Source organism: Neobacillus oceani (assembly GCF_046237595.1).
Taxonomy (GTDB): domain Bacteria; phylum Bacillota; class Bacilli; order Bacillales; family Cytobacillaceae; genus Bacillus_D; species Bacillus_D oceani.
Window position 1 is genome coordinate 3,686,826 of record NZ_CP143543.1, and the last position, 115,343, is coordinate 3,802,168.

A 115,343-nucleotide genomic window follows, 5' to 3' on the forward strand; every position below is an offset into this window, starting at 1 on the left:
TATTTAGTTGTCGAATCCCGCTTTTTTCATTCAGATTTGGTATTCCTTTTCCCATCTTTAGAACTTACTAAAGTAATATTCACATTTATACATCTTCATCGTTCTGTAGACTTTGGCTTATCCAGATAATTCAACCCCTTCACAACCGCCGGCTTAGCCATCCCGTTTTTAAACGCTTCGGCGCTTGCGGGTGAGGTGCGGATGCGAAAATCGAATTGGCCGTGGGCCTGGTCGAACCAGACGGCGATTTTTATATTTGGATAAGAGCGTGGGATTTCATCGAATGCAGATGTGATCCATTCGGCTTTGTTGCCTCCTGTCTCGACTGCTGCGAACTCCCCTATCATTAATGGTTTTTCATAATAGGAGCGGGAGTATTCCCAGTATAGGTCTTCGTATAGCGTAGGGATGCTTTGGTAATTATTCCACTGGGTTTTGCCGAAGTTGTATGATGTCATGCCGACGAAATCGACGTATTTATCGCCCGGGTAGTACATGTGCGCTTCGTTCCATTCGAAGTACGGGGATGACACATGGTTCGGGTTCCAGACGAAGTAGGCATTGTCCGTTCCGTTCTTTTTAAACAGTTCGACGATATGCCTGAAAGTAAGCTTGTACAGGTCTGGATCGTTGTAAGTATTCTTATGGGACCACTCGGACCAATCACCATTCATTTCGTTGCCAAGCCTGAACAGGACCGGGCCATTTAAACTTTTGACCGATTCCGCCCAGGTGAGCAGACTTTGATCATAGGTTCCGTTGATGATGTTTTCGATGACATCGGCGTTGGTGGTTGAATTGGCTTTTTCATATAAAAGCGTGACGATTGGGAGCCGGTCGTTGTCCAGCAGCTCTTTCGTGTATACGTCATAGCCGTTGTCGATCGGCTTATAAAACATTTGCGCGCCGAGCGGGTTTTCAAGGTATTCGTTCAGGGCGTCGATGTCCCTCGAGTTCGGCAGGTAAGCCCCCATTACGAGATGGTTTTTCGGGATGATAAGCGAATCTAATTTATGCTTTAGCCGGACTTCCGGGTTGGGCGGGTTCGCTTTGATCGCCGTGTTCAGGTCCATCTGGATGGGAGAAACAATTTTTAAGGTTGATGCCATTTGGATGAGCGCGGCCTTCATCGATTCGAAATGCTGCTCGTCCGTTTTTAACTGGAAGGAGAACACGCGGTTCCCTCTTATTAAGAATAGGTAGCTGTACTGGTTCATGTCACGGTCGATGCCTGTGATGGCCGGCCTCACGTAATCGATTTGCCGTGCTGCGAAGCCTTGTTGATTCCACCGTTTGTCGGCGGTGATGTTCGGCTTTAGCGTTTCGATTGTCGATGTGATATAGCCAACTGGCGAGGTCCACGCTTTATCGACATTCTGCACGGTCAGGTCAATCCGGAAATCCTTTGTGAAGAGCCTTGTGTAATTGGACGCCTGGCGAATGTCGATTTCCCAGTCTTTTGGGAAGCTCAGCTGAAAGCCGTTCCAATTATTGGTGTAAGTGGCGGTTGTAGCTGTAGTCGTAATAGCAGCTACGTTGTCCGGGTTAAGCGTCCGGCTTTTCTGCTCATTTTTCCAAAGGACATAAAAATCCCCGCCGGTGAACTCCTCCACATACGGCTTCTCTTTCGTCGGTTTCGCGACCGCAGGCTTCGGTGCGTGATCCAGAATGTCTTGGGCTTTATTCGGTTGCGAAACCATCCAGTAAGCGCCGCCGCCAAGCACAGAGAGGGATACTAGTATGATCAGTAGTTTCTTCATTGTGTAGTGTTCTCCCAAGTTGTGTTTTCTCTCTATTTTAAGTGATTGGCGGTAGCATGTGCTAGTTTTAATGAACCGGTTTGGCGGTTTTTCGAACCGGATTCTGGATTTATGAACCGGTATGGCTGTTTTTTGAACCATATTGTGGATTTATGAACCGGGTTTGGATTTTATGACCCGCGCCCCGCTGTTGCGGAGTTGACGGGTATTGGTTGGTTTTTTTCGCGGTTGATGAAGGATGAATCCAGTAATGAGTCTTTTGATCAATTCCTATTGAAAGATTCATCCCTCATGAACCAAGTAACCGATCTTTAGAAACCTCCTATTGGCGCTGAACCCTTAAATCGGCCTCTACATCTTCCCTATTTCTGAACGTGCTGAGCTCTAGTTTCCACTTGAAAGTCTTCCGGCCTTTGGTTTCTGAGACCAAAATAATAAAGGATTGATTCGACTATCCGGGCGGAGGCTTGTCCGTCGCCGTATGGGTTAGACGCTTTGGCCATTTGCTCGTGGGCGGATTTGTCGGATAACAATTCATTCGCCATCCGGTAAATGGTCAGTTCATCCGTGCCGGCAAGCTTCAACGTGCCCGCCTTTACTCCTTCCGGCCGCTCGGTCGTGTCACGCAGGACGAGGACGGGCACGCCCAATGACGGCGCCTCCTCCTGTACGCCGCCGGAATCTGTCAGGATGAGGTACGCACGGGCCGCGAAGTTGTGGAAATCAATCACATCGAGCGGCTCGATTAAATGGATGCGCGGGTTGTCCCCGAGGATCCTGTTCGCGGTTTCGCGGACGACCGGATTCATATGGACGGGGTAGACAACCTGAATATCGCTGTGCTCCGCGACTAGTCTGCTGATGGCGCGAAACATGTTTTCCATTGGGTCGCCAAGGTTTTCGCGGCGGTGGGCGGTCATAAGGACAAGCCTGTCAGTGCCGAGTTTCTCAAGGACCGGATGGGTGTACGTTTCCTTTACAGTCGTTTTCAGCGCGTCAATCGCGGTGTTGCCGGTGACAAAAATGGCATCCGTTTTCTTGTTTTCCTCGGTCAAGTTTTGCCGGGACTGGCTTGTCGGCGAGAAATGCAAATCGGCCATTACCCCGGTCAGCTGCCTGTTCATTTCCTCCGGATACGGAGAATACTTGTCCCACGTACGGAGGCCCGCTTCAACGTGTCCAATTGGAATTTGGTTGTAAAAAGCGGCGAGGCTCGCGACGAAGGTCGTGGATGTATCGCCGTGGACGAGCACCATGTCCGGCTTCGTTTCCTTGAAGACGCTGTCCAGTCCCTCAAGCGCCCTTACCGTCACGCCGGCAAGTGTTTGGCGTTCCTTCATTATATTCAAGTCATGGTCGGGGGTTATTTGAAAGATGTCCAGCACCTGGTCGAGCATTTGCCGGTGCTGGGCGGTAACCGTAACAATTGATTCAATTTCCGCTGTTTTTTCCAATTCCTTTACCAATGGCGCCATTTTGATCGCTTCCGGCCTTGTCCCGAAAACAGTCATGATTTTCAACTTCTTATTTGACAACTTCATCTCTCCACTCAATGTTCTATTCACTCTGAATGCCAAGGTCTGAAAACCCCGCAGGTTAGTTGTAGTTTCAACTGCACCTGACGCTTTCATACTTTTCCTTAAAGCTTGATACCGTACAGGCAATTGAGCCTTCTTTCCTATTTCATTGTTTTTAAAATATAACAAAATTTACAGTCTGTTAACTGAAATTTTCTTCCAAACTTCTTGAAAACGTTCTATTTATACAAGAATTACCGTGATTGGTAATAAACACAATGGTGTTTGTAATGATATCGTAATATAATTTAATTTGTTGTTAACAATCCGAAAGACCTAATTCATTTGAATTTTCTAAACCGAAATAGATTGAAAAGGGGGTCCGCTTGATGACGCGGATATTTTCTATGGAGATTTCCGACAAGGATTTTTCGGAGACAACTGAAGTACTATCCGAAAAACTGGCGGGCCCCGGCATGGCTCCCTTCCATGTGATGACGGTAAACGCCGAAACCGCCGGGAAAATTCTCCGGGATCCGGAGCTGCAGGAGATTGCGGAAGGCGCGGATCTTTTAACCCCGGACGGAGTGGGCATCCTGCTTGCCGGCAAGCTAGCCGGCGGCGCTATTCCTGGGCGAGTCACCGGCTATGATCTGATTGGGGCGATTCTAAACAAGAACGAGCATCGAGGGATTCGGGTGTTCCTGCTTGGTTCGCGGGAATCTACCATCAACGATGCGGCTGCGAGGCTCAAGAAGGACTTCCCGCTTGTTTCGTTCGCCTATCACCATGGGTTTTTTTCAAAAAATGAAGAAAACGAAATTGTCGAGCGGATTCGTGATTTCGGTCCGGACCTGTTGTTGATTGGGCTGGGGTTTCCGCGGCAGGATTTGTTTATTCATCGGTATAAGCGCCGGTTGGGGGCGCGTGTGGTGATGGGTGTTGGCGGAAGTTTTGATGTGATTGCGGGGAGAGAGCGGCGTGCTCCTGTTTGGGTGCAGAGGCTTGGGCTTGAGTGGGGGTACAGAATGCTTTCGAATCCTTCGCGATTGCGGAAGTTGGTGCCTGTTGCGCGTTTTGGGCTTCGGGTATTGGGCGCGGCGTTTTTACGGCGTGATGATGTTGATATAGATAAGAATACGGTTGAGAGGGGTTCATGAAGGAAATGGCGGTTCCTGTTATTATTGACACATTGCAGTATGTGTTGTTGTTTTTCTGGACGTACTGGCTAGTAATCAGCTTTTGGGGGTTTAAAAAACCAAAGAAGCTGAAGGAGTTCGCTCCAAAGAAGCGCTTTTTATTGCTGGTTGCGGCACATAATGAGGAGAGCGTGATTGGGCAGCTTGTGAAGAATTTGAAGTCACTGGATTATCCGAAAGAATTGTATGAGATTTGTGTGATTGCGGATAATTGTGATGACAATACGGCGAAGATTGCGCGTGAGCTGGGTGCGAATGTGCTCGAGCATACGTATCTTCCTGGTGAGCCAAAAGGCAAGCCGTATGCGATTAAGTATGCGATGGACACGTATGGCGACCGTTTGGTAACGGATTTTGATGGGATTTCGTTTTTTGACGCGGATAACCTTGTTTCCCCGAACTTCTTGAAGGAAATGAACAATCATTTGCATGCGGGCCACCGCTTGATCCAATGCTACTTGGATTCAAAAAATCCGAATGACAACTGGGTGAGCCTGTCGTATGCGGCTAGTTATTTTTACATGAACAGGGCTTGGCAGCTGGCGAAGAGCCATCTTGGGCTTGGTAATGCGATCGGCGGAACTGGTTTCGTTGTCGAAACGAAGCTTTTCAATGAGGTTGGCTGGTCAGCGCGTTCTTTGACGGAAGATCTGGAGTTTACGATGCAGTGCCTATTGCGAGGAGTAAGAGCGCATTGGTGCCACTTCGCGAGGGTGTTTGATGAGAAGCCGCAAAGCTTTGTCGCTTCTTGTGTGCAGCGTTTGCGTTGGGCGCGCGGCCACTGGGATGTGTGCTTCAAATACACTCCGAAACTGCTGTGGAGAAGTGTTGCGAAGTTGGATATTAAGGCGTTCGACGGGGTGCTGTACTTGCTGAACCCTGGGAAGATCGTGCTGAATACGATGACGGGTATTGTTATTTACTTGTCCATCTTTATGGATGCGGACTGGTTCACCCCAATTATGCCTTGGTATGTATGGGTGACGATGCTCTTGTTTCAGTTCTACTATGTGGCGTTTACGATTGTGAAGGATTCGTTGCAAAAGGTGAGTTTTGTGCGGAGCTTTATTAGCATGTTCCTGTTTAACCTGAGCTACATTCCGTTGTTTGTGTGGAGCTTGATTACGTTTAAGAATAAAAGCTGGAACCCGACGAAGCACTCGCGCGGGATTGAGCTTGATGATATGCAGGCGCCTGGGATGTAGGTTTTACGGGTCTTACGCTGTTTGTGAGAAGATTTTTTATCGGAAACCCTACTTTGCCCGATTGGTCGGAGTGGGGTTTTTTATTTGGAATTATTATTTGGAATTGAACGGAGCCCTGGCCGTAAGGCTTGGATGTTCCCTATTTGAACGAGGAAAAATCCGGATGAGGGACAAAGATTTACTGAAATCTTTAAAAGGTGTCGCACAAGTTCCTTTGTGCAACAAAGATTCCCCATAATCCTGAAGAGGTGTCGCTCAAGTCCAGTTGAGAGACAAAGATTCGCCCAAAACCCGAAAGGGTGTCGCTCAAATCCAGATGAGAGACAAAGATTGCCCATAATCCTGAAAAGGTGTCGCCTAAATCCCGTTGAGCGACAAAGATTTGCCCAAATCATAAAAAGGTGTCGATCAAATCCAGTTGAGAGACAAAGATTTACCGAAATCATGAAAAGGTGTCGCTCAAATCTAGTTGAGCGACAAAGATTCCCCATAATCCTGAAAAGGTGTCGCTCAAATCAAGATGAAAAACAAAGATTGACCGAAAAGCCTCTGTTTTAACGGTTAAAGGTCTAATGAAGTAGCTGGTCGGAAGTATGGCGGGGTTGAGCCAATGTATCGGCAGTTGCTGTTTCGCCATGGCTGGCAGTTGGTTAATAAAGGGCCGGTTTAATTTGATGGATTACTCGGGGAAGTGGATCATTAAATCTGTACCCTACTTCACTTAAGAAATGATTTATCGGCAAGTTTGGCAAGGGATTGGAACGCAAGAATCGTTTCAATTGACTCGGGGGTCTCACATATTTTATTTAATGGCGGATACTATCTCTGCAGCAGTTGTGAAGCAGTTTCCGAATAAGTTTAATAAATAATAGTAACAATCTCCAGCATTGTGTTGGAGATTCTTTTTTCATAAAACGACTGGCTTCCGCAAATTCCGAGCGCCTTATTTTGTCGTTAAACCATCATTTTTCCAAGATTTGATATTTATTTACAAGTTTCTATGTTGTATAATTATTCCTGTAATCATATGTTTTAATATAGAAAACTCTCAGGGGGAAAAAATGAATAACAATCTTTTGCTTAAACGGGATTTATCATCAGAACAGTTGGTAATGGTCCAGTCCGAAATGAATAAGAAAGCTAAATCAAAGGGTATTGCGTATGCCCTATGGTTCTTCCTGGGAGGTATTGGCGGCCATCGTTATTATGCAGGTGACATCGGCATGGGAATTGGGATGACACTAACATTTGGCGGTTTGGGAATATGGGCGTTAATTGATGTCTTCTTGATCGGAAATCGGATTGAAAAGAAAAATGAAGAGCTGGAATACCAGCTAATCCAGCAAGTTGCATCGTTTAACCGAGCAACAGTTTAATACAGCGCTAAAACCACTCTTAGGAGTGGTTTTTTTGCGGAACAATTAACCATCAAACACCTTCCATCCGGAAGAGCGAGTTCACAAAAAAGTGAAGCAGAGGATTTCATATGCTCCCCTGCTTCATTCTTGTTAACCGTTTACGGCATTGGGGTCCATATACAGGATTTCCCAATAGTGTCCATCAAGGTCTTGATAGCTTCTGTAGTACATGAAACCTTGGTCATTTGGTTCGCTTGCCTCTTTGCCGCCGGCAGCTACGGCTTTATCCACTGTTTCGTTCACCTGTTCCCTGCTTGCAGCGGAAAGGCAGATAATCACTCCTGTCGTGTCGTTTGCATCTGGCAGCTCCCTTTTCGTAAACGATTGAAAGAACGGCTGGACGAGTAACATCGCATAGATATTTTCGCCGATTATCATGCAGGCTGCTTTTTCATCGGTGAATTGAGGGTTGAAATCATAGCCAATTTGCTTGTAAAACTCCATTGATTTGTTTAAGTCTTTTACTGGCAGGTTAACGAAAATTTGATTTGATTGAACACCCACTGTCAATCTCTCCATTCTTTTCATGTATTATTTGGTTTTCTCCATTACCGCGAAATAATTGTCTTCATCATCCGCAAAGTTGAACACCCTGCCTGAAGGCATATTTACGATTTCCCCGACGGTCACGTTCTTCGATGATAAGCCTTCATATAAATTGTCCAGATTATCAGTAAAGAACATTAATGAAGGTGTACCAAGATTTAATTCAGGCTCCATTTTCGCAATAAGTTCCTTGTTGTGGAGGACAATGGTTGTTTGAACATCATTCGCCGGAGCGATTTCAATCCATCTCATATGCCCGTTATTTTCGTCTGATTTTACGACAAACCCAGCCTTTTCCGTCCAGAATTTCACCGCTCCATCCTGGTCATTTACATACAGCATGATCTGGCCAACTACATTAAACATTTTTCCAACCTCTTTCATTAAATGTTTTTAACACTGTTTCGGGTTTCCTAGGTAAAAACATTCCTGTCCCCTTGCATCATTCAATAATGGACAAGGGGTTTCGTTTACCACTACCCACCTTTCAATTTAGAGTTGAATCAACCATATACCTATATTAACACCGTCAGTATGTTCGTATTTCTTTTCGATTGCTGTCTTTTACACGTTGAAGGAAGTTGTTCATTAATCTGGGAATCGAGATTAGAATTGGGGGATCGTCTAGTTGAGGGGTTCGAAGGTGTAGATCCTGGTATGGGACTTGTTTATTTCCGTTAACCATTATTGGACCGGTTGGCTTGTACCTTAACGTCCTGTGGGGAATCAGGAAGGATCGTGGGTCCATTCCCCATGAAACAGAGGTTGCAAACAAATAATAAAGCCCGGGTTTTACGTTTTTAAACTGAAATTCACCAAGCGAAAACAAAAGGGTGCCATAAAGCGGCATGCCTTCCGGGATGGGCTTTGGGAATAGACCGACCAAGATGACCCCTTCAAATTCCTCGTCGGTAAAAACGGTTCCTTTTAGGGATAAGGGATTATTGGCACTTTGTAGAGGGTCTGTTATTCCATCCAGCCGCTGAAGGGAGTTCAGAAGGATTTCTGCTTCATCCTGGGTATTCCGAAAATGGGCGGGCGTTACCCCGACACTGTTCGTAAACCTGGTCGTAAAGGTCCCTAAACTTTGCTGCCCGATTTCCAGGCCAATATCCCGGACACTCATATTTGTGTTCAGCAATAACTCCTTTGCCCGCTGCAAGCGCATTGAAGAAACAAAATATAAAGGCGGCAGGCCCGTTTCCTCTTTAAAAATCCTGCTAAAATGATAAGGGCTATACGATACATGGCTGGCCAATTTGTCGAGGGTAATCTGGTCATAGAGGTGCGTTTTAATATAGTTGATCGCCTCGGTAATTTCAATTTGCCTATTCATTGCTACCTCTCTTTTTAATCCGGCTTTAAATAAATCCTATTGAGAAGTATTCGATATTTTATTCAACTATCCTCTATGTTTTATCAGGAAAGAACAAAAAGAGGAATACTGGAATTAAAATAACAATAAAAAAGGGAGCTACCGTTTTACGGTAAACCCCTATATAAACTGGCTTATTACTGGACCCTGGTAAAAGATTTAGTTTGAACTGTACTTTACATGGTTTCCTGTTCCTCCTGCGATAGGAAGAACATAGTTATTCGTATTCTTGCCTATGACCAGGTTCATATTTGTTTTAGTCGTTATATTTATTCCACGTATAGATACGTAGCGATTTAAATTTCCGTTTTTTTTGATAAGATTATTCCCGGCAATCGTACCGGAATTATGGCCAGAACGAAAGGCAATCGCAGAAGGAGTTCTATACAAAGAATCCTGTACATCCTCCACTCTGTTTTCAGTAACTGAAAATTGCTGATTATGAGTATAAAGGTGGATGCCATTTGCGTAGGAATTTACCAATGTATTATTTTTTATAACCAACCCTCTAGTATAGGAAGCCTGGATTGCACCAGAGCTACTATTTCCCTGCTGGCCAGCCTGTATTAAATGGTTTCCTTCAATGGTGCATCCGCTACTATGATCAGATGGCGTTCCAGCCACAACAATCCCATATCCCTTGCCGATTCCTTCAATTCGATTGCCTTTTGCCGTACATTTTTGGGAACCAAATAGCTCCTTCCCACCTTTTCCTGTTGCGTTTACAAATGCAATGCCAACCTTTGTATTTCGGATCGTATTATTGTTAAACGTAATATTTTCCCCGCCATGAGTGTCAAGGGCCTCCCATAACGGAATGTCCTCAATGATGCTATTCGTCACCGAACTATTTGTACTCCTTGGATACGCCTTTAAGTTGCTCTCAGCACCCTTTCGTGAATAAAAGACTCCGTATGCATTTCCTTTGTTTCCTGGTTTGATTGATTTTATATGGCTCTTGTTAATATGCATATTGTGGACTGACAATCCGCCTACTCCTGCAAAACCAACATCACGGATAATTGTATTTGAAATCCTTACATTATCTGCAAATTTAGCAAGAATTCCATAAAAACCAACATCATGAATAAAGGAATCCTCTATAATAATGTTTTGGACATAGTTAGCTGCATCTGCCCCCCGAATCGAGATTCCGACTCCCTTTGGATTTGCTTTTGCATTGCCCGCCCCCTGGAGCTCAATCCCGTATAACCTCACCCCATTGCCAATCGTCAAAAGGGTTTGATGTTTTTTATCGTTGTATAGTTTTGCTCCATACCCAACAATAGTGGTATTGTCGGGAATTACTAAGCTACTGATTTTAAAGGAGCTGCCATATGGCAAAACAATAACTTTACCAGCTCCATGTTTTAAAGCCTTTTGTAGTCGTTCTGTCATATCATGTTTAGCCATACTTTTATCAGCCACAACATATATAATTTCGTTTTTTTTAAGATCCGGTATTTTCTTTACCAAAATATCATATAATCCATTCTTATTATTTTCCAAAGCCGGATCATTAGTCCCTGTTAATACAGCAGGAACAACCAAGAAGAAAAGCATGAAAATGATACCCATTCTTGGAAAATGAACTTTTAGTTGCTGCATCTTCCGCTCCAATCGTCATATTAAAAAAATTAAAAAACAAACCAACACTTATGGTGAAGAACCAAAAATTAAATTGTTTCTTTACGTAAAATTAAATTAGGAACAACTCGTATATAAATTAATTCACCCGCAAGCTCAACAATCGTCTGGGTGACGATTACGGCCGCCACCAGTGTACTTACCTCGTCTGGTAACGCCAGGGCGAGAGGAAGAACCACAAGCGAATTACGTGTTGAACTACTAAAGATAAGGGCACGGCCTGCTCCTGTATCGAGCTTAAACCATTTAGCGATAAATCGGGAAACAATCGGCATGATGACCATAAACGCCACATAGATCGGAACTACTTTAATGATTAGGTCAATGTAAGCAGATAACTTTCCAATTTGAGACGCAACGACAACAAAAAGAGTAAGTGCCATAAACGGAACAGGCAACCAGGCAGATAAATCCAATACTCTACTGCCGAAAGGTACTTTTCTTGCAAGAAGCTGTATGGCAATCGCAATTACTAGAGGAATAACGATGAGACCGAAAAACGCTTCAAGAAATGGACCAGATTCCACTATTCCTGCGACATCCGCTCCCATAAACAGCCCTAAATACAGAGGCAAAAGAAGCATTTGCGTGATAAAGAGGATCGGTGTTGACATGAGGATCAGCTTTTCATTACCGCGGCCCAGTGAAGTGAAAACAATGACATAGTCAATGCAAGGGGTCAATAAAACTAAATAAACCCCAAGCAACAACGGTGGATGATTTGGCAGCAGCTTTGATAGAAGCCAAACTACAATCGGTACGGCAATATAGTTAACAGTCAATAAAGCTCCTATGAAACGGCGGTTTCCAAATGCTTTCTTTAAAGATACAAATGGAATCTGCGAAAACATACTGTACATGAGGATGGCGATGACGAAAGAAATCGTACTATCTAATTGTCCTCCAATATCAGGAGCCAATAATCCAAATCCAGATGCAATAATTAGTACAATAACATATAGCCAAACTTGATTATTTTCAAGTTTTTCTCTTGTAATCATTAGCTTTTCCCCTTTTTGTACTTGAAACTGGGTTAGAAATTGAAGAATCTCTAAGTAAATATAATCAAATTCTAAAATAGCACATTTTAAGGATTAGATGTTGGGGTTAAGAAAGGATGCGAAATTCTATTAGGCCCATGAGTTACGGGTTTTCTGCTGTCAGAGTATTTTTAACGATTATTTCGCTATGCATACTGATTTTGGGTTCCTCTTTATACGCTAATCCTATATAATACGGAGTAAGAATTTTAGCCATATCTTATTTGGATCGGGGTTGATTTCGTGGATAATTTCTTTGTGTTTTTGATTATGAGTTTGTTTTTGATTGTTTTACCTGGTCCAGATATTGCGGTTGTGACTAAAAATACGATTACAGAGGGGAAAGTCGGTGGGCTTAAGACGGCTGCCGGTACTTGTGTTGCCCTTCTCATCCACACTTCCGCGGCGATTTTGGGGCTTTCAGCACTCATTATGAAATCGGCAATATTGTTTTCGATTCTCAAATACGTCGGTGCGGTTTACTTAATCTACCTCGGTGTTAAGTCTTTATGGTCTTTAAGGAAAAATGCTGATTCAGCTATTCTTGAAGCGGACACTAACAGTCGGTATGACAACAAATCCTGTTTTAAACAAGGATTCCTGACGGATATCCTAAATCCAAAAATCGCTGTCCTGTTCCTGACCCTTTTGCCTCAATTCGTTCATCCAGGCAGCGGTACCTTGATCCCATTTTTAATAATGGGCATTACGTATACTCTACTTACCGCCCTATGGTTCCTGATTTATGTAACCTTAATCAATCATATAAGTGCTTTTATGAAGAAGCCTAAAACGCAATACATCATCGAAGGCATCACAGGCACCATACTAATTGGATTTGGGATTAAACTAGCTTTGGAGAAGGTACGAAATTAGATTATAAGTAAGCCCCTTTGATTCCTTTTGATTCAAAGGGGCTTTTTTGTGGAGGAATTAAATATAGGAATCTTCTACCTCGTTTAATGATTGTATCTGTAACCCAAACCGTTGAATCACACGATTTAACAATAAAACTCACCCTATCTTTATTTTCAGAAACCATCAACCTAAATATTCCATTATAAATATTTTTTAAACCCCTTACTTACTGAGCCGTCATACCCTTCCCTTTCAAAAAAACGATGAGCACTATGGCGTTGTGAGTTGCTTAACAGCATAATCTTATGGCAATCGATAGATTTACAACATTCTTCAACATAGCGTAAAAGTTCCTGGCCGATTTTCTTATTCCGATGCTGTTCGTGAACAACGATGTTTTCGACTATTCCATAAGGCCTTGTTCCATGCAAAGCCTGAAGGCAGATATTTAGGGTTAGGGTCCCCACAATTGCGCCTTCTTCCTCATATACAAGCAAAAAACTGTATGGGTCACTTCTAAGTTTTTCAATTTGCTCCTCAAGCACGTTCATTTTCTTACTATTTGGCACCAACATTTTATAGAGACTCTGAATCTGAGCTCTATCAGAACTTACAGCTTCACGGATCATATTCGGTATCTCCTAATTATTTCTTAGGGTGGTCTATTGTATTACCTGATTTCTTCTATTAACTCAGTTAACAAACTAATCTCCCCCTGAAATCTCTTGATTAACTAAATCTAGTAAAAAATCGCCAAAATCATTAGCAACAACAGTAAAGTTCTGATTATGTAAATCAATCCCTGGAATATATGAAACTACTTGTGGTTCGCCAACTTCATTAATCTTTTTAAAATCCAAACAAAACAAGTCATCCATCCCGGTATCATAAATTACAAGTAGGTGATTTGGAAGGTTACTATCTTCACGTTCAGTAAGGGTACACCATATTGCGTCTGGAACAGTGGAGTTTTTAAAATCATCGTCTATAAGACCATATAATTCTTGTGAACCAAAACTTCCTGCACCGTATTTTTTAAGGAAATCACGATATAAATATGAAAACCTAAAACCTAATGCATTTTCAGCTTTACTAATTAGTTCGTCTGATCGTGATCCTACAAAATCACACTCTTCTTCATTTTGTTCCATTAAATGAATAGCTTGCCGGTAAGTATCCCAACTCATATAACCCTTCCTTTTAAAACTCCTTTTTATAATTGGCTGTTTTCGTAAAGATCCCACTACCCTGCCGCGTTCGTATTATGAGGCCAACCAGGACGAATTGGTTGGCCTCATAATGCGAAGTTTAAACAAATCACCTTGTCACTTTTTACGGGAAACGATCGCAATCCAATTACAATCAGGGTCCGATACATACGCACGAGTAATTCCGGCCTTATGAACTTTCGGTTCGATGATTACAGGTACTTCGGCCGAACGCAGACGGTCAATCGCCTGATCCGCATCTTCAGCCCAAATAGTAAGTTCAAAAGGGTGGCCCGGGGTAGGCGATGACACGCTGCCTTCCTTCGCTGCTTCATAGGTTGTCAAAGCGATCATGGAGTTCCCGAGGCGGAGTTCAACATGTTCGGGCTCTCCTGTATCCGGAAAGCGAAAGGTCTCTTCAAATTCAAGAAGATCCCGGTAGAATTTCAAAGAGCGGTTGATGTCTGCTGTATAAAGACTTGGAAATACAGATAAAAACATAAGAATCCCCTCCTATTTTTATTTCCTGCACAATTAAATCTATATTTTTAGCAAGTGCAAAATAGCCATACTTTATCTCACTATTTTAAAGCTTTCTTCATCCTCAGATATAGGGACATCAATTATATTCACTTTCTTGACCGATGCACGTTTCAATGACTGCATGCAATCGACCAGGAACTGAATTTTCGATTCTTCCCCCTGTAATTCAGCTTCAACACTTCCATCTTCCAAATTTTTTACCCACCCGGTTAAGTTCAATCTTTCCGCAATACAGAATAATTCCAGGCGAAATCCCACTTTTTGCACTCTTCCCGAAAACACTATTCTCTTCCTAATTCGATTAACTGAAGGAAATTGCGGTAGCTTAATACCATTTGCATGCCTAATTACATATCCATCCCTTAATTTTTTCAAAACTTTCATCTTTCCCCATCCTTTTTATGGCCGATTTTGAGGCGAATCGTTGGACTGACCAGGAACATGAAATAATAGCATTATAATGGAATTCAACAAAAAGGCCGTTAATCCTTCCTGAATTAACGCGCCAGTTTTGTGCTAAGTGCCTTAAGAGAGAATATGGGGGTGATGCTGGAAGCTAACCAAAGAAAATAAATAATACTGAAATTATATGGAAAAACCTAAAAAGTAAATGGACTCCCATTTAGGAAGTCCATTGGTTATACTCTCTACCGTCGGAGCGTGAAATACTACGATATCGAATCGATCAATCGAATGCTAACTAGGGGCAATGGAACTGGTCCGGACTACTAGCGATTTACCATTCACGTATTTCAATAAAGCCTGCAAACTTTTTGGCCACGGAAATGAAATTTCAGTTTAAAAAATCCTTTATTTTTTCTACGGCATTTTGGCTAATAGTATATTTTAAATTATGCACTTCCTCATCAATCCTTTCAGCTTCCAGGCCAATTTTTCGAAAGAGGGAAACCAAAACCAGACGCCTTTCTTCCAACTCCTTTCCCGCTATTTTCCCTTTTTCAGTAAGGGTGATGATTCCGTAACGTTCAAAGTGAATATACCCATCCTTTGTTAATTTTCCAATCATTTTCGATACTCCTGAAACGGACAGTCCAAGCACTTTCGCAAGATATGATACTCTTGCATGCCCGTTCGCCTCAACGGATCGGTAAACTTCGTCCAAATATTTCCCTTCGCTTGGGGATGCATTCACGGGTCTCAATCACCTCCTTAATGCTCTGAAATCATTTTCCTTCTTGCCCATTTTTTAGCCAGGATGCCGTGTTTCGGTGAGAGGAAAAAGACGATGAAGAATATTGCCCCGGCAACGCTGATCATCGACCCGGCGATGGATGCATCCAGAACGAAGGCCATAAAATAACCGGCAGCCGAACTGACCGCTCCGATGGCCATGGTGATACCAATCATTTTTCCGAGGCTTTCCGTCAGCAAATAGGCGGTTGCAGCTGGAACGATGATCATGCCAACAACGAGGATGGCACCGACGCTTTCAAATGAGGCAACCGTTGAAATCGACACAAGGCCCATCAGTAAGTAATGGAAGAAGGCGACAGGTATCCCGAGGGCCGCTGCCAAGCCAGGGTCGAAGGAGCAGATTTTAAACTGCTTGTAAAACAGCCCAATCACGAAGACGTTTAATAAGAAGCTGGAGCCGATTCCCCATATCGCCCTCGGTCCAAGGCTATAACTATTTATTTGAAGTGTATCCCATGGTGCGTACGCGATTTCGCCATAGAGGACACAGTCAAGATCCAAATCCACCTGCCTGGTGAAAATGCTGATTAAGACTACTCCCACTGCGAATAATGCCGTAAACACAACGCCAATGGAGGCATCTGACTGGACCCCTGAATTTTGGAACATTTGAATTAGGAAGACAGTAACAAGCCCCAAAGCCGCGGCACCTATCATCATAGCGAATGATTCCCTTGTACCGCTAATCAGAAAGGCCAAGACGATTCCGGGCAGGACGGAGTGGCTGATGGCGTCCCCGACCATGGACATCTTTCTTAAAACAAGGAAGCATCCAAGGATGCCGCACGACCAGGATACCAATATTCCAATCAAGATGATCCACAAGTCATTCATAAGCGGCTCTCCTTTACGTTTTGCCGAAATAGTTTTGCCTTCGCCGCTTCATAATCTTTCTTGGCCGCTATTTGAAGCAGGCTTTTTGAGATGAGTCCCCGGCGCGGTGCGCACACGACTGAAACTACGAAGATGGCGGTTGCGGAGAGGACGACAAGGGGGCCGGTTGGAAGGTTATTGGCCATTGTGCTGATCACCGTTCCCGAAAATCCGCTCAACGCTCCAAACAGCCCGGCAAGAATGACCATGATATGCAGCTTTTCCGTCCAATACCTCGCTGCGACAGCCGGTGTTATCAAAAGCGCAGCCATAAGGACGACGCCAACCGCCTGTAAGCCTACGACCACCGCAATAACGATCAAGAGCATGAGAAACTGGTCAAGAATGATGATTGGATAACCGATCCCCTTTGCGAATCCGGGATCGAATGACAAAAGCTTAAATTCCTTGAAGAACAGGAAAGATAGCGCAGCAAGCAGGAAGCTGATACCCGCCATCGTATAAACGTCCGAATGGATCATGGATGCGGCCTGCCCGAACAAAAACTTATCAAGGCCGCTTTGGTTCCCGCTCCCCCCATGCTGGATTTGCGTAAGCAAAACGACTCCGAAGCCAAAAAATACGGTCAATATGATTCCCAAGGCGGAGTCCTGTTTGATCCGGGAATTCCTTGTGATGTAGCCGATTAAAAAGGTAGCCATGACCCCTGCGGCCGCGGCGCCTATGAGAAAAAAGAAAATCGATTTGGTTCCTGTCAGCATGAAGGCAATGCATACCCCGGGGAGTGCAGCATGGGAAAGCGCATCCCCCATTAAGGACTGCTTTCGCAAGTAAGCAAAACTTCCAATAATTCCGCTGCTTAGCCCCAAAAGCATCGATCCAAGTAAAATCCATCTAGTATTAGGATCCTGAAATAGCTCAAGCCAGTTCATTCATTTCACACTCCTTAGCCGATGATGATCGGCGCTTCGTCTTTTTCAAGCATCGTCAGCTTGCCCCCATACGTTTGTTGCAGCATCTCTTTTGTAAACAGTTCTTCGGTAGGCCCAATCCCAATCAACTCTTTATTTAAAAGCATGATCCAGTCAAAATACTCTTTTACCGTATTCAAATCATGGTGGACGACCAAAACGGTCTTTCCCTGTTCCTTCAGATTGTTCAGTAATGTGATAATCGCCTTTTCTGTAGCTGCGTCTACCCCGACAAATGGCTCATCCATGAAGTAAAGTTCGGCATTTTGCGCGAGGGCCCGCGCCAAAAAGACCCGCTGCTGCTGCCCTCCGGAAAGCTGGCTGATTTGCCGATGCGCATATTGCTCCATCCCTACTTTTTCAAGGCATTCCAGCGCAATTGCTGTATCATTTCTGCCAGGCCGTTTAAACCACCCCAAATGTCCATAGCGCCCCATGGTTACTACATCAAGTGCATCTGTCGGAAAGTCCCAGTCAACAGATTCCCGCTGCGGGACATAACCTACCTTCTTCCGGTTCTTTTTATACGAATCTCCAAAAATCTCGACTTTACCGCTAATAGCCGGAATCAAATCTAGAATGGCCTTTATTAGGGTCGATTTCCCCGCTCCATTTGGTCCAATGATTCCAATTAGCTTTCCTTCCGGGATTGCAAATGATATATCCGTCAAAACAGGCTTCTTTTGATATGCTACAGTCAGATTGCTAATCTTTACAGGTGAATTCATCTAGCTTCGTCTCCTTATTTTAACGATTTAACAATCGTGTCGACATTGTGCTTTACCATACCTATATAGGTTCCTTCTATTGTTCCTTCTTCTCCCATCGCGTCAGAGAACAGTTCCCCGCCAATTATGACCTCATGGCCTTTTTCTTTAGCCCCTTCAATGACAGCCTCGATGGCTTTCTTAGGGACACTCGATTCAACAAAGACGGCTTTAATTCTGTTTTCCACCAAATAGTCCCTCAAGGTGCTTACATCCCTTGACCCATATTCTGAAGCCGTGCTGATTCCCTGAAGTCCCATTACTTTAATGCCATACGCTTCTCCAAAATAACCAAACGCGTCGTGGGCTGTTACTAGTACTCTCGTTTCTTTTGGAATCGTTGCTATTTGTTCTCTCGTATATTGGTCAAGTTCTTCTAACTTTTCGATATACTCTTTGGCATTTTTCTCGTATACGTCCTTATTGTTTTTGTCGAAGCGGGCCAGTTCTTCCGCAACGGTCTTTGTTGCTGAAATCCAATGCCTGACATTGAACCAGACATGTGGATCATGCCCATAGACTCCATCCCCGGACTGGCGTAATTGGGATTCCGGGATGTTTTTGGTAACAGGAATTGTCGGCTTTTTCGTTTGCATTTTTTCAAAAATATCGACCATTTTCCCTTCCAGATGAAGTCCGTTATAAAAAATCATATCCGCTTCATCCAGCTTCCTTATGTCACCTTGGGAAGCCTTGTAAAGATGGGGATCAACCCCGGACTTCATTAAGCCAATTGTTTCTACGTGTTCGCCCCCGACATTTTTTACAATATCGGCAATCATTCCGATTGTGGCCGTAACCTTTATTTTTCCGTCATCATCATCCTTGCTAACTGTCGCGCCAGAGCACCCAGCAAGCATTAATCCAAAAACTGAAAAAATTAAAAGTGAGGCTTTGATTTTCTTAAACATTGGTCTTCCCTCTCTTCGCATCATTTTTCTCTAACTCAAAAAGTTTAACTAAAGGAAACTTTGTCTCAAAAAAAATATTCTCATACTCTTGGTTGAAACTTTATCCACTAAGACTGAATTGATAAATACCTAAAATAAAAACCCTAATCCATGTACTTATAAATTTTCCCCTTCGCCTTTCCCACTTAATGAACTGTTCTTCCCTTAATCTGATTAAACTCCTCTTCATTTAATGCTCCCACAAGCCGGCAAATATAAGAGTAAAAATATTTTGGTTACGCTTAGAACTTCCCATAATGTAACCGTCCCCATTTAATTTTTATTTTAAGTATATTCGCCATATACCATAAAGTTTCCTTTAGGAAAAATAAATTCCTTTATGAAACTTTTTGCGATAAAACAAATCGTGTTAAGTGCTTCTGCCCGGGGGATGTGGTTTGCCTTTTGATACCTTTTGAAAAAATAAAAGGACTCCCGTTTAGGAAGTCCACCGCCTGCCATAACTGTTCAGTTAAAGGATAGCTTTATTCATTCGAATCTTTTGTTTTGGAGCCATCCTCGTTTGCATCAACAATCCCTACCCCGGACCTGTTTTCAAGCGATCGGCCAGCAGTAGGAGCACCCGCAACGGTACCGAATGGATCAAGAGCAGAAGCCATTGTATCCCCAGGAACCACTCCTACATTAAATGCGATTGAACCGACATCATTCTTTTCACGTTTTCCCTCGTTGTTATCAGCCATTGTATTTCACTCCCTCACTTTTTTATGAGAAGTGCATTTTTATGGCAGCACTATCCCGTACTATATTTTTACCCCGATGCGAAAAAATCATGCCCCATTTAATACCTCGCATAACATGGCTGATTTAGTGAAAATAATTTTTCAAAAAGCATGAATGCTATCTTGTCCAATAATAAGGGTATTGAGATAATAATTTATCTATATTGTGAAGCGGACGCCCACTAAGTTAAAGAACAATCGAAAGCAGCACTTTTAAGGAGAGAGTTTCATGATTAAAGCTTTCTTATTTATACGTCTTGTACATTTTTTATTAGCGGCTAATCAAATTGACAATGTCGTAGAAGTCGATGTAAATTATTGGGAAAACGGCGTAAAAAACCAGCAAGTTGAAGTACTTTTGCATAAACAAGATAAGAACGTTTTTGTCGATTCCATTAATGATGCCAGGAAAATGAATGACGAAAAAATAATACGTACTAAGCCGTCTTTAACAATCAATATTCTGTCAAATGAGGGAGATTACGAAGCCTACGAATTATGGATCACTTCTGACGGAACAGGCTATATGCAAACTCTGGATCCATCCGGTGGCGGAACGTTTGAACTGTCCAAAGCCTCTGTGAAGGAATTGGCTGAATTTCTTAAGACAAAGGGAAAAGAAGATGTTGTTCAAGATGATGTGGAATTCGAGGAGTAATTCATTAATTTGCCCTTAGGCAGTAGCATATCGAAAATTTCTACAAAGGAGGGAGCCCATGGTTAAAAATCTTTACACCTATAACAAAAAACTTCTACCCTTGCACCTGCTATTATGGGGTGCGATGGCATTGGGATTTTATATGTCGACAGATAAAAGTGACTGGTTGGAAAGTGCACTAATGGGCTCCTTTGTATTTAATACCGTTGGTTCCATACCTATGTTCATTCACTATTTAAAGAATTTAAAACAATTTAGTTTTACTGAGCTATTCTTAACGTACTGCATTTTCCTAATTCCTTATTGGATAATAGCTATCTTAATGAGAGTATTCTTATTTTAAGAGGAAAACAGGGGCGATTCATTGTCTCTGTTATTGAGCGTCCAATTTATCCGATGACTTTCGCTATTAATGCTTGGTATTTGTTTTTCAATGAAATGTATTCTACTAGTTACCGGAGCCCCAGCAATGTCAGGGGCTGGCGAATCATTGTTGAGAACCTTGAAAATAAATACCCCACCAGCCGCTTACATCGCATTGGCCATATTCATTATCACCGACAGCAACCACCGTGCCGTCCGTTTTAAGGCCTATGGTATGCCCACAACCCGCAGCAATCGCCACAATATCGCGCCAATCACTTACATTACATTGGCCATACTCATTCCAACCCACAGCCGCCACAGTACCATCCGTTTTAAGGCCTATGGTATGATTACTACCCACCGCTATCGCCACAATACCGCTCCAGCCGCTTACATCACATTGGCCATATTTATTATTACCTATAGCCTTTACCGTACCGTCCGATTTAAGACCGATTGTATGAAGGTAACCCGCCGCCACCGCTCCAATATCATGCCAGCTATTTACATTGCATTGATGATACCGATTATTACCCACAGCCGTCACCGTGCCGTCAGATTTAAGGCCGATTGTATGCCAGTCACCCGCCGCTACCGCAACAATATCATGCCAGCCGCTCACATTGCATTCACCTTCATTATTCCGGCCAACTGCTACCACAGAGCCGTCCTTTTTAAGCCCAATAGTGCGACGCCAACCCGCCGCCACCGCTACAATATCTCGCCAGTCGTTTACATCGCATTGGCCATGCTTATTCCAACCGACAGCCACCACAGTACAATCAGATTTAAGACCGACTGTATGAGCATTTCCTGTGTTCCTCGCCATATGAACATTACCTGCCGCTACCGCCACAATATCCCGCCAGCCGCTTACATCACATTGGCCATATTTATTATCACCGACCGCCGCCACCGTTCCGTCAGATTTAAGCCCAATGGTATGACGCCGACCCGCCGCAATCGTATCCTTAGGCGGCCGTTTCACCTTTAAATCCGCTTCTTTCGGTGAAATGCAATCCATGCTATACCTCCTTGAAAATAAGACCCATGCAGTTATTTTGAAAATAACCCCCTATACAAATGGTCTCCAATTTGGATCCCTTTCGTCGTTGGCATTTGGCTTTCTAACAGATTCAATAGAAGATTCATCACAAGCGCCAAATAGAAGAAAGTTTTTTTGAGCTTGCCTTAAAGAGGGGAAATTGGTTCCTCCCTCATAATCCGGGTCACTGAACTGAACTCCATCATCTTCCCAAAAACAAATACCGCAAATGTCATATGTACCTGGTGGCTCTTCGTCCAATGTTTTATACCCACAACAAGGACACGTATATTTCATACTGCACTCCCTTTTTATATATTTTTCTAAAGCTTAAGTACAGCTTCTGATAAATTACTTCCAAGTCTCATCTAATTTATCTGAATAGAAATCAATTGCTCTTTTATATTTTACTATTTCATCATCGGTTGTTGTTTCGATTAGGCATTTCAGCAACAGCTCCATTGCTTTGCTATGTTCATTCAAATTATATAAGGTCATCGAATAGAACACCTGAATGGCCCTGTTGTCTGGAAATGATTCAATCCCCTTAAGAAAAATACTTTTTGACTTTTCATATTCGCCCAATGTCCGATATGTACTCGCTAATCCTAATAAGGCTCCTTCAAATTCGTTAGAAGGCAACCCTAATTGGATCGCTTTTTCATAAAAGGGTACTGCCTTCGCTTCTTCTCCTAATAAATCAAAACTCCATGCACATTGGTAGTTAATTGATGCATCATCAGGGAACTCCTGCACCAACTTCATAAGTAATTCATTGGATTCTTTATGATGTCCACTCTTCCGTAAAGCAACAGCCTTTTCTAATTCCATTTCCATTCTTTCTTCTCTCCAATGCTTTTTCTGTTTGGTCCTCTAAACTCCACTAAAAGGAATTCAACAAAAAGGCACCTTAATCCTTCCTGGACTAAGGCACCCTGTAGTTTACAGTGTGTATTTCATATGAAAGAAGCGTTCCACTCTCCACTCGGACTCAGTTTAAATGACAGCTTTTTTAAGTTTCCACACTCTTTCTATCCCCATATTCCCCAAGACAGCCATGTTTTCAAAATCGGCGTACAGGATATCGCCCTTCTTCAACTCCCCGAGTTCCTCGTATTTTTCTAAATTAATTTCAGCTTCGTACAGCTGGGGCAGTCCAAGGAACTTTAATTCCAGCCTGACCGAAGAGCCGATGATCGTTAGGTTGGAAAGTTCCGAAGCAATCGCATTCCCGCCCGGTGTTTTTCTCACAATAATCTCGTGTGGCCTGATATAGCCTATTTGTTCCCCATTATACCGGCTTTTTGTAGCAGCCTTAAAGATGTGTTGAAACGCGTCCTCCCGAAACTCATTCACCCGTCCTAAAAATTTGTAGACGAACTCGTTAGCCGGATTGTTGTACACTTCCACTGGTGACCCAATTTGTTCGATTTCTCCTTTGTTCATAATCACAACCGTATCTGCCATCTCCAGAGCTTCCTCTTGATCATGTGTAACAAAAATAGTCGTGATGTTAAGCTGCTGATGGATTTTGCGCAGCCAATAGCGCAACTCCTGGCGTACCTTCGCATCAAGGGCGCCAAATGGTTCATCAAGCAAAAGAACTTCCGGTTCGACCGCTAAGGCCCTGGCCAAGGCAATCCGCTGTCGCTGGCCTCCAGAAAGCTGTGACGGATAGCGTCCTCCCATTTCCTCGAGCTGAACAAGCTTCAATAGCTCTCCCACCTTTCGCTTTACTTCCTCCTTAGAGGGGCGAAGATGCCGAGGTCTTACCTTTAATCCAAACGCGATATTTTCAAATACGGTCATATGCTTGAACAATGCATAATGCTGAAAAACAAAACCTATCCCCCTTTCCTTAACATGCTTATCTGTATAATCGTTCCCATTGAAAAAAATGTTCCCTGAATCGAGCCCTTCAAGCCCTGCAATCATTCTTAGAAGAGTGGTTTTTCCTGATCCTGATGGGCCTAATAAAGCGATAAAGTCTCCTGACTTTATTTCAAGATTGACATTCTGGACAGCAGGAAACTCACTGAATAATTTTGAGGCATTTTTTATACTGATACTCATGAACACTCCTCCACTTCAGCAAGGCAATTATCTCATTTTCCATTCCAAGAGGCTTTTTACCGTTAGCGTGACTAGAGCCAGCAGCGCCAATAGGGATGCAACGGCAAAGGCGGCTGTGAAATTATATTCGTTATACAGAATTTCCACATGCAGTGGGAGTGTATTTGTCAATCCGCGAATATGTCCGGATACGACAGAAACAGCGCCAAACTCCCCCATTGCCCGGGCATTGCACAAAATAATCCCATACAGGAGCCCCCACTTTATATTCGGAAGCGTAACCCGAAAAAAGATTTGCCAGCCATTGGCACCAAGGGTTACGGCTGCCTGTTCTTCCTCATCCCCCTGTTCCTGCATGATAGGAATCAGCTCCCTCACTACAAAAGGGAACGTTACAAATACAGTCGCAAGAACGATACCAGGCACGGCAAAAATTATTTTTATATCATGCGCTTCCAGCAAGGGAGCAAAAAAACCTTGTGAACCGAACAAAAGCACAAATACCAGCCCGGAAATAACAGGGGAAACCGCAAACGGGATATCTATAAGCGTAATCAATATATTTTTTCCTCTAAAGTGAAACTTCGTGATTGCCCAGGCGGCAAAAATCCCAAACATCGTGTTGAGGGGAACAGCAATCAGTGCAATCGTTAAAGTAAGCTTAATTGCAGCCATTGCATCCGGCTCCGTAATCGATAGAAAATATAGCCCTATCCCTTTTTTCAATGATTCTGTAAAAACAGCAACTAAAGGCAAAAGAATAAATAAGCAAAGGAAAGCAAGAGCGATTGCAACCAGGAGCCACTTTTGAAGGTTACGGCGGCCTCCTCCCCCGATATCTCTTCCGTTCATCTTGTTCTCCCCCTATGATCGACTGTATTTCTTAACAGTTTTCCATTGCCACCAGTTTATGAGGAACAATAGCCCGAAGGAAATGACAAGCATGACAGAGGCTATCGCGGAGGCTCCTGCATAATCGTATTGCTCCAGCTTGGTAATAATCAGTAAGGGCACAATTTCCGTTTTCATCGGCATATTCCCTGAAATGAACACCACAGAACCGTATTCCCCTAACGCCCTGGCAAACGCAAGGGCAAACCCGGTCAACAGGGCCGGGAAAATGGCCGGAAAGATGATTTTCATAAAAATTTGATAAGGTTTCGCTCCCAGCATTGCTGCTGCTTCCTCCACTTGTTGATCCATTTCCAACAAAACGGGTTGAATTGAACGGACTACAAATGGAAGCCCTATAAAAATCAAAGCAATGATAATGCCCAACTGGGTAAAAGCAATTTTTACGCCAAGCGGCTCAAAAAATTGTCCGATCCAACCATTGGGTGCATAGATGGCTGTAAGGGAAATCCCTGCTACAGCGGTAGGAAAAGCAAACGGCAGGTCAACGAGGGAATCAACAATCTTTTTACCGAAAAAATCATACCTGGCCAATACCCATGCGATCAGTGTACCGAAAATCGCATTCACAGCGGCTGCTATAAATGAAGCAGTGAATGTAACCTTAAAGGAAGCTATTACCCTCTCGTTTGTAATCGTCTCCCAAAAATCAGCAAAGCTTGCAGTCGTGCTTTTTAAAAACAAGACAGTGATAGGAATCAATACAATCAAGCTCAGATAAACCAGGGTATAGCCCATGGAGAGGCTGAACCCTGGCAATACCCGATGATGTTTAGGCGGCTTAATCAAAACGGTTACTCCCCTTTATTTAGGCTTATAAATCTCATCAAATACACCGCCATCGTCGAAATGGGTTTTCTGGGCATCCGCCCATCCACCGAATAGTTCATCGACTGTAAACAGATTGATTTCCGGAAATTGGCTTTCAAACTTCTGGGCAACCGCCTCGGAACGCGGCCGGTAATAATGTTTTGCTGCAATTTCCTGGCCCTCGTCTGTATAAAGGTAGTCGAGGTAAGCTTTGGCCACTTCTTCTGTACCATGTTTTTTGGCAACTTCATCTACAACTGTGACTGGCGGCTCTGCAAGAATACTGACAGAAGGATTCACAATTTCAAATTTGTCCTTGCCAAGTTCATTTATCGCGAGGTACGCTTCATTTTCCCAGGCTATCAGGACATCCCCGATTCCTCTTTCAACAAATGTCGTTGTCGATCCCCTAGCACCTGAATCAAGCACAGGCACATTCTTAAATAGTTTTGTTACAAATTGCTTGGCTCCTCCATCATTGCCACCGTTCTTTATTGCATAACCCCAGGCAGCAAGGTAGTTCCATCTGGCGCCACCGGACGTTTTTGGATTTGGTGTAATAACGGACACACCTTTTTTCGTTAAATCGTCCCAATCCCTGATTCCTTTTGGATTGCCTTTTCGGACAAGGAACACAATCGTAGAGGTATATGGCGAACTATTTTCTTTCAGTTTGCTTTGCCAATCTGGAGCAAGCTTCCCGGAAGCCGCGATTGCATCAATATCGTAAGCAAGCGCAAGTGTGACGACATCCGCCTCAAGCCCATCAATAACTGCTCGGGACTGTTTTCCAGAACCACCGTGTGATTGCTGGATCGTAACCTTTTGGCCTTTTTCTTTTTCCCAATACTCCGCAAATCGCTGATTGAACTCTTCATAGAATTCGCGAGTTGGATCATAGGACACGTTTAAAAGCTCTATCTCTTTTTTAACCGGCTCCTCCTGGGCTGCTGCTTTGTTTCCATCTATGTTTTCAGATATTGTTTCCTGGCTCGTTGAACAGCCGGCAACCGCTGCGATTAATACAAGCGAAAATACAGCCATCCACACTTTTTTTGCTAAGTTCATACTCTCCTCATCTCCTTAATTTCTTCCTCAGAGGTATTTAGATTTGTGAAAAATAAAAAGGCTCCGCCGTTTTATACATGACTCATGTATAAACAAGTGGAGCCTTCGGTCGTCCGATCGGCGTTGTGGTATGAAATTGGTATCAGCTAACTGAACTCCGTACATGTGTAGGTATCCTATGCTTTTCAAGCTTATCAATTTGTGTTACCCGTGAATCATGGACAGTGATTAGGATTGTTCCGTATTCAAGTCCATTCAGCAGGTCTCTAATCTTCTCGATTATCACGTCGTGCTGAAGTTTGATCCCAGACACTCACTTCTCCCCTTTTGTTCTTTTCTATTGATGAGAAAGTTGATTGATTTAGTCAACTTTCAATGGTCATGATTTAACTTATGCCCACTACGTCAAATGGTTCAACTTTTTTATAAGGTCTCTTGGTGTGTTCTTCTTTAATTTTTACAACGTAGAGAGTTCAAGGTTTTCCTTTCTTCCATCTTGCAGGTTGCTCACCCTCGCCTCAATTCCCAAAAATGAAGGGGTTGTTAGATTTCCCCTTTGCTCTTTTATACCGGTACACAACCATTCAAATCCTTAAGTTACTCAACTACCTCATGATATTTAGGGAAATGCCTAAAGTTGTGGGCAAACGCCAAATAATCATCAAAAAAAGCCAGTCCTATCAACCATCCAAAATGGTGAAGGCCTGACCTTTTTAATTAGAAAAGCCGTCAAAATGACAGCTTGATCTCAACTTTTACAATTTACATTCAATAAAGTTTTAGTTCGAAATCATTACAAGGAAACTGGGATTTTTTTTAAAACAAGTATCATTCCATCCGTTCGATACTGTTTCGCACGATTGCCACCATATCATCTTCGGCACCAAGGCTAAAGTTTAAAAAAACACCTTGTCCTCCACCCGCACCAATTGCTGAAATAAAATTAGTACCGTTATCACCTACTACAGTAAGGGACAAACTTGCTCTGTTGCCATTTCTCATATAATACTTATCATACACTCGGACTGCTATTTTAGTATCCCCAATCGTGTAGTTGCTCTCATCTACTAATCTCATACTGATTCCACTATTGCCAATATCGCTTTCCAAACGATTAACCACTTGCTGGAATTGGCCAATAATTGTCTTTTCATACTTTGCCATGATTATCCCCTCTTCCATCCTATTTTTTTCTCTATATCCTCAGATTTATCCCTCTCTAAATGGTCCTTTGTTAATAGCAACCTTTTAGATTTATACGTTTTATCATCCTATAAGTTCCAACGTTCGTAACATTAACCTTCTGAATGTTCAATTTGACATAGAAATTAACACAAAAAAACGATAAGATAGCTTTATCTTATCGCTTTTTTTCTTCCTTATTTAATCCGGCTGTTTTATGTATAACTTTTAACAACCTTCCCTACACCAAGAGTAACTGCAAGGATCAGTAGTAGTGATAGTACTAAAACCCAAATACTTCCTTCCCCAAACAAAGCAACTAATACAACGCTAAATGAAGGGACACCGAATGCACTTAAGCAATGGTAATGCGAGAGCCGTTGCAAGAAAAGCCATGACAAAAACCATCGATGTTTTATTCCTTTTGTTCAAAAAATCACCTGTTTGCTTTTTCAATTATCTTAAAAAAATATAGGTTACTTTTTTACGTATTTCAAAGACAAAAAATTATTGATTCCAATTTTCTTAGCCCTGATTTCCGGAAGAGGCTTTCTTTTGTACTCTTCAAATCCCAATTTGTAATATAAAGTCATTGCCGAAGTATTCGTATCCGCAACCTCTTCAATGACAAAATCATTGTACGGAGCGTTTTCAATGATATGCTTTATGATTTGAAATGCTACACCCTGTCCTCTAAATTCTGAAGCTGTTCCAACAAACTCAATCGACCCTGTATTGGGAGGGAATTCTTCAAAAGGCGCTTCAAATTCCTTCTTTAGAAAGATCGCTGCCATGCTTCCCTTGAAAAACCCCAGATGCTTCCTTAACTCCTTTTTATTTAATCGAACCGATCTATCGGCACCATCGGTACATGCAGTCATTCCAACAATTTTATTATTAGCTATCGCTACATAAAATTGATTCAAAACAAACATATGAGCAAAAGCTTTTGCAATTTTATTTTTATCCTTTGAAAAAAAAACGAGCCATTGTGAGAAACCTTCCGAAAAAATCTCAGACATTTGTTTCCTTACATCAAAATCTACTTGATCTGCTTTCACAACAGTTAATTTATAATTCTTAGATTCCATATTTTACATTACTCCTTTTTAATGAATGAAAATATGTTCATAATCATAACCGAAGACTGCGGCGTAAATCCTATTCCTTAATCTTACCCTATTGTTGAACATATGTTTTGGACATATTATTCTAGCTGCCCGTTCAAAATGTTTTTATAAAATCCAGAAACCTGCCACTTTGGCTCAATAAGAAATTCAACAAAAAAAGCCTTAATCCTCTTTGGACTAAAGCACCATTTATGGAAGCTGAGGATGAAGGTATACTTAACCTTATTCTGCAAATTCCCAAGCTGGATTCCAAACTACTTCCCACAAATGTCTGTCTGGATCTTGGAAGTATCCAGAGTATCCTCCCCAAAAGGTATCATGTGCTGGAACTGTAATAATGGCACCAGCCTTCTTTGCCTGTTCCATTACCATATCGACCTCTTCTTTACTCCCAACATTATGACCAATCGTAAATTCAGTTGGACTTATTGGGGTCTGGTTTATGCTTGTGTCATGTGCTATATCCTCGCGTTTCCAAATTCCGAGTTTTAATCCTGCCTGTAAATCGAAAAATGCAACAGCACCATGCTCGAATTCTTGACCTACTATTCCTTTTGTTAGTAGTCCAAGTCCATCCTTGTAGAATTTCAAAGACCTTTCCAAATCATCTACACCCAATGTTATAACTGAAATTCGTGGTTTCATTTAATACCTCCTGACAGTTATTCTGTTATATATTAGGGCTACCAAATCGAGTGTTTAATGAATTGACCTGCCCCTTCGGATTAGATTTCCATCTTATTCTTTATCCCAAAACAGCCTATTGAAGAACCGGGTCTTCTTCCCTAAAAAGATAAAAATCTAACTGTTTTTTGCTTGCATGAGTTCATATATCTTACGAGCAGTATTAACATTCCGGACAGTGACTTGTTTGTAAAACTTTGATCCAATTATCTTGGCCATTCCGCTTTTTGTTACATTTTCCTTGTCACAGGACCATAGAATCGCGCCGGGTACATACATCACCTTGTCAATATTCGGGGCGGTGACTAAATTCTCAAGTACAGTTTCATCATCAATTTCATCCCATAAAAACATGACATCGCTTCTCATATCTTTGTCATTTTTCCACGTGTCAGGAATAGCGTTAATAATCACGCTTACATCAGCTATACTACGAACTAATACTTTAATTTGTAATCCGAACTCAAATTGTATTGCTTCTTCCAAAATACGTGATAGTTCCGTTTTTAATTGGTCATTGTATGAAAAAATAATATTACCTGTATTGATGTATGTCACCACATCCTTCATCCCGGCTTGTTCAAACGTTTTTTTAAGCAACTTCATATCAATTTTATTTTTTCCACCCACATTAATTCCCCGAAGAAGAGCGATATAGACCATTACCATCTTCCTTTCGCCTTGTTACTTATTATCCATAATATCCTATTTAATAATTTTTTCTCTATTATAAGATTGTTCATTATCGGAGGGTAAAAATAAAACAATAATAAATAATACTTAAAGGGCGGCTAGGATCGTCCAATCCGCCTTACCAGTCAAATTTTTAAATTAATAAAAAATGATTAATTTACGAACGTTTATGTTAATTGATAATAAATCATTCGTCTATTAAGTGCGGGAACTGGAAAATGCGGGTGCGGATGCAACTAAGGTTGGAATTGGACCTGGGAAAGTCTGCATCACGAAAATTAAAACAGGTTTCGGAACCGGCGGATGGCAGCTGGCTGCGGTAAGATGGTGCGCAAAAGCCGCGAGCAAACCAATTATTGCTGACGGTGGTATCCGAACACATGGCGATATTGCGAAATCGGTCCGTTTCGGAGCGTCAATGGTTATGATTGGTTCGCTTTTTGCCGGCCATGAAAAATCACCTGGGGAAACAGTTGAAATTCACGGAAAGCTTTATAAAGAATATTTCGGCTCGGCTTCCGAATTTCAAAAAGGGGAAAGGAAGAACGTCGAAGGCAAGAAAATGCATGTTGAGTATAGGGGCCCGATCAAGGACACTCTCATTGAAATGGAGCAGGACCTTCAATCATCGATTTCGTATGCTGGAGGCAACAAGCTATCCGCCATCCGGAACGTCGACTATGCGATTGTAAAGAATTCGATTTTTAATGGTGATGAGTCTATTAAGGAAAATGGAAAGCAGTGGATACGATTAGAATCCACTGCTTTTCTGTGTTTATGATTCCCTTTGGTGTTCGGCATTATTATCCGGGTGTTCGGCTTTATTATCCGGGTGTTCGGCATTATTATCCGGGTGTTCGGCATTATTATCCGGGTGTTCGGCTTTATTATCCGGGTGTTCGGCTTTATTACCCGGGTGTTCGGCAAGATTTTCCTGGGATTTGTTATTATTAATCACCCTGTTTACTCTTGTTCATAAACGCACCCGTGTTTCATAATGGTTTAACCTATTTTATGTATTCAACTTCTAAGCTGTTTGGTGATTTATTCGTATATGCGATCCAATAACTAATATCTTTGGAGTACTTTATTTGTTTTGCATATTCCCCAAAAACTTTTACATGATTAATGCCAGTTTCTTTTGGAATAATAACACTCACTACAATTGGGTCTGAGATATAACTATCACCACCTGTTAATTTTGGACCATTCATACCTATCTCCCAATCTAATTTATCGTTGTTCATCTTGATAAATCCGATATTTAATTGTTCATATTCTTTGCTTTTATAGACAACAACAATGAAATCATCTTTAATGTCATAATCGATAACTCTTTCAAAATCCCTATTTTTACTGCTCTCAAGTATTTTTACGATTTTATCCTCAAGGGAAATATCCTCAGAACAACCAAACAACAACAGGATTAATAGTAAAGGATAAGCAAAAAATGTTCCTTTTGTCATACTCAAATTTTCACCCCTTCGCCAGTGAATCCTATACGTTCTCTTCTCCAATTAATAACTAAAGTCCTTCTTCAGCAAAACTCCTATTATTTAACAAGGAAAAAAGAAGCGCAACAATCACAACCTTGGAAAGAACGACCTAGCTAAAGTTAATTACTGTAAGTATATAATGAAACAGCATCCAAACGGTTCATTTGGATGCTGTTTCTATAATCTCATACGGAGATTTTAAGATATTATTTTGATGATTAGTGTTTACCTTTTTTCAACTCTTCCATCGGCATGGCGTGCGAATCTTCCTGACTCACGTTCATTTACTGGATCCGGACGGCCCCACGGCCAGCCTCCAAATTGTGTTTTTTGATATTCCGCGTAGGCATCACGAATTTCCTGCTCCGTGTTCATGACAAACGGTCCATAAGAAACCACAGGCTCTTGTATCGGCTCACCTTCCAGCAGTAGCATATAACTCTCGGATGCTCCATTTGTAATCATGATTTCCTCATCACCAGCAAGCTTTACACGATGGTTTGTTTTAACCGTTGTATCGTCTATATGAAGCTTATCTCCCTGATAATAGTATAGATTTCTCGTCATTGTTCCTGAAACCGATGGCAGGGTGAAGACTGCCTCCGGCTCCATACGAATAACATAAATCCCAACATGATTGTTTTTATCGTTTGCCCAGGAAGCAGAGTTTGGTTCTAAACCAGACTTGCCCATCATATTTCCGGCAATCACTTTAACAGTCGTTTTCTGTCCATTGGCAGAAGCCGATTGTGATTCGGGTATATCCTCAGCCCATAACATTTTGTATTCAGGCTCAGCAAATTTATTTTTTGCAGGCAGATTCAGCCATATCTGAAAGAATTCAAGTGGATTGCCTCTGTCCTGATTGACGAGGGGAAACATTTCAGTATGCTGGCAGCCCTTTCCTGCTGTCATCCATTGAACATCGCCGTTCCCGAATCTCCCTGCGGACCCATATGAATCAAAATGGTCAATTAAACCTTCAAGAGTGACAGTTACGGTTTCAAAACCTCTATGGGGATGTGCAGGGAATCCCGGTACCGTTGTGCCATGGTACATTCTAAAACCATCTCGCAACGTAAAGTCCTGGCCAAGATTCCTGCCTTCCAACGAAACGTTAGGGCCCTGCTCGTCATTTCCTGGAGGATATGCATCTTTGTGATGGACTGTCATAAGGAACGGATCTTCTGTCTCCCATGGAAAACCCAATTTTTGTATTTTCATGATTTTGCTAGTCACTTTTATTTCACTCCTTTAAAAAGTTAATTAATACTCCTCAATGGGTTTTAGATTTTCTTCAATTTCAGCTCTGCGTTCTTCTAAAAATGGCGGTAAATCCAATTTTTCACCCAGTGTTTCGATGTCTCCATCAATTGTGAAGCCTGGCCCATCGGTAGCAATTTCAAATAGAATTCCATTTGATTCACGGAAATAGAGGCTCTTAAAGTAGAAGCGGTTCACGATGCCGGATGAATGGAAACCGCGTGCCCGTACTTGGTCTGCCCAAAATTCAAGCTCCTCATCGTTTTTTACACGAATCGCCAAATGATGAATACTGCCACGGCCTGGCCGTTCAGACGGACCGTCCAGATACTTCACGACGATTTCTCCAAATACCTCTCCTTTGACTGATTGAAAAATGGCTTCGTCATCGGTGCGGCTGATTTCGGTATAGCCAAACATGTCTGTCAGTGTATGTGCCAGTTTATCCAGCCTTTTTACTGTTATTTCCACAGAGCCCATTCCTTGAATCTGATGCCCGGCAGGGACCTCGGATTTTTCCCACGTTTCCCAGTGCACTACCTTCGCACCATTTGAGACAAGAAGGACCATGCGTAAACCCTCAGAATCCTCAAAATGTAAAGCTGGATGATTGGCATACGTTGTAACCTCGCCATGATACACACCATGTTCCTCAAAACGTGCTTTCCAATAAGATAAACTAGCTTCTGATGGTACGAGCAAGCCAATTTTCGTAATGGCGTTTGTACCTCGGTGAGTACGGCCAACTGCTGGAATTTCAAAGAATGATAGTTCAGTACCCGGGCTGCCTGTTTTATCTCCATAGAATAAGTGATACATCGATGGCTCATCTTGGTTCACGGTTATTTTCACACGGCGCAAGCCAAGCACGTGCCGGTAAAAATGATTATTTTTACTTGCGTTTTTTGTAATCATTGAAATGTGATGATGTCCAGGAATTTTATACATAGCTATTCCTCCTTTTTCGGTTTACTAATCAAGTGATAGAGTAATAAAATTATCTTAGACTGATACTTACTTTCCGATTTTATCTTCCGTATGTTTTTGTAATTTTGTCATCAACATATATAGTGTTTTCTGCTCTTCCTCTGTCAAGCACTCATTGACAATTGAAGTTTGGAAGGCAAGCTGATGTTCAAATACTTCATGCATTTTAGCTTCCCCTCTTGAAGATAGGGTAATCCATTTCGTTTTCCAGTCCTGCTTACGCTGTATATATCCCTCTTGCTCAAGCCGGGTGAGCATACGTGAAATCCCACCCTCCGACACCGTTGCTTTTACAGCCAGCTGACTTTGGGTGATCGGCTGATAGGTAGAAATCTGATTTAATACATCAAACTGTGCAGCTGTTATCCCGAACTGTTTTAAAAAATCATTTGATAATAAATTGCTTTGATGTGTAAAACGCGAAATCCGCAACCAAATGAGTGAACCAAGGGTACTTTTTCTCAATATGACTCACTTCCTTTCGATACTATCAGTTTACATATCAAGTGACATAAACACAAGGAAATTATCCTGAATTCAAGATATCGTATAAATCGCAGAATTACCTTATGAAGACTTTCTTTTAATAATAGAAAAGAGAACCAGTTTGTTAACCGATTCTCTTCCCAACCTATTATTCAAAACTCTCAAGATGATTGACGGAAAATATGATCAGCCTGGCGAATGGCTAGTGCAGTATTAGAAAGAACAGGGCCAGCTGCTGTTAGTGTAGGTAATACACTGTTATCTGCAACGTACAGGCCTTGTACTCCATGTATTTGGCCATAACGGTTCGTTGCCGAGGTAGCCGGGTCATCTCCCATTCTACATGTACATGATTCATGCATGTCTGCACCAGGAGGCCGAAGCACGAGCGATGACTCATCAAGAGTTACTCCCATAGCTCTCGCCGATTCCCTAATCCCTTGTTCCACTTTTTGAGCTGTTTGACGGTCTGTTTCACTTAATGAATATTGCACTTGCTGCATAGGCACGCCATATTCATCTTTTTGATTTTGTTCAATGTATACACGGTTATCAAATCGAGGTTCAACTCTTCCAAAGGATGCGTAAACAATCATCAACCGGTCTTTCAACTCTTTATCTTCAAATTGCTGATAAGACCAATATTGGTCAGGACCAAGAATCTGAATTTGATATGGATCATCCTCCGTCTCAAATTTTAAAATGGACACATTCCCGAGTCTATCAGAAAACTGTCCTCGACTTACGGTTCCAATTCCTATCATGGATACATGCCCTGTTAAATAACGGCCAATTGCCTCCCCTTTAATGTTAGAGTTAAGCAATAAACGCGGAGTTTCTAGTGTACTAGCAGAAACCACTACATTTCTTGCCCGAATTCTATGTGATTTTTTGTTTGCATCATATACATCGACACCAGACACCCTAGCACCCTGAGTTCTTACCCGATAAACATAAGCATCTACAGCAAGATCGTAAGGACGATCAAACAAGGCGGCAGCCAACGCATTAATCGAGCTATACCAAGCATTCGAATGGACTTCCCCACGCCTCGAAGGTGTCAGATCAAGGGCAAGTGGCATATCGTGTGCTTCCAAAATCCCGGCAGCATGAAGCCGCCTTAACATCTGTTCCTGTAACGATGAACCTTTCGCCCAATCCGTTGTTACATGAAGTAATCTCTCTGCCATCCGATAATAGACATCCAGCTCTCGGCGATTAATCGGCCATCTTCTCAATTCTTCTTCAATCGGCCTTGGAGTTGCCGCATTCCAAAACAACGATCTTCCTCCAAGTGCATACACCATCGTCGCACCTGAAAATTGTGGCAGACGCTTTCCTAACGGGGTGGAATTGTACGGCAAAAGTTGATCCCGGGATGTATTTACATTTTGTGTAGGGATATTTTGGGCATGCGAATGAAAAAGTTTATCTCCCTTTTCGAGTATTGCAATCTTTTTTGCCCCTCGGTTTTTCCACAGCTGACAAAGTCTTTGTAGGACGGCCCCTCCACCAGGACCAGAACCTACAATAAGAACATCATATTCCGTTTCTGACATCTCACTGAGCGATTTAGTCGGAATCCAGTTATTGGCGTATCTTACAACCATCGATGTTCCCACCCCCATTCATTATATTCCTTTATATTTATGCTGTACTGCTCGTCTAAAATATCCAACTTTCACGGATAGTCTGGATTAGAATTTTAAATTGACCATTAGGAGACAATACAACCAAATACGCTGATTATCGTCTTTTTTTTAAAGTTGAAAGAATGTATTTAGGAGTGGGTAACAGTTGGTTGAAGAAATGAATCCTAATGAATTAGGAGAATTGTGTTTACTTGCTGGAAAAATTATGTTGGAAAGCGGAGCAGAGACATACCGAGTTCAAGATACAATGGTGAGGATTGCAGGCTCTTTAGGGGCAAACTACACAAACAGTTATGTGACACCGACCGGAATTGTTTTTTCATTAAGTGGAGCTGACCAAACCAAACTAGCACAAATTTCAAAACGGTCTACGGATTTATACAAAGTCATTATCGTAAATAGTATATCCAGGAAAATTAGTACCGGAGAAATCTCAGCAGAGGAGGCCTTCAGTACTTTAAGGAAAATCGAAAAAGAAAATCTAAAATATCCTAAATACGTAAAGATTCTAGCGGCTTCCATCGTGAGCGGCTTCTCCCTCGTCTTGTTTAATGGGGAATGGCATGACTTTTTTTCCGCATTCTTCGCCGGTGGTGCTGGTTTTTTATGTGTAAGTTATCTTCATCGTTTAGTAGACATTAAATTTTTTACAGAATTTCTGGCCGCTCTAATCGTGGCCCTAACGTCCTATCTTTTTACTTATATGGGTTTCGGACATGACCTTCCTAATATTATCGTGGCAAGTATAATGCCGCTAGTACCTGGCCTTCTGATTACGAACGCTGTAAGGGATTTAATGGCGGGGCACCTTGTTTCTGGGTTGTCAAAAGGAGCAGAGGCAACCTTAACTGCATTTGCTATTGGGGCGGGTGTAGCGGTTGTTTTTACACTCTATAAATAAATCGGGGAATACATTGTTATGATTATACAGCTGTTAACTAATTTCATTGTTTCAGGTGCTTTTGCTGTAATTTTTAATGTACCGGAAAAGAATATCGTGCAATGTTGCATTGTTGGTATGGCAGGCAGACTTTTGCACAGTACGTTGCTGAACCATGATTATGATACTGTGCAAGCTACATTAATCGCATCATTTTCCATTGGCGTAATTAGCCAGATATTTGCCAAATTCTATAAGACTCCGGTCATTGTATTTAGCATTTCAGGTATCCTTCCATTAGTACCTGGGGGCTTAGCCTTTGATGCAACAAGACATTTTGTCGAAGATCATTACAACTTAGGAATCCAGAATGCCGTAAAAGCCATTATGACTGCAGGTAGCATTGCTGTTGGACTGGTATTGTCAGAAGCGTTCATGCAAATTTTAAAAATAAGAAAGAAATTTCGATCACATGGTTTTGGCGAGTGAACTTTTGAAAAATTCTTTAGTTTGCCATAGACCCTTACATAAAAAAGCGAATTCGATGCTTTTAGGACCGAGCTCACTTTTCTAAATTGAACATAAAAAAAACGTTAAGATAGTTTGATCTTAGCGTTTTTTTACTGCCCTATTTTATCCTGCTGTTTTATGTAGAACTTTTTATAACCTTCCCTACCCCAAGAGTAACTGAGAGAATCAGTAGTAGTGTAAGAACTAAAGCCCAAACACTTCCTTCCCCAAACAACGCAACTAATACAACATTAAAGGAAGGAACACCGAATGCACTTAGCAAAGGCAATGCTAAAGCCGTTGCAAGAAAAGCCATTACAAAAGTTACGATCAATGTATTTTTCCTTTTGCTCAAAAAATCACCTCCTATACAACAAGAGTAACATAAAAATCAAAATTGAGTAACTATTCTAATAATTATTGTAACCAGTCTTTCCGGCACTAATAGAGGACTTGGTGTCCGGACCATTTTCTACTTTTTAAATGTTTTTTGAAGCAAACAGTGAAGATCCTTTTTATGTATTTTTACAAAATTCTCCTTGAATAAATTGTATAATTTAACCATAATTAGGTGAGGTCAAAAAGTTCAAGGCATCTTAGACCTTAATCCTCTAATACGTTTAAAGGAGTGATGGTGTTTGGTTACGAACAAACAATTTGAAAAGCATGTGAGAGGTTTATATTTTTCATAGAATAAGAACCTCTCATAAGCTTATGGGAGGCAAATGGACATGATGTACTCAAAAAACATGGTTCAAGGAATCGAACTTACTAGCGAAGACTTTTATAAAGCAGCAGGTCTTTTTGAAGCGTTAAAGCATCATTTATCAATTAAAGGCGTGCTTAAAGGTACATTGCCTGGCAGGGTTTTTCTGTCCAATGACTGTGCAACAGCATTGTTGACAAGTCCCCAAGGCCTTTTTTTAGGAGGCAGTACAGAGAACAGCCTGTTTTTCGAAGAAGCGAATACGTTGATTAAAGAGGAGCTGTTACCGAAGCTTGCCTCTAATGGTGAATTGGACTATGTACTGTTTTATCCAACTGATGGAAAGTGGGAAGGGATTCTCCAGATTGTGATGAAAGATGTATTGCCTATGAGAAGTGGGAGAATGACTTTTACTCACAATTTGAGTGGGATAGACGCCCCCGCTGATGACAGCATTATCCCAATAGATAGCGACTTGTTGAAACGTGAAGATGTAATTGGGATTAATGGAGTTATAAATGAGATTTTAGAGAATTGGCCATCTTTAGAAGCGTACCAAAATAAAGGCTTCGGATGTGCTGCAGTTCAAGATACGGAAGACGGTCCGGCGATTATCAGCTGGTGCCTTACGGATTGGGTAGTTGAAGACGAGTGTGAATTCGGTATTGCAACTGATAAAAATTATCGAAGTAACGGTTGGGCGCGAAAAACAGCTTTAGGCGCACTCTCACTCGCTAAACAGAGGGGGATAAAAAGAGTTGGCTGGCAGTGCTGGTCCAGCAACATCGCTTCACAACGAACAGCTTTATCTGTAGGTTTTAAGCTGCATGCGGATTTCCCGGTTTTGTTTGGATGGAATAATCCGTTAAACAACCTCCTTGTCAACGGAAATCATTATATGTGTGGTGATCGCAAGTATGGCGTGGAAAAGGATTATGCCCGCGCAGCCTGGAGTTATGCCCAAGCACTTGATCAAGGCTGGGACTGGAATGGGGATGTCGCATTATATTGGAATACAGCCTGTATGTTTTATTTGTCTGGCGAAAAGGAACAAGCGAAACATTATTACAAAAAGGCTAAAGCAAAGGGGTGGAGAGACATCCATCAACCACATTATCATGAATATGTGTACAGGGAAGCAGACAGCGAACAGATTGCACGTATACTTTCAGAATCACTTTAGGAACTAGTATTCTGCATTGTCCGCTTTGATTCAAAGATATTGCCGCCAATCTTTGGCGGCTTTTTTTATTCATTTATTATTTTTACAATAAAATCGCCGCAACCGGAAAATTTTCGAATTAATAAAAAAACGATTAATTCACGAACATTTTGGTTTATTGACAATAAATCATTCGTCTATTAAACTGATAATTGTGGTTTAAAATCTAAAACGCAATGGAAATTAACTTGTTTTATTTCTTTACGACTTGAAAGGGGAGTTTAGGAAATGGATACTGTTTTCGATTATGAGGATATTCAGCTTATTCCGGCGAAATCGATTGTAAAAAGCCGTTCTGAATGTGATACATCTGTAGTTTTTGGCGGTCGTACGTTTAGGCTGCCGGTAGTACCGGCAAATATGCAAACCATTATTGATGAGAGCCTGGCTATTAAATTGGCAGAGAACAACTATTTCTATATCATGCATCGTTTTCAGCCGGAGAAGCGAATTGATTTTGTAAAAGATATGAAAGCTCGCGGTTTATATGCTTCAATTAGCGTCGGTGTAAAAGAAGACGAATATCGATTCATTGAGCAATTGGCAGAGGAACACTTAATTCCTGAGTACATTACAATTGATATTGCCCACGGCCATTCCGATTCGGTCATAAATATGATAAAGCATATTAAAAAGCTTCTTCCTGAAAGCTTCGTGATTGCAGGCAATGTTGGAACACCAGAGGCAGTACGGGAACTGGAAAATGCGGGTGCGGATGCGACAAAGGTTGGAATTGGACCTGGGAAAGTCTGCATTACGAAAATTAAAACAGGCTTCGGAACCGGCGGCTGGCAGCTGGCTGCGGTTAGATGGTGCGCAAAAGCCGCGAGCAAACCAATTATTGCTGACGGCGGTATCCGTACAAATGGCGATATTGCGAAATCGGTCCGTTTCGGAGCGTCAATGGTCATGATTGGTTCGCTTTTTGCCGGCCATGAAGAATCACCTGGAGAAACAGTTGAAATTCACGGAAAGCTTTATAAAGAATATTTCGGCTCGGCTTCCGAATTTCAAAAAGGGGAAAGAAAGAACGTCGAAGGCAAGAAAATGCATGTTGAGTATAGGGGCCCGATCAAGGACACGCTCGTTGAAATGGAGCAGGACCTTCAATCATCGATTTCGTATGCTGGAGGCAACAAGCTATCCGCCATTCGGAACGTCGACTATGCAATTGTAAAGAACTCCATTTTTAATGGTGATAGAGTATATTAAGGAAAATGAAAGCAGTGGATGCGATTTGAATCCACTGCTTTTCTGTATTCCCAGGGGGTTCGGCATTATTATCCGGGTGTTCGGCTTTATTATCCGGGTGTTCGGCTTTATTATCCGGGTGTTCGGCTTTATTATCCGGGTGTTCGGCTTTATTACCCGGGGGGTCCGGCAAGATTATCGGGTGTCCGGCAAGATTACCCGCGGTTCGGCAAGATTACCCGGGGGTCCGGCAAGATTATCAGGGTGTCCGGCAAGATTACCCGGGGGGGCGGCAAGATTACCCGGATGTCCGGCAAGATTACCCGGGGGGGCGGCAAGATTACCCGGGGTGCCCGGCAAGATTACCCGGGGTGTCCGGCAAGATTACCCGCGGGTGTCCTAATAAAGGAGTCTGCAGAAACAGACTCCTTAAAAGCAAGCAGTTTACACTTAATCTTTTATTAGGTTTTCTTTTTTCAGGAAGTTCCTTGCTACAGTGCCAGGTTTCATCCCTTTTACAGCTACCTCATAATTCATTTTCCGCATTTCATCGTCGGTTATCTTTCCGGCAAGCTTGTTTAGTGCTGTTACAAGCTCAGGATATTTGTCTGCCGTTTCTTTTCGCAATAAAGGTGCTCCTTGATAGGGCGGGAAGAAATGTTTATCATCTTCAAGAACCCTGAGATTGTATTGTTCCAGCTCACTGTCAGTAGAATAGGCGTCAACAAGATTGATTTGACCGCTTTTTACGGCATTGTATCTCAACTTGGGCTCCATGGTAGTCAAAGAGTTGAATCTTACGTTGTATATTTTTATTAGACCGGGATAGCCGTCTTGTCTGTCCGTAAACTCGCGAGTGAATCCGGCTTTGATTTGCTCCTGGACTTTAACCAGGTCAGAAATCTTTTGCAAATCATATTGCTCCGCGAATTGTTCAGGAACTGCAAGTGCATAGGTATTATTGTATTGAGTCGGCTCCAGAAATGACATATTCAGCTTTTTCGAAATCCCGTCTTTGGCTTGTTTGTATACTTCTTTACTATCCGTACTGACTGGCTGCTCTTTTAGAAACTCGGCGATGACCGTTCCGGAGAATTCAGGGTAGATATCAATACTTTTGGATTTTAATGCGTTAAATACAAAAGATGTACCGCCCAGTCCAGGCTTTAATTCAACCTGCAAGTCTGTATCATTCTCGATGAGCAATTTATACATATTGATTAAAATTTCAGGTTCTGACCCTAATTTACCAGCAATGACCAGATCTTTTTGTTCTCCTTTGTTAAAGAATGTTGATGCTATGATAAGCAAGGCTAGCAAAGTAAAAGTACCAACCCCGACCATTAATTTTTTAAAAGAAAGTCTTTCAAATTGACGAAGCAGGCCATCAAATATGATAGCCAATAAAGCAGAAGGGATTGCACCTAAAACAATGAGTGAATAATCATTTCGGTCGATTCCAAGAAGGATAATATCGCCCAATCCACCCGCTCCAATTAAAGCGGCAATTGTTGCAGTACCAATGATTAATACGGTCGCCGTACGAATACCTGCCATGATGACCGGCATAGCCAATGGAATTTCGACTTTAAGAAGTCTTTTTCGTCTATTCATTCCCATTGCACGTGCTGCCTCGCGTATCGATGGATCTACTTCTTTAATACCTGTATAAGTATTTCGTAATAATGGTAGTAATGCGTAAATGACTAATGCGATAATGGCAGGTATTGTGCCGATTCCAAACAACGGAATGAGCAATCCCAGCAGTGCCAGGGAAGGGATCGTTTGCAAGACGCCAGTAAAACCGATAATATATTCGGCAATTTTTGGTTTCCGGGTTAGATAAATCCCTAAAGGCAGAGCGATCAATATAGCGAAAAAGAGGGCAATTAGCGATATTTCAATATGCTGAATCAAAGCATGTATAAGCTGCCACTTCCGTTCGGTAAAGGCGTGCACTAAGTTATTCATGTTCCCGCCCGCCTTTCCTCACATAATCTGCTAAATATTTCAGCACATGCTGTCTGTTTACTATTCCAATTACTTCTCCGTTGTGCTTTACAGGCAAAGAATCGGTATTCATCAATTTCTCCAGTACCTCATCTAAATCAGCGGAAATGGAAATCGCTTTCTCTCCAGATGGGGTATCGGCCCATTGCGAAATAGGTATGATCAAATCTTCTAGCTTAATTGTCAAGTTACGTCCGCTTCCTACAAATTCTCTTACAAAATCATTCACTGGGTTGGTTAAAAGTTCGTTTGGTGTGCCGATTTGGACAATTTCCCCCTCCTTCATCACACAGATGCGATCGCCTAATTTTAAAGCTTCTCGCATATCATGGGTAACGAAAACAATCGTTTTCTTAATTTCACGCTGTATGTTAAGCAGATCGTCCTGTAGTTTTTCCCTGCTAAAGGGGTCTAGGGCACTGAACGGTTCATCCATTAAGAGAATCTCCGGGTCTCCCGCCAAGGCCCGTATTACTCCAATTCGCTGCTGCTGTCCGCCTGATAGTTCACTCGGCTTTCGATTTCGATAGGAGACAGGGTTAAGGCCTACTAAAGTAAGCAACTCATCCACACGATTTGCAATTCTCTGCTTATCCCAATGCAATAGCTCTGGAACAACTGCGATATTTTCGGCTATTGACATATGCGGGAACAGGGCAATCTGTTGAAGCACGTATCCTATATTCCAGCGGAGCTCATTAATATCATAATCACTGATTTTCTTGCCATTGATCCAAACCGTTCCTTTTGTTAGGCTAATGAGCCGATTAATCATCTTTAAGGTAGTGGTTTTCCCGGATCCGCTCGGACCAATGAGAACAAAAATTTCGCCTTTTTTTATCTCGAGATCCAAGGCATTCACTGCATACGTTCCATTGGTATATTCTTTTGAAACTTGTTCAAATCGAATCATCTTATTTCTCCTTGTAAGTACGCCTTAAGTAGCTGTCCAGATCCTCAGGGTCTTCGATTCGCTGAATTGCGGATACAATAAGACAGCTGTTTTTTCACTAATAGTTTCTCCCTAACTCCCTTTCATAAAGAGGTTATTTTATGTAGTGCTGCTTTCACAAACCTACCACTTCTTCAAAAAGAAGTTCAACAAAAAAGGACCGCAATCTTCTAAAATTACGCTCCAGTTGTAAGTGAAATTGTAATCACCCAAAAATAATTATGAGAATTATAATAGATAGAAGGCTACATACTAGTACTTATTTATCCATACTTGGCCACAACCTTATGAGCTTTTCTCTGTGGGTGCTCTACACCGAGGTGAAGACCTCTTGGCCATCCGTTTAGGTGAATCTTACTTTTAAAAAAACGCCCCCTAAAGTTAGGCATAAAACACCAACTGTAGGGGGCATATCATTTATTTCGTTTTTCAATATCTATGCATAAGCTGTTTGTCCACTGTCTATTAGGTTTTCCCAGTAATAATAAAGGATTCGGTGGAACATCACTGATAAGGGAGGGAAATTGCTCGGCTCATAATGCAGTTTACAAGTCTATTGGCTTGCCGCCTGTCACCCCGTAAATCTGTCCGGTGATATAACTTCCTTCATCAGAGGCAAGAAGAACGTAAACCGGCGCCAGTTCTACCGGCTGTCCTGCACGGCCGAGGGGATAGTTTTGGCCAAACTCAGGGATTTGCCCCTCCAATTTTCCATTATCGAGCTGCAGCGGCGTCCAAATTGGTCCTGGTGCTACTCCATTGACACGCACACCCTTCGAAGCAAAGTACGTGGACAAGGTAACCGTAAAGTTGCTTATCGCACCTTTTGTGGAGGCATAATCCATTAAAGATGAAGATGGATCGAAAGACTGAACCGATGTCGTGGTGATAATCGCACTTCCTGGTTCCAGATGTTCTTCGGCCGCTTTTACGGTCTCAAACATGCTGATGATGTTTACTTTGAAGGTGTCATGCACTTGCTTCATTGTTAAATCACTTAGGGATGGCTGTGCGATTTGTTGCGCGGCATTTAATACGAGTGTGTCCAATCCGCCAAAAACTTCCACTGTTTTTGTGACAATCTCTGTCGCAGCGCCGTCCTCCCGCAAGTCATACGGCAGCAGCAATGCTTCTCTGCCAGCTCTTTCAATTAATTCTTTTACTTCGTTTGCATCTTCTTCTTCACCAGGGAAGAATTGGATGGCCACGTTGGCGCCTTCGCGAGCAAAGGCTATGGCGGCCGCACGGCCAATCCCGGAATCGCCACCGGTAATCAAGGCATTGCGCCCTTCCAGGCGATTGTATCCTTTATATGACTCTTCTCCGCAGTCAGGTTTCGGCCTCATTTTATTTTGTATCGCTGGAGTATCCTGTTCTTGATCAGGGAATTTTTCCGTATAAAATTTCTTACGTGGGTCGGTTAGACGTGGGTTTCCCATCAAAATCATCTCCTGTCTTGTTTAATCATAGTTGTTAAGGATAAATAGATCCGCATGGCGAGTAAATACTTTTGCACGATTGCACTACCTACAACCTGTTACATTTTCTTGATTACCCTGTGAACTTCAGTTTAAACGGTCCAGATCTTAGTGATTTTCCTAATTGTCGTTCCATCATAGAGAGTGATCACAGCGCTCTTTGGAATATTGGTGAACATGAATTTTGCCCTCTTATCGGCTCTGGCAACCTTTACATTCTTACTGGTTGGATTAGTTTTAGAGAACTCCACAATTCCTATTAAAAGTTGTATAGGATACTTTCACCTTTTAAAAAGGGCTGGCAGTTTACTTTACAAAGCAATGGCATCCGTTCTTTGATCCAAGGATGAACCTCTTTATTTTCCATATGAAAAGCATAATATCCAAAAATCGATAAGAGTATAAACCCTTCAATAATGTTCAACACATCTCGTGAATATGTTCCATTACCAAAATAACCTTCCAAGAATAACTCCCTAGTCTGAGGAGTAGAATTCAATGCACCCATTGCCACGTCTAATAGATAGTGGCCATATCCAAAAAGCCCAAAATCAATAAATGCGATGTCCCTATTTTCGGTTACAAGTATATTGCCCATATGTAAATCGCCGTGAATGATTCCCCAAGCATCTGGGTCCTCCTTGTTACCAAATAGACGGGCATTTATTAATTCAAAGGTCTGAACGATTATATCGTATTCGTATTGACGGAATAATCCCTTCTCTACGCCCCTAAAAATTTGCTTCAACATCATTTCATTCTTTTTTCTTCCGTAATGTGGTCGTGATTGAATAATATCATTAGGAGTCTTGTTATAGTCCTTAAAAAATTTATGTAAAAGAGAGATTTGAACTCCTAAGCGATAAATTAAATCACGGTCAGAAAAATCTTCTTTCTGCAAGCTTCGCCCATCAATCCATTTGACTACAGAACAATAGGTCGTATGGTCACCTATACAATTGAGTTCAGTGGTAAGCAGCCCAGAACGATTCTGTAATGGCGCTTGTACTAATAATCCTGTTTCATTTGATATTTTTTGGAGTAATCTTAGTTCGCAAATTATCCCTTCTTTTGAATGCTGTAATCCTTCTAAATTCTTTGTAATAGGATAGTGCACCCTAAATAAATAGGAATGATCAATAGTTAAATCAGTAACCTTATAAGTGATGTTTTCATTGTGTCTTATTAATGAAATTCTTGGAGAGTTTATGCCATATTCTTTAAGTATCTCTTCAAGGATCGAATCAGGTATGAGTCCCATTCATTTATGCCTTCCCTTTTACTTTTAAAATAAAGAATTTGTCCATGCTCTTTTCCCACTTAAGGCATAAAACTAATCCCATCTTTATCCTCAACAAATTTCAATTCCTTTAGCCGTTTATCCTACGCTCTATAAAAAATTCAACAAAAAAGCGCTTTAATCCTTCTTGGACTAAAGCACCGTTACTTTAAGTGTAATTGTTTACACTGTTAATAAGAAATTATTACTCTAATGATTTATTTATCTAATCTTTTTTTGTTTAATTATTCCTAATACAATCGGGATTAGGGCACTTAATATTGCTATTGGTAGAAACCATACTCCCAATCCGTTTCCCATGCCTAATGCAATTGAAACTGATTCAATTAAGATGAATGCAAAGATGATTAGACAAATATTTTTTAATTGATTCACCAGTTTTCGGCTTACTAAGTAGAACTCTTTAGCATTCTCTTTATTTAAGCGTTCTGGATAATTGTGTGATTCCGGGAATTTTTCAAACACTTGCATTAATAATGCTATAAATGCACCTACTATGGGCAATATAAAAAGTTCCATCTTTGAACCCCAACGGTCTACTTCACCCAACCCATTGTAATGTGCTGGAACTTCGTCAGGAAGCCCATTCCAATTGTAGATTAAAAAGATTAGCGAGCCTAAATAAAATGAATACCCGATGATGTCCCAAATCCACTCACTCTTCGTTTTCAATATTTTAATTTTAGGTCTTTTCCAAGAATTTAACATCGCCTTCAACTCCTTCCTTTTCCCTTAGCCCCAAATTTTTCAATTTAAAGCAACTTATATTCTTTAAACGATTGAAACGTCAAACTGTTTCCTTTTTTTCATATTTTTAGAAAGAAGTTCAACAAAATATGCGGTAATCCTTTATGGATCACCGCATCGTTTTTGAACAAGCACTATAAATTATCAATGTTCAACAAGCATTTATACCTTTCTCTTCTTTCCTTTTCCAGCCTTAATCGTTCGTGTTTCTTTGTTCTATTTGCTCTCTCTAGAGATGACAAACCGGTCACCTCAAGAACATTTAATTCCACATTAAAAATCCAATCAGTTACTTTAATATCGTTTGGATACTCAATCTCACCTATATTTTCTTCTGCATCTACTTGAATGAATGTACCATCTTTAAAAAAGAATTTATAGGTTAAACCAATCGTCAGTACGCCCAACAGTTCTCCTAGCTCCCGATGAGTAATCTGTATGATTTCCCCGCGAACTTCTTTGTCTTCAGAGGAAACTAAATCATTCGCGAACGCTTTTCCATCTTTATCTAAATAGAAATAATCTCTTTCACCAATAATTATAGTTTGGTCTAATTCATACCAGTTTGGATGCCAAGTTAAAATGATATTACTTCATCCAAAAACACTATTTGCTGTTTTCTTTAAACCAATTCATCACTTTATTAACCTCTTCACGATGTTTAACCAGCTCTTCCTCATTAATTAAACCTATTTTAAGATTTCTTTCAAAAAATGACCTTACTATGCTTAAAACATCATCTAAAGTTAATACACCACCTACAAAATCGTGATCTGCCCCTTTTATCTCGAGATATGATGAATTTGGCAAATGTTTATGTAAAAGCTGACTTTGTTGAACAGGACAGATTTCATCATAATCTCCTTGGATTATTAATACAGGTGGTGTGTGCCCATTTATATAATGAGTAGGGTTTGCTAGCTTTGCCCTTTCACTTTGGTCTTGAACACTTCCTCCAAGAAATTTTGATTCTGGAGAATTCGGATTATTATGCCATCCTCCCATTGCAAGTAAATCTACTGGGCCTGCCAAGGTAGCAACCGCATTAACCTTTTCCGAGATGACCTGTCCCTTTGAAGCAAATTCAGGATGATCTGCACTCAATGCTGCTAGAGTGGCTAAATGTCCTCCTGATGAATGTCCCCAAATGCCCACTTTATTTTCGTCAATATTATAGTTTTTTGCATTTAATTTAACCCAACGAATAGCTTCTTTTACATCTAGTAATGGAGCTGGAAAAATTGCCTCTCCACTCAACCGAAAATTAATATTAATACATACAAACCCATATTTCGAGAAAGAGGCATTCCATTCCCCACCTACTTTCCTTTTATCACCTGCCATCCATCCTCCGCCGTGCACATAAATAATAGCAGGGAAAAGTTCCTCCGACGCCACTGGTTTAATGATATCGAGTTTAAGCTCACGTTCAGCTGTTTGCCCATAAACAATATCTACTATTTCCTCAGTTTGATACATTTCCATATTCCTCCTCCTCTTATAGTTCAATATTAATTGAACTATAAATTCGAGTCAATATATGTTAAACTTAAATTAATATTTTTTAAGGAGAAGTTTTTATGAATATTAAGGTTCTTGACTCAATAGTTTATGAAGTGCTTCTTAGCCTGTCACTTTACAAAAGACAAACACACCTAAAATACTTAGCTATTTCAAAAGATTGGTATGAAGAAACTAAAAGTAAAATATCCAAGGAATTACATAAGGAAATAACAGAGCTTGCTGATCTGCATTTTGAAGACTTATCAGTGCATTTAATTCAACATTGTCCCTATAAAGATTTTAAAGGATATCACTTATGGCTTTCTGAACTACCATTAGGGGAAATGTACGAGTTATTGGCACCTTATGTGAGCGAAAAAAAGGGAATGCCGAATGACTTAGATAGGAGGAGGAAAAATCATCTATTGATAATATCAAAATGGTATCAGGAATATTTTATAGATATTGAGGAAATGGTATCTCCAATTTTAACCCATAATATTAAGAATGTTGATGTATCAGCACTAAAAGATCATCCCTTTAGTGAAATTGAAGCGATAACGAAAGGGTTCAATATCGAAAATTCACAAGTTTCCGAAGTTGTTCTTGTTCCTACCTGGCATTTTCGACCTTTATCTTTAATCGATATTTTCAATGAAAAAGTAATTCTTACTTATCCTTGTTTAATGGATGGCAGGGATGAAACATTGCTTATTACCAAAGCCTTGGCGGATGATAAACGATTGCAAATTCTTAGTAGTATGAAAGAAGAAAGTAAAACATTCACCGAACTTGTTCAATTGATGGGGATGACAAAAGGGAATATCCATCATCATTTGTTACTGCTTCGTTCCGCCGGTCTTTTAAGAATAACTCCAACAAAACAGGAGTATTTTCTATATAATTTTAGACATAGCAGAATAAAAGATTTATCTGACCTGTTGTTAAATTTTTAAAAAAACTTTTTATAAGAAAACATTAAAGGATTGAGCTGCAACATTTAATGGATGTACAATCAAATGTGCAGCTCTTTGAAGCTCGTTTTTGTAAGTATTAATCAGATTAAGTTCACTCAAATTGATTCCTCCTTTATACTAATTAACTCAAATCAAAACCTTCTCATATTTTATATGAAACAAATCATTCAATTTTCATTACAAATTCCTTCTTCAACTTTCTTGCAACGTTGAGTTAAGAATTCAACAAAAACATTCATAATGCCAGATACCTTTGTCCACGAATTAAAGGGAACTCCATAGGGGTTCCCTTGCACCGATCCTACCATATTAATGTGGAATGGATACCGTATAATTTGGGCTTGCTGCCTTACCGGTTTCAGTAATGTTCACATGGACTTTATTATATTTTTTGGAATCTGCCAAGTAATAGGTATGTGAATTAGTCTTTATACTGAAACTGGTGATTTTCCTGTTTGTCGTTCCATCATAGAGGGTGATCACTGCGTTCTTTGGAATATTGGTGAACGTGAATTTTGCCCTCTTATCGGCTTTGGTAACCTTTACATTCTTACTGGTCAATGCCTTTGATTTAGGCGGCTTTGGAAGCGTGTAGGTGTAAGGACTGCTTTCCAGTTGATTAGATGATTTTCTAGTCAGATAAACTTGTTTATAACTAGATAAATTTTTGATTACTGCCCGGGTATTCCCTTTTCCTTTTGATAGCACTCTCTTCGTCGCTCCGTCATAAATGATAAATTCATCATTAGAGCTCAGATTCTTCATGGCGAATATTCCGTTTGTACCATCTAAGGTAAAAGTAAAATTATTGTTGGTAAGAGCTTTGCTTTTTGTTGACGGTGGGACCGGTATCTCTGTTTTTGTACTTTCTATTCCGTTGTATTCTTTCGCACTAAGGTAAATCACTTTTCCCAGGGCTTCAATATCCTTTACATAAAAAGAGATTTCATTAGGTCCTTTTACAACCATACTGGTATCAACGAGTACCCCTTTTTCATTGTAAAGGTGTACGTCCCCTGAATTTGAAAATGAATGATTTATCTTAATCACATCGTATTCGGAAAAGTTATTGTGGATTCGAACCGTCGTTAGCGGGATAGGCATTGTTTTTACCCGAAAATCATAGGTAAGGAAGGTCAAGTCACTTTCATAGGTGTCCTCAGTCACCCTGGATAAATAAAAAGTTCCCTGATAATCAAATAAGTTGTTGAAATGGTCTTCAAGGTATAAACGAAAATGACCTTGGCCATTTAACCTATAGAAATCCAAATCATTTGGAGATATCTCTTTATAGAACCACATCTTCCGTTTCTCATTGTACAAGACTAACGTATCCCCTGGCTCCACTCCTGTTATTTCGATCAATGTATATCCTTCCAACCTCTTCACTTCTGCTTTAGGTTGGACCGCCTTCCCAATAATAACAGGCGGATTGATAGGCGGGCTATCTGGGGTTGCGGGGAAGTCCTGGTAGTTCCAACTCCTTCCTTCCACAAGATACTGATTGGTTGTGTGATTTATATAAGGCTGTTCAGGCGTGTGCCAGGTGGTATCGACGTGCCTCCAGACACCGTTGATTTTCACCAGATTCCATTGGTGTCCTATAGGGCCAACTAACCCACCTACAAGGTAAGAAGTTAATCCCGCCTTTTCGAAGAGGATTTGTGCGTATTCACTGTACCCTTCACAGACAGCCAACCCATATTTCGCGGCACCATAGGATGTTTGGCTAATGGGATTAGTATTGTAATTTGCTTGATCGTGGTCATATTCCACATTCTCGTATATATAATTTGCGATGGCCTCCAGCTTCTCTTCCTCTGACATGCCAACTCTTAAAATAGATTTTAAAACGGTATCAGCTTTGTGAAAGACAAATGCTTCTTCTTCCTTCGTATTATCGTAATGGAAGGAAACTTTCATATCCCAATAGCCGTCCACTACATGATCAGCGATGGTGAAACTTGAAGTTTCATTCAGAAAGGACAATTCAGGAATCCTCTTAGTATAATTCTCGACTAGAAGATAGGGCTGGTTTTGTCCGAGCAGCGGTTTACCAGTGTATTGAATCTCTATGGATTTTGCCCTTTCCTTCATTTTCTGAACCAATAAATCCCTAAGCTGTTCAGGTGTAGCAACTTGGTAAGCTTGCGTACCTGCTGTACTAGCCGATACAGGTATTATGAGGTTCAGAATTAGCTTGAATGAGAGCAATAAAGCAAGATAATACTTTGATTTGTTTTTCATCTCTCAGCACCCCCAAAATGCACTATTTGGATAATTATTACTATAATTATAATAAAAGGCTCTTCACCACAAAAAGTGGTTTTTGAAAATATTATTATTTACGCTACAGGCACTACGCTTTCCGCGGGCAGTCCACGAGCCTCCTCGGCGAAACCCATGCCTGCGGGGTCTCCCCTAGCCAGCTTGTCCCGGCCAGGACGTTGAATATTCTTCCCCGAAAATGCACCGCAGGAGAAAATGCGTAGCATTTTCGAACGAGTCTTCGCGCCTTCCGCTCCAATCATCTATAAAAAAGAGAAAATTTATAAACCAGCACTTATGTTGAAGAACCTAATGAAATCCTAGAGTGATAGATAGAGAAACTAGAAACCTAAAAAAGAAATCTACTGTTTCGGAAGATTATTACGAGGGCCATGAAGATCTCATACACGCTTTTGAGTATAAAAGGGAATGAGGGTATCGAAGCGAGCGGCCATCTTACCTCCAATTTAAAATTTTTAATAATCAATCGCACTAAATTGGCAAGAACAAAATGCGTAAGCGATTTCGCGACAAGCAAAAACCGCTTGTCCCTGCGATGATTATTCCAAGGAGATTTCCTTAGTGGTCAGCCCCGACCAGCATAAGACGAGGCCCGCAGGACACTGAATGGCATCCCTGAATTCGCCCACGCACGAAGGAAATGCGAGCACAAAGGAAGGCTTCAGCGAACTTACATCGCACGAAATTATGCGGTAGCATAATTGAGGATTTCCGAGGACGGGCCTGCCCTCCGGAGGGAACCGGCTTATGACCTCGAGGGGCTAGGCTCTCCTCGGAAAAGAAAAACACTTTTCCTTCGTGCGATGCTAAGCTGCCGTAGCTTTCCTTGTGGAGCTGGATTACAATAACTTGTTTCGAGTTATCCATAAGGATCAATTTTAAATTTTCCTTAAAAAATAAAAAATCCTGTAAATTTTGCTACAGGATTACATACATGAATGCAACAACCTACTTGAAATAAATAGATTACTGAATATGATTGCAACTCGACTGCCATAGCTGATGCGTTAGGCTCGTAGCTTTGCGTCCCCGTCTTTCAACGGGTTTGCCAATATAAAATTATCTACCACTACTTACTATTATATCCATAAAATAGTAGCTTTTCAATTTTTATGAGTCCTTTGTCCTATTTTATATATTCAAATTGGTTTCAGGCAGGAGTTTTACCAAAAGTATAGTTAAACAAAGAGCAACGCCCCCTATGCGTTGCGCAGTTCTGCAGCTAAACTCCCGTATGTATAATAAGAAGTTCAACAAAATATGCGGTAATCCATCATCGTTTATCGCAACCGTTTTGAACCAGCACTATAAATTATCGACTACCCGAATGCGCAGCCTAATTTTTTGTATCAATATCCTATCCTTATTACCCAGCTAACCAACCATTTGTTTTCTAAAGCTGCCATAATGACAGCCCGTTCTACTTCATGGAGTTTAATTCTAATTAGATGAAATGCCCTTTCCCACCTTTTGTAATTAAGGTGCTGATTCTTTCCATACCAGTAATAAGCGGTTTTGCACGGCTTATTAATGTTTGGGTAGCTTCAAGGCTTAGAGACGCTTGGTGGGCATTTTCATTACTCCACACCTCATAAACATACACAGAATTTGGTTCACCTTCAGAAATATTTACAAGATAAATCTCGCATTCCTCAAGATTCTTCATGGATTCCGCTGCTTCTAACAAAATATCTACCATTGTGTCACGTTCGCCTTCTTGTACCGTAAACTTACCGAACAAACTGAATTTATCCATAATGGTCCTCCTTAATTTTGTCACGGAAATCTCCTCGTAGCTAATAAGGAATTCAACAAAAAAGATGCTTAATCCTTCCTGGACTATAGCACCCTAGGACAATTTTGTTTTTCCCCGTGAAATGTTTTGAAAAATTGGAATCAGAACATCAACCAAGTCTGCAATGGACAATCATGGAAACACTATCTTTCGTATATGCATCTTTCTTCCACGATCCATATAATTGCACCAGTTCAAATCCGTGTTCTTCTAAGATTCTTTCCAACTCCATCGGAAAAGTATACCTTAACGAAATAGAATCCTGTTTTGATTCAATTATTTGCCCGTCTTTTACCACATCATATGTTGTCGTACAGTGCAAAATTTGCGTGTGATGATGATAAGTTTCGCGATGTTTTTCAATTACAAGTTGATCATGACTATTTGTATACCTTTCTTCCGACTCTTCCACTATTGCTAATTCAGCTAAAATTGGATTTCGTGTATCAAATATAAATTCGCCGTTTGGTTGCAAATGACTCTTAACAGATTGAAAAAGCTCGTTCTGGCTATCATTTGTTAAGAAATGTTGAAATGAGTTTCCGGTCATAAAGATTAAAGGTGCCTTGATAGGTAAATTCAATTTTGTGCAATCTTGCTGCTCAAAATGAATGTTTAGATTCTCTTTTTCGGCCTTTTGTTTTGCTAAATTTAGCATACCAGCATGAATATCGACACCAATCATTTTCAGGCCTCGTTTAGCCATAGGAATCGTTACACGTCCAGTTCCACAGGCCAATTCAATAATAGGAGAAGTCTCCTGTTTTACACATTCTAAAATATAGTTCAAGTCCTCTTTGTAATCATTGTATAATTCATCGTATTTTAAAGGATCTTCATATTTCTCCAAATTATTTTCAAAACAGTTGACACTCATTTAAAAGCCTCTTTTCGAATAAATTTACTCTAGGAAGCCTGCGCGAATTTTTAACAAAAAAGCGCCTTAATCCTCCTTGGACTAAAGCTACCCAATGGTTTAAGTACGATTCTTACCTAGCCTGGTTTAGGTCAAGCATTAAAATGCGTTAATTTTCATCCTAAACACCCTCACTAAGCAAGTCTTTGTTCTAACTCATCTTTCTGGCGCAAGTGATGACGAAAATGCATACCAACCAAATCATACCATTCCCTTGCATTCAGCCATCCGAAACCTCCATGTTCGACTTTATAATTTGGGTTTATCTTATCCACTTTCGATTCCCATTGACTCAACCTTAGAATTAGTTGATCCAATCTGCTGATAAGAACGTCATTGCTATCTGAATTATTGGGTGGAGCGTTTAGTTCATCTGGTAATTTAATTTTTATTGGTGGAAACCCTCCAATCTTAAATAAATGCTCACCAAACTCCGTCTTCCCAAGGGGCTGTTCTTCATTTAACGTGGCACATGTTTCCATATTGTCTAGATACTCATGGGCAACGAGGATTAAATGGTCATACATTTGCCCAATAGACCAAACCGCTTCTTCAGATTTATATCTTAGCTGTTCCGAAGAGTATTTTTGAAGCTCGTTTTTGTAAGTATTAATCAGATTAAGTTCACTCAAATTGATTCCTCCTTTGGACTAATTAAATTTTGATATTTTTGTATATAAAACAAAGTATTCAATATTCGATTACAAATACCTTCATTACAGGAATGCTTACCTATTGCTTCATTAATTTTCTTCGCAAGCGGCCCTTTAGCCAAGATCATTGCTAGGCACTTTTTTTTACTTTGTTACGAATTGGTTTTTCCCTTAATAGGTTCGTTCCGATTACGCCAAAAATAATGAATAATGAGCCGATTATATGGAAATAAAATATTTCTTCATTCAAAATTAATCCCCCGGCAATGATTGAAATAACGGTAGACATATTCGAAAAAACGCTCATTTGCGAAGCCGGAATCTTAGATAAAATATAATTAGATAACAATGAAGTTACGAATGAAGCTAAGATCCCGAGAAAGAGAATAGAGCCAATGAAGTTTAAATCAGACCATGGGATTAACATTGAATTTAAATCTTTACTTATTAAATGCCTGGATATCGATAGTGTGTTAAAAAAGAAAAAACCTACCATTAACATAAAATATGTGATTTCAATTGGTTTATATGACTTTACTAAAGAGCGGGTAAGGACAGTATATCCTGATAATGATAAACAGGAGGCTACAAGGAGAAGGACCCCATTCCAATTTGTATTAGAAAATGAATTTCCTTTCATAATGAATATAAATACGACTCCAAATACGGAAAAGAAAATTGAGATTTTTTGATAAATTGTCGTTCGTTCTTTTAAAAAAAATGCAGCTAATATTGTGGTTAAAATAGGGATCGTTGCGAATAGTATGCCTGCTTCTGATGACTGAACCGTTTCGAGACCATAAGCCTGAAAGACAAAGAAAAGGGTTGGATAAAGGAGTGTTAAGGGTAACAGTTTTTTGAATGTGGTGGCCTTAAACTCTAACTTTATTATTTTTAACACAATTAATAATGTTAACGTGAAGAAAGCAATCGTAAAACGGGAAGCTAATGTATCTAATGGATTAGATAGTGTGACAGCCTTCTTAGTAAACAGAAATGATAATCCAACAATGGAAGCATTCGTTAAGGCACTCAAATAGGCTAAATAAATACCGTTTTTCATACTAACACGCTCTTTCTGTATAAGTTTAGCCATATTGTACTGCAGAAGCCAATTCATAACCTCATTAAATAGGTTGAAATAAACTACGACTTTAGGCTGTCTCCTATAATTCACCTTCCAATAAGGAATTCAAAAAAAACGCCTTAATCCACGGGATCAAAGCAGGTGATGGAGACATTTTCATGATAAGGATTTACCATCTATTTCCAAGTGTATTTCTTGATCGTTTAGTTTTTCAAAAATAGGGTGTAGCCAGCACGTTATATTCGTTATTATTGTGATGATTCCAAGAACCGCAAATAATAAGGGAATGGAGAAGGCTTCTGCAAACAATCCTCCTAATGCCGCACCAAATGGAACCCCTGCCTGGGCAAGTAATATCCGCACTGAAAAGACTCTGCCCCTCAAATGTTTAGGAACTCTGCGCTGGTACAGTGTTGTATTATTGATGTTAAAAATAATCGCAAATAAACCTTGCCCAAGTGAAAAAACTAGCGCTAACCCATAATAGGGGGTCCAAGCTAAGCCGATTAAAAATAATCCATTCATAAATAACGAGCCTAACATGACATTCTTCCTATTCTTGGGTTCCTTAACTATTCCCATTAGCAATGAACCACACACCATCCCGAGTGAAAAGGCTGATGTAAACAATCCATATTGAAAAGCCGTGCCTCCTAATTCATCGGTAATATAGGGCAAAAACATCGGCTGTGCAGCGCCTGAGCTAAAGTTAATCATCATCATCATGATTCCAACCCAAAATAATACAGGGTAAACTCGAAAAAATTGAAGCCCCTCTTTAAATTGAATAAACCAGCTTTCCTTTTGTTCAAGACGTTGTTTTTTAGAGCTGGGGTTAAACATTAGTAATAATCCTGCAGCTCCTAATGCAAGTATCAGGATTATGAGAACGAGCTCGACACTAAACGCGGAAATCAAGATGCCCCCTAATGTTGGACCCAAAAGAGTCAATAGTTGTCCTGTGCCTTCTAGAATCGAATTCCCTTTCGATAATTTATCCTTTGGTAAAACATCAGCAGTATAGGCCATGCTAGCAGGATAAAACAAAGGCTGCGCCAGCCCAATAGCAATTGATACCATGTACAAATGCCAGAATTCCAACACACCCAGCGGTAATAGGATGGCTGGAATGAGAAAAACTGCTGCCCGAAACCACTCTGAAAAGATCATTACTTTTTTACGATCCCATCGATCCAAATAAGGGCCCGCAAACATTTGAATGACGATATTAGGAAGCATGAAGGTTAGCCAAATACTCCCCATCGCTATCTTTGAACCTGTCATTTCATAGACTAGCCACGATAAAGCAAAAGTTGCAAAAGTGCTTCCTAAACCCGAAGCCCCTTGCGCCAACCAAAGAAACACAAATTTTCTATCTTTGAATAGTTCCCTCATCACTCGATTCCCCCATCGTGTTTCAGGCATTTCTGTCTATCAACAGCTTGTAAAATGATCAGATGGTATGTACCTTTAGCAAGCCAATAAACTGGACTGGGTTCGTAAAGTGGTTTACTCATATTGAGCAAAACCAATCTGGTAAGTAATTCAACAAAAAAGCGCCATACTCCTCTTATTTATAAGTTTCTTAAAGTATTACACCTGAAAAAGTTCCTTTTAATACTTCCTTTTCATTCTGATTTTTGCATGAAAAGGATGCAACAATAGCGGTTCTGCTATTTTCTTGCCTTTCGTATTTTTCAATTTTCACTTCACAAATGATTGTATCCCCTGTAAACACTGGTCTTAAGAATTCAAAATTCATTGTACGCGCCAGTACGTTGTAAACCCCACCTATTTTTGTCGGGAGAGTTGCTGTTAATAATCCTTGAATGACAAGTCTTCCCTGTTCATCTGGAGTCCTATGATGGATCCCTTCATCTCCTGAAATCTCTGTGAATAATTCAACATCCCTTACAGTGAAAGTCCGTTCAAACGTAATTACATCTCCTACTTTTAACACTTAGTTCTCCCCCTTATCACTAGCGGACCGAGTAGAGCTTACCTGTTCTTCAGTAAGAAATTAAACAAAAAAAATGCCTTAAACCTTCTTGGGGTAAAGCACTCTTAGTAGCGTATAAAGTAAAATTAATTTCCGGTTTTAATGTACAAGATAATCGATCTTATAAATCCGATTATTAGAATGAGAATTCCATTGGCTAATGTTAAAAGACCTAAAAAAGCACCGCCATAGCCAGCTCCTTCTCCTGTCCCACCCGAACTCCAATCATAGTAATGAAGCAATAATGCACCACTTGAAAATCCAATGACTGGTGCCAGTATCATCATAATGGTGCCTGATACATATAGATTTAATTTTCCTTTTTTGAAAAAAATAAAAAAAGTAACATTCAGCAGAATTAAGATGAAGATTACTACAAGTAAAATCAAAGTATCTATTAGAATCCCCTCCGCAATATGCGTTCTTTTTTAACTCTCCTTTAGCTCATTACGGTAATTTTCTTACAGACTTACTTTATCCGAGTGTGCTTTTTCAGCAATTTGAACAATCCTATTTATAATCTGATCAACATCCTCATTATTCTTTATTACAAATATATAGTCTGCTTCACCTTCAATTGGATCAACAACATCCTCATTTAAAGATTCAACTCGTTGTCTAACGAGAACCTCCTCAAAATTTGAATATGCCCCCCTGAATATGTTCGTACTTCTTTGGCTATTAATCACTCGTTCATGTAGAACATCATCAGGAATATCAAAATGAACCAAGATACGGATAAACTCGTCATTAGCAAACAACTCTTCAAGCAAATACAATCTTCCTTTTCGACCTCGATTTGAGTTGCAAAGAATCAAGTGGAAATCCGTATTTCCTTTGGCATAATCGACAATTAGTTTTGAAAGCAAATGCTTAAGAGTATTAGGTCCTTGTTTTGGTTGTAAATTTTTATAAAAAGTATTAATAAATTCAGCGTGGTTATCTTGGTCCATAACAAAAGAGTTATGTAACTGTTTTTCTAAAGCTCTTGCAAATGTAGTTTTTCCGGAGTGGGTTTTACCTACTGTAATAATTACCAACCTTTTCATTATTTCAACTCCTTCTGGGCAGGTAGTTTACTATGTATTTCATCAGAATTAGCTCGGATATCTGACAACCAAAGGCTAAAATCAGGGGTGCTTGTCAGAAAAAACCCAGATATCTGACAACCAAGGGCTAAAATCGTGGTTGCTTGTCAGAATTAGCACGGATATCTGACAACCAAAGCCTAAAATCAGGGGTGGTTGTCAGAATAAGCTAAGATATCTGACAACCAAGGGCTAAAATCAGGGTTGATTGTCAGAATAAGCTCGGATATCTGACAACCAAATGCCAAAAACAGGGTTGCTTTTCAGAATAAGAAAGGATATCTGACAACCAAGGGCCGAAAACAGGGTTGCTTGTCAGAATTAGCTCGGTTATCTGACAACCAAGGGCTAAAATCTGGGGTGCTTGTCAGGTTAAGCTAGGATATCTGACAAGCAAGAGCCGAAATCAGGGTTGCTTGTCAGAATTAGCTCGGATACCCTTATTGGACTAAAGCATACAAGAAATCAAATCAATAAATGTTTATCAAAACCCACCTAATCCCACTTTCTAAACGACACTTCTAAAATAAATTCATTTTCATCGACATTCGCAGCCGCTTTTCCTCCTTGCTGGGTAACAAGTTGCTGAACAATATGAAGCCCTAATCCTAGATGAGTACCAGATCGACTAGAATCTAGCCTGAATGTCCTATTAAAAATCTTTTCGAGTTTCGTTGCATTCATGCTCTCAACATCATTTACTGCCCTTAGCAAAATATAGTCTTCTTTCTCTACGAAGCTAATTTTCAAATAACTTTTGGCATACGTTAAAGCATTTTGAATAATGTTGGTTACGATCCGAACGGTTGCTTTGTTGTCGGCAAGAACAGCAGGTACAGTACCTTCATCCATTTGTACCTCTAACTGCTCTTTCTCAAAATCTTCATAGAACATTAGCATCGTTTCCACAACAATTTGATCTAGATACTGCTTTTCAATGGTTAATTTCTTGTCCGAGGAATCGAGCTGAGAGAGTTCATAAAACAAATCTACAATCATCGTGAGATTATCGATTTTCTTCTGAATAATTTCTAAAAACTCTTTCCTCTCTGCTTCGGAAATAGACGGATCTGTTAATAGCTCTGAAAATCCTTTTATTGATGTTAAAGGCGTTCGTAAATCATGGGAGATATTTGTAATTTCTTGCTTTAATTCCATTTCTCTTCTTTCGACGGACTGCTGGTTCTGTTTGAATAATTGAATCAGCTGGTTGATTTTCGCAGCAAATCGGGCCAAGTTTTTGTTATGGGTATTTGTACGAACTATTTCATTTGTCCCGAAATTTTCACTGATTTCCTCTAATTGCTTTGTCATCCTTTTGACATCCCAATGAAAAAGCAGAAGCATACAGACAGCAACAATCAGTAGGGAAACCAAAATCATGATAATCAGCCAGCTGCTCAATTTCAGTCATCCCTTCTCCATCAATCGATGTTTTTAGTTGCGAACTTTTTTGCTCCAATGAGTAAAGAAATTACGGAAATGCCGATACCCACAACCCAATATTTGTAATCGAATTGGACTGCGTCATCCAAGAAACTCATTAAGTTATCCTTTAACAATGTATGCGGTGCATATTTATATAACTCGTTTAAGCCTGAAATTGGACGGAAAACCCGCAGCATGTTCCCGGAAAGTCCAAAAATAAAGAACAGCACGATAATAATGTAAACATCTCCAACCCTAAGCATCTTCAACGTATGAGTTAGGAAAAATCCGCTTAGTACAATTGGTGCCATATTGACACACGCTAGCAGAAAATTTCTTATCGCCTGATTATCCCCAGCAAATATATTCTCACCTAATACAGCCATAAAAATTATCCCAACGACACAGATCAGCAGAAAATAACTTAACGTCAGGATTAACTTAGACCAGAAGATAGTATTTCGAGAAATACCGAAAGAAATCGATTGCTTTATCAGAGTCAGATCTTTTCCAGTGAGAAATGAATTATAGATTAGCCCTACGATTATAATCATTAATCCGCTACCAACCACATTTGAATAGAAAAATTTACTGGTCGCGTAACGAAAATTCGGATCAGACTGACCAGAAAAATAAAGGACGGCGGCTGCAGCGGCAATCAGAAATAAACATATTACACCTGTTAGATGCGGCCCTTTTTTACGCAGCAGACGATAACTTTCACTTTTCAGATAATTAATCATTTTTATTCCCCTCCACTAATCCTAAGAAGTATTCCTCTAGATTCAGAGCTTCGATGCGAAACTCCTTCACCATCACACCATTATCAACTAAAAGGCGATTGATAGCTCCACTGCTCTCTACATGATTTTGGATCGTGATGGCATGATTAGGAAGGACTTTGAACTGGATATCTGCATAGGCTCTTTCTAATAATTGTGCTGCTTTCACTGAATCATCCACCGTTAGGAGAATTTGTTTCCTGCTCTTCTCTTCCAGAGCCTCCTTGCTTAAATCATCAACGATTACACCATTTTTGATAAAAACAAAACGAGTCGCTAACAATTTCAATTCCGTTAAAATATGACTGGAAATTACGATCGTTATATGTTTTTCCTGATTGAGCTTCAACAATAATCTGCGGATTTCCATAATCCCCTCGACATCCAACCCATTGATGGGCTCATCAAGAACTAAACAATCGGGGTTGCTTAAGAGACAAAGGGCTATACCTAATCGCTGCTTCATCCCCATGGAATAATCTTTAAATCGTTTTTTCTTTTCATTTGCCAAACCGACAATTTCCAGGACTTCATAAATACGTTTCTTTTCAATGACACCCCGTTGAATCCGGAAATATTCCAGGTTTTGAACTGCGGTAAAGTCCGAGAAAAATGCAGGTGTTTCAATCATAAATCCCATTCTTTTTTTCTCATTCTCGCTCTCTTTACCAGATTTCCCAAAGAGCTGAATCTCCCCAGTTGTCGGGAATAATTGGCCTGCAAGAATTTTGAATAACGTTGATTTGCCTGCGCCATTTTTTCCAATTAGCGCACAGATTTCTCCTTTTTTTACCGAGAAATCAAGAGGTTTAAGGACCTCATCTTCCTTAAACTTTTTCGTCAATTGATACGTCTGAATGATGGTATTCATCTTTTCGACTCCTTCACTAATCCCTTGTTGTTTCCAGTTTAGCTTAGAAGCCTTTAAAATCCTTTAAGCAAAACATAAAGAAATCTTAAAGAAGTCAGATAAGCATAAAACCTACTCCCCAAATGGTCTTAATATATTCTTCAGCCGTATTTTCGGAAATCTTCTTTCGGAGGTTAGAAACGTGAACGCTGATCGTATTATCATCCCCATAATACGTCCCTTTCCAGATGTTTTCATATATCTCCTTTTTGGAAAGCGCACGCTCCGGATTATTCATGAAAAATGTTAAAATATCAAACTCAGCATTTGTCAGCTGTAGCTCATTCTCTTTTAACGTTACAGACCGTTTTTCTGTATTGATTTTGAGCTCACGCCATCCTATTTCCGCAGACTGCTCCGGGTGAGAACCTGCTTTTCGTAATTGGACTTCGACCCGGACCAGCACTTCCTCCTGATGAAACGGTTTGGTTATATAATCATCCGCACCCATTTTCAATACATTGACTTTATTCTCAAGATCGACTTTCGCTGAAATGACGATAATCGGGATAGAACTCTTTTCTCTAATTTCTTTTATTAGTTCCTCCCCACTTTTTCCCGGAAGCATCAAATCCAATAAAATTAAATCAAACGTACTAGTTTGCAGCTGCAGCAAACCTTCTGTACCCGAATAAGCCGCGACCGGTTCCATATGCGATTTTGCCAAAATTACACTCAGTAGCCTACTAATCTCTTGATCGTCTTCAATAATTAAAATGCGTTTACCTTTATACATAATTATCACCCGTTTTTTAGCAAGTAGCGATTTGTATTATTTAATTGATTATTCTAATTATAGCTTAGTAACAACTTAGGTATAGCGGATATTAACTTACTATTACTTATCCCCTATTTCAAAAGCGGTGTAGGACTGATGAAACATAGTCCATAAACAAAAAAGCCGCCAAAAATGGCAGCTTTAACTCACGTACTCGTTCCTTTAAGAACATCGGCTACTCCTTCCTGGATCCACACATCCATTGGTTGAGGATAACCGTATATCCAAGGACTCTATTTCTCCTTCCTGGTTGAAATAATATATAGCCTTCCCTCTAAATTGAAACAAATATATAATATATTATATAAACAGTTAAGAACGGATTTTTTTAACAGAAAGGATAGTGTGATGAATAATTTTTTATCCTCATCCAAAGATGAAAGCCAAAGAAGTTCATTACCCGATGAAATTGCACAACATATACTGGGAAAAATATTTACTGGAGAACTAGAACTCGGTACAAGACTAATTGAAGCGAATATTGCGAAGGAACTTAACGTTAGCAATATTCCAGTTAGGGAAGCATTCTATATTTTACAAAACACCGGAATTGTAGAAAGGTTACCAAGAAGGGGAGTTCGGGTTAAGGAATTTTCAGAAGAAGAAATTAATGAATGTATTGTTGCTCTAAAAGAATTATATCGAATCGGTATAGCCTATTCAATTCCGAACTGGAATGAAGAACATCGACTAAAAATTAAAAATTTATTAATCGAAGCAGAAGAAAAATTAGATCAAAAGAAAATTGATGAATATATTTCTATGTGTGATCAAATAACTTCTTACGTTTTTAAAGTGGCTGGCAATAAAGTATTCCTAAGATTTTATTCGGAAATCACATATATTACAACAGCTTATAGCCAATCAATATGGAATGATGCTGAAAAAATAAAAAGCTGGCATTCCCATTTAGAAGATGCAGTAAATGCTCTAATTCAATCGGACTTTAAACAAGCGGAAATCCAGTTGGTGCTTTTGGCAAAGCAAGCCTTAACTGCTTAATTATACTTTTACGAGTACAACTCAATCCATTTTTCGGAAAATAGAAAGGTGCTAACAAATTTAAATTGTTAGCACCTTTATTAGTTATTGAGCAGACATACCTGCATCAATTAAATGTTCTGAAGCAGTAATATAAGAAGACTCATCGGAGGCGAGGAATAATACTAGATTTGATACTTCTTCTGGATCTGCAAGGCGATTAAGAGGAATCATGCTTAATGCATCTCCGCCCTCTTCATCCGTTGCGGCAGCCATCATTGGAGTTTTAATAAAACCTGGATGTACCGAGTTTACACGAATATTATTTTTCCCATATTCAATTGCTGTTGCTTTTGTCATACCACGTACAGCGAATTTACTGGCGACATAAGCAAGACTTGGGTAACCATAGATTGCAACAACACCCGCAATAGATGAAATATTAACGATTGATCCAACTCCAGCTTTTTTCATTGATGGGATAACTGATTTCATACCATAAAATACACCATGTTGGTTAATCGAACAAACCTTTAAATATTCCTCTTCTGTTAATTCTGCAGTTTCAGCAATAGGCCCTAAAACCCCAGCATTATTTACAAGGACAGTAATTTCACCGAATTTAGCTACAGCTTCTTCTACTACATTCGCCCAAGAATCCAAATTTGTAACATCGTGTTTAACGTATAATGCATTTTCGCCTAGTTCATCAGCGAGTGCTTGTCCACCTTCTTGATTTAAGTCAGTTAAAACAACTTTTGCTCCTTCTTCAACAAACTTCCGAGCATGGGAAGCACCCATACCTTGTGCAGCACCTGTGATAATTGCAACTTTCCCGTTCAATCTTCCCATTATAATCTCTCCCTATTGGATAATAACATTAATAATTATATATTATATATAATATATAATGTTTACGGTTTCATTTTAGATTGTTTTTAATAGTTTGTCTATTTAAATGCTTACGCATGAAAAAAGAGACTCCCCTAGAAGTCTCTTTTAAAAATATAGGCTTTATCATCAAAATTTAAAATGCCCGTTCAGTAACGTTTTTAATAGAAAAGGGAGGATATTCTTCCTGCCACCTTGAGCGTACAATAACTTTAATTTGATAACCTCGATTATTGATTTGTCACTTTAAGAATACCGATATAATCTTGTGCAAGAGCTAGATTGATTCGCTGGCCTTCCTTTTCGTAAATAACATTATGGCCGTCCTGGTCTACTTCTTTCCAACCGTTCTTTTTAATTACTAAGCGATAACTAATTGGGACGCTTGTACCTGATGATGGCTCCCAAATATAATGTTTACCTTTTTCACTTTCACTCTCTAATGTCGCAGCATTCGGAACCGGGAAATCATAAAAGTCTTGTAGGGTAAGATAATTGTTATCTACATTTTGATAATAATAAATAGCAACTCCAGTTATCGTGGTGATTACAATTAACAATGTCACAAAACGTTTCATCGAATCCCCTCTCTTCAAAAGACTTTATTTTATAAGGATCTGCTTCATGCTTTTTATTGTTCCCATGTGCAGGTTTTCATGGTTCATGTGAAAAACGAGCATATCTCCCACTGTTTTCAGGCCTAAGAAAGGTTCTTTTAATGGTTTATCGAGATGGCCCTTGCATGCCTTTTCTATAAGTATCGGCTGTTCCTCCAGAAGAGTAATTAATTCATCCATTGACGGAGGCTGCTCTGTCCAAACTTCTGGCTTGCTCCCTCTCGGAAACATGAGATGATAAGACATTGGAAGTCGCCTCTCCTCATTGACCGATGGGAACATCGTGTGGTCCCAGCCTACTAAAATATGTCCAACATTCCAGCGGATGTTGTTATTAAAGCCGTTCGGAATCTCGTCAACCACCTCTTTGGGTATTGTACGAAGCAGTTCTACAGTCCAATTACGCCACAATTTCATTTGCTCAAACAATTGTTCTTCTTTCATAAATGTTCTCCCCCTTGGATTACGCTGCAAGCGTAAGTTTTGTTTATTAGAATTATTGAAAAAAACCAAATACCCATACAATAAGGTAGAGCGGAATTGCAACGATTATCATTCCGGCAAGGACATAACCTAAAGACCAAATGATGAATTTAAATACGTCAATTATTGAGCCTGCTAAGTCATCAATAATCTTCATATGTTACCACTCCTTGATCTATATTTTGTGTTAACCCTACATTAGCATTATTTACCTATTAAAGACAGAAAATTGAGTTTTTATAACAATAAATGCGCTGATCCAAATTTATCAACGCATTTCGAAGTCCTATTATTCTTTTAAAAGCTCCGTTAAAGTTGTAATTATATAAATCAAGAACCTCATCTTCGGAGCTTGATTCTAATCTAATTAACGTAAATTACTGTTATTTGAATTAGTTCTATCAATTAAATGAGTTCATAGAGTAAACGTTCCAGAACCTCTATTGGCTTTATATCATATCCTGTTCTACCCAAAAATTTGGGCGGCAATTCCGAATAAGTTACTGTTCCTTGCTGGAAGACTAACGGAATTAAGCATCATGATTGGGGGTTTGGCAACGTTTTTAAAACCGCATTGCTCCAAAAAGAACATAAAATCCTTATTGCCAGATGGCACATCAATCCTTAATTTACCTGTATGTTCAATAACTAACCAATCAAGCAATAACGCAGCTGTTTGAAAGTCAGGTGCCACAATAGGCCCTAACAGCAGATTCTCTGGTCCTAAAATAGATAGTCCATAACCAACAATGTTTCCTTTCGTATCTTTAGCTACTAAACATTGTTTGGATTGATTAATTCTGTAATGAAGAAAGTTACTTCTTTTATCCCCAAAAGCCGCTTTATCCAAATTTAAGATTTCAATAAAGTCATTTTCATTATAATTTTCAATGGTAACACTATTGGGTTTTAAAGATTCAGGAGTTAAGTAGCTATCACACAGAAATTTATGAACGTGTCCTACTGTTCTAAACCCTATTTTTTCATAAAGAGGTTTTCCTTCTTCAGTTGCAATTAACATGATGGAACAATCCGGTGAAACAGAATCGATGCATTTTTGTGTTGCATCCTTCCCCAAACCTAGTCCCCTATGCTCTTTATTAACTATTACCATCCCAATTGAAGCCAACTTATTATCATATGGAATAATTGCCGAACTCGAAACAATTTCCCCTTTACCATTTTTATGGCCAAATATTTTACCCGATGACATAACTGTTGCAATTTCATATTGATCATAATCCCATCCCACAGACGCTGACAATGCAATTAAACCTGGGATATCACTTTTATCAAATTGTATTAGGTTTAAGTTGCTTTTCTTGTATAAAGACATTTTTATTTCCTCTCGAACGAACTAATTCTCTCTTAAATGTAAGTACACCTATCGTAGTGTGTATAGCTCTATGGCTAAATCACCTGTAATTTAGCGGCTTTCTATGATCGGCAGCAGGCTCAACCATGAATGCTGGGAGCACAATCGAGAATATTTTAGCTGAAAATTTCCTGTTTTAGAATACTCATCCTTAGACGATCCACAAATTGACCGTTTCTTAATCTGTCTTGTCTTAAGATTCCTTCTTCAACGTAGCCCATTTGCTTATATGATTTAATCGCTTTTTCATTATCAATCTCTACTCTAAGCCAAATCTTGTTAAGCTCTAGTTGATTGAATCCCCAAATAAGCATTTCATGCATCGCGGACAGCCCGTATCCTTTGCCCCAATAACCTTTTTCCCCTATTGCGATTCCTAATTCCGCGTGCTTGTTTAATTTATCGATGTTCTTTAAATCTATCCAACCGATGTGTTTACCTTCTTCAGTCATAATCGCTTTTTGTTCATACCCATTTGTCTTATTTATGCACATTTTAATCCAGGCCTCTGTTTCTTCTCTGCTAAACGGAGGGTACTTTTTAGGCATATTTAAATATCTCGTAACTTCTTTATCAAGGCACCATCGGTATCGGTCCTCTACATCATTTAGAGTCAATTCCCTTAATAAGACTTTTGGCAATCCAGTTGTCCTCATTATTCTTCTCCCCATGTTATTTATCTTTATAAGGATTTCAACAAAGAGGTGCCTTAATCCTTCCGGGACTAAATCCAAAAGACACCAACACAATATGTAGCTAAATATGACAGCGGTCGAAGATTTCTTAAACATAAAAAAAGACAGAGTAATGTTAATGATTTACGCTGTCCAATCAGTTATTCTGGAAAATCGCCACAAATCTTTAAACCTTGTATTCTTTAAATTTTATTTACTATGGGGGCTGCCAGGAGGTACTTTTTTCGGGAAGTAGGTTCTAAACCAATCAAGAAATATGATGAAGGAACATATAATATGGACATGTCCAACAATGGAGATGGCTTATTATGTTCTTTTTGAAAAAAATGCTCGTAATCTTTATTGGGAGTTCCTTTTTGTCAATCGGGATTAATTTTTTCCTTGTCCCGTTTGAGTTGCTTGATGGCGGAATCATAGGGATTGGACTCATTATCAATTATTTGACCGGAATTCAAGCGGGTTTTTCGATCATCATTTTGAGCATCCCCATTTTTACATTGGCTTGGTTCATTAACAGAAGTTATTTTTATAATAGTTTGCATGGAATGCTCTTCTCATCGTTTATTATCGATTTGTTTGCTGCTTCCCACACACCCTTTATACATCCTGTATTAAGTTCGATCGTGGGAGGGATTTTTGTCGGAGTAGGTATAGGAATCATGCTCCGCTTTGATACAAGCACAGGCGGAACAGATTTGCTGGCTCAATTTTTGTCCAAGTTGTTTAAAATCAATGTTGGGTTCATGATTTTTATCATCGATTCCCTTGTTATTGCTTTGGGCGGACTATTAATCTCAAAAGATACCTTTTTGTTATCCTGTGTAACAATCATATTCGTCGGTCTATCTACAAGCCTTTGTACTTGGAAAAATAGACACAAGGTTTATCCATGAAGATAAAAACGCACTTCAGGCTGACTGAAGTGCGGCTAGCTAATCTGATTCTTGTGTAATCGTCTCGATTAATTCATCACTGTTAGTGTATCCCTTGATAATATAGGTTTCTTTCTCTTCCGGTTCTTCAACAAACACAAACCAGAATGTTTTATCGTTTTTCGTGACTATTTTGGGGTCTATAACACTTGGCGTATTTCCATATTCAATCTTAATCTTTTCTATTGCTGGATTCGTTATTTCTCCAAAAAGCATCGGGAATGGAGATTTGGGACTGTATTTCGGAAGGTATTGACTATATTGATTCCCCTCTAATGTTCCGGAAGTGCCGCCTCTATCAAAGGTTGGCTCCCATCCAAAAAGGTTTTTTTTCATAAATAGGGCCTCAAAACTCGCCTTGGCGGGCTGGTCTCCCCTTAAATCGGGCACATAAAACAAAACTCTCCCATGCTCAACTTCTTCCTGGTGAACAATATAATCGATTCTATCAGCTGGGATTGTTTCCTTAAAACCTTGTTCTTCACTCTCACAACCGAACAGTGAAATTGATAATAAAACGAGTATTAAGAAATGTACATTTTTCAGAGGGGGAGCCTCCCTTCCTGGCAGAAAAAGATTTTTCTTTTGTTGCATTTTACCCCACCATACTATTAATCTTAAAGCTGTTCTTCATTACCTATTCCGTGGTTTTCGATTTATGCCTTTAGGAAAACCGGGGCACGCTGTTATAAATGGTCCAAAAAAGGGCGTTAATCCATTTGGATCAGTGCCCCATTGATTAAGTAAATTCACACCATTAGATTCTAATCCATTAATTTAGTCCTTTATAATTTTAATTTCCGGATAAAAAACAAGTTTAGTTGTTCCTATTATCTTTTCCATCGGGATTGCCCCTATACCGCGGCTGTCTTTACTATACCTTCTGTTATCGCCCAAGACGAAAAGATGGCCCTTAGGAACTGTATCAGCATCTACTGCCGTTTCCTTTAATGTAAAAGATCCGGTTAAAGTGCCTGCACTTATTTCTTTCTTGAATTTTTCTAAGTAAGGTTCCTTATATACCTTCCCATTTATATACAAGACATCATCTTTATATTCTATCTTGTCACCTGGGAGCCCGATTACACGTTTTATATACTGCCTCCCGTCAGGTGCATGAAATACAACGATATCGAATCTTTTTGGTTCCCCAATTTTTGTTACGATCATACGATTATCTTCCTGCAAAGTAGGCTCCATTGAAGCACCATCAACAACAATGGGGGTAATGATAAAAGTACGAACAATAAAAGCTATAGCAAGTGCAACTATTATTGTTTTAATCCATTCATATAGTTCACTCTTCTTCTTTGGCATTTTTCATCCTCCTTAAATTTTGGCGCAAATAAATATTCAAGCTTACCGGATAAAGTTTTTTGTTGCTTTACACTACAAAAGGCGTCTTATGAGAGATATCTCCCTCCAACACTAGCCTGTATTCTTTTCCGTCCAGTTCAATGATCGTAAGGCTTGTGTCGTGTATGAAAGGCGGATCCCATAAATTTTCAATTGGCGAGTTTTTGAAAATAGAAAGCAACGTTTTTATCATTACCGAATGAGTGACGATAAGAATATTTCCAGCTCGGTTATCCGCTTTAATCCTTTCCAGGGCATTTAGTGCTCTTGCGTGAACGTCACTAAAGGTTTCCCCACCGACCGGCTTAAACCGCTGAGGAGCGTTCCAAAAATGGTCAATCTCAATTGGATACGTACCTTGGATTGAGTCAAGGGTTTGGCCTTCCCATTTTCCCAGGCTCATTTCCCGAAGATTATCATCGTAGATTACAGGAATATTTCTGTTTCTTTTTAACAGCTCGGAGGTAGCCCTCGTTCTCCCACTTGGACTTGAATAGATTGCTTTAAATTCTACATCTATTAGCCTTTCACTTAAGGAGACTGCATTCCGAATGCCATTTTCCGTCAGAGCGGAGTCAAGCCAACCCTGCATCCTTCTTTCCGTATTCCACACAGTTTCCCCGTGTCTGGTGATATAAAGTGTTAACATTGCGCATTCTCCTATTGCTTCTTCTCTGTCGGCATTCCCTTTATATAAATATTCTATAAAAAGCGACATCATCCTTTTATTTTCCATTTAAACTAATTTGTATTGTTTTATTTATAAACAATCTTTAAGGAATCAACTTTATATCCCTCAGCAAAGGCATGGAAATTATTCTGTGCCTTTTGAGGAGAGGCTTTGACAAGATACACGGTGCCTTCCTTCCCGTTAACTTCAATGTAATTTACCAGGTATCCTTTTTTCACGAATATATACCAGTTGCCATTGTATTGGAGTACCGTTGTTTCATTTGTTTCCGTCTTTGCTTCTTCCCATTGTCCTTTTAACTCTTCCGGGATTAATGTATCAATATTGCCTGTAGTGATTTTAGGCGCTTCTTGGCGTAAACTTTCATAATCTTTGTAACCTTCTAAGTTAGGTGGTGTAAATTTTTCACTATCTATAGGCACATTAATATCGAGTTTTATTGGGTGTAAGTAATCAACAATGTCTCCCTTTGAGTTATAAGTTTCATACTTGGCCAAAATCCCTGTGTCCTTATCCACCCAAAAACGGAAAGATTGAAAATCCTTATGGTTTTTAGTGCCTCTTATTACAAGTGTATTGTGGCCGAGTAACTCCTCATTTTGTTTTTCTATTTCCCATTTGTTTAAATCACGGGTATAGTTCGAAGCAATTTCATAGGGAAACAAGGTTGCATTGGCGATGCCCAAAGGCGGCCTCTCTCTGTACACAGTTTCGGGAACTCCATCAGAACTGGCTGAAAAGGCTTGCTTTAATGTTAGTGGAGAACCTTTTTGTTCGCCTCCTTCCGCTAAGACTGACTTGTAATAGATTTTGGATCGTTCATCAATCATCCACAGTGTTCCGTCTTTATAAAATTCATGGGCAAAAATTTCGCCGTCACCCTGAATTCTTTCTCCATAACCCCCAGGCTCATTTCCTAAGCTCAACGCATACTTAACAATCTCATAACCGGGAACGGAACTATTATGGATTTTATATTCACCGGCGGCTGTTTCAAAATAATCCACCGTGTTGATCATTTTAGTTAGAATTTCTTCTTTGGTCATTTCATTGTAATTTTCTTCTTTTTTGGTCGGAATAAATACTGTTTTTTCATTTGAAGTTTTATTAAAGTCTTCAACATTCTCTTTCTCTATAGTCGGTTCATTTAAAAAAGCCAACTCCTTGCCAACAAAATAGGTGATGCTTAAAAACATGAGCGAAATCACAGTAATACTGAGCAAAGAATTTAGCTTGCTTTTGAGTCTGAATTGATCCTTCTGAAACTTGGTTTTTCTAACAGAATTTAAAACTTTATGATGCTGCCCTTCTCCAAAATTTATATCTTTTAATATCGTTTTATCCATTTTTTCTTTTAAATTTTCCAGGTTATCTCTCATTGATTTTCCACCCCTTTTCGTACCCTTCCCTTAGTTTCTGCCGTCCACGATGTAATCTTGTCTTAACCGTATTTTTGTTGATTTTTAACATTTCGGATATTTCTTCTATTGAAAACTCCTGATAATAAAATAAAATAATAACTTCTCTAAGTTTCAATGGCAGTTTCAATACCTGGATTGAAATGAATTCATTTTCATCTTCCCTTAAAGTTTGTTCAGAGATATTGTCTTGTTTAGGCGTAAAAAAGTTGGTAAAATACAAATTTTTAAAAGACCAGCTTTTCAAAACATCATTACACCTGTTTACTGTTATTCGAATTAGCCATGTTTTATAGGTTGATTCATTCCGGAACGCATTCAATTTTTCATAGCACTTAATAAACACATCTTGTGCCACATCTTCAGCAAGATGCTTTTGTTTTAAATATGTATAAGCCAATTTGATAACATCATTTCCATAAGCATTCATTAACCAAATTAGCCGTTCTTCCCGGTTCAAACTATTTAGGTGGGCTTCTGATCGTGATTCTTCATTAACTTTAGCGATCATTCTTCTCCTCCGAGCCATATGTTTACTAATTAGACGATTGCGATTTATAAAGGTTCTATTTTTGGGCAATGGTTTTCATAAAAAAAGCCTCTATGATGGCTGTTCAAAAAAAAAAACATGACCATTTAGAGACCTGTAAGGGGTATTTTATTATCTCCACGATTTAAACGCTGTTATTTCATATCACCCAAAAACCTCCGCATTCTTAAAAGAACCCTTTTCTCTCCCATTATTTTCATAATATCAAACAAATCGGGGGTATTGGCTCTGTTTGTTAGCGCGATCCTGATTACCATCGCTACATCTCCAACATGCCCATTGTAATTGTCAGGGCTGGCTTTATATTGTTTCATATCCTTTGCGTATCCAAGCTCCCCGGCAAGTTCTTTTATTTTTTGGAACCAGGCGTCCTTTTCATTATTGAACCTGTATATTTTGCTATAACCCCGAACTATTTCTTTCGCAGCCTCAACACTTACATTTGCGGGTACCTTATAGCCGCTCTGTATATCCACTTCAAACAAATCGTCGTAAAAGAAAGCAATCATTGGCTTCACATCGGACCACTTTGAATAATCTTTCCTCGGTTTCTCGGTTGGTCGGCCAATATTGAGAATGTTTACGGTGTATTCCTTATTTTTATCAATACAATTATAAAATTCAGGATCCATTTCCTTTGACCATGTGTATAAATGGTCAAATACTCGGTTGCCCGTCAGCCTGGAAATCACATCCTTGCTGATGTCGTTTAGTTTATCCATGTCAAATAAAGCGCCGCTTGCATTCATTTTATTCGTAGAGATACTAAAGTCTTTGAATGATTCATAAGGATTTGCCATCCTCCATTCTTCAAAGTTGGAATTGATAAGATTCATGAAGTATTCGCTTATAGCGATTCCTGGATAACCCTGTTCTTTGTAAAACTGAGCGGTTCCATCCAAATCCTTCCGTTTACTGAATTTCCGTTTTGAAGCTCCGACCTGCTTCATGATTGGCGCAATATGTCCGTATTCCGGTGTTCTAAAACCAAGGGTTTCAAACAGCTGAAGATGGATCGGCACGGAAGAAAGCCATTCATCGCCCCTAATGACATGAGTTGTCCCCATCAAATAATCATCTATGGCATGGGCAAAATGGTATGTTGGTAACCCATCCGTTTTCATAATAACAATATCTTGGTCATTTTCAGGAAACTCAATCGGGCCTTTCACCAAATCATTGTACATTATGCGCCTGTCTGATGAACCGGGAGATTTAAGCCTGATAACAAACGGTTTGCCATTTACTATCTCTTCCTTTGCCTGTTCCAAAGAAATGTTCCGATGTTTAGCCCATTCACCATAATAACCAGTTGTTGCTTTTAAATTCTGCTGGCTTATTCTAATTTTTTGTAAACCGTCTGCATCACAGAAGCAAGGATAGGCTAATCCGTTTCGGACTAAATGCTTAATAAATACCTTATAGATTTGGATTCGGGAGCTTTGTTTATATGGTCCGTAAACCCCTTTCTCGCCACCTGAAAGGAGTGGGCCTTCATCGAAAGGAATCCCGGCATACGACAAAGCATTGATGATGTTTTCCATGCTGCCTTTTATCTCGCGTTTTTTATCTGTGTCCTCAATCCGGAGGAAGAACACCCCATTACTCTGATGGGCTAATCTTTCGGAAATTAATGTTGCATAAAGCCCGCCAATATTCAATGAACCGGTTGGGCTCGGTGCAAAGCGTGTTACAAAAGCTGATGAAGACAAATTCCTTGGCGGAGACTGTGAGTAAATATCCGCAGGTAACTGTTGGATATCCGGAAATAACAGTTCTGCCATGTTCTCATTTGACATAGTAAATCCCCCTCAATCAAAATAAAAAGCCCTTCATCCTGTTAAAGGACGAAAGGCTAACTTCCGCGTTACCACCTAAATTGGTTAAAAACCCGCTCATTATGCTGCAATTCATTATCTTGCTGCACATTTCTTTAACGAGGAATACCCGGTAGACTTACTCCAATTTTTCAGTCAACTGCTCCAAGGCTTCTTTCATTAAGCTCGAATACCCACTTTCACCAGCATGGGCTCTCTAAGATTCGAGTGATTAATTACTCTTCCTCTTCATCGCGTTTTACAATATGTGGTTTTAATTAGTGATACATTAATACACTATAATCAAATTGTCAATAATCTACATTAGAATTTATAGATGCAGTCCTTGATGTGTTTTCAGCCAATGACTTGATAACCCCATTTTGAAACGAATTCAGAATAGCTCACATTCGGTTTTTTAATCCGAAATAACAATTGGAAGGCTCTTTCAATTGTCTCGGGAGGATAGTTCATAATGTAGTAACCACTGCCCGTTTCTGCGCATGGTTTGCATAACTCGTAGTAATCACTTATTTCCGCAAGGTCAGGATAACTTTGCATAATCCCATTCATTACACTGCATCTTTTATCATAATCCTTATCGGAAATTATCGATTCATCAAGCTTATAGTAAAGAAAGGAATGGATTAGAAAACTTCTTTGATAGCGATGAAGCGTTTCTATTGGCGTTTCATGCTTTATGGTAACGGTCGAAATATCCATATACTTCTCCTCACTATGTTTCCTGGTTTGTAAAAACAGTATTTCTTACTAGGTATCCAACAAGAAAGCCGGCAAAACGTTATTTTATATAACCAAACGCCTTTAATTGCTTATACCTGTTAACGGCTAGAATCCCTTTCCAATGTCCTCGTGCGATTTCATATTCTTCTGGATAGCTCCCCCAGCTCCATGAGATGTCCCAGATTCCTTCGTCGGACATTTGCTGTTTATAGAAATCAAGATTCTTCTCAACCAATGAGCCCAGCCTTTCACAAAGGGGATGTTCAGGAGTATCAATAAAATCCAAAGGCAGCGGTTGATAGCCTTTAGTCCAGGTTGAAACATCCTTGTTTACACAGTTCTCCGCAAGTTTCATCACTTGCTCGGAAACCTCAATCAAAGAATAGTTGTATTTTGAGTTAAAAGTGGCCTGATGAGGTTTCATTATTTCCACCAATGCCTGGAAGTTGTTGATTTCATGCTTGTCCATTTCACTTTTTCTCATTAAGTGATCTACTGCGTTTGCAATAACTCGCCATCCGATTTCCGCTGGCTCGCTTTCCTCCGCCGACCAATGAACAAGAAACGCAGCCAGTTCGGCACCTGGATTAAACGACCAATTTTCCTGAACACTTTCGTGCCAGTGCCACCAAGGTGCGTGCGGAAAATCATTATTTTCAGGGAGTACTGAATGCCACATTCCAGTTTCGCTATCAATTGAAGTGGCTAAAAACGAAACCATCGACCGAACGATCGGTTCATTTTTATCCGCGCCAATTTCCATCAAAATCTGACCCGCGGCCCATGTTGCCATTGGAGATGAGTGGGGGAGCCAAAAGTCCGGTTCAATGCCATGTCCGAAGCCGCCGTCTTCATTTTGATATTTTTCCAGTTCAGTCAGGACGCTCTCCTTGCTGCCATTTTCAAAAATAAATTGAAACCGGGAACGTTCTAGCCCCCGAGCTTTTGACTTAATGAAAACTTTTGCTTTTTCAAAACTGCTTTCAGGAAAGTTGCTCAATTGATTAAACCTCTCTTTTGTGATGTAAATCAATGATTTTATGGTTTTTCAAAGCCTTCAAAACATCGATTGTCCAAATACTTTTCCAAACTTTCGCCCCTTCTTCGTCGGTATTCCAATTCAAAATGAAATGGCCGTCCTCTGCTTGGGTAATGATTTCATTCTCCAAGCTTCTGATTACATAATCCCTAATTTGGAGAAACAGTGGGCTCTCAGGTGAATAAGCGAAGAAGAATGGTTTGGCGCAATAGACAGTGGTCCATTTGACAGAGTCCGTTTCTATAATTTCCATAATATCTTTCGTTAATTTTTCCAAGATAATGGACTTGAATGGTTCATCAATTCGCTCTGCCAACCGAAGCAAACTCAGCGCTTCCAGGAAGTAAAATTGCCTCGGTTCTTCCGAGGTGTGAATGGTGCTCATATTGGCGATGGCATGATTCGTTACATTCCTTAGAAAATCCTCTGGGACCAATTCCCGGTACTCATACAAGAATCCTACTAGCTCAGCACATGGGTTATCCGTCCACCCCTTGCTTCTTTCGTTCGGCCTCGGATGCCAGCATCCCAGTTCATGATCGTAAGATTCGATTATGTACCCGATGCCTTTTTGGACTACCTCGTCACTCGATGTAGCGCCGACATCGCTCAGGTACTGAAATGCCATGCTCGTATCCATTCCATTTGGAAACACAGAATGTCCTTCTCCCATATTCCTGAATCCGCCGTTCTCTCCTGGGTACAGCTGTAATAAGTCGACTACGTTTTGGGGATTCCCATTCTCAAAATGAAAACGAAAAAGTTCCTGCTCCAAATCTCTTCCGTGATTCATTAAATAACTTTTGGCTTTTTGAAAATTTTCAAATGATAGTGTAAGAACCATAATTCATTCCTTCTATTTATTTGTTATTAAAGGGAATTCGACAAAAAGCGATTATTTCCTTTTGTTTTCCACTTGATTACAACTGCCATAATAAAAGGGGCAATGGGATACGAATCCCATTACCCCTTTTGTTTCATTTTATGTCCAAACCTTCACTTATAGACACTGGTCGCCATTTTAATCAAAATGTGCCTTATACCTTCTAGGGCTAAGCCACGTGAGCACAGAACGGGTATTGAGTTATAAAACATAATTACACCTATCCCCATTTATTAATCAAAAACAAAATTGTATAACAATTTTTTACTAAGTATTCGTTACAGTCTAGTGTTTCTCCTTCAGTAACTAAAAAAGCCACCAAAAATGGAGGCTGTACCTTTAACAATCGCACCTTTTTATTAAGTTTAAAAAGAAAACGGGCTGTTCAAATGGCAGCCAAAATCTTAAACAAAAAGATAAGTGAGTGCAATGAACCTTTTTAAATATCGTGAAAAGTGTGACCTTCACTCTCTAATACGACTCTTGCTTTTTCAATTGAATGGCTTTTAACAAGTATGTAATCAGTATTAAAGGTTGAAATAGCAAAGATACTTATGTTATTTTCGGCTAATGGATTTGCTAATGAAGATAATATTCCAGTTAAGCTAAAGTCTAAAACTCCCTCTACTTTAATACACTTCCAATCGTTTTCAACATCCTTAAAAACCTCGTTCATAGGTAGAGATTCTGAAGGACTTACGATAGACAGTTCCTCATCTGTTCTCGTAATAGAGAATACATCAGAGTTTAATGCCCACGATGGAATTATATCGGTTGGAGGATATTTCACAACGGAAAAAGTTTTATCTAAAATTTTTAATTTCATATTTTTACACTCCTTTTAAAAATTATATCATTGGATTCTTTCAAATCCTTTTTCAACCCCCTGCCCCGTCAATAAGGCCTTGTTATGTTCACCTACATCTATCTTTTATTGATAATAAACTCTATCATAGTTCATTCAATTGTTTCGCCAAACTGTTCGTTTGCTATAAGGATTACACCCAAAAAACGCCTAATCGTTCCTGGATCAAGGCATAAGTTAGGTAAAAAAAACAGAAGGTTCCTTAGTCAAGAACCTCCCTAAACGTATTTTGGTATTAATTACATATCCTAACGTTCTAGCCTCAAAATAAATTCTTCAACCTCCTTGCCTCTTGCGTTGGAAAAACCCTTATCTTCAGAGATGATTTTAAACCCGCACTTTTCCAATACCCTAATGGAAGCGAGGTTATCTTTAGCCGCACGAGCATAGAGCGGGCGTATCTTAATATGCTTCAGAAACTCTGACAATGCTCTTGTTGCAATACCTTGACCCCAGTATTCTTTCCCAATCCAGTAGCTTACTACGGGTACGCCGAACAGTTCAAAGTTCGAGACATGTCCAGTGACAAAGCCATTGGATAATATAGTCTTTATTGTGATGGTTTGGTCAGCGATAATTTTTCTCCAATGGTCAAAAAATGCTTTCTTATCAGTAGGGTCTTTAGGTGTAAAGGCAGCCATATAGTTCGCCATTGGATCTAGTTGTTGTTCAAAAAAGATAGGAAGATCTTCCGCTGTGATATCTCTTAGCTTCACTTCGCTTTTGCTACTGAATTCCATATAATTTACAAGCTCCTTAATATATTTTTGAATATAGATTCTTCCAAGTTTGAAGAAACTCCTTCATTACTATCCTATCCTGCTTGTATAGTAACCAGTTCAACAAAAACAGCGGTTAATCCTTCCTGGATCAACACATTCGTTGGTTGGTGATAACCGTATATATTGTTATTTCATTAACAACATTCCTACTATCTTTATATTCGTCAAACGAATCTTGATATGTAATAATAATAAACAGAATATTAACATTTTTATAGGGGGAAGACATGAGCGAGCGTCTAGTACTTTTGGGAGAGACCATTGTTAATAATAAACATGACATCGCTAGAGAAGTACATACTAGTCGATTTGCAGGGATACAGCTGCCAGAGCTGACAGCAGAGCAAAAAAGAGAATTTCAAAAGATTGAACAGCAAATTATGCAGGTCAGGGCAGACTTTATTGAAATTTTTGGAAGAGCCCTTATTGATAACAATGATGAACAATCGATTAATCGGGTAAAGGAATGGGGAAAAACAGCTGGTAGTTTTATCTTTAATCTAGGGGTGTCTTTAGACGAGGCGCTCAAAGACTCCAGCTATTATCGGACAGTTATTTGGAAATGGATTCAAGAGTTCAGCTCAGATCAGGACCTCTCAGCTGACTCTATTTTTAAAATCATATCAATAATTGACCCTTTACTTGATCATGCGGTCTATTACTTTAGCTTAACGTTCGTTCATCATTTCCAACAATCGTTAAACAATGCCAAAAAGGCCTTTATGGAGTTGTCAGTCCCAATTGTTCCACTCATCCCGGGAGTAGGCGTCCTCCCACTGATAGGCAATATAGATACGGAAAGAGCTGCGTTGTTGATGGAAAAGACACTGGAACAGGCAAGTAAATTAAATTTAAACCATTTAATTTTGGATGTGTCAGGGGTACTTATTATTGATACGATGGTGGCCGATCAATTGCTGAAGGTAATCAGTGCTTTATCACTCATTGGAGTAAAAACGATCCTTACTGGGATACGTCCAGAAGTAGCCCAAACAATTGTAAGTCTCGGCTTAAGTCTTAATCAATTAACAGTTAGATCGAATCTGCATCAAGCATTTAAAGAAATACAATTGATTAGACAATAGAGGTAGAAAGGAGAATGGGCCCAGAGTTGGGCCCATTCTGTTTCATTTACCTTTAAGTTTTAATTGGTTTTTTACCGATATACATGATGTGTTCAGCCATACTAAGTAAATCTTCTCGTTCACATACCTGCTCTGCCAAATCCAGCCAAGCATTGATAACTTCAGGTTTCTGTCTTAATAATTCTGGTTCCCGAAGGTATAAGAAACTTTCACTATTTAGTAAATGAAGTTTTTCAAGGTCAAATTGATTAAAGAACGGAAGTACATTTTCAGGAGAAATATAAAAATTATCTGAAAACCCTTTTCCCGCAAAGTCCTTGCCATCCACAATTTTATTTAGCTCGGACTTTCTTTCGCTATCCAAGATCAATTCAGGATTCCTAATAAGATAATCCCATACAAATGAATAAGAAGAAATAAACGCCACGAACATAATTCCATTTGGCTTCAATTTTTTTAGGCATTCTCTGATCGTTTTAGCTCTATCTTCCTCGCTTTTAAGGTGATACATTGGTCCCATACATAGAACGTAATCGAATTGACTATCTTCAATAGTAGATAATTCACGGGCATCTACTTGTAATCTTTTAATAGCAAGACCTTGTTCGTTTGCCTTTTTTAATGCAAATTCAATATTTTTCTCTGATAGATCAGCTAACGTTACATCACATCCAAGTTCAGCAAGATATAAAGAATATCTTCCAGGCCCGCCACCGAGATCCAACACTTTGTCTCCGGGCTTTATATACCGGTTCAAATAGCGTTTGGTAAGTTCAAACTCTACTCTGTGGCGTTCAAGTCGTTCCCATTCATCATCTACTGTTTCATCATAAAACTTTCTCACAATTTCATCGCTCTCCAAACTAAATCCCCCTTATTTTCATTATGTGTTGCTCCACTGCCCTTCGACGTTCGTACAACAAAAGGTTTGAATACAAAATTAAATCCACTTAGCAACCCAGGCAACGTAGTAAGCAGCAGGAATAAATAGCAGCTGGGCGGCAATGGTTACGACTAATTTGGAGCTGACCATCGTTACAATCAGTAAAAACAATGAAATCATAATGACCTCCATTTAGGAGATCTTTAAGAGAGAGTTTAACTGCATTATAAAGAAAATTACCGAAATGTGGAACCACTAAAAGTCATTATTTTATTCGCCCGTTGTTTTTAATGATCAAAAAAGGGCGTTAATCCTTTTGGATCAAAGCCCCTAATGAATAATTAAACGCAATCACAGATTACATTTGGTCTTATTTAGTTCTTTATAATTTTAATTTCCGGATAAAAAACCAGTTTGGTTGTTCCTATTACCTTTTCCATCGGGATTGCCCCAATACCTCGGCTGTCTTTACTATCCATTCTATTATCGCCCAAGACGAAAAGATGACCTTTAGGAACTGTATCAGCACCTACTGCTGTTTCCTTTAATGTAAAAGATCCTGTTAAATGTCCGTCACCTATTTTTTTCTTGAATTTTTCTAAGTAAGGTTCCTTATATGCCTTCCCATTTATATACAAGACATCATCTTTATATTCTATCTTGTCACCTGGGAGCCCGATTACACGTTTTATATACTGCCTACCATCAGGTGCGTGAAATACAATAATATCGAATCTTTTAGGTTCCCCAATTTTATTCACGATCATACGATTCTCTTCTTGCAAAGTAGGTTCCATTGAAGCACCGTCAACGACAATGGGGGTAAAGATAAAAGTCCGAACAGTAAAAGCTATAAGAAGTGCAATTATTATTGTTTTAACCCATTCATACAGTTCGCTCTTCTTCTTTGCCATTTTTCATCCTCCCTTTATTTCGCCTAACAACATAACCTGATTTTACCATAAAAATGCTGAATATTTTTTGCTTTATATTAAAAAAGACGCCTAATTCATGCTCCCTAGTAAAACTTCTATTTGTTAGAAAATGGTTATTAACAATATGATTGTGAGCACAACTAGTGCAACAATTGAAGATATTTTAGTGTAACGGATTGCCCCTTCGCTTATTTCTGGTTCTTCTTTAAACATCCATCTTCTGCCGAACAACATACTTTCCTCCGGGTAAAAATATGTCCAAATTAAAAGTACATATATCGGTACTGAAAAGACAATCAACAAATAGATATCAGCTATATCCACAGCATCATCCCCTAATAGTTGTTCAATACTATACGTATGAAATTCCAGATGGATTCATTATTCTTTCCATTTGATAATAAGAAAGAAGTTCAACGAAAAATACGGCAATCCTTCAGGGATCCCCGCATCTGTAGTTTAATAATTTCTAATTCCTTTTTAAAGATTTTTGATATTTGCTGTGGCCATCCGTTAAATCAACAAGTTCAAACCCATTATCCTTATAAAAGTTATTTAATCTTAAATTTTCAGCAACACAATCCAATTTAAGATATTCTTTGTCACTTATATTGTTTTGTATCCAAGCCAAAATACTTTTGCCTAGCCCTTTCTTCATGTATGTAGGAATAATGGCAAGTCTATGCAGGTAAAGTGTTTTTGAGGAATTATCCTCTCCCCAAATATCCTTGTCCCATTCACTTTGTTTAGATAAGAGAGTAAATGTAGCCACAATATCATTATCTTTCAAAACAATATACGTTTCATGATTGGATATGGCTTGTTCAATCTCTTCATCGTCACCTCCATCTAATAAAAACCTCCATTGGTTTATTTCATTATCCTTCATCCATAGAGCTATCTGTTTTAACATTTTAATTACTTTACCGCTATCGTCTTTCGTAGCAATTTTTATATTGAACCCTTCAAGACCTTCAATGTAAGCCAAATTCATTTGCTCCTTTTATCTTCAGGTATGATTCATTTGTAGCAAAATACTTAACAAAGCTGTCACTTTAGTTAATACACTTCGCTTCGTATTCAGTAAAATTTTGTTGCTTTAATGTTTCTAAAAACCTTTCTTTTATAACCACTTTGGAAGAATATAGCTGCTCTCTTTGTAACTATTGTTTTATCAAAATTGTTGGGTACTTCTTCATTCTCTGATATACTCATTTAAATTAGTTATCGTATTAGCCACTCTAAGAAGAAAGGGGAATAAAAATGGACAGCTTACTTACTTACATTTCAATTGTTGCCATGATGGTTGTTATACCTGGCGCCGATACAATGCTCCTCGTGAAAAACACCCTCGGTTACGGTCCAAGGGCTGGACGCTATACGATCCTTGGAATGGCAACAGGGCTTTCTTTTTGGACGCTTATTGCCGTTCTTGGTTTATCCATTGTCATTGCCAAGTCCGTCATCCTTTTTAGTACAATTAAATACCTGGGAGCTGCTTACTTAATTTATTTGGGGATAAAAAGTTTTTTTTCAAAAAGTGTGTTTTCTTTAAACGAAATTCAAGAACAAATACAGGCACCTACCCATTCTTCCAGCCGGAAAAATAAAGAGTCGTTTATGCAAGCATTGTTAAGTAATGTTCTTAATCCAAAGACAGTTTTGGTTTACATAACCGTCATGCCTCAATTCATCGATTTGAACGGAAATGTCAATCAGCAATTGATTGTGTTGGCATCCATCCTTACATTACTCGCTGTATTATGGTTTCTTATCCTGGTGTATGTAATGGATTACGCAAAAAAGTGGCTGAATAGCTCCAAGTTCCAGAAAGTATTCCAAAAATCAACTGGCTTGATTTTAGTAGGCTTTGGGGTTAAAACAGGGATTTAACTTTTATTTAGTGCACATTTCCCCGTTCAGGCAGCTGAACGGTTTTTTTTGTCTTCATTTGCTCCTATCAAGTTTTCCTTTATTGAAGAAATTGAACGATGGCTGCGACCTGCTCAGGAGCTGCTATTAATCCATATTCCCCCTTAATTTGACCATGTTGAACCAGCTTACTCCGCCGTGCTGTGATTCAGACAGGCCATGGTTAACGAATCCATATTTTTCGTAAAAAGGAACCAAATCCTGTTTACATGTTAACGTGATTCCTTCTCGTTGATTTTCTTCTACAAGCTGTTCCATTTTATTAAGCAAAATTTTTGCGATGCCTTGGTTCCTTGCCTGTTTGGACACAGCTAATCCTAACACGCTCTGAAAGCCTCCTCTTTTCGGATTCTCTGTAATTTTTTCAAAAAGGTCGTCTGTTATGTAAGGTTGATTGATGATAGGCCCATTGATGTAACCAAGAATCGCCCCATCCTTTTCCGCGACGATAAAGGTATCAGGTATTAACCGAATCCTCTCCACAAATGCATCCTTCGTGGCCGCCTCCTCTTTAGAAAACCCTTCGTTCTCAATATGTAAAAGCTGTTCTAAATCTGTAGGTTGAACATTTCTTAAAGAAATCATTTTGTCTATAAACCCCTTCCTAACTATAGGTTTATTATCCTTTTTAATAGTTAGTTGTTCAACAACAAAAAAAGCCGCCCTAAGGCAGCCATTTGCTTAAACGAAGAAATGATTTACTTTTGGGCTATTTGAATAAGGTTGCCGCATGTGTCGTCCAGGACAGCTATGGTGACTGGCCCCATTTCCGTCGGTTCCATCGTAAACTTCACGCCTTTTTCCGTTAATCGAGCGTATTCCTTACGAACATCCGCAACCCCAAACATCGTTGCCGGGATGCCATCGGCGAATATCTTCTTTTGGAACTCCTTGGCGGCAGGATGGTCATTCGGTTCGAGAAGAAGCTCGGTACCATCTTGATCATCGGGAGAAACGAGCGTGATCCATCTATATTTGCCGGCGGGGACGTCCGTCTTTTTAATAAACCCCAGCTTTTCTGTATAAAACTCCAGGGCCTTGTCTTGATCTTGAACGAATATACTTGTAACAATGATTTTCATACTTTGTTGCCTCCTTTGAGTTGTGACGCAAGGACATAAGTCTGCCTGCGTTAAAAGTCCTGTTGGAATTATTCTATCCATCCCTTCAGCAAATCTTTAAGCGGTTCGTTGAAAAAGATAATGACTCGATATTTTCCCTTTCGTTTTGATTTTACCAGCCCTGCATCTTCCAATACTGAAAGATGTTTGGCTATCGCTTGCCGTGAAATGGAAAGGCCATGCTTCATAATGAGACGGACCGTCAATTCATACAACGTCAACTCGTTGCGATCGGATAGTTCGTCTAAAATAAGCCGCCGCGTTGAGTCTGCAAGAGCTTTGAATACAGCGTCTTTATCCCTATTCATAGATTGAGTATACGCAACTTCACGGTTGCATGTCAAACACAGGCAACTGTTTGGTTGCGTGTTAGGTATATAAAAAAGAAACAGAGAACCTCCCCGTTTTACATTAAAAGGGGCAGCCGTTTACTGTCTCCTTTTTTAGGTTCTGTTTCTTTTAGTATTACAACGTATTTCTCTGCTTCGGTTAGGTGGTGGCGGGTTGGCTTTTTGGCGATGACTTTGAGAGCAGCAAGACTACTTAATTTGTTCTTCCGTTTCCCTTATTATCATCCATTTTCCGTTAATTAGTTGCCAATTTTCAATGGTAAACAATCTTGCCAAGACTTCTTCATTTTTTACAATAAGCTGTTCATAAAAAACTGCGGCATTTTCGTTATCCTTCAGTCGAATAACCCTGTTCTCAAACCTTTTATTTGCACCCAAAAGGTGTTTAACCGATTGTTCCATACCATTTACAGCTTCCTGCTTGGAAAATATAATCGGTTTTTCAATTCCACTTCTAAAAAAGGCAACATAATAATCATCCGTCATTCTATTTACTTCAGACGTATCACCTGAACTCATTGCATCGTTCCAAGCACTGATAAATTCATCATGCACTTCGGTGAATTCTTTTAAGCGATTCTGTAATTCGAGCATTCTAAAACCTCACTTTCAATAATGTCTAAAATTCAGTTGGGCAATTCGATTTCCTATTATGTATCTCCAATGTTGGATTCCCTGTCTTCTGGAGCCATTATTTAGAATCTAATGTTAAAGCATCATGTAAGATTATTTTTGAAAGTTCATGATCGTTTAAAACGAACGGTACCTCCGAGGGCTCGACCCAGATTCGGAAAAGGGATTCTTGTTCACGCAGAAAAGGCAAGCACTCGACTATATCCATTCTGAAGAAAGCTTGATATCCTATCAAAGGATATTTTCCATTTGGATCGAATGATGGATTTTCTTCATGGCTTACCTCGATAGAACCTATGTATTTGATTGTTCCTTTTACGTATCCTTCTTCGTAAGCTTCCCTTACTATCGTTTCCTCCACTTTCTCCCCGGCCTCAGGGTGCCCGCCTGGATAATTAAAACCTCTATCCTTTATATGAGCCAATAGAACCTTCCCATCTTTCATGCACACAGCATGAACACTTGTAATTTTGGTAGACTCAGTCAGTTCCATGTGGGGAATCCAGGTAAGTTTAACATTACCACCCCAATTAGCATAAATCGTCAGCATCTATCTGTTCCCCTTGTTTTTTATTGAACCATCAGGATATTTAGGACTAGTACCTCTCCATCTCAAAAGCCTTTAAAGCCTCGTTTAACATTCCATTGCCTTCAATTCCTCTTTTATCCATTTACCCTTCTTCAATTAGTTCAACAATAGGAGGCATTAGTCCTTCTGGAGCATTGAAGAATAATTATTAACGAGGGTCCAGAATTAAAAAGAAGCAGAGGATACGTCCCCTGCTTCAGTGCTTTTTTTAGCCTTGTTTCCCTTTCCAGGAATCCTTCAGTGAGACGATGCGATTGAAAACTAACTTTTTATCCGTGGAGTCCTTATCTAAACAAAAGTATCCGTGCCGGAAAAATTGATACCTTTCCTCCATGGTTGCGCTTATAATTGAGGATTCGATTTTGCAATTTTTCAGGACAACCTTGGACATTGGATTAATCTTTTCATTCCAGGTTTTTTCGGGATCCTTTACGATCTCTTCATTTTCAAATAATTTATCGAACATGTTTACTTCGGCAGTGGTACAATGATCAGCTGATACCCAGTGGATCGTGCCCTTCACTTTTCTTCCTTTAAAACCGGTTCCGCTTTTCGTTATTGGATCGTACGTACAAAGAAGTTCAATTACCTCCCCTGTATTCTCGTCCTTGATCACTTCATTGCACTTAATGAAATAGGCGCCTTTTAGGCGAACCTCCTCATTCGGGGACAATCTTTTATAACCTTTTACAGGAACTTCCATGAAGTCATCGTTTTCAATATAAAGGACTTTTGAAAAAGGCACTTCCCTTCTGCCCAAATCAGGATTCTCGCCATTGTTTTCAATCGATAAAAGTTCGGCCTCAGTTTCATCATAATTTGTAATCGTAACTTTAAGGGGATTTAGGACAGCCATTACACTATTCACTTTTGTTTTTAGCTGGCTGCGCAGGATGCTTTCAAGCATCGCAAAGTCAACTATACTTTGGTGCCTCACAAAGCCGATTTCATTCACGAAGGTTTGGATGCTTTCCGGAGTGAAACCTCTCCGCCTAAGGCCTCTTAATGTTGGCAGCCTCGGATCATCCCATCCATCGACGAAATTTCCTGCAACCAACTCCCGCAAATACCGTTTACTGGTGACAACCCCCGTTATATTAACGCGTCCAAACTCCCTTTGTTTTGGCGGTTCCTTAATTCCCAGTTCGTTTAGAACCCATTCGTATAGCGGGCGATGGTCCTTGAACTCTATTGAACATAATGAATGGGTAACGTCTTCAATCGCATCCTGTATAGGATGGGCAAAGTCATACATTGGATAGATGCACCAATCGTTCCCTGTTCGATAGTGGCTTGCGTGTATAATTCGATAAAGAATCGGATCCCTTAAGTTCATATTCGGCGAACCCATATCGATTTTTGCCCTTAACACTTTCGAACCAGTCGGAAATTCACCTTTTTTCATTTTTAAAAATAGATCAAGGTTTTCTTCAATAGGCCTGTTGCGATACGGGCTGTTTTTACCTGGCTCAGTTAACGTTCCTCGGTATTGCGTGACTTCTTCAGGTGACAATTCACAAACATACGCTTTGCCCTTTTTAATCAAATGAATCGCCGCGTTAAATAGTTCATTCGAATAATCAGAGCCATAGAATATACGATTGCCCGGGGAGTAGCCCAGCCAATTCATATCTTCAATAATTGCATCAACGTATTCGATGTCTTCTTTTAAAGGATTCGTATCATCAAAGCGAAGATTGAATTCCCCATTAAATCGTTTGGCAATCACATAGTTCATATTGATTGCATATGCACTCCCAATATGAAGATAACCGTTTGGCTCGGGCGGAAATCTTGTGCAAACATTCCTGTGATACGCGCCATTCCTCAAATCTTCGTCCACAATTTTTTCAAGGCTATTGTAAGTTTCATCGTAATTCATTGTTTTCCCTCCGTTTCTAAAAAGTTGTGTTTGTTTTTTCCCAATAAAAAAATCCCACCCCCAAGACGATTCAGCCTTGGGGGCGAGATTTACAATTCGCGGTGCCACCCCAGTTCGTTAATATGTTTCCATATCAACCTCTTCAGGTACGGTATCAATCGATACGTATACCCTAGCTCTATAACAGGAGCTCCTGTCACACTATCCCTTATCAGATAAGTTCCAATGTGAATGCTCAGAGTCTTGGTTCGATAAACAATTCTTACTCCTTTTCAGCGCCCGGAGCTCTCTGTGAAGAATTCGTATTATCTACTCTTCTCGTCATCGCGATTACAGTATTTGTTTTTGAAATTATTCAATATAATACCAAGGGTCTTTATTTTTGTAAAGATTAAATATTCATTATCTTCACGTATACTTTAAAGTTCCCGCTTCATAAAAAAACTTTCACCAAACAAACTGAGAATGAATTCCACTTTTTCACAAAAGTACGCGTTTAAACTGAATATATTTCATACAATCGTTTCCAATAGAATATGTATAAAGGATGTTATCCAATTGGAGGGTTGTGTCATGCCAATTCATGTTGTGCGGCCTGGCGAAAGCTTATGGGAAATTGCACAAAAATACAATACACCTTTATTGGACATTATTAGGGGGAATAACATCCAAAACCCAAATGCGATTTATCCTGGTACTGCATTAAACATTCCTGATAGAATAGCCGCTGTACAGGATTATTATCTTCCCTTGGAAAATTCCAGGCCTCGAACAGAGAAACTAACGCATGTGGTTATTCACTTCGTATCCAATGCAGCTAATAATCCACATAATCCTTATAATATCGAGGATATTTATCGAATTTTTTTAAATGGTGGGGTTTCTTCACATTACGTAATTGGCAGGAATGGCGAGATTTATCGGCTGGTTGATGAAAGCCGCGTTGCTTATCATGCAGGGAGTGGGAGTCTTCCAGGATTTCCGGGTTACGAAAACCGGTTAAATGACTTTTCAATCGGAATCGAATTAATGGCCATCGGAACCCGCGAGGAGATGCTGGCCTTTTTCCCATCCGAGACGTACGATTTGATTTCTCCATCCAATATCGGTTACACAGATGCCCAGTACCGCTCTTTAAATTTGCTCCTTGATGATATCATCAACCGGCATCCGTCAATCATCAGAGACAGAAGGCATATTGTTGGACACGATGAATACGCACCGAGCAGGAGGACGGATCCGGGAAGGCTGTTTGATTGGTCCCGCATTCGGGTGATCGGGAAATTTGTACACATTGTAAAAAGCGGGGACACGTTATGGGGCATTGCCCAAAAATACGGCACGACTATCAATGCCATTTCTAAGTGGAACAATATTAATCCAAATGCCATTTTATTTGTAGGGCAAAGAATTTTGATTCCGATTAGGAGTCATTAAAACAGGGCAACGCAATCATTTGCGTCGCCCTTTATTTTTCGTTTCTTTGCCAATGTCCGATATTCTTTTTAAAGGAGCTTTTTAAACCGCCCCACAAGCGGAACTACGATGATGCCGGCAATGACGACCTGCATGATGTTTCCTGGAATTGAGCCGAATGGCAGAATCCAGTTTCCGTAAAGGACGACCTCGGCAAAATAATAGCCTACGACTTTAATGATTAATGCGACAACAACGGCTAATGAGTAAACAAGCACTCGTTTGCCAGGCATTTTTTCAGAAATAAGGCCGGCGACATATCCCATTGCTCCAACGATGATGAATGTAAACGGCGACCAGGCTGCCCAACCGGAAAGAATATCGAACATTCCCATCCCGAATGCGCCTGCAATGAAGCCCGTCTTTCTGCCATATACGAATGCGGCGATAAAAAGCGGCACGTTCCCCAGGTGGATAAGGCCTCCGTTCCCCATGATCGGAAGCTTAATGTTAATAAACATCGTCGCCACCAGGGTAAGAGCGATGAATAGTGAGTTGATCACCAAGGATCTTGTTTTGGTTGATGCGGGTGCTAACGTAGATTGCATTTGAATACCTCTTTCTTCTGTAAATTTAAACCCCAATGATTGCTTGATATTTAGTATAATGAAAATTGACATTGTAGAAAGAGTCACTTTTTTAAAAAATAGTGTGGTCAGTAAGGAGGGCTTGCATATGGACATGCTTATATTTGACTTGGATAAAAGTACGGCAAAGCCTTTATATGAACAGCTTTATCTTGGCATCAAAAATGCCATTATCCATAATCAAATTGAAGTTGGAATGAAATTGCCTTCCAAAAAAAAATTAGCCGAATTTTTAAATATCAGCCAAACGACGATCGAAATCGCCTATGGCCAGCTTGTTGCTGAAGGCTATCTCATCTCCCGGCCCCGCGTCGGTTATTTTGTAGAAGAAATCGATGAATTGCCTTATATCGAAAAAGAGTCTTTGGCCATTCCGGTCGAAAAGGTTGCGGAAAGGTCTTTTCAGTTTGATTTTCACCCAGGAAAAATCGATACAGACTCCTTCCCTTTTTCCCATTGGCGAAAATATGCGAAAGACTTGTATGACAGCGGTTCAAAGGATCTTTTACAAATTGGGGAGCCTCAAGGGGAATACGCATTGCGGACCGAAATTGCGAAGTATCTTTATCAATCGAGGGGGATTGTTTGTAAACCCGAGCAAATCGTCATTGGTTCGGGAACCGAGCAGCTGCTTCCAATCATTTTGAGGTTGCTTGAAAATGATTCAGAATTCGCTCTTGAAAATCCCGGCTACTCCGCAATTCCAAGAATCGAATTGCAAAATAGGGCCATCCCGATCCCGGTGGATGAAGATGGATTAATTGTCGATGAACTTGAAAAAACAAACGCGAATGTCGTTTACATTACTCCCTCCCACCAATTCCCTACTGGGGCTGTTTTATCAGCAACAAGAAGGACACAGCTGTTGAAGTGGGCAATAAAGGATGAGAAGCGCTACATTATTGAAGATGATTACGATAGCGAGTTCCGTCATATCGGAAAGCCCATACCCGCATTGCACGGCATGGACCAAAACAATAAAGTGATTTATCTTAGCACGTTTACGAAATCATTGATGCCTTCATTGCGTGTAGCTTATTTGGTATTGCCTTCAACATTAGTCCGGAAATACAAAGAGACATTCAGCTATTACTCGGCAACCGTCCCGAGATTCGATCAGCACATCTTGGCCAACTTCATGAAAGACGGCTATTTCTCAAAGCACTTAAACCGGATGCGGAAAATTTACCGGAAGAAACACGATAAACTAACCCACACCTTTGAAACGTATTACCCAAATGCCACGATCACTGGCGACCAGGCAGGCATGCATATTCTGATTTCCGTCCCTCTGTCAAAAAGTGAACAGGAGTTAAAACAAATCGCCGCAGCAAACGATATTGCCATCTATCCAGTAACCGATTATCTGTTAAAACCGATTGATTATCCCTATCCAACCTTTCTATTTGGCTTTGGCGGAATTCCATTGGATGAAATTGAAACGGGGATTCATCGGTTGATGGAATGCTGGGGGATGGCGGGACCGCCTTCTCCTTAAGAAGAAAACGAAGCAAAGGTTACGCGGCTCCTTCCTCATAAATAAGTTAACGGTTGGCAGTTTTAAAATGAGTAAAAAGTAAATGTAGCTGAGGAATTATTCCCCATTCCCATTGTCGAATTATGGTAAAATTGTATGTACAGAGGGGGATTCGGATGAGGAAAAAGAGCGCAGTGGTAATGATAATCAGCTTGCTTTTAATCGTTTTCCTGATAGATAGGTTTACTGAGAAGAAAGTACGGATTACAAAGAATGAGGATGTTCAGTTACAAGAGATCGTTATTCAAAAAGGAATAGGAAATCTTTCCGACATTAAAAATAGAACAGTCAACTCCCCTCAAAAGGCAGAGGAAATCTTATCGATGGTTGAAGGCTTAAAAGTTAAGGAAGCCAAAGAAAAAGTTCGTATTGAATCGCCAGATACGTATGTGTTCAGCTTCCATAGAGGGGAAAACTCTGGGATTGAAAAAATAGTTGGTTATTCTTTTTTTGTGCTAGGTGACGGAACATTTGTCTTTACGCACCAGGATATCAACAAGCCATTGGACAATCCTCTTGTTACAACTTCCACGCATAAAGAATTGCTGGATGAAATAAGACAACAATTAAATTTGAATTTTTAAATTGTTGTGCATTTATGTATTGGGAAAGTAATAACAATGCGAAGTGTTATACAGGAAAATTAGCTAAATTGAATATGAGCGGAGAAAATTCAAATCATGGATCATATTACATTTGGACAAAAAGAAGAAGGTATCGATTACATAAACAGGCCAGCTGTTTATGGTTTGCTGTTTGATAGCCAGATGGAGAAAATGGCCATAATCCAAACAGGTGATCATAAATATTTTCTCCCTGGCGGAGGAATCGAAAACAATGAAACACATGAAGAATGTTTAAAAAGAGAAGCCCTAGAGGAAATGGGTATGGAGGTTGAGATAAGCCATTTTTTAGGGTGTGCCCGAAGGTATTTTTATTCAACTAATGAATTTAAATATTACCTTAGTGAAGGTTATTTTTATTTATGTGAAAAGGGCAGAGATATAAGTAAACCAACAGAAGAGGATAACTTTCTTGTATGGATTGAACCTTCTCGAGCCATGGAAATTTTATTCCACGAACATCAAAGTTGGGCAATTCATAAAGCATTAAGTGTAAAAAAGCTGGATTTAAAACAGAATGAAATAAAGCTCGTTATTGGCGCGGGAGAATATAATAATAATCCAGGATGGCATCATACACAGGAAGAAGAATTAAATTTATTGGATGAAAACACGTGGCAAGAGCAGTTCAATAAAAGTTCATTAACTGCTATTCTTGCCGAACACGTTTGGGAGCATCTAACTTATGAAGAAGGTATAGAAGCAGCAAAGATGTGTTTTAACTTCCTAAAACCTTTTGGATATATACGCTGTGCAGTACCTGATGGTTATTTTCCAAATGAATCCTATCAAACTATTGTACAAGTCGGAGGGCCTGGCCCAAAAGACCATCCTGCGGCAAGCCATAAAGTAGTTCACAATTACAAGACATTAACCAAAATGTTTGAAAGTGCTGGATATAAAGTAAAATTGCTTGAGTACTGCGATGAAGATGGGAATTTTCATCAAAATGATTGGGATGGAGTTGATGGGGTAATTTTCCGTTCCAAGAAGTACGACCCTCGAAACCACGATAAACTTGTTTTTCCATCTCTCATTATTGATGCTGTAAAGCCATATTATACCTAAAAGAAAATAATGCATCCTTGTTTTAGTAAATCTAAAACCCCACTCTACCATTTAGGAAAAGTGGGGTTTTTAACTATTAGACTATATATTTTTCGGCTTTTATAAGGCGGTCGGGGGCTTGGCGCTTTTTGGCGATGACGTTGTTTAAAGCAGGACTATTTCATTGGTTCTTCCGTTTCCTTTATCATCATCCAATTACCCCTTGAACGGTGCTACTAATTATCTATATTTCACAATTACAGTATTTCGATATACCCCTCTGTTCCGTTGATAAGAATTCGTTGCCCATCTTTTATGATTTTAGTGGCGTTATCCACTCCAACAACTGCTGGTAAGCCATATTCTCGTGCGATAACTGCTCCATGTGTCATCAGTCCACCAACTTCGGTTACAAGGCCTTTTATGGATACAAACAATGGCGTCCAGCTTGGGTCTGTAAACGAGGTGACCAATATATCTCCAGCTTCTAAATCAGCCTCTTCGATGTTTAAAATGACACGCGCTCTTCCCTCAATCACTCCGGAAGAAACAGGCAGGCCTACAATCGCTTCAGCTGGGAGGTTTTCTCGTTTGTACTTACCTGCAATGATTTCGCCATCAGACGTTATTACACGTGGAGGTGTTAGTTTTTCATAAAATTTGTACTCATCTTTTCGATTGCCGATGATCTGGTAATCAAGTTTATTTGTGCGTACGACTTCGCGAAGTTCATCGAAAGTGAGATAGTATATATCTTCTTTTTCATGAATAACGCCCGCTTGTACGAGTTGTTCGGCTTCTTTCAATAACGCCTGCTTATAAACGAAGTAGCGATTAACCATGCCATATTTTGGATATTCCCGATAGCCGATGAAATTGCGGATTAAGTCGATCATTCGTTTTGTTTCTTTGGATTTTTGTTCACCGTCCGGTAATTGCTTCAATCGTTCTACTAACTCTTGTTCTTTTTTCAAAGCCTCCTGCCGCCCGTGCTCAAAAATTCGATTGCTTGCATTAGGCTCAAAGTTTTTGATGTTAGTGAGAATCATGGGCACAAGTGTAATTGGTTTTTCACTCCAGCGAGTCCTAGTCATATCGATTTCTCCGGCACATCGCATTCCGTATTTGTTGAGATAAGCTTTTATTGCGTCTTGGGCTTCCTGTCCACCATCATACTTAACCAGTTCATCAAAAAAGTTATCATCTTTTACTTGTTTTAAATACTCTATTACTTCTGGATAAGGGCGAATCACATCCGCGACATCCAATAGCGCCAGACCCATTTCCGAAGTAATATTGTTTGGGACAGATTGAGAAAGTGTGTCTGCTGCGTTTTTTACACCTAACCACTCGTTCATTTTTTCATTTATCCATGTAGAAGCATTCATGGCCGACATGAATACAGCTGAACTTTGCGGATCAAATAAAATCTTCTTTAATTCCTCGATATCTTCCAGGATGAAATCAAATAATTCTGATCCCGATTTTGTTAGGATGTTTTGTTTTAACTCATCAAGGGATGTTTGGCTACGCTTTATCAGATCAGATACAATCGATGGGTTATTTTCGATTTGTGCCAGGCTATCTGTATTTCCTCTAGTGGGACTCGGTCCTTTACTATCATTTGGTACCGATTTTATAAAATCTCCACGGTCAATGATGTTCATAAGTGCGTCTTTCATGAGTGGATCATGTTGTCCCATAGCATTTAATAACATGTTTCTACTGACAGGTGAAGCCAGTTGATGTGTGACATCGACAAACAACCTTCCACCAGCTTTACGCATAGTGGCAGGTGTCGTTAACAGGAAAAAAGACAATCCCAATGGTTTCATGGCGTCTGTCATCATTTGCTGATGTCCGACTGATACATAAACGTGATTTTCTTCATCGTTCGCTTCAGGGATGGGGAAAAGAGTCGTGATTGGCCGGCTCTGGACAATGTAAAAAGTATCATCAACCAAACACCATTCAATATCTTGTGGGCAGCCGAAATAAGCTTCGACCTGTCGTCCGATGCGTGCCAGTTGTAAAATTTGTTGTTCAGTAAGTGTTTGGGACTTTTGGAGATTAGGTTCGATCGGCTGCGTCTCTGTTCCGCCTTCTTTTCGCGCATAGATAGCCAATTGTTTGGTTGCTATCCTTTTATCGAGGACTTTATCTTCCTGGACTTTATAACAATCGGCAGAAACCAAGCCAGATACCAGTGCTTCTCCAAGCCCAAAGCTGGCATCGATTGATACCTGCTTTCGGTTAGAGGTAATCGGATCAGCGGTAAATAAAATCCCTGAAGCCTGTGGGAAAACCATCCTTTGAACGATAACGGATATATACACCTGGCTGTGGCCAAATCCATTTTGCATACGATAGATTACCGCACGGTCCGTAAAAAGGGAAGCCCAACATTTGCGGATATGCTGCAAGATCGCTTCTTTGCCGATGATATTTAAAAAAGTGTCTTGTTGACCAGCAAAAGAGGCATACGGCAAATCTTCAGCTGTCGCACTAGACCGCACTGCATAAGCATGTTCATCACCAAGCTGGGAGAGATAGTTAGTAACTGCTTCCACAACATCGGAAGGGATTTCTGCTTCGATAATGTTTTGTCTAATCTTTCTGCTGATATCACCAATTTGATCTCGATCTTCTACTTTTAGCATTGGTATCCGATCCAACAAAGCATGATACGTTTCATTTTGTTCGATGGCTTTTCGATATCCCTCAGTTGTAACACAAAATCCTTCTGGTACTCGTATTCCTTCGATTTTTGATAATTCCCCTAAATTTAACCCTTTTCCGCCAACGAGTAAAAGTTGATTTTTTTCCACTTCCTGAAAGCCGAAAACCAAAGAACTCATTCTGCATCTCTCCCCACCATCAATGTTCTATTGATTTTAGCTGCATTACATAAAAATAAAAAGTCTATTTTCCCGATTTTTTACATGTTATAATTAAACTGGGAAGGGATAAGTAAACCTTGTTATATAGTTAGCTAATGCCCATGTTTACCTCTTGAAGCAGATCATATACCCTTTTAACCCAAAGATTTGCTGAATGAAATTTTTAATCACATAAAGAAAACAACGCTCAAAACTTTGAAAAAAGTTTTGAGCGTTTTTCATATTATACAACGTATTTCTCAGCTTCGATGAGGCGGTCGGCGGCCTGGCGCTTTTTGGCGATGACGTTGATTGGCGTGTGGCGCGTAAATTTGCGGAGCGCCGACATGAGCATTCTCAGTGTGTCGCCTTCTTCTGTAGCGACGAGTGTTTCTTTTGCGTGCTGCTCGATTTCGTTGAATGCTTCCTGGCAGAAGATTTGTGTGTACAGGAGTTTCTGCCGGGATTTTTCAAGGCCGGCTTTAGCGATTGCCTTTTCGGTCCTCAAGACCGCCGATTCCATTGCGTATGCGTTGGAAATGATGTCGGCGATGTTGACGAGGATTTCCTGTTCCTGTTCTAGGGCTTTGCCGTATTTCTGGGCGGCAAGGCCGGCTGCGAGAAGGCCGATTTTCTTCGCGTTCCGGACGAGGTGCTTTTCCTGCTCGAGCGGCTCGTCACCCGGATCTTCCGGCATCATCATCATAAGTTCTTCCTGAAGCTGCTGGGCTTTTTGGAAAAGCGGCAGTTCGCCTTTCATCGCTTTTCGGATATAGGTTCCAGGCACGAGTAGGCGGTTGATTTCGTTCGTTCCTTCGAAAATTCGGTTGATGCGGGAGTCGCGGTAGGCGCGCTCGATTTCGTATTCGGCCATGTAGCCATAACCACCGTGAATTTGGACGCCTTCGTCGACGACGTAATCAAGTGTTTCGGTGCCGAAGACCTTGTTGAGCGAGCATTCGATTGCGTATTCGGCGATCGATTTTGCGACTTGGAGGCCGTCCCTTGCTTCCTCCGCGGTGAGGCGCCCCATCCGGTCCTCGAACAGGCCGACTGTCCGGTAGACCGAGCTTTCGGCTGCATAAATTTTCGAAGCCATCGTCGCGAACTTTTCCTTTGTCAGGTTGAATTGCGAGATTGGCGTTTTGAATTGCTGGCGCTGGTTCGCGTACTCGATTGTGATTTCGAGTGCCCGCTTTGCTCCGCCAACGACACCGACGCCGAGCTTGTAGCGGCCGATGTTCAAAATGTTGAAGGCGATGATGTGGCCACGGCCCGCTTCGCCTAATAGATTTTCTTTTGGAACCTGTGCATCCTGGAGGATAAGTGTCCGGGTCGATGAACCTTTGATACCCATTTTCTTTTCCTCGGCACCGACAGAAACGCCCGGGAAGTCGCGCTCGACGATGAATGCTGAGAAGTGCTCGCCGTCAATCTTCGCATAGACGATGAAAACATCGGCAAAGGCGGAATTGGTGATCCATTGCTTCTCGCCGTTTAGGATATAGTGCGTTCCTTCGGCGTTAAGTTTGGCGGTTGTTTTCGCTCCAAGTGCATCGGATCCGGAACCCGGCTCGGTTAGGGCGTAGGCCGCCAGTTTTTCGCCGGTTGCGAGGTCTGGCAGGTACTTTTTCTTTTGTTCCTCGTTTCCGAAGAGGACGATTGGTAGTGAACCAATTCCGACATGGGCGCCGTGGGAAATCGAGAAGCCGCCCGCACGAGCCATTTTTTCGGCGATGAGGGCGGAGCTGATTTTATCAAGAGCAAGGCCGCCGTATTCTTCCGGGACGTCCGCGCCAAGGAGTCCGAGTTCGCCGGCTTGCTTGAGCAGCTTGACGGAGCGGTCGAACTCGTGGTTTTCGATGTGTTCGATTTGCGGCATGACTTCCTTTTCGATGTATTCCTCGGTGGTTTTGGCAATCATTTGGTGCTCGTCGGTGAAATCTTCAGGGGTAAAGACACGGTCATACGGTACGTCTTCGATTAAAAAGCTTCCACCTTTAATTGATTCGCCGAGCTGGTTGGTCGTCATTGTGATTCCTCCGTTTCTTTTTAAGAAGAATTGATTTGGGTGGTTGGGGCGGGCTTGACTTGGTTGGGATTGGGTCTGAGTTGGGTTGGGTTTTGAGTTTGGGTTTTGGTTTGGGTTTGGCTGCCCCGAGTTGATATGATTTTTGGACCTTTTTTCGTTTGGGTGCTAGCAGCTGCTAGCTTTTATGAACCAGGTTTATGGATTTATGAACCAGGTTGTCGAATTTATGAACCGATTCTTAAATTTATGAACCGGTTTTGCGGTTTTATGAACCGATTTGAAGATTTATGAACCTGGGCGATGAACTGGCTTGGTTCAAATCTAGGTGAACAAGCCATCCCGGCGCGCCAGGATGGCCGGTTTGCATTTCAGTTTTCATTTTTGGATTAGCTGACTTTTTTCCAACTAGAGCAGTTCGAATACTCCCGCCGCGCCCATGCCTCCGCCAATGCACATTGTGACAACGCCGAATTGTTCGTTGCGGCGCTTCAGTTCGTGGATCAGGGACAGGGTGAGTTTTGCCCCTGTGCAGCCAAGCGGGTGACCGAGTGCGATAGCGCCACCGTTCACGTTTACTTTGTCTTCATCAAGGTTCAGCTCGCGGATGACCTGGATGGCCTGTGACGCGAATGCTTCATTCAGTTCGAACAGCGAGATGTCGCTTACTTCAAGGCCGGCGAGCTTAAGCGCCTTCGGAATCGCGACGACCGGACCGACACCCATGATTTCCGGCGGAACTCCCCCGACTGCGAACGACCTGAATTTTGCGAGCGGCTTCAGGCCCAGTGATTCCGCTTTTTCACGCTCCATGACCATGACAGCGGCGGCACCATCGCTTGTTTGCGAGGCGTTCCCCGCTGTGACGGTTCCGTTCAGGGCAAATGCCGGGCGCAGTTTTGAGAGTGTTTCGAGATTCGTATCCGGGCGGACGCCTTCATCGTGTGCGAACTGGAAGGTCTTCTCCTTCAGCTTGTTGTCGCTGCCTATAGTGCGGACGGTGACATCGACCGGGACGACTTCATCGTTGAACTTGCCTTCCTGGATGGCGCGGGCGGCGCGCTCATGGCTGCGGACGGCGAATTCATCCTGGTCACGGCGGGTGACGCCGAACTTTTCGGCGACTTTTTCCGCGGTGTGGCCCATGCTCATGTAATATTGCGGGGCCGTCTCGGCGAGCTTTACATTCGGGCGCGTGACATGGCCCATCATCGGCACCATGCTCATCGATTCCGCCCCGCCGGCAAGTATCGTGTCTGCATAGCCGAGCATGATTCGCTCGGCGGCGTAGGCGATTGACTGCAGGCCGGACGAACAATAGCGATTGATGGTGATGGCCGGGACTTCGTACGGGAGCCCGGCCAAGCCCGCGATGTTGCGTGCCATGTTCAGGCCCTGCTCCGCTTCCGGCATCGCGCAGCCGATTATAACATCATCTATGTTTCCTTCGTAATTGCCGGCCCGCCTCAAGGTTTCCTTGATGACGAGCGCTCCGAGGTCGTCGGGGCGAACCTGGGCGAGCGAGCCCTTCTTCGCTTTTCCGACCGGGGTGCGGGCTCCGGCAACGATGACCGCTTCTCTCATTGGGTTCCCTCTCTTTCGTTCTAGTGTTCTTGTAAACTGGTTGGCTTTTAAAATGCAAATGAAACGTGGGGTGTGCAACCGGGAATCACGGTTCTTGTTTTTATCAGCATTCGCTGGCGGTTTATCAGTAAATGGCGACTGTTTATCAGTGGCAGTAGCTTCTCAGTAAACAGCAGCTGTTTATCAGCATTTGCCGACCATTTATCAGTATTTGGTTGATTAACCGAGTTACCCGCCAATTTGTTAACGAAAAGCCGGTTATATTGATTGCGACTGGCGAAGCTGATTCACTTTTAAACTGGTTGGTTATTAAACTCTAGATACGTCCACTCACTTTTAGTTACGCAGCGGTTTCCCTTTTAGGAGCATGTGCTGCATGCGCTGTTGTGATTTTGGTTCGGCTAGGAGGCTTAGGAATGCTTCTCGCTCTAAATCCAGCAAGTATTGTTCGTCGACTTCGGTGCCGAATGGGACTTTTCCGCCGGCTAGTACGTAGGCGAGTTTTTTGGCGATTTTCATGTCGTGTTCGGAGATGTAGCCGGATAGCTGCATCGCCTGCGCACCAAGGATGAGTGCCGCATAGCCGGTTTCGCCGGTGACCGGGATTTTCCTCCTGACTGGCGGTTTGTAGCCCTGTTCATGGAGGGCGAGGACCGCTTGCTTCGCGTCGTAAATCTGGTGAACCGGGTTGACGGAGATGCCGTCGGATGGCCTCAGGAAGTTGAGTTCGCGGGCTTCGTCGCCTGATGTTGAGACCTTTGCCATGGCGATTGTTTCGAATACTTTGAAGGTGACTTTCATTAAGTCGAAATCGACGCCTTTCGGTAGTGCGTTCAAATACCGGAGATAAAGCTCCTTGTTTCCGCCGCCGCCCGGGATGAGGCCGACGCCGACTTCAACGAGTCCCATGTACGTTTCCATCGATGCCTGAACGTGGGCACACGGCAGGCTGACTTCGGTTCCGCCGCCGAGTGTCATTTGGAATGGCGCCGCGGCGACCGGCTTTCTTGAGTATTTGATTTTCATCATCGTATTCTGGAACTGGCGGACGACCATGTCGAGATCGAAGAAGTTGTCGTCCTGGGCTTCCATCAAGATCATCGCGATGTTCGCGCCGACGCAGAAGTTCTTGCCCTGGTTGCCGATGACGAGCCCTTTGTAGTTTCTTTCGACCTCGTCGATCGACCAGTTGATCATCTGGAGAATGTCCGGCCCAATCGCGTTGTTCGGCGAATGGAATTCGAGCAGCGCGACGCCGTCCCCGATGTCGATCAGGCTTGCACCGGAATTCCTTTTTATGACGCCTTTTTCCTCTTTGATTTGTTTCAGGTTGATTGCTTTCGGGTTTACTTCGAGCGGTTTGTACTCACCGTTATGATAGTACGTATTGTTTTTATAAAAAGAAGTATGTCCTGCTGCAAGCATGTCCTCGACCCATTGCGGGACCTGTTCGCCCTGTTCCTTCATTTTCGAGACGGCACGTTCAATGCCGATTGCATCCCATGTTTCAAATGGGCCCTTCTCCCAGCCGAAGCCCCATTTCATCGCGCGATCAATCGATGGGATGTCGTCGGCAATTTTTCCAAGGAGCTCGGCAGAATAGAGTAGCACGGGGCTGAAAATGTTCCAGAGTAGCGTTCCGGCTCGGTCTTCTTTCGCGTATACGAGCGCTTTCAATTTATTCGCTGAGCCTTTTTCCTGCTTGGCAAGCTCGGTGGCCTGTGTCTTTAGCTTCTTGCGCGGGCCATACTCGAGAGTATTCGGATCAAGTTCAAGAATGTCTTTTCCTTCTTTTTTAAAAAAGCCCTGGCCAGACTTGCTTCCTAGCCAGCCGTTTTCAAGCATTTTCAGCATGACCGGCGGAACGTCGAATACTTCCTTTTCCTCTCCTTCTGCCTGATCATAGACGTTTTTCGCGACGTGGACGAACGTGTCGAGGCCGACAACGTCAAGCGTGCGGAAGGTTGCGGATTTTGGGCGTCCGATGAGCGGGCCGGTGACGGAATCAACTTCCCCGACCGAATAGCCGCCTTTCAGCATTTCCCTTAAGGTGACGAGCAGGCCGTACGTGCCGATACGGTTCGCGATGAAGTTCGGCGTGTCTTTCGCGATGACGACTCCTTTGCCAAGCACATCTTCGATGAACGTTTTCATAAAGTTTAGGACTTCTGGGTCGGTGTGTTGGGTCGGAATGATTTCGAGCAATTTTAAGTAGCGCGGCGGATTGAAGAAATGAGTGCCAAGGAAGTGTTTTTGGAAGTCATCGGACCGGCCTTCCGCTATAGCTTCGACCGAGATGCCGGATGTGTTCGAGCTGACGATGCTACCCGGCTTCCGGTGCTGGTCGACTTTTTCAAAGACTTGCTTCTTTATGGTGAGATTTTCGGTGACGACTTCGATGATCCAGTCGGCTTCCTTGAGGCGGGCTAAGTCGTCTTCCAGGTTTCCGGCTTCGATGAGGTTCAGGTTTTCTTTGACGGTGAGCGGGGCCGGCTTTTGCTTGAGCAGCTTTTGGAGTGCTTCTGCTGCAATGCGGTTGCGGACTTTTTTGTCCTCGAGCGTCAGGCCTTTCGCCTTTTCAGCATCGTTTGGCTCGCGCGGGACGATATCGAGCAAGAGTGTCGGGATTCCGATGTTGGCGAGATGGGCGGCAATCCCCGAGCCCATGACCCCCGAGCCAAGCACGGCAGCCTTTTTAATCGGTTGAATCACAAGTGTCTCCCCCTTCGACAAAATTTGAATGAATACTCATTCATTTTTTCAGCAAAAAAAATTGCACTGGAAAATAATGAGCTCTGCTAACTTTAATAATAAAATATTTTGAAAATTAGCGCAACAAATAAGTGACGCTTGGGATGGTCCTCTGCTTCATTTGAGCGTGTACCATTCTCTGCTTTAGTTCGCTATATCTATATTAATTTTTCTTAATACCCTCTATTTTTACATTGGAAATAGTGGTAAAATAGTCCTTATTTACCACCAATCTTTGACTTTAATGGCCCCTTTTCTATTGTGGTTTTTAAAAATATACGGTTATTTGGGAAGTGGGGAGATTCATGAATATTGTTAAGAAAAATCCGCTTGAAAAAGTGCTGATGAAGAATATGGAGTTGTCCTTGCTGGCATCGGGTGATGGGACGGAGGTCATCCTCCATAAACTGTATGCGGGTGCGCGTTGGGCTATGGCGCCGGCGGATGACTGGACCGCACTGGAGCATTTAACGATTTTGTCGGGGCGAATAAAGATGAATTCGTCTGTCGGGGAAGTTGTGCTTGAGCCGGGGGATTCTGTTAATGCATGCCCAGTGAAGGAGCACATGATCTTCACAGCTGAAACAGAAGTGGAGTTTTTATATGTCATATCGCAGCCGCAGTTTCATTTTTATAGCAATTCCGTGAAAGACATGATGGACCTGGCAATCTTGGTTGAAGAGAAGGATGGCTACACGGCTGACCATTGCGACCGGATCAAAGAGCTGTCAATGATGCTCGGAAAAGTGATGGGTTTGAATGCGGACGAGCTCTATATTCTAAATTTAGCTAGCTTCTTGCATGATGTTGGGAAAGTGAAGGTTCCGGATGAAATTTTGAACAAGCCGGGAAAATTGACTGGCGAAGAGTATGAAATTATTAAAATGCATACTGTCTGGGGAAGAGAAATTTTAACAGAAACGAACTTTCCGGATTTGGTCAAGGCTGGCGAAATCGTGGAACAGCATCACGAGCGGTATGACGGGAACGGCTACCCCCACCAGCTGAAGGGGGATGAAATCCGGGTTGAGGCAGCGATCATCACAGTCGTGGATGCTTTCGATGCGATGACGTCCGACCGCGTGTACCGAAAAGGAATGGATTATGATGACGCCTGCGCGGAACTGGTGCGCCATAAAGGCAAGATGTTCCATCCGAACGTTGTTGATGCATTTCTATCGATTAAACATCAATTGAGCTAAAGGAGGTGATACTATGAAAAAAATGCTGTTGGTTTTAACATTAGCTTTTGCCCTGCAAACCGTGTTCGCGGGTGCTGCTGGAGCGGCATACTTTAAGGGTGCGGACAAGACCATTTCAATCAATACCGGCCTTAATCTTCTTCCTAAATTGAAAACTGGTGATGCGACTTTCAAACTCCAGGAAGCTGTACATAATGTTCTAACAGATGCCACAGGCCTTGAAGTCGACCACTTCTACTTCTGGGTAGAAATCGACGGACAAAAAGTCCTCGCAGTCGACCCGCCACGCGCGATGTACTAATAAATCAGATTGATGCAAGGGACGTTTCCATTGCCCTTCGCAGTTATTATTTCTTTTAAGAAGGCTACTCGTAGTCTTCTTTTTTCATATAAAACATACATTCAGACACCTCGTCTGCTTCATCTGCATGGTAAAATTAAGTAAACGTTATTTGGAGGAGGGGTTGGGTTGGTTCCACCAGATTCTTTATTAAAGGTTTGGCGGTTGTTTGATGGTTTTCCGATGGAAACATTGACAAAGGCTTGGTTTTATAATCAGCCATCGGGGCGCAGGCAGCGGACTGTTCGTGAAATGATTGAGCACAGAAACCAATTTGGGACGAGTGGAAACTGTTTCGATTTAGCGATTTGGCTTTTGCATGAATTGAAGGATGCCGGGATTGAAGCGCATGCGATTGGCTCTGACTTCGGTACTCCCGAGGCTCATGTCGGGGTTCTTGCTAATGTTGATGGTTACCGCTATTTGTGCGACCTTGGGGACCAGTGGATCCTCCCTATTTTAATCGACAGCTCTAGTCCGGATTTTGTACATGAACCTGTTTCAGGTTTTTTCCCGGCCGCGAATGTGGAGGTCAGTTCTTCTGTTACCGACTTTGAGATTACATATCATCGTCCGAATGGGAAAATGAGCAGCCAACGTTATTCTTTAAGCAAAATCACGGATGATGAGCTTTTTGAAGCCGGCCACTATTCACAAAATTTATTAAGCCCACCTTTATGCGAAATGAGGGTTCCCAGCGATGATGAGGTCCAGCATTGGGAATTTTACAATTGGGCAAGCTTTCTAAGCACAAATGCAGGCTTATTTCATGACTCTCCATTAACTTCGAATGAAGAATGGAGTAAGCGTATTTTTTCCAAAACCGGGATTAGTCCCGCAGTTGTTAAGCCTGCATTGGAGCTTTATGCTTCTATTTTTAAAAAATAGCAGTTATCTGTTTTCAAATGGCTATGGTAGGTAAAAAAGTGGAAGCCTTGGTTTATAAGGCTTCCTAAACTGACTGGATGAAAAAAGATTTTCACCAAAACTGATTCAATTTTTCAAAATAAAACGGCCCTTATTGAATCAACAACAACATCCCTTCGTTGTTGTTTGCCGCGGTTTCGTAGTAGCGGAGGAGGAAGTCGTAGTTTTCGACGAGATACTCTTTGTCGTCTTCGCTCCATTTTTTGTGCATCGGGTAGATTCCGTGATCGCTCAGCTTCTTCGGATCAAATCTGCTGGCAAGCTCATCTGGAGAAAACGCTTTTAGTTCGTTGTAAATCTTCGCAACCTCATCGGGTTCAAAATAACGGAGCGGTCCGTAGCCATAGTCCTCGCCGAGTTCGTGTCCGCCTAGTACTGCCCGGCCAATATGCCCGTCAGCCGGCTCATCCAGGTCTGCCACGCCGCTCAACAAAAAGTAAATGCCATGCCACGATTTATCGATGTCGAGCTCAAGCTCCTCGATTTCTTCCATTTCAAAAATCAAGTCCGCCGCCTCGTCCGGATTTGCTTTTAAAACCTGCAGCGCCTTGGGCGGAACCCTGAAAAAACTCGCAATCATTCCCATTACACACCACTCCTCATGCTATCTTTTCCATTAGAATAGCACATTATGAAGCAGTTTTATGCAGTGAGGCAGTGGATTTCAGGCTGCAATTTAGAACGATAAAATTTTTTAATAATGCTATCTTGCTATTTTTCCATTTATGGTACAATTTTACTATTAACTATAAGGAAATGTGGTAATAGCGATGCCTGAAATTAAATGGGGAAGCCCTCTAGGCTTAGCATGTCTTGGAGTATTCTTAGCTGGATTGGGTGTATTTTTCAAAACAGTATGGAGTACGTTTTTATGAACTTTTGAGAGTGATGCCTGGGACGTTTCCTCTGCATCACTTTTTTCTTTGATATCACAACTCATCGTAATTATCAGTTATCGACACCTTGTTTTCCCGCAGCATATCCATTAATCCGGCTCGAAATGGAAGTATATTTTTATTATGCGGCAATTCATAGACGCGGTTATCCTTTGTGGTGAATTTGTATGCCTTGGTCTTGGTCATTCCTTTTTCATTTGCGTATATTTCCTTTACTTCTTTCATTTCATCCCATCGGAACGTCTCGACCGATTTATAGCTGCTTAGCTCGTTTGAATGAATCCCTTCTTTGTCAAGGTAATAATAGTTCTCGATGCTGAACATGAAGAATGGAATACTTAACGGGATAAACAAAAGCGACAGCCACTTAAGCTTCCCGAGCTCAAATTTCTTTTTAGCTATCACAAAGACCAGCAGGACAAGCGCTATCCACATCATTCCTACCCCGAACGTGACGTAAGATGATGGCGGCGTCTTAAAATACATAATATCCTTTGTGTTGTAGAGCGCTTCCTGAATGAGATTAACAAGGATAAATGGCATAAATAGGCTTCCTATGAATAGCATGATGGAAATGGCCAGTATGTACTGCGAACTCTTTCTCTCTATACCTGCAAGATTTATCATTTTTCCCCCTCCTTTTAAAATTTGACCCACGATATATTACTGGCTAATTAGTCCTCCTCTCGTAAAGTTCCGCATAATTCCGAATTATGGTAAAATTATAACATATATTACAAATTTTAAAATCTCTACTTTGAAAATCAGGATACAACCCCTGTCCAAACTTTTCTCCTCTTCTTTTTCCGAAAAATGAAGTAATCGATACTTCCCCAGTTTCACCCTATTTAGGAGGGATTGAATGGTTAAAAGACTTTTTGTTTTTGCTGCTTGTTTGGCTATTGGGGTCTTTATGATCACTATTGGTTCCTCAGTGAGCTATGCTTGTAAGTGTGCGGAACTGACTCCTGTCGGAAAAGAGTTTGAAAAGTCGGCCGCCGTTTTCACGGGAAAAGTGATTGGCATTAAAGAAGAAAAAGACATTGGTAAAGACGCTCGGACTGAGAAGGTTCTTTTCGAGGTAAGCGCTACGTGGAAAGGCCTCACTGAGTCCCAGGTGATTCTTGAGTATTATCAAGATTCCTGCAGCATTGATTTTAGAAAAGGCCAGGAATATTTGGTCTATGCCAGGGAAAATCCCGATTTTAAAAATAAATCGGTCCTGACAACCGGTGTGTGTGACAGAACAGTGGAAGTGGAAAAAGCCGGTGAGGATTTAACGTTCCTTGGCCAGGGTACTTCCCCGGTGAACCAAGTGGATCTCCAGAAAGAGATGGAGTGGTCAGTGCCAGTCCACACCCTTATGATGTGGCTTCCAGTAATGGGGGTTGCAGGGATTGTTGGCTGGTTCATTTGGAAAGGGGCAAAAAGTTGAAGACGGCTCTACTTAAAGACGTGAAGCATTGGATACGTCCCCACTTCACTCCAGGAGGATTATGATGATGGATGTTAAATATTTGGCGGGTTGGGAAGTTGATTTTGATGATGAAATGGAACTTTCCAAATTCCTCCACGTACAAGGTATCGATGCCGATAGTTTTTTATTTTTCAAGGATGTCCAGGGGGCAATCGAGCTGCGAATCAAAGATGGCATAATCATGGAGGCTTATAGCCATGATGCTGATGAATGTACTTTTATTGCAGAAGATATTAAACTGCCCTTTTCAGACTGGAAAGAACACAAGGTTTTTTTCCTCGAAAAGGACCGAAATGGCGCTCACAAATTGGGAGCGATTCCTGATGAATTGATTTTGCCTGCCCATGAAAACCTAAAGACCCCCTTTCATTATATCGGTACACTAGATGGCACCGACCCGGGATTTTCCTGGTTAGGGATGGAAAAACTGCATATCATCTACCCATTGAACGAATTCAACATGGGCATATATTTGGATTACAGCAACCCGGGAAGGCCGGTTCTATTAAATCCCGAAACTTTCTCGGATGATTGGTATGACGGCGATTTAGACAACACGTCCAAAGTTGAATTTGAAGAAAAAAGATACAGGGCGACCCGGAGGATTGAGAGCGACAGGTTTATTGAAGGGGACGACTATCTCCTTTGCGGCGCTCCTTTATGGTACCAAATGCCCGAAATCCCTCTTTGCCCAAAAACAAACCAGGTCATGGACTTTGTTTGCACCATAAATTCTGACAGCGAGATTCAACTCCTTCCTAATCATGCATCCAAAAGAAGATTGGCTGACGATTATCTATGCTTCGGTGATCATGGGCATTTGTTTGTGTTCTATCACCCGGAGTCAAAAGTTCTTCATCTCAATGTTCAGTTCTAAATGGACCCTGTAAAAACCAAACACACACGGGTTTAGTGGCATGGCAATTTTTTGAGGTCGGATGAGCGGAATTCTTTTATTGATGGCAGTTACGCTTTCGGCTGAATTGAGTTATAAGACAAAATGGGTACGAAGGGGTTATTTATGAAGCCAGTTGAAAATAGTAAAGTCATTTTCTTCGATGCCGGCGGGGTACTTTTTGACACATTCGTAAAGGGTTATGACCGGGTGAGAAGGCTTCTTGATGCGAGGGGATTCCATCGGGCGGACATTGACCTTGCCATTGAAAAGGCTAAAAGGATTCCGATGCCTTTTATTTCAACGTGGCTTGAGGAAGAAAGCTATTTCAAACGGTATTATGGGGCTATTGCGGAAGAGCTCGGGGCAAGCGAGCTATCGGAGGAACTGTTTTTCTGCGCCCATTATGCAAACCATTGCGAGTTGTTCCACGAGGTAGCCGGAGTGCTGAAGGCTTTGTCCGGCACCTATCGGTTAGCTGTAATTTCAAACGCCACGCCAAGTATGGATTGGGTTTTTGACAGGCTTGGAATCCGGAAGTATTTCCATACGATTATACTTTCGGCACACGTGAAAACCGAAAAGCCTGATGAAGCGATTTATAAAATTGCACTCGAACGCCTTCACGCTAAAGGCAGCGATTGCATTTTCATTGATGACAAACTTGAAAATGTTTTGGGCGCTTCGGGGATTGGGATAAGGGCGTTCCATTTGGATAGGGAAAAACAAGATTTGCAGGAATTATTTGAAGAGATAGGGATTTTGAAAGCGCCTGTGCGAGTAATGTAGGATCGATTTAAAAGGAGGAGTGCCTATGAGTCTATTGTTACTCGCAAAAATCCTCGGCGTCATTGGCCTTTTAATAATCGTTGTTCCTATTCTTTTCTTTTTAGCCGGAAAGGATAAGATCACAAAAAAGTTGATTTACACACTATTTTTCATCATTCTTTTCGTAAACTTTACCATTTGGATTGTCGCGGGTGTCCTTGAAAACGGAGTGAAATATTAACACATCTTAGGTTAGGAGTGAGCTGAATGAATTATTCGCCTGCAGGTTTTGGATTGAGGTTTTTTGCGGATATTATAGACTTTTTACTTGTTGCTTTGCCACTCGGTTTGTTGGTTGCCCTGTTATCAGGAGGGGATTGGGATAGCTTTGGATCAAGCTGGACATCTAATTTGATTTATTTGCTCTATTTAACGCTTTTGCCCCTGGTATGGAATGGCTATGTTGTCGGGAAGCGCATGATGAAAATAAAAATTATGCGCGTGGATGATGAGCCGTTAACGTTAAAGAATATGATTTTACGTGAAGTTGTCGGCAAGTTCCTTTTGGCCTCTTTAACGTTGGGAATTTCCAGCCTTGTTAGTTTGTTTATGGTCATTTTCCGCGAGGACAAGAGAGCCGTTCACGATTTCATTGGAGGAACGTACGTGGGGTATGAATATTAGGTTCTTTCTTGTAATAAGAAACATATGAAAAGTCCCCTCCATACTCGTAAGAAAATCAAATATTCAAAATTTTATTGTTTCTCTTAAGAACTATTGGATGTATAATTATCTAAAAACCAGAAAAAGGCAAACCTAATTGAAAAATAGGGACGCAAAGTCACAGGTCTAAAGTTATCAAACAATGATGGCTGGGCTGCCGGGTTCAATCTTAAGGAGTTGAACTCATTTGTTTAAATCAATCATTTGTTTTTTTCGCCGAAACCATAAGTATGACTATTTTTCTGGTAAATGCATTCGGTGTGGTAAAAGACGAGTACATTAAAAACAAGCAACAAAACTTTTTTTATTATTTATGGGCAAGGAGAAAACAGCTTCTTTGCCTTTTTTATTTGAATTTTTCGTGATTGATTCAGTTTGGGGATTGTTTGCAGTGTCTGTTAAGCCGATCCCGAGGACAATCATGGATCTTGGCTATTTAAGGGTCTTCTTGGCAACGTTGAAGACAGTTTCGAGGGAGTTCAATTAAATCGCCTTCATAAATAGTTACGACCTAAACCTATTTCGGATTCTGAAACCGCGAATTTTATATTCATAGTCGGAACATGAAGCAACTTCGGACTCAGAAGCAGGGAATTTTACATTCTGAGTCCGAAAATGGGACAACTTTGAACCAATTAATACGTTGTAACCAAATAGTCGCCGAGAATTGGATAGTCTCGGTTTATGCCGTTTCCGGAGAGGATAAGATCATGTAATTCGAATGTCTGACTACGGTTTTAGTTGTATCATAGCCCAATCTATCCGCGAATTCTTTAGAAACCTCCACTATTACGCTGTTGTCCCTTACAATTTCAACAGTTCCTTCTAAATCGTGGTCCTTACGCGTAAATGATATTTGATCACCAATTTTAGCTCTTTTTTTCGCCATACCAATGCCCCCTAACTCTTACTACTAATTATGGAGTCATGTCCCCATTTTTATGCGTCTAAATTGTTATTCCCTGCGGAAGCCCAAATAAACGCCTAAACCGTTGGTAGTTTATTGCTAAGCTCTCATTAAAAGGGCTGGTTTTTCAAAAAATATTAATCAGGGCTGATTAACTTCCCCGACCATCGGAAGCCGCATATGCACCTGCCTTAATTAGCAGTTGTCCGAATCCATTCCTTGATTAATGTTCTGAGCTTTTCTTCTTTATCCTTCACATCATTTTTATTAAAAAAATTTACCAAAGCACGGTCATTTGTCTGCCATTCCAATATCCCCGTGTTGTCAACAAACAGTGGTTCCTTTATTGGTTCAGGACTTTTCTTTGCCCCGCAATGAAAAATGAGGCGAAAAAATCCTTTTCCCTTTAGGTTGAATGTTATCCGATCGTCATTTTCAATGAGGAAACTCGGGGCATTCCATTTAATATGCTCCGTTATTCGAGAATCGCAGCTTAAAATTATTTTCCGGACCTCCTCTATTTCCTCTTTAAGAGGATGGTCAAGCTTAGCCATAAACTCCGCAACTTGTTCAGGCCCGGTCAACTTCTTTTTTACCCGTTTTTCTGATCCCTTCTTCATTTAATCACAACCTTTTATGTAAAATAATAGCGTTAACCAAATGAAGTTTGATTAACGCTAACGATGAAACCACTTTCGGCCTATTTCGATTGAAGTTCGGATAGATAATCGTCAAGTCTCTCGTATTGTGAAGAAACTCCTTGAACAGCACCCATATCGACCACTTTTTTAACAGCCTCAGCTGTTGAAAATTTCGAGCGGGAAATGATTTTGGTTTTGCCTTCCTCTTCTATAAACTCCATCGTGATAACCATTTCAGGCATTTCAGGAAGAACATTGTATTCAGTATCTGTAAAGAAATCGGTGTAAACGATTTTTTCGGGGACAATAATTTCATGATAAACCGCTTTGCCGCAGGATTTCATTCCAAAGAAGTCACCCTGGTTTTTATCAACACATGTCATACAGTATAGCCAAACCCCATCTTCGTTAAAATCCAGCTCGTGAACTTCTGTTTCCCAACCCTTTGGTCCCCACCAGGCTGCCAGGTGAACAGGATCTGAAAAGACAGAGAAAACCAAATCCCGTGGTGCGTCGAAAACCCGCTCAATAATTAGTTCTAGCCCTTCTACCCTGGACACCAATTTGTTCAGTGCCTTGTTTCCCGACATGTTGATTCCTCCCACTTTGTTTAGTGAATACTCAATAGAATCCCCTTAGTTCCCATCTTGCAGCAAGCGCAAATACTCATCCAACCTGTCAAATCTTTCATCCCAGATGTGCTTAAATGATTCAAGCCACGTATCGAGTTCCTGAAAAGGATGAGGCTTAAGCCGGTAAATCCGTTGATTCGCAACGGCTTCCACTTTTACTAGGCCAGCATTACTCAGCACCCGCAGATGTTTGGATGTAGCCGGTTGAAGAAGATTGAGCCGCTCCGCAATTTCACCTACCGACAAAGGTTCCTTGCGCAAAAGCTCCACAATCTGTAACCTGTTGGGCTCAGCTAGTGCGTTTAAAATAGTTGAGATATGTTCGCCCATTAAGTTCCTTCTCCCTTCCTTCACAATATAACCAAAACGGAATATTCCTGTCAAGGAATATACAGACTTTTCTAATCATTTTGTCAATAAACAAGATGAAAGTAATTTTCGTTTTCACCTTGTTATGTAGGCCGTGTACAGCCTGGTTCACTCAATGTCATCGGGTTCCTTTTATTAATAATTTGGAAATTATGGTAATCCCAAATATAATAAGATAAATAGAGAAGGACTTTTATAAAAAACCAAATTTCAATTAGGAGGAGAGTATGCGAAAACTTATTGCTCAAGAGTTGGTATCGCTGGATGGTTTTTTTTCTGGGGCAAATGGAGAGATTGATTGGCACATTGTTGATGATGAATACACTGAGTATGCTCTGGATCTGCTCAATAGCGTCAGCATGCTCTTATTTGGACGTGTAACTTATCAATTAATGGCAAGCTATTGGCCAAACGAATCCAATGAAATAGCTCACAAAATGAATTCATTGCAAAAGATTGTTTTTTCGAAAACATTAGAGAGTGTGGTCTGGAAAAATACGAAAATAGTATCCGATAGCTATATTGATGAAATTCAAACCCTTAAACAACAGCCTGGAAAAGATTTATTGATTTTAGGAAGTGCTGAATTGGTTTCATTCTTATTGAATAAAGGCTTAATCGATGAACTTCATCTAACGGTTGTTCCCATTGTATTAGGCAGCGGCAAACCTTTATTCAGAGAAATGCAAAATAGAATGAAAATAACCCTTTTTAAATCAAAAACTCTTGGTTGTGGCAGTGTTCAACTATTTTACCAAACACATTAAAAGAACCTTGCCCCCTAATTTATACACAGCTATGTTCTTTTGGCGGATAAAAAATAAATAATCCCTCCGGCCATCCAATATGGCTCCCAAAATGCCAGCCTCCAAAAGGTCGCATAGTGGTCTAAGTTATAGTTCACTATATTAAATGCATGTAAGGAAATTGTGATGAAATTGAGCGCGCCGTACAAGAACAGGAATGCACCAGCTATTTTTACCGTATAAAAAAGCTTCCGGTCCAATTTTGAATTGTGCCGATGAACAAGCAGCATTATTAGTAATGCTGCCCCGAGAAGCTTGATGAAACCAGTAAGCCAAACGATTGCGAGGAACGAAGGTGAGGGATTTAAAGACATCTCATAAAGTGCCCCACCTAAAGACCTTACCCCCAACCTGCCTCCCATCGCCCAATAAAAACTCATCCCTGAAAAAATAACAGACCAGATAATTCCCAAATAGATAAACTAACCATTAGTTGAAAGTCTCTGCCCCATTTCTCAACAAATCCTTCCCTGCCTTTAATAGAATCCCAATCCAGGTCAATTCGTTGAATGGTCTTTTATAAAAATAAAATTCTTATTGAATTCCGTTTCACTGATCGATACCCTGCCCGTTAAATCACTCGTTCTTAAGACAAACTCCTTTACCCCGATGAACTCCGACTCCGCGATAAGGTAAAACTCTGTTCCTTTTTTATAACCATGAAAATTAGTCCTTAGTGTAAATAGCTTCATATTAAAACCCGCCTAGTCTATAACCTTTGAAGATAAATTATATCATTTAAAGCTGGTTGTATTTAGGGCTTCATACCATTTTCCCTATATGAAAATAGATATTGAACCAACCGGTTTTCCGTTCCCATGTATTCTTCATGGCCAACCCTGCTGCTTTCTTTAAAGCCTAGTTTCTTTAGCATTTTTCCGGAGCGGACATTGCTTTCGTGCGTTTCGGCAATAAAAACAGTGATGCCTAGCTTTTCAAAACCGAACTCCATCATGCACAGTGCGGCTTTAGCCCCTATGCCCTCGCCCCATAGCGTGCTTTCGCCAATCGCGATGCCTAATTCGGCGGAATGCCCCTGTATGCAGGCTATATCCGCATACCCTATTAACTTATCATTATATTGAATTCCTTTGCGGATAAAGTCGCCAGCTTTATTTTTCACACAACGAAGCCACCAGTTGTAAAGTTCATCTTTGTCCCTGTTTTGTTCCCACCCGTTTGCAAGGCAAAATCTCTCGTCTTTGCTCCAGGCTAA

125 protein-coding genes, 3 pseudogenes, 2 riboswitches and 2 other annotated features (1 of these 132 only partly in view) are annotated in these 115,343 nt (G+C 40.7%); of the genes and pseudogenes, 30 read left to right on the forward strand and 98 right to left on the reverse strand.

Annotated elements, in window-relative coordinates:
- Window positions 1-95: 95 nt before the first annotated feature.
- The gene (locus V1499_RS18620; protein WP_409271535.1) at window positions 96-1,760 is read right to left on the reverse strand and encodes a glycosyl hydrolase; all 1,665 of its coding nucleotides are present in this window, start codon (window positions 1,758-1,760) and stop codon (window positions 96-98) included.
- A gap of 362 nt (window positions 1,761-2,122) precedes the next feature.
- Window positions 2,123-3,301: a non-hydrolyzing UDP-N-acetylglucosamine 2-epimerase gene (gene wecB, locus V1499_RS18625; protein WP_409271537.1), complete on the reverse strand. Its 1,179-nt coding sequence runs from the start codon at window positions 3,299-3,301 to the stop codon at window positions 2,123-2,125.
- 365 nt (window positions 3,302-3,666) lie between these two features.
- On the opposite strand from wecB, the gene V1499_RS18630 reads away from it, so the two are divergent.
- The 3 genes from V1499_RS18630 to V1499_RS18640 all read left to right on the forward strand — a co-directional run bounded on the left by V1499_RS18630 (window position 3,667) and on the right by V1499_RS18640 (window position 7,057).
- Complete coding sequence (locus V1499_RS18630) at window positions 3,667-4,437, forward strand: WecB/TagA/CpsF family glycosyltransferase (RefSeq protein WP_409271539.1); 771 nt, start codon at window positions 3,667-3,669, stop codon at window positions 4,435-4,437.
- Entirely contained in the window at window positions 4,434-5,681 is a 1,248-nt protein-coding gene (locus V1499_RS18635; protein WP_409271541.1) for a glycosyltransferase family 2 protein, read from the forward strand. The genes V1499_RS18630 and V1499_RS18635 overlap by 4 nt, the downstream gene beginning before the upstream one ends.
- A 1,061-nt stretch (window positions 5,682-6,742) precedes the next feature.
- Window positions 6,743-7,057, forward strand: coding sequence for a TM2 domain-containing protein (locus V1499_RS18640; RefSeq protein ID WP_409271543.1), 315 nt, complete (start codon window positions 6,743-6,745; stop codon window positions 7,055-7,057).
- A 132-nt stretch (window positions 7,058-7,189) separates the two neighbouring features.
- On the opposite strand, the gene V1499_RS18645 is transcribed toward V1499_RS18640, so the two are convergent.
- From V1499_RS18645 to V1499_RS18665, 5 genes are all read right to left on the reverse strand, one after another.
- Complete coding sequence (locus tag V1499_RS18645) at window positions 7,190-7,603, reverse strand: VOC family protein (protein ID WP_409271544.1); 414 nt, start codon at window positions 7,601-7,603, stop codon at window positions 7,190-7,192.
- Window positions 7,604-7,630: 27 nt separating this feature from the next.
- On the reverse strand, window positions 7,631-8,011 hold the full coding sequence (locus V1499_RS18650; RefSeq protein WP_409271546.1) for a VOC family protein: 381 nt from the start codon (window positions 8,009-8,011) through the stop codon (window positions 7,631-7,633).
- Between the two features lie 163 nt (window positions 8,012-8,174).
- Complete coding sequence (locus tag V1499_RS18655; RefSeq protein ID WP_409271548.1) at window positions 8,175-8,981, reverse strand: helix-turn-helix transcriptional regulator; 807 nt, start codon at window positions 8,979-8,981, stop codon at window positions 8,175-8,177.
- A 198-nt stretch (window positions 8,982-9,179) separates the two neighbouring features.
- Entirely contained in the window at window positions 9,180-10,628 is a 1,449-nt protein-coding gene (locus V1499_RS18660; RefSeq protein WP_409271549.1) for a right-handed parallel beta-helix repeat-containing protein, read from the reverse strand.
- Between the two features lie 68 nt (window positions 10,629-10,696).
- Window positions 10,697-11,668 (reverse strand): arsenic resistance protein, encoded by a 972-nt coding sequence (locus V1499_RS18665; protein WP_409271550.1) that lies wholly within the window; start codon window positions 11,666-11,668, stop codon window positions 10,697-10,699.
- Window positions 11,669-11,950: 282 nt separating this feature from the next.
- Between V1499_RS18665 and V1499_RS18670 the strand changes: the two genes are divergently transcribed.
- On the forward strand, window positions 11,951-12,583 hold the full coding sequence (locus V1499_RS18670; protein WP_409271551.1) for a LysE family translocator: 633 nt from the start codon (window positions 11,951-11,953) through the stop codon (window positions 12,581-12,583).
- 182 nt (window positions 12,584-12,765) lie between these two features.
- Here V1499_RS18670 and V1499_RS18675 read toward each other — a convergent pair whose 3' ends face one another.
- The 10 genes from V1499_RS18675 to V1499_RS18720 all read right to left on the reverse strand — a co-directional run bounded on the left by V1499_RS18675 (window position 12,766) and on the right by V1499_RS18720 (window position 19,757).
- Entirely contained in the window at window positions 12,766-13,194 is a 429-nt protein-coding gene (locus V1499_RS18675; protein WP_409271553.1) for a GNAT family N-acetyltransferase, read from the reverse strand.
- A gap of 75 nt (window positions 13,195-13,269) precedes the next feature.
- A complete protein-coding gene (locus V1499_RS18680) occupies window positions 13,270-13,752 on the reverse strand; it encodes an SMI1/KNR4 family protein (protein WP_409271554.1) in 483 nt (160 codons plus the stop codon).
- Window positions 13,753-13,890: 138 nt separating this feature from the next.
- Entirely contained in the window at window positions 13,891-14,274 is a 384-nt protein-coding gene (locus tag V1499_RS18685) for a VOC family protein (protein ID WP_409271556.1), read from the reverse strand.
- Window positions 14,275-14,346: 72 nt separating this feature from the next.
- The gene (locus V1499_RS18690) at window positions 14,347-14,700 is read right to left on the reverse strand and encodes an acylphosphatase (RefSeq protein WP_409271557.1); all 354 of its coding nucleotides are present in this window, start codon (window positions 14,698-14,700) and stop codon (window positions 14,347-14,349) included.
- Between the two features lie 409 nt (window positions 14,701-15,109).
- Window positions 15,110-15,469 carry a metal-dependent transcriptional regulator gene (locus V1499_RS18695; protein ID WP_409271558.1) on the reverse strand — a complete coding sequence of 120 codons (360 nt, stop codon included), beginning with the start codon at window positions 15,467-15,469 and terminating at the stop codon, window positions 15,110-15,112.
- Between the two features lie 17 nt (window positions 15,470-15,486).
- A complete protein-coding gene (locus V1499_RS18700) occupies window positions 15,487-16,365 on the reverse strand; it encodes a metal ABC transporter permease (protein ID WP_409271560.1) in 879 nt (292 codons plus the stop codon).
- Window positions 16,362-17,297 (reverse strand): metal ABC transporter permease, encoded by a 936-nt coding sequence (locus V1499_RS18705; protein WP_409271561.1) that lies wholly within the window; start codon window positions 17,295-17,297, stop codon window positions 16,362-16,364. The genes V1499_RS18700 and V1499_RS18705 overlap by 4 nt, the downstream gene beginning before the upstream one ends.
- A 14-nt stretch (window positions 17,298-17,311) precedes the next feature.
- Entirely contained in the window at window positions 17,312-18,064 is a 753-nt protein-coding gene (locus V1499_RS18710) for a metal ABC transporter ATP-binding protein (protein WP_409271563.1), read from the reverse strand.
- Window positions 18,065-18,078: 14 nt separating this feature from the next.
- Window positions 18,079-19,014: a metal ABC transporter solute-binding protein, Zn/Mn family gene (locus V1499_RS18715; RefSeq protein WP_409271564.1), complete on the reverse strand. Its 936-nt coding sequence runs from the start codon at window positions 19,012-19,014 to the stop codon at window positions 18,079-18,081.
- Between the two features lie 524 nt (window positions 19,015-19,538).
- Complete coding sequence (locus V1499_RS18720; RefSeq protein WP_409271566.1) at window positions 19,539-19,757, reverse strand: hypothetical protein; 219 nt, start codon at window positions 19,755-19,757, stop codon at window positions 19,539-19,541.
- 268 nt (window positions 19,758-20,025) lie between these two features.
- Between V1499_RS18720 and V1499_RS18725 the strand changes: the two genes are divergently transcribed.
- Window positions 20,026-20,454, forward strand: coding sequence for a hypothetical protein (locus V1499_RS18725; RefSeq protein ID WP_409271567.1), 429 nt, complete (start codon window positions 20,026-20,028; stop codon window positions 20,452-20,454).
- Window positions 20,455-20,941: 487 nt separating this feature from the next.
- Here V1499_RS18725 and V1499_RS18730 read toward each other — a convergent pair whose 3' ends face one another.
- The 12 genes from V1499_RS18730 to V1499_RS18785 form a co-directional block, all read right to left on the reverse strand.
- Window positions 20,942-21,844, reverse strand: coding sequence for an RCC1 domain-containing protein (locus V1499_RS18730; RefSeq protein ID WP_409271569.1), 903 nt, complete (start codon window positions 21,842-21,844; stop codon window positions 20,942-20,944).
- 51 nt (window positions 21,845-21,895) lie between these two features.
- On the reverse strand, window positions 21,896-22,162 hold the full coding sequence (locus V1499_RS18735) for a CPCC family cysteine-rich protein (RefSeq protein WP_409271571.1): 267 nt from the start codon (window positions 22,160-22,162) through the stop codon (window positions 21,896-21,898).
- A 54-nt stretch (window positions 22,163-22,216) separates the two neighbouring features.
- Complete coding sequence (locus tag V1499_RS18740; RefSeq protein ID WP_409271573.1) at window positions 22,217-22,702, reverse strand: tetratricopeptide repeat protein; 486 nt, start codon at window positions 22,700-22,702, stop codon at window positions 22,217-22,219.
- Window positions 22,703-22,861: 159 nt separating this feature from the next.
- Window positions 22,862-23,938 (reverse strand): sulfate/molybdate ABC transporter ATP-binding protein, encoded by a 1,077-nt coding sequence (locus tag V1499_RS18745; protein ID WP_409271575.1) that lies wholly within the window; start codon window positions 23,936-23,938, stop codon window positions 22,862-22,864.
- 27 nt (window positions 23,939-23,965) lie between these two features.
- Window positions 23,966-24,790, reverse strand: a complete 825-nt coding sequence (gene cysW / locus V1499_RS18750; RefSeq protein ID WP_409271576.1) for a sulfate ABC transporter permease subunit CysW — start codon at window positions 24,788-24,790, stop codon at window positions 23,966-23,968.
- Between the two features lie 12 nt (window positions 24,791-24,802).
- Window positions 24,803-25,639 (reverse strand): sulfate ABC transporter permease subunit CysT, encoded by an 837-nt coding sequence (gene cysT / locus V1499_RS18755; RefSeq protein WP_409271578.1) that lies wholly within the window; start codon window positions 25,637-25,639, stop codon window positions 24,803-24,805.
- Window positions 25,640-25,654: 15 nt separating this feature from the next.
- Window positions 25,655-26,728 (reverse strand): sulfate ABC transporter substrate-binding protein, encoded by a 1,074-nt coding sequence (locus V1499_RS18760; protein WP_409271579.1) that lies wholly within the window; start codon window positions 26,726-26,728, stop codon window positions 25,655-25,657.
- Window positions 26,729-26,870: 142 nt separating this feature from the next.
- Entirely contained in the window at window positions 26,871-27,041 is a 171-nt protein-coding gene (locus tag V1499_RS18765) for a YezD family protein (protein ID WP_409271581.1), read from the reverse strand.
- Between the two features lie 515 nt (window positions 27,042-27,556).
- The gene (locus V1499_RS18770; protein ID WP_409271583.1) at window positions 27,557-27,892 is read right to left on the reverse strand and encodes a DUF6054 family protein; all 336 of its coding nucleotides are present in this window, start codon (window positions 27,890-27,892) and stop codon (window positions 27,557-27,559) included.
- A 494-nt stretch (window positions 27,893-28,386) separates the two neighbouring features.
- A complete protein-coding gene (locus tag V1499_RS18775) occupies window positions 28,387-29,001 on the reverse strand; it encodes a GNAT family N-acetyltransferase (RefSeq protein ID WP_409271584.1) in 615 nt (204 codons plus the stop codon).
- A 261-nt stretch (window positions 29,002-29,262) separates the two neighbouring features.
- Window positions 29,263-29,685, reverse strand: coding sequence for a VOC family protein (locus V1499_RS18780; RefSeq protein ID WP_409271586.1), 423 nt, complete (start codon window positions 29,683-29,685; stop codon window positions 29,263-29,265).
- Between the two features lie 156 nt (window positions 29,686-29,841).
- Entirely contained in the window at window positions 29,842-30,387 is a 546-nt protein-coding gene (locus V1499_RS18785; RefSeq protein ID WP_409271587.1) for a DUF1697 domain-containing protein, read from the reverse strand.
- A 232-nt stretch (window positions 30,388-30,619) separates the two neighbouring features.
- On the opposite strand from V1499_RS18785, the pseudogene V1499_RS18790 reads away from it, so the two are divergent.
- Window positions 30,620-31,198: pseudogene (locus tag V1499_RS18790) on the forward strand (IMP dehydrogenase); the annotation flags it as partial.
- Here V1499_RS18790 and V1499_RS18795 read toward each other — a convergent pair.
- The 6 genes from V1499_RS18795 to V1499_RS18820 form a co-directional block, all read right to left on the reverse strand.
- Window positions 31,193-31,375, reverse strand: coding sequence for a hypothetical protein (locus V1499_RS18795; RefSeq protein ID WP_409271589.1), 183 nt, complete (start codon window positions 31,373-31,375; stop codon window positions 31,193-31,195). The pseudogene V1499_RS18790 and the gene V1499_RS18795 overlap by 6 nt on opposite strands.
- Before the next feature lie 49 nt (window positions 31,376-31,424).
- Entirely contained in the window at window positions 31,425-31,889 is a 465-nt protein-coding gene (locus tag V1499_RS18800; RefSeq protein WP_409271591.1) for a hypothetical protein, read from the reverse strand.
- 249 nt (window positions 31,890-32,138) lie between these two features.
- Window positions 32,139-33,152: a pirin family protein gene (locus V1499_RS18805; RefSeq protein WP_409271593.1), complete on the reverse strand. Its 1,014-nt coding sequence runs from the start codon at window positions 33,150-33,152 to the stop codon at window positions 32,139-32,141.
- Window positions 33,153-33,179: 27 nt separating this feature from the next.
- A complete protein-coding gene (locus V1499_RS18810) occupies window positions 33,180-34,124 on the reverse strand; it encodes a ring-cleaving dioxygenase (RefSeq protein ID WP_409271594.1) in 945 nt (314 codons plus the stop codon).
- A gap of 66 nt (window positions 34,125-34,190) precedes the next feature.
- On the reverse strand, window positions 34,191-34,628 hold the full coding sequence (locus V1499_RS18815; protein ID WP_409271596.1) for a MarR family winged helix-turn-helix transcriptional regulator: 438 nt from the start codon (window positions 34,626-34,628) through the stop codon (window positions 34,191-34,193).
- Between the two features lie 182 nt (window positions 34,629-34,810).
- Window positions 34,811-36,259 (reverse strand): GMC oxidoreductase, encoded by a 1,449-nt coding sequence (locus tag V1499_RS18820; RefSeq protein ID WP_409271597.1) that lies wholly within the window; start codon window positions 36,257-36,259, stop codon window positions 34,811-34,813.
- Between the two features lie 199 nt (window positions 36,260-36,458).
- On the opposite strand from V1499_RS18820, the gene V1499_RS18825 reads away from it, so the two are divergent.
- Together V1499_RS18825 and V1499_RS18830 are read left to right on the forward strand one after the other, a co-directional pair.
- Window positions 36,459-37,202, forward strand: coding sequence for a threonine/serine exporter family protein (locus V1499_RS18825; protein ID WP_409276338.1), 744 nt, complete (start codon window positions 36,459-36,461; stop codon window positions 37,200-37,202).
- 18 nt (window positions 37,203-37,220) lie between these two features.
- Window positions 37,221-37,670: a threonine/serine exporter family protein gene (locus V1499_RS18830; RefSeq protein WP_409271599.1), complete on the forward strand. Its 450-nt coding sequence runs from the start codon at window positions 37,221-37,223 to the stop codon at window positions 37,668-37,670.
- A 157-nt stretch (window positions 37,671-37,827) separates the two neighbouring features.
- On the opposite strand, the gene V1499_RS18835 is transcribed toward V1499_RS18830, so the two are convergent.
- Window positions 37,828-38,046 carry a hypothetical protein gene (locus V1499_RS18835; RefSeq protein WP_409271601.1) on the reverse strand — a complete coding sequence of 73 codons (219 nt, stop codon included), beginning with the start codon at window positions 38,044-38,046 and terminating at the stop codon, window positions 37,828-37,830.
- Window positions 38,047-38,422: 376 nt separating this feature from the next.
- Here V1499_RS18835 and V1499_RS18840 point away from each other — a divergent pair, with 376 nt between their 5' ends.
- Entirely contained in the window at window positions 38,423-39,580 is a 1,158-nt protein-coding gene (locus V1499_RS18840; RefSeq protein ID WP_409271602.1) for a GNAT family N-acetyltransferase, read from the forward strand.
- Between the two features lie 267 nt (window positions 39,581-39,847).
- The gene (gene guaC, locus V1499_RS18845) at window positions 39,848-40,831 is read left to right on the forward strand and encodes a GMP reductase (RefSeq protein ID WP_409271604.1); all 984 of its coding nucleotides are present in this window, start codon (window positions 39,848-39,850) and stop codon (window positions 40,829-40,831) included.
- A 429-nt stretch (window positions 40,832-41,260) separates the two neighbouring features.
- On the opposite strand, the gene opuFB is transcribed toward guaC, so the two are convergent.
- From opuFB to V1499_RS18880, 7 genes are all read right to left on the reverse strand, one after another.
- Window positions 41,261-42,781, reverse strand: coding sequence for an osmoprotectant update ABC transporter permease/substrate-binding subunit OpuFB (gene opuFB, locus V1499_RS18850; protein ID WP_409271606.1), 1,521 nt, complete (start codon window positions 42,779-42,781; stop codon window positions 41,261-41,263).
- Window positions 42,774-43,733, reverse strand: a complete 960-nt coding sequence (opuFA, locus tag V1499_RS18855; RefSeq protein ID WP_409271608.1) for an osmoprotectant update ABC transporter ATP-binding subunit OpuFA — start codon at window positions 43,731-43,733, stop codon at window positions 42,774-42,776. Before opuFA ends, opuFB begins: the two co-directional genes overlap by 8 nt.
- Window positions 43,734-44,317: 584 nt before the next feature.
- A complete protein-coding gene (locus tag V1499_RS18860; RefSeq protein WP_409271609.1) occupies window positions 44,318-45,211 on the reverse strand; it encodes an SDR family oxidoreductase in 894 nt (297 codons plus the stop codon).
- 298 nt (window positions 45,212-45,509) lie between these two features.
- The gene (locus tag V1499_RS18865; RefSeq protein ID WP_409271611.1) at window positions 45,510-46,511 is read right to left on the reverse strand and encodes a phosphotransferase enzyme family protein; all 1,002 of its coding nucleotides are present in this window, start codon (window positions 46,509-46,511) and stop codon (window positions 45,510-45,512) included.
- Between the two features lie 240 nt (window positions 46,512-46,751).
- The gene (locus V1499_RS18870; protein ID WP_409271613.1) at window positions 46,752-47,258 is read right to left on the reverse strand and encodes a DUF1648 domain-containing protein; all 507 of its coding nucleotides are present in this window, start codon (window positions 47,256-47,258) and stop codon (window positions 46,752-46,754) included.
- A gap of 173 nt (window positions 47,259-47,431) precedes the next feature.
- Window positions 47,432-47,704, reverse strand: coding sequence for a hypothetical protein (locus tag V1499_RS18875; protein WP_409271614.1), 273 nt, complete (start codon window positions 47,702-47,704; stop codon window positions 47,432-47,434).
- Between the two features lie 199 nt (window positions 47,705-47,903).
- Entirely contained in the window at window positions 47,904-48,782 is an 879-nt protein-coding gene (locus V1499_RS18880) for an alpha/beta hydrolase fold domain-containing protein (RefSeq protein WP_409271615.1), read from the reverse strand.
- Between the two features lie 95 nt (window positions 48,783-48,877).
- On the opposite strand from V1499_RS18880, the gene V1499_RS18885 reads away from it, so the two are divergent.
- On the forward strand, window positions 48,878-49,756 hold the full coding sequence (locus tag V1499_RS18885) for an ArsR family transcriptional regulator (RefSeq protein WP_409271617.1): 879 nt from the start codon (window positions 48,878-48,880) through the stop codon (window positions 49,754-49,756).
- A gap of 330 nt (window positions 49,757-50,086) precedes the next feature.
- Here the strand turns inward: V1499_RS18885 and V1499_RS18890 are convergent, their stop codons facing one another.
- From V1499_RS18890 to V1499_RS18950, 13 genes are all read right to left on the reverse strand, one after another.
- Entirely contained in the window at window positions 50,087-52,024 is a 1,938-nt protein-coding gene (locus tag V1499_RS18890; protein ID WP_409271618.1) for a transglutaminase domain-containing protein, read from the reverse strand.
- A gap of 1,019 nt (window positions 52,025-53,043) precedes the next feature.
- Window positions 53,044-53,126, reverse strand: a riboswitch (cyclic di-GMP riboswitch).
- Window positions 53,127-53,510: 384 nt separating this feature from the next.
- Window positions 53,511-53,822, reverse strand: coding sequence for a putative quinol monooxygenase (locus V1499_RS18895; protein WP_409271619.1), 312 nt, complete (start codon window positions 53,820-53,822; stop codon window positions 53,511-53,513).
- Window positions 53,823-53,970: 148 nt separating this feature from the next.
- Window positions 53,971-54,738, reverse strand: coding sequence for a class I SAM-dependent methyltransferase (locus V1499_RS18900; protein ID WP_409271620.1), 768 nt, complete (start codon window positions 54,736-54,738; stop codon window positions 53,971-53,973).
- A 173-nt stretch (window positions 54,739-54,911) separates the two neighbouring features.
- Entirely contained in the window at window positions 54,912-55,409 is a 498-nt protein-coding gene (locus V1499_RS18905) for a DinB family protein (protein ID WP_409271621.1), read from the reverse strand.
- 151 nt (window positions 55,410-55,560) lie between these two features.
- On the reverse strand, window positions 55,561-56,493 hold the full coding sequence (locus V1499_RS18910; protein WP_409271623.1) for a DMT family transporter: 933 nt from the start codon (window positions 56,491-56,493) through the stop codon (window positions 55,561-55,563).
- Between the two features lie 180 nt (window positions 56,494-56,673).
- Entirely contained in the window at window positions 56,674-57,912 is a 1,239-nt protein-coding gene (locus V1499_RS18915; RefSeq protein WP_409271625.1) for an MFS transporter, read from the reverse strand.
- Between the two features lie 190 nt (window positions 57,913-58,102).
- The gene (locus tag V1499_RS18920) at window positions 58,103-58,477 is read right to left on the reverse strand and encodes a hotdog domain-containing protein (protein ID WP_409271627.1); all 375 of its coding nucleotides are present in this window, start codon (window positions 58,475-58,477) and stop codon (window positions 58,103-58,105) included.
- Window positions 58,478-58,602: 125 nt separating this feature from the next.
- On the reverse strand, window positions 58,603-58,905 hold the full coding sequence (locus tag V1499_RS18925; RefSeq protein ID WP_409271628.1) for an inner-membrane translocator: 303 nt from the start codon (window positions 58,903-58,905) through the stop codon (window positions 58,603-58,605).
- A 72-nt stretch (window positions 58,906-58,977) separates the two neighbouring features.
- On the reverse strand, window positions 58,978-59,565 hold the full coding sequence (locus V1499_RS18930) for an AAA family ATPase (RefSeq protein ID WP_409271630.1): 588 nt from the start codon (window positions 59,563-59,565) through the stop codon (window positions 58,978-58,980).
- Between the two features lie 534 nt (window positions 59,566-60,099).
- On the reverse strand, window positions 60,100-61,008 hold the full coding sequence (locus V1499_RS18935) for a sensor histidine kinase (protein ID WP_409271632.1): 909 nt from the start codon (window positions 61,006-61,008) through the stop codon (window positions 60,100-60,102).
- Between the two features lie 20 nt (window positions 61,009-61,028).
- On the reverse strand, window positions 61,029-61,775 hold the full coding sequence (locus tag V1499_RS18940; RefSeq protein WP_409271633.1) for an ABC transporter permease: 747 nt from the start codon (window positions 61,773-61,775) through the stop codon (window positions 61,029-61,031).
- Window positions 61,768-62,685: an ATP-binding cassette domain-containing protein gene (locus V1499_RS18945; RefSeq protein ID WP_409271634.1), complete on the reverse strand. Its 918-nt coding sequence runs from the start codon at window positions 62,683-62,685 to the stop codon at window positions 61,768-61,770. The genes V1499_RS18940 and V1499_RS18945 overlap by 8 nt, the downstream gene beginning before the upstream one ends.
- 94 nt (window positions 62,686-62,779) lie before the next feature.
- Window positions 62,780-63,460 (reverse strand): response regulator transcription factor, encoded by a 681-nt coding sequence (locus V1499_RS18950; protein WP_409271636.1) that lies wholly within the window; start codon window positions 63,458-63,460, stop codon window positions 62,780-62,782.
- Between the two features lie 390 nt (window positions 63,461-63,850).
- On the opposite strand from V1499_RS18950, the gene V1499_RS18955 reads away from it, so the two are divergent.
- Complete coding sequence (locus tag V1499_RS18955) at window positions 63,851-64,504, forward strand: GntR family transcriptional regulator (RefSeq protein WP_409271637.1); 654 nt, start codon at window positions 63,851-63,853, stop codon at window positions 64,502-64,504.
- Window positions 64,505-64,588: 84 nt separating this feature from the next.
- Here V1499_RS18955 and V1499_RS18960 read toward each other — a convergent pair whose 3' ends face one another.
- From V1499_RS18960 to V1499_RS18985, 6 genes are all read right to left on the reverse strand, one after another.
- Entirely contained in the window at window positions 64,589-65,335 is a 747-nt protein-coding gene (locus V1499_RS18960; protein ID WP_409271639.1) for a glucose 1-dehydrogenase, read from the reverse strand.
- A gap of 269 nt (window positions 65,336-65,604) precedes the next feature.
- Window positions 65,605-65,952 (reverse strand): hypothetical protein, encoded by a 348-nt coding sequence (locus tag V1499_RS18965; protein ID WP_409271641.1) that lies wholly within the window; start codon window positions 65,950-65,952, stop codon window positions 65,605-65,607.
- A gap of 24 nt (window positions 65,953-65,976) precedes the next feature.
- Window positions 65,977-66,435 carry a DinB family protein gene (locus V1499_RS18970; protein ID WP_409271642.1) on the reverse strand — a complete coding sequence of 153 codons (459 nt, stop codon included), beginning with the start codon at window positions 66,433-66,435 and terminating at the stop codon, window positions 65,977-65,979.
- Window positions 66,436-66,487: 52 nt separating this feature from the next.
- Window positions 66,488-66,631: a hypothetical protein gene (locus V1499_RS18975; RefSeq protein WP_409271644.1), complete on the reverse strand. Its 144-nt coding sequence runs from the start codon at window positions 66,629-66,631 to the stop codon at window positions 66,488-66,490.
- Between the two features lie 309 nt (window positions 66,632-66,940).
- Window positions 66,941-67,810 (reverse strand): GNAT family N-acetyltransferase, encoded by an 870-nt coding sequence (locus V1499_RS18980; RefSeq protein WP_409271646.1) that lies wholly within the window; start codon window positions 67,808-67,810, stop codon window positions 66,941-66,943.
- A gap of 155 nt (window positions 67,811-67,965) precedes the next feature.
- Window positions 67,966-68,505, reverse strand: coding sequence for a GNAT family N-acetyltransferase (locus V1499_RS18985; protein WP_409271647.1), 540 nt, complete (start codon window positions 68,503-68,505; stop codon window positions 67,966-67,968).
- Window positions 68,506-68,852: 347 nt separating this feature from the next.
- On the opposite strand from V1499_RS18985, the gene V1499_RS18990 reads away from it, so the two are divergent.
- Entirely contained in the window at window positions 68,853-69,437 is a 585-nt protein-coding gene (locus V1499_RS18990; RefSeq protein WP_409271649.1) for a YitT family protein, read from the forward strand.
- Between the two features lie 39 nt (window positions 69,438-69,476).
- On the opposite strand, the gene V1499_RS18995 is transcribed toward V1499_RS18990, so the two are convergent.
- From V1499_RS18995 to V1499_RS19045, 11 genes are all read right to left on the reverse strand, one after another.
- Window positions 69,477-70,070, reverse strand: a complete 594-nt coding sequence (locus V1499_RS18995) for a hypothetical protein (RefSeq protein WP_409271650.1) — start codon at window positions 70,068-70,070, stop codon at window positions 69,477-69,479.
- Between the two features lie 183 nt (window positions 70,071-70,253).
- Window positions 70,254-70,793 (reverse strand): signal peptidase I, encoded by a 540-nt coding sequence (lepB, locus tag V1499_RS19000; protein WP_409271652.1) that lies wholly within the window; start codon window positions 70,791-70,793, stop codon window positions 70,254-70,256.
- Window positions 70,794-70,860: 67 nt separating this feature from the next.
- Complete coding sequence (locus V1499_RS19005; RefSeq protein ID WP_409271654.1) at window positions 70,861-71,481, reverse strand: histidine phosphatase family protein; 621 nt, start codon at window positions 71,479-71,481, stop codon at window positions 70,861-70,863.
- Window positions 71,482-71,588: 107 nt separating this feature from the next.
- Complete coding sequence (locus tag V1499_RS19010) at window positions 71,589-72,902, reverse strand: hypothetical protein (protein WP_409271656.1); 1,314 nt, start codon at window positions 72,900-72,902, stop codon at window positions 71,589-71,591.
- Entirely contained in the window at window positions 72,892-73,452 is a 561-nt protein-coding gene (locus V1499_RS19015; protein WP_409271657.1) for a sigma-70 family RNA polymerase sigma factor, read from the reverse strand. The genes V1499_RS19010 and V1499_RS19015 overlap by 11 nt, the downstream gene beginning before the upstream one ends.
- Before the next feature lie 173 nt (window positions 73,453-73,625).
- Window positions 73,626-75,290: a glutamate--tRNA ligase gene (gltX, locus tag V1499_RS19020; protein WP_409271659.1), complete on the reverse strand. Its 1,665-nt coding sequence runs from the start codon at window positions 75,288-75,290 to the stop codon at window positions 73,626-73,628.
- Between the two features lie 41 nt (window positions 75,291-75,331).
- Window positions 75,332-75,570, reverse strand: a binding site (T-box leader).
- 95 nt (window positions 75,571-75,665) lie between these two features.
- Window positions 75,666-76,031, reverse strand: coding sequence for a DNA ligase LigA-related protein (locus V1499_RS19025; protein ID WP_409271661.1), 366 nt, complete (start codon window positions 76,029-76,031; stop codon window positions 75,666-75,668).
- 79 nt (window positions 76,032-76,110) lie between these two features.
- Entirely contained in the window at window positions 76,111-77,052 is a 942-nt protein-coding gene (locus tag V1499_RS19030; RefSeq protein WP_409271662.1) for a hypothetical protein, read from the reverse strand.
- 4 nt (window positions 77,053-77,056) lie between these two features.
- Window positions 77,057-77,935, reverse strand: coding sequence for a hypothetical protein (locus tag V1499_RS19035; protein ID WP_409271664.1), 879 nt, complete (start codon window positions 77,933-77,935; stop codon window positions 77,057-77,059).
- 478 nt (window positions 77,936-78,413) lie between these two features.
- A complete protein-coding gene (locus V1499_RS19040; protein ID WP_409271666.1) occupies window positions 78,414-78,800 on the reverse strand; it encodes an ACT domain-containing protein in 387 nt (128 codons plus the stop codon).
- A 287-nt stretch (window positions 78,801-79,087) separates the two neighbouring features.
- Window positions 79,088-79,579 carry a GNAT family N-acetyltransferase gene (locus V1499_RS19045; RefSeq protein ID WP_409271667.1) on the reverse strand — a complete coding sequence of 164 codons (492 nt, stop codon included), beginning with the start codon at window positions 79,577-79,579 and terminating at the stop codon, window positions 79,088-79,090.
- 269 nt (window positions 79,580-79,848) lie between these two features.
- Between V1499_RS19045 and V1499_RS19050 the strand changes: the two genes are divergently transcribed.
- The gene (locus tag V1499_RS19050) at window positions 79,849-80,706 is read left to right on the forward strand and encodes an STAS domain-containing protein (RefSeq protein ID WP_409271669.1); all 858 of its coding nucleotides are present in this window, start codon (window positions 79,849-79,851) and stop codon (window positions 80,704-80,706) included.
- Between the two features lie 52 nt (window positions 80,707-80,758).
- Here V1499_RS19050 and V1499_RS19055 read toward each other — a convergent pair whose 3' ends face one another.
- From V1499_RS19055 to V1499_RS19075, 5 genes and pseudogenes are all read right to left on the reverse strand, one after another.
- Window positions 80,759-81,568, reverse strand: coding sequence for a class I SAM-dependent methyltransferase (locus V1499_RS19055; protein WP_409271670.1), 810 nt, complete (start codon window positions 81,566-81,568; stop codon window positions 80,759-80,761).
- Window positions 81,569-81,646: 78 nt separating this feature from the next.
- Window positions 81,647-81,745: pseudogene (locus V1499_RS19060) on the reverse strand (lipid II flippase family protein); the annotation flags it as partial.
- Window positions 81,746-81,963: 218 nt separating this feature from the next.
- Entirely contained in the window at window positions 81,964-82,503 is a 540-nt protein-coding gene (gene lepB, locus V1499_RS19065) for a signal peptidase I (RefSeq protein WP_409271672.1), read from the reverse strand.
- Between the two features lie 123 nt (window positions 82,504-82,626).
- A complete protein-coding gene (locus V1499_RS19070) occupies window positions 82,627-82,848 on the reverse strand; it encodes a hypothetical protein (protein WP_409271674.1) in 222 nt (73 codons plus the stop codon).
- A 145-nt stretch (window positions 82,849-82,993) separates the two neighbouring features.
- Window positions 82,994-83,512: a GNAT family N-acetyltransferase gene (locus V1499_RS19075; RefSeq protein WP_409271676.1), complete on the reverse strand. Its 519-nt coding sequence runs from the start codon at window positions 83,510-83,512 to the stop codon at window positions 82,994-82,996.
- Between the two features lie 275 nt (window positions 83,513-83,787).
- Between V1499_RS19075 and V1499_RS19080 the strand changes: the two genes are divergently transcribed.
- Complete coding sequence (locus tag V1499_RS19080; protein ID WP_409271678.1) at window positions 83,788-84,417, forward strand: homoserine/threonine efflux transporter; 630 nt, start codon at window positions 83,788-83,790, stop codon at window positions 84,415-84,417.
- 126 nt (window positions 84,418-84,543) lie between these two features.
- Here V1499_RS19080 and V1499_RS19085 read toward each other — a convergent pair whose 3' ends face one another.
- The 6 genes from V1499_RS19085 to V1499_RS19110 all read right to left on the reverse strand — a co-directional run bounded on the left by V1499_RS19085 (window position 84,544) and on the right by V1499_RS19110 (window position 89,031).
- A complete protein-coding gene (locus tag V1499_RS19085) occupies window positions 84,544-85,041 on the reverse strand; it encodes a GNAT family N-acetyltransferase (protein ID WP_409271680.1) in 498 nt (165 codons plus the stop codon).
- A gap of 113 nt (window positions 85,042-85,154) precedes the next feature.
- Entirely contained in the window at window positions 85,155-85,538 is a 384-nt protein-coding gene (locus tag V1499_RS19090; protein WP_409271681.1) for a VOC family protein, read from the reverse strand.
- 68 nt (window positions 85,539-85,606) lie between these two features.
- Window positions 85,607-85,885 (reverse strand): ArsR/SmtB family transcription factor, encoded by a 279-nt coding sequence (locus tag V1499_RS19095; protein WP_409276339.1) that lies wholly within the window; start codon window positions 85,883-85,885, stop codon window positions 85,607-85,609.
- 231 nt (window positions 85,886-86,116) lie between these two features.
- A complete protein-coding gene (locus tag V1499_RS19100) occupies window positions 86,117-86,521 on the reverse strand; it encodes a hypothetical protein (RefSeq protein ID WP_409271683.1) in 405 nt (134 codons plus the stop codon).
- Window positions 86,522-86,618: 97 nt separating this feature from the next.
- Complete coding sequence (locus V1499_RS19105; RefSeq protein ID WP_409271685.1) at window positions 86,619-87,110, reverse strand: NUDIX domain-containing protein; 492 nt, start codon at window positions 87,108-87,110, stop codon at window positions 86,619-86,621.
- Window positions 87,111-87,357: 247 nt separating this feature from the next.
- The gene (locus tag V1499_RS19110) at window positions 87,358-89,031 is read right to left on the reverse strand and encodes a glutamine--tRNA ligase/YqeY domain fusion protein (RefSeq protein ID WP_409271687.1); all 1,674 of its coding nucleotides are present in this window, start codon (window positions 89,029-89,031) and stop codon (window positions 87,358-87,360) included.
- Window positions 89,032-89,106: 75 nt separating this feature from the next.
- Window positions 89,107-89,365: a binding site (T-box leader), on the reverse strand.
- Window positions 89,366-89,604: 239 nt separating this feature from the next.
- Here V1499_RS19110 and V1499_RS19115 point away from each other — a divergent pair.
- Entirely contained in the window at window positions 89,605-90,468 is an 864-nt protein-coding gene (locus V1499_RS19115; protein WP_409271689.1) for a LysM peptidoglycan-binding domain-containing protein, read from the forward strand.
- Between the two features lie 68 nt (window positions 90,469-90,536).
- On the opposite strand, the gene V1499_RS19120 is transcribed toward V1499_RS19115, so the two are convergent.
- Window positions 90,537-91,055, reverse strand: a complete 519-nt coding sequence (locus V1499_RS19120; RefSeq protein WP_409271691.1) for an ECF transporter S component — start codon at window positions 91,053-91,055, stop codon at window positions 90,537-90,539.
- Window positions 91,056-91,182: 127 nt separating this feature from the next.
- Between V1499_RS19120 and V1499_RS19125 the strand changes: the two genes are divergently transcribed.
- The 4 genes and pseudogenes from V1499_RS19125 (at window position 91,183) to V1499_RS19140 (ending at window position 94,322) form a co-directional block, all read left to right on the forward strand.
- The gene (locus V1499_RS19125) at window positions 91,183-92,592 is read left to right on the forward strand and encodes a PLP-dependent aminotransferase family protein (protein WP_409271693.1); all 1,410 of its coding nucleotides are present in this window, start codon (window positions 91,183-91,185) and stop codon (window positions 92,590-92,592) included.
- 155 nt (window positions 92,593-92,747) lie between these two features.
- Entirely contained in the window at window positions 92,748-93,215 is a 468-nt protein-coding gene (locus V1499_RS19130) for a hypothetical protein (RefSeq protein WP_409271695.1), read from the forward strand.
- 96 nt (window positions 93,216-93,311) lie between these two features.
- A pseudogene (locus V1499_RS19135) lies at window positions 93,312-93,680 on the forward strand (NUDIX hydrolase); the annotation flags it as partial.
- A gap of 75 nt (window positions 93,681-93,755) precedes the next feature.
- A complete protein-coding gene (locus tag V1499_RS19140) occupies window positions 93,756-94,322 on the forward strand; it encodes a class I SAM-dependent methyltransferase (RefSeq protein WP_409276340.1) in 567 nt (188 codons plus the stop codon).
- 236 nt (window positions 94,323-94,558) lie between these two features.
- Here V1499_RS19140 and ppsA read toward each other — a convergent pair whose 3' ends face one another.
- From ppsA to V1499_RS19160, 4 genes are all read right to left on the reverse strand, one after another.
- Window positions 94,559-97,159, reverse strand: a complete 2,601-nt coding sequence (gene ppsA, locus V1499_RS19145) for a phosphoenolpyruvate synthase (protein WP_409271697.1) — start codon at window positions 97,157-97,159, stop codon at window positions 94,559-94,561.
- 265 nt (window positions 97,160-97,424) lie between these two features.
- Complete coding sequence (locus V1499_RS19150) at window positions 97,425-99,212, reverse strand: acyl-CoA dehydrogenase family protein (protein ID WP_409271699.1); 1,788 nt, start codon at window positions 99,210-99,212, stop codon at window positions 97,425-97,427.
- A 405-nt stretch (window positions 99,213-99,617) separates the two neighbouring features.
- Window positions 99,618-100,793: an acetyl-CoA C-acetyltransferase gene (locus tag V1499_RS19155; RefSeq protein ID WP_409271701.1), complete on the reverse strand. Its 1,176-nt coding sequence runs from the start codon at window positions 100,791-100,793 to the stop codon at window positions 99,618-99,620.
- 336 nt (window positions 100,794-101,129) lie between these two features.
- The gene (locus tag V1499_RS19160) at window positions 101,130-103,505 is read right to left on the reverse strand and encodes a 3-hydroxyacyl-CoA dehydrogenase NAD-binding domain-containing protein (RefSeq protein ID WP_409271703.1); all 2,376 of its coding nucleotides are present in this window, start codon (window positions 103,503-103,505) and stop codon (window positions 101,130-101,132) included.
- Between the two features lie 344 nt (window positions 103,506-103,849).
- Here V1499_RS19160 and V1499_RS19165 point away from each other — a divergent pair, with 344 nt between their 5' ends.
- From V1499_RS19165 to V1499_RS19175, 3 genes are all read left to right on the forward strand, one after another.
- On the forward strand, window positions 103,850-104,746 hold the full coding sequence (locus V1499_RS19165) for an HD-GYP domain-containing protein (protein WP_409271706.1): 897 nt from the start codon (window positions 103,850-103,852) through the stop codon (window positions 104,744-104,746).
- 13 nt (window positions 104,747-104,759) lie between these two features.
- Window positions 104,760-105,047 (forward strand): hypothetical protein, encoded by a 288-nt coding sequence (locus V1499_RS19170; RefSeq protein ID WP_409271707.1) that lies wholly within the window; start codon window positions 104,760-104,762, stop codon window positions 105,045-105,047.
- A 168-nt stretch (window positions 105,048-105,215) separates the two neighbouring features.
- Complete coding sequence (locus V1499_RS19175; protein ID WP_409271709.1) at window positions 105,216-105,974, forward strand: hypothetical protein; 759 nt, start codon at window positions 105,216-105,218, stop codon at window positions 105,972-105,974.
- 130 nt (window positions 105,975-106,104) lie between these two features.
- Here V1499_RS19175 and V1499_RS19180 read toward each other — a convergent pair whose 3' ends face one another.
- Window positions 106,105-106,599 (reverse strand): YfbM family protein, encoded by a 495-nt coding sequence (locus V1499_RS19180; RefSeq protein ID WP_409271711.1) that lies wholly within the window; start codon window positions 106,597-106,599, stop codon window positions 106,105-106,107.
- A gap of 343 nt (window positions 106,600-106,942) precedes the next feature.
- Window positions 106,943-107,536, reverse strand: coding sequence for a hypothetical protein (locus V1499_RS19185; protein ID WP_409271712.1), 594 nt, complete (start codon window positions 107,534-107,536; stop codon window positions 106,943-106,945).
- A 235-nt stretch (window positions 107,537-107,771) separates the two neighbouring features.
- On the opposite strand from V1499_RS19185, the gene V1499_RS19190 reads away from it, so the two are divergent.
- The 6 genes from V1499_RS19190 (at window position 107,772) to V1499_RS19215 (ending at window position 111,259) form a co-directional block, all read left to right on the forward strand.
- A complete protein-coding gene (locus V1499_RS19190; protein WP_409271714.1) occupies window positions 107,772-108,344 on the forward strand; it encodes a hypothetical protein in 573 nt (190 codons plus the stop codon).
- 64 nt (window positions 108,345-108,408) lie between these two features.
- A complete protein-coding gene (locus V1499_RS19195; RefSeq protein ID WP_409271715.1) occupies window positions 108,409-109,263 on the forward strand; it encodes a hypothetical protein in 855 nt (284 codons plus the stop codon).
- A 144-nt stretch (window positions 109,264-109,407) separates the two neighbouring features.
- On the forward strand, window positions 109,408-110,070 hold the full coding sequence (locus V1499_RS19200; RefSeq protein ID WP_409271717.1) for an HAD family hydrolase: 663 nt from the start codon (window positions 109,408-109,410) through the stop codon (window positions 110,068-110,070).
- A gap of 25 nt (window positions 110,071-110,095) precedes the next feature.
- Entirely contained in the window at window positions 110,096-110,290 is a 195-nt protein-coding gene (locus tag V1499_RS19205; RefSeq protein WP_409271719.1) for a hypothetical protein, read from the forward strand.
- 26 nt (window positions 110,291-110,316) lie between these two features.
- Complete coding sequence (locus V1499_RS19210) at window positions 110,317-110,733, forward strand: RDD family protein (RefSeq protein WP_409271720.1); 417 nt, start codon at window positions 110,317-110,319, stop codon at window positions 110,731-110,733.
- A 115-nt stretch (window positions 110,734-110,848) separates the two neighbouring features.
- Window positions 110,849-110,934, forward strand: a riboswitch (cyclic di-GMP riboswitch).
- A gap of 175 nt (window positions 110,935-111,109) precedes the next feature.
- Window positions 111,110-111,259 carry a hypothetical protein gene (locus tag V1499_RS19215; RefSeq protein WP_409271722.1) on the forward strand — a complete coding sequence of 50 codons (150 nt, stop codon included), beginning with the start codon at window positions 111,110-111,112 and terminating at the stop codon, window positions 111,257-111,259.
- Window positions 111,260-111,454: 195 nt separating this feature from the next.
- Here the strand turns inward: V1499_RS19215 and V1499_RS19220 are convergent, their stop codons facing one another.
- From V1499_RS19220 to V1499_RS19235, 4 genes are all read right to left on the reverse strand, one after another.
- Complete coding sequence (locus V1499_RS19220) at window positions 111,455-111,661, reverse strand: DUF2187 family protein (RefSeq protein WP_409271724.1); 207 nt, start codon at window positions 111,659-111,661, stop codon at window positions 111,455-111,457.
- A gap of 209 nt (window positions 111,662-111,870) precedes the next feature.
- Window positions 111,871-112,299, reverse strand: coding sequence for a DUF1801 domain-containing protein (locus tag V1499_RS19225; RefSeq protein ID WP_409271725.1), 429 nt, complete (start codon window positions 112,297-112,299; stop codon window positions 111,871-111,873).
- 80 nt (window positions 112,300-112,379) lie between these two features.
- Window positions 112,380-112,910: an SRPBCC domain-containing protein gene (locus V1499_RS19230; protein ID WP_409271726.1), complete on the reverse strand. Its 531-nt coding sequence runs from the start codon at window positions 112,908-112,910 to the stop codon at window positions 112,380-112,382.
- Window positions 112,911-112,955: 45 nt separating this feature from the next.
- A complete protein-coding gene (locus V1499_RS19235) occupies window positions 112,956-113,282 on the reverse strand; it encodes an ArsR/SmtB family transcription factor (protein WP_409271727.1) in 327 nt (108 codons plus the stop codon).
- Window positions 113,283-113,548: 266 nt separating this feature from the next.
- Here V1499_RS19235 and V1499_RS19240 point away from each other — a divergent pair, with 266 nt between their 5' ends.
- Window positions 113,549-114,088, forward strand: coding sequence for a dihydrofolate reductase family protein (locus V1499_RS19240; RefSeq protein WP_409271729.1), 540 nt, complete (start codon window positions 113,549-113,551; stop codon window positions 114,086-114,088).
- A gap of 29 nt (window positions 114,089-114,117) precedes the next feature.
- Here the strand turns inward: V1499_RS19240 and V1499_RS19245 are convergent, their stop codons facing one another.
- From V1499_RS19245 to V1499_RS19255, 3 genes are all read right to left on the reverse strand, one after another.
- Entirely contained in the window at window positions 114,118-114,540 is a 423-nt protein-coding gene (locus V1499_RS19245; protein ID WP_409271731.1) for a DUF3995 domain-containing protein, read from the reverse strand.
- A gap of 84 nt (window positions 114,541-114,624) precedes the next feature.
- Window positions 114,625-114,819: a hypothetical protein gene (locus tag V1499_RS19250; protein WP_409271733.1), complete on the reverse strand. Its 195-nt coding sequence runs from the start codon at window positions 114,817-114,819 to the stop codon at window positions 114,625-114,627.
- Window positions 114,820-114,881: 62 nt separating this feature from the next.
- A protein-coding gene (locus tag V1499_RS19255; protein ID WP_409271735.1) for a GNAT family N-acetyltransferase crosses the window boundary here: on the reverse strand, window positions 114,882-115,343 show its 3' portion. Its footprint extends 60 nt past the window's final position; 462 of the gene's 522 nt are visible here — the last part of the coding sequence; its start codon lies off the right edge, out of view — the gene reads right to left on this strand; its stop codon occupies window positions 114,882-114,884.

Excerpts from the sequence above, each read along its gene's own strand:
- V1499_RS18620 (WP_409271535.1), bottom strand. The coding sequence starts at position 1,760 with ATGAAGAAACTACTGATCATACTAGTATCCCTCTCTGTGCTTGGCGGC.
- wecB (WP_409271537.1), bottom strand. The coding sequence starts at position 3,301 with ATGAAGTTGTCAAATAAGAAGTTGAAAATCATGACTGTTTTCGGGACA.
- V1499_RS18630 (WP_409271539.1), top strand. The coding sequence starts at position 3,667 with ATGACGCGGATATTTTCTATGGAGATTTCCGACAAGGATTTTTCGGAG.
- V1499_RS18635 (WP_409271541.1), top strand. The coding sequence starts at position 4,434 with ATGAAGGAAATGGCGGTTCCTGTTATTATTGACACATTGCAGTATGTG.
- V1499_RS18640 (WP_409271543.1), top strand. The coding sequence starts at position 6,743 with ATGAATAACAATCTTTTGCTTAAACGGGATTTATCATCAGAACAGTTG.
- V1499_RS18650 (WP_409271546.1), bottom strand. The coding sequence starts at position 8,011 with ATGTTTAATGTAGTTGGCCAGATCATGCTGTATGTAAATGACCAGGAT.
- V1499_RS18655 (WP_409271548.1), bottom strand. The coding sequence starts at position 8,981 with ATGAATAGGCAAATTGAAATTACCGAGGCGATCAACTATATTAAAACG.
- V1499_RS18660 (WP_409271549.1), bottom strand. The coding sequence starts at position 10,628 with ATGCAGCAACTAAAAGTTCATTTTCCAAGAATGGGTATCATTTTCATG.
- V1499_RS18665 (WP_409271550.1), bottom strand. The coding sequence starts at position 11,668 with ATGATTACAAGAGAAAAACTTGAAAATAATCAAGTTTGGCTATATGTT.
- V1499_RS18675 (WP_409271553.1), bottom strand. The coding sequence starts at position 13,194 with ATGATCCGTGAAGCTGTAAGTTCTGATAGAGCTCAGATTCAGAGTCTC.
- V1499_RS18680 (WP_409271554.1), bottom strand. The coding sequence starts at position 13,752 with ATGAGTTGGGATACTTACCGGCAAGCTATTCATTTAATGGAACAAAAT.
- V1499_RS18685 (WP_409271556.1), bottom strand. The coding sequence starts at position 14,274 with ATGTTTTTATCTGTATTTCCAAGTCTTTATACAGCAGACATCAACCGC.
- V1499_RS18690 (WP_409271557.1), bottom strand. The coding sequence starts at position 14,700 with ATGAAAGTTTTGAAAAAATTAAGGGATGGATATGTAATTAGGCATGCA.
- V1499_RS18700 (WP_409271560.1), bottom strand. The coding sequence starts at position 16,365 with ATGAATGACTTGTGGATCATCTTGATTGGAATATTGGTATCCTGGTCG.
- V1499_RS18705 (WP_409271561.1), bottom strand. The coding sequence starts at position 17,297 with ATGAACTGGCTTGAGCTATTTCAGGATCCTAATACTAGATGGATTTTA.
- V1499_RS18710 (WP_409271563.1), bottom strand. The coding sequence starts at position 18,064 with ATGAATTCACCTGTAAAGATTAGCAATCTGACTGTAGCATATCAAAAG.
- V1499_RS18715 (WP_409271564.1), bottom strand. The coding sequence starts at position 19,014 with ATGTTTAAGAAAATCAAAGCCTCACTTTTAATTTTTTCAGTTTTTGGA.
- V1499_RS18720 (WP_409271566.1), bottom strand. The coding sequence starts at position 19,757 with ATGGCTGATAACAACGAGGGAAAACGTGAAAAGAATGATGTCGGTTCA.
- V1499_RS18725 (WP_409271567.1), top strand. The coding sequence starts at position 20,026 with ATGATTAAAGCTTTCTTATTTATACGTCTTGTACATTTTTTATTAGCG.
- V1499_RS18730 (WP_409271569.1), bottom strand. The coding sequence starts at position 21,844 with ATGGATTGCATTTCACCGAAAGAAGCGGATTTAAAGGTGAAACGGCCG.
- V1499_RS18735 (WP_409271571.1), bottom strand. The coding sequence starts at position 22,162 with ATGAAATATACGTGTCCTTGTTGTGGGTATAAAACATTGGACGAAGAG.
- V1499_RS18740 (WP_409271573.1), bottom strand. The coding sequence starts at position 22,702 with ATGGAAATGGAATTAGAAAAGGCTGTTGCTTTACGGAAGAGTGGACAT.
- V1499_RS18745 (WP_409271575.1), bottom strand. The coding sequence starts at position 23,938 with ATGAGTATCAGTATAAAAAATGCCTCAAAATTATTCAGTGAGTTTCCT.
- cysW (WP_409271576.1), bottom strand. The coding sequence starts at position 24,790 with ATGAACGGAAGAGATATCGGGGGAGGAGGCCGCCGTAACCTTCAAAAG.
- V1499_RS18760 (WP_409271579.1), bottom strand. The coding sequence starts at position 26,728 with ATGAACTTAGCAAAAAAAGTGTGGATGGCTGTATTTTCGCTTGTATTA.
- V1499_RS18770 (WP_409271583.1), bottom strand. The coding sequence starts at position 27,892 with ATGGCAAAGTATGAAAAGACAATTATTGGCCAATTCCAGCAAGTGGTT.
- V1499_RS18775 (WP_409271584.1), bottom strand. The coding sequence starts at position 29,001 with ATGGAATCTAAGAATTATAAATTAACTGTTGTGAAAGCAGATCAAGTA.
- V1499_RS18780 (WP_409271586.1), bottom strand. The coding sequence starts at position 29,685 with ATGAAACCACGAATTTCAGTTATAACATTGGGTGTAGATGATTTGGAA.
- V1499_RS18785 (WP_409271587.1), bottom strand. The coding sequence starts at position 30,387 with ATGGTCTATATCGCTCTTCTTCGGGGAATTAATGTGGGTGGAAAAAAT.
- V1499_RS18810 (WP_409271594.1), bottom strand. The coding sequence starts at position 34,124 with ATGTATAAAATTCCTGGACATCATCACATTTCAATGATTACAAAAAAC.
- V1499_RS18820 (WP_409271597.1), bottom strand. The coding sequence starts at position 36,259 with ATGGTTGTAAGATACGCCAATAACTGGATTCCGACTAAATCGCTCAGT.
- V1499_RS18825 (WP_409276338.1), top strand. The coding sequence starts at position 36,459 with ATGAATCCTAATGAATTAGGAGAATTGTGTTTACTTGCTGGAAAAATT.
- V1499_RS18830 (WP_409271599.1), top strand. The coding sequence starts at position 37,221 with ATGATTATACAGCTGTTAACTAATTTCATTGTTTCAGGTGCTTTTGCT.
- V1499_RS18840 (WP_409271602.1), top strand. The coding sequence starts at position 38,423 with ATGATGTACTCAAAAAACATGGTTCAAGGAATCGAACTTACTAGCGAA.
- guaC (WP_409271604.1), top strand. The coding sequence starts at position 39,848 with ATGGATACTGTTTTCGATTATGAGGATATTCAGCTTATTCCGGCGAAA.
- opuFB (WP_409271606.1), bottom strand. The coding sequence starts at position 42,781 with ATGAATAACTTAGTGCACGCCTTTACCGAACGGAAGTGGCAGCTTATA.
- opuFA (WP_409271608.1), bottom strand. The coding sequence starts at position 43,733 with ATGATTCGATTTGAACAAGTTTCAAAAGAATATACCAATGGAACGTAT.
- V1499_RS18860 (WP_409271609.1), bottom strand. The coding sequence starts at position 45,211 with ATGGGAAACCCACGTCTAACCGACCCACGTAAGAAATTTTATACGGAA.
- V1499_RS18865 (WP_409271611.1), bottom strand. The coding sequence starts at position 46,511 with ATGGGACTCATACCTGATTCGATCCTTGAAGAGATACTTAAAGAATAT.
- V1499_RS18870 (WP_409271613.1), bottom strand. The coding sequence starts at position 47,258 with ATGTTAAATTCTTGGAAAAGACCTAAAATTAAAATATTGAAAACGAAG.
- V1499_RS18880 (WP_409271615.1), bottom strand. The coding sequence starts at position 48,782 with ATGGAAATGTATCAAACTGAGGAAATAGTAGATATTGTTTATGGGCAA.
- V1499_RS18885 (WP_409271617.1), top strand. The coding sequence starts at position 48,878 with ATGAATATTAAGGTTCTTGACTCAATAGTTTATGAAGTGCTTCTTAGC.
- V1499_RS18890 (WP_409271618.1), bottom strand. The coding sequence starts at position 52,024 with ATGAAAAACAAATCAAAGTATTATCTTGCTTTATTGCTCTCATTCAAG.
- V1499_RS18895 (WP_409271619.1), bottom strand. The coding sequence starts at position 53,822 with ATGGATAAATTCAGTTTGTTCGGTAAGTTTACGGTACAAGAAGGCGAA.
- V1499_RS18900 (WP_409271620.1), bottom strand. The coding sequence starts at position 54,738 with ATGAGTGTCAACTGTTTTGAAAATAATTTGGAGAAATATGAAGATCCT.
- V1499_RS18910 (WP_409271623.1), bottom strand. The coding sequence starts at position 56,493 with ATGAAAAACGGTATTTATTTAGCCTATTTGAGTGCCTTAACGAATGCT.
- V1499_RS18915 (WP_409271625.1), bottom strand. The coding sequence starts at position 57,912 with ATGAGGGAACTATTCAAAGATAGAAAATTTGTGTTTCTTTGGTTGGCG.
- V1499_RS18930 (WP_409271630.1), bottom strand. The coding sequence starts at position 59,565 with ATGAAAAGGTTGGTAATTATTACAGTAGGTAAAACCCACTCCGGAAAA.
- V1499_RS18940 (WP_409271633.1), bottom strand. The coding sequence starts at position 61,775 with ATGATTAATTATCTGAAAAGTGAAAGTTATCGTCTGCTGCGTAAAAAA.
- V1499_RS18945 (WP_409271634.1), bottom strand. The coding sequence starts at position 62,685 with ATGAATACCATCATTCAGACGTATCAATTGACGAAAAAGTTTAAGGAA.
- V1499_RS18950 (WP_409271636.1), bottom strand. The coding sequence starts at position 63,460 with ATGTATAAAGGTAAACGCATTTTAATTATTGAAGACGATCAAGAGATT.
- V1499_RS18955 (WP_409271637.1), top strand. The coding sequence starts at position 63,851 with ATGAATAATTTTTTATCCTCATCCAAAGATGAAAGCCAAAGAAGTTCA.
- V1499_RS18960 (WP_409271639.1), bottom strand. The coding sequence starts at position 65,335 with ATGGGAAGATTGAACGGGAAAGTTGCAATTATCACAGGTGCTGCACAA.
- V1499_RS18965 (WP_409271641.1), bottom strand. The coding sequence starts at position 65,952 with ATGAAACGTTTTGTGACATTGTTAATTGTAATCACCACGATAACTGGA.
- V1499_RS18970 (WP_409271642.1), bottom strand. The coding sequence starts at position 66,435 with ATGAAAGAAGAACAATTGTTTGAGCAAATGAAATTGTGGCGTAATTGG.
- V1499_RS18975 (WP_409271644.1), bottom strand. The coding sequence starts at position 66,631 with ATGAAGATTATTGATGACTTAGCAGGCTCAATAATTGACGTATTTAAA.
- V1499_RS18980 (WP_409271646.1), bottom strand. The coding sequence starts at position 67,810 with ATGTCTTTATACAAGAAAAGCAACTTAAACCTAATACAATTTGATAAA.
- V1499_RS18985 (WP_409271647.1), bottom strand. The coding sequence starts at position 68,505 with ATGAGGACAACTGGATTGCCAAAAGTCTTATTAAGGGAATTGACTCTA.
- V1499_RS18990 (WP_409271649.1), top strand. The coding sequence starts at position 68,853 with ATGTTCTTTTTGAAAAAAATGCTCGTAATCTTTATTGGGAGTTCCTTT.
- V1499_RS18995 (WP_409271650.1), bottom strand. The coding sequence starts at position 70,070 with ATGCAACAAAAGAAAAATCTTTTTCTGCCAGGAAGGGAGGCTCCCCCT.
- lepB (WP_409271652.1), bottom strand. The coding sequence starts at position 70,793 with ATGCCAAAGAAGAAGAGTGAACTATATGAATGGATTAAAACAATAATA.
- V1499_RS19005 (WP_409271654.1), bottom strand. The coding sequence starts at position 71,481 with ATGTTAACACTTTATATCACCAGACACGGGGAAACTGTGTGGAATACG.
- V1499_RS19010 (WP_409271656.1), bottom strand. The coding sequence starts at position 72,902 with ATGAGAGATAACCTGGAAAATTTAAAAGAAAAAATGGATAAAACGATA.
- V1499_RS19015 (WP_409271657.1), bottom strand. The coding sequence starts at position 73,452 with ATGATCGCTAAAGTTAATGAAGAATCACGATCAGAAGCCCACCTAAAT.
- gltX (WP_409271659.1), bottom strand. The coding sequence starts at position 75,290 with ATGTCAAATGAGAACATGGCAGAACTGTTATTTCCGGATATCCAACAG.
- V1499_RS19025 (WP_409271661.1), bottom strand. The coding sequence starts at position 76,031 with ATGGATATTTCGACCGTTACCATAAAGCATGAAACGCCAATAGAAACG.
- V1499_RS19035 (WP_409271664.1), bottom strand. The coding sequence starts at position 77,935 with ATGGTTCTTACACTATCATTTGAAAATTTTCAAAAAGCCAAAAGTTAT.
- V1499_RS19040 (WP_409271666.1), bottom strand. The coding sequence starts at position 78,800 with ATGAAATTAAAAATTTTAGATAAAACTTTTTCCGTTGTGAAATATCCT.
- V1499_RS19045 (WP_409271667.1), bottom strand. The coding sequence starts at position 79,579 with ATGGAATTCAGTAGCAAAAGCGAAGTGAAGCTAAGAGATATCACAGCG.
- V1499_RS19050 (WP_409271669.1), top strand. The coding sequence starts at position 79,849 with ATGAGCGAGCGTCTAGTACTTTTGGGAGAGACCATTGTTAATAATAAA.
- lepB (WP_409271672.1), bottom strand. The coding sequence starts at position 82,503 with ATGGCAAAGAAGAAGAGCGAACTGTATGAATGGGTTAAAACAATAATA.
- V1499_RS19080 (WP_409271678.1), top strand. The coding sequence starts at position 83,788 with ATGGACAGCTTACTTACTTACATTTCAATTGTTGCCATGATGGTTGTT.
- V1499_RS19085 (WP_409271680.1), bottom strand. The coding sequence starts at position 85,041 with ATGATTTCTTTAAGAAATGTTCAACCTACAGATTTAGAACAGCTTTTA.
- V1499_RS19090 (WP_409271681.1), bottom strand. The coding sequence starts at position 85,538 with ATGAAAATCATTGTTACAAGTATATTCGTTCAAGATCAAGACAAGGCC.
- V1499_RS19095 (WP_409276339.1), bottom strand. The coding sequence starts at position 85,885 with ATGAATAGGGATAAAGACGCTGTATTCAAAGCTCTTGCAGACTCAACG.
- V1499_RS19100 (WP_409271683.1), bottom strand. The coding sequence starts at position 86,521 with ATGCTCGAATTACAGAATCGCTTAAAAGAATTCACCGAAGTGCATGAT.
- V1499_RS19105 (WP_409271685.1), bottom strand. The coding sequence starts at position 87,110 with ATGCTGACGATTTATGCTAATTGGGGTGGTAATGTTAAACTTACCTGG.
- V1499_RS19110 (WP_409271687.1), bottom strand. The coding sequence starts at position 89,031 with ATGAATTACGATGAAACTTACAATAGCCTTGAAAAAATTGTGGACGAA.
- V1499_RS19115 (WP_409271689.1), top strand. The coding sequence starts at position 89,605 with ATGCCAATTCATGTTGTGCGGCCTGGCGAAAGCTTATGGGAAATTGCA.
- V1499_RS19120 (WP_409271691.1), bottom strand. The coding sequence starts at position 91,055 with ATGCAATCTACGTTAGCACCCGCATCAACCAAAACAAGATCCTTGGTG.
- V1499_RS19125 (WP_409271693.1), top strand. The coding sequence starts at position 91,183 with ATGGACATGCTTATATTTGACTTGGATAAAAGTACGGCAAAGCCTTTA.
- V1499_RS19130 (WP_409271695.1), top strand. The coding sequence starts at position 92,748 with ATGAGGAAAAAGAGCGCAGTGGTAATGATAATCAGCTTGCTTTTAATC.
- ppsA (WP_409271697.1), bottom strand. The coding sequence starts at position 97,159 with ATGAGTTCTTTGGTTTTCGGCTTTCAGGAAGTGGAAAAAAATCAACTT.
- V1499_RS19150 (WP_409271699.1), bottom strand. The coding sequence starts at position 99,212 with ATGACGACCAACCAGCTCGGCGAATCAATTAAAGGTGGAAGCTTTTTA.
- V1499_RS19155 (WP_409271701.1), bottom strand. The coding sequence starts at position 100,793 with ATGAGAGAAGCGGTCATCGTTGCCGGAGCCCGCACCCCGGTCGGAAAA.
- V1499_RS19165 (WP_409271706.1), top strand. The coding sequence starts at position 103,850 with ATGAATATTGTTAAGAAAAATCCGCTTGAAAAAGTGCTGATGAAGAAT.
- V1499_RS19170 (WP_409271707.1), top strand. The coding sequence starts at position 104,760 with ATGAAAAAAATGCTGTTGGTTTTAACATTAGCTTTTGCCCTGCAAACC.
- V1499_RS19180 (WP_409271711.1), bottom strand. The coding sequence starts at position 106,599 with ATGGGAATGATTGCGAGTTTTTTCAGGGTTCCGCCCAAGGCGCTGCAG.
- V1499_RS19185 (WP_409271712.1), bottom strand. The coding sequence starts at position 107,536 with ATGATAAATCTTGCAGGTATAGAGAGAAAGAGTTCGCAGTACATACTG.
- V1499_RS19190 (WP_409271714.1), top strand. The coding sequence starts at position 107,772 with ATGGTTAAAAGACTTTTTGTTTTTGCTGCTTGTTTGGCTATTGGGGTC.
- V1499_RS19195 (WP_409271715.1), top strand. The coding sequence starts at position 108,409 with ATGATGGATGTTAAATATTTGGCGGGTTGGGAAGTTGATTTTGATGAT.
- V1499_RS19200 (WP_409271717.1), top strand. The coding sequence starts at position 109,408 with ATGAAGCCAGTTGAAAATAGTAAAGTCATTTTCTTCGATGCCGGCGGG.
- V1499_RS19205 (WP_409271719.1), top strand. The coding sequence starts at position 110,096 with ATGAGTCTATTGTTACTCGCAAAAATCCTCGGCGTCATTGGCCTTTTA.
- V1499_RS19210 (WP_409271720.1), top strand. The coding sequence starts at position 110,317 with ATGAATTATTCGCCTGCAGGTTTTGGATTGAGGTTTTTTGCGGATATT.
- V1499_RS19220 (WP_409271724.1), bottom strand. The coding sequence starts at position 111,661 with ATGGCGAAAAAAAGAGCTAAAATTGGTGATCAAATATCATTTACGCGT.
- V1499_RS19225 (WP_409271725.1), bottom strand. The coding sequence starts at position 112,299 with ATGAAGAAGGGATCAGAAAAACGGGTAAAAAAGAAGTTGACCGGGCCT.
- V1499_RS19230 (WP_409271726.1), bottom strand. The coding sequence starts at position 112,910 with ATGTCGGGAAACAAGGCACTGAACAAATTGGTGTCCAGGGTAGAAGGG.
- V1499_RS19235 (WP_409271727.1), bottom strand. The coding sequence starts at position 113,282 with ATGGGCGAACATATCTCAACTATTTTAAACGCACTAGCTGAGCCCAAC.
- V1499_RS19240 (WP_409271729.1), top strand. The coding sequence starts at position 113,549 with ATGCGAAAACTTATTGCTCAAGAGTTGGTATCGCTGGATGGTTTTTTT.
- V1499_RS19250 (WP_409271733.1), bottom strand. The coding sequence starts at position 114,819 with ATGAAGCTATTTACACTAAGGACTAATTTTCATGGTTATAAAAAAGGA.